Consider the following 92,073-nt stretch of genomic DNA (forward strand, 5'->3'; position numbering starts at 1 on the left):
GTCGTACCCCCTACTGTTCCAGCAACATGGGTCCCATGTCCATTACAGTCGGTTGTACCATTGCCATCAGATATTGCGGTATAACCGCTTAACACACGTCCTGAAAACTCTTGGTGACTAGACAATATACCAGTATCCACGATATAAGCCGTAGTACCTGAACCCGTCTGTAAATAAGAATAAGCCGAATTTAATGGTAAAGCTTTCTGGTCTATACGATCTAGTCCCCAATCTGGATTACTTTGAGTAGTTGCATCAATATTTACTATTGTATCGCTTTCTACTGAAAGAACTTGAGGGTTCTTTTTCATCGCTTCAATAAAGGCTGTCCCTGCTGTATCAGGTAAATAAATTGCAAAACCTTTAAGAACAGTATCGTAGCTTTGTAAAACTTTACCAGCATGTTGTTTAGCAATATTTTGTGCGAAATCTTTAGAAGGACCTGCATCCTTATTTAATATAACAATATATTGATTTTTAATAATTCCTTTTGCTTGGGAAGAATCATTTACAGGATTTGCAACATTTGAAGCGGCATACACAAAATGAGTAGCTGCTATTGAAAGACAAATAGCAGACACTTGGCGAATATTCATGACTATCTCCATATATTATATTTTCAGGTATTTTTATGATAATTAATAACTTTTTACTTCAGGATTAAAATTTTAGATGAGAACTTTGAGGAGTTTTATCTGCTTTTAAACCCCAACCATATTTTCATAATTTTTTAGGTTAAACAATATCAATCCACTTTTTTATAGAAAAATGTGACATCTATCTACTTATAATTTAAATATTTTATTTTTTTATAATTAAAATATCACTCTATTTGGGTTCAATAATATAAAAGAATATAACCATTATGATAAGAACTATAGTAGCCATTGCTAAGTAAGTACCAACAGTATTAAAACTTCTTAGAAACTTCAAAATATCCATAACAATATGATAATTAACAGGTTATAGACAATTATTTCAAAATATAAAAGTTCATACAACTATAAAAAATTAACAATTTCTTTAACTGTGATTAATATGTACAATAAATGTATAAATATATATTTCCTATTCTTTATTAATTAAGCTTATTAGAAATAAATTATTTGAATTTTCTTACCTAACTAAAATAAACCCTTTATATAAACTTAGCCAGTTTAAAAATATTTTTTAAATAAACATTTTTAATAAAAAATACCCACATATCTTAAAAATATGTGGGTATTAAAAAAACAAACAACTTTACAGACGCAGTATATGCATATATAAATATATACCTTTAAAGATATATTTACAATACTTCTTTAAGTTTTTCACTTGAATTGAACCGAATTTACTATTAACTGTCTTTTTAATGCGCGAATCTTTGTACCATTAACGAATTGTACAAAAATAAAAAAGTCCGCATCTTGGGAAGCTACGGACTATAAACTCATCTAAGCAACAGCTAAACAGTTTGTCGATTAGAGAGAAAACACTATCTTTTTAATCTAATCGAGATATTAGTTTAGGTCAACTTAAAATAGTATACAGCAGTAAAAAACTCAAAAAATTGTGACACACTCTACACTTCCTTATTGATTAAGCAAAAATCAATATATTTATTTAAATCTAATAAAACAATATATCAATTTATATGTTGTTCAACTTGGTTATTTAACATACTCAGTGCTCTTGTACTGAAATATTTTATTAGCTGAACTTAATATTATAAATAAGATAACTTTTCATGATTTTCCAGCCACCTATTGTTTCTATAATATTTAAATCAACTTACCCTATGTTTACCAAGGCTAACTCAAACTTAATTTCTCACTTAAATATAAATTTAAAATAGTGCTCTAAAATAGAGTAATGGTTAATTTCAGGAATAATTTCAAAAGAAATCATATCGTCACCTTGACTAAGTCGATACTCAAAATAATTTTGACTTTGCCATTTTAATTCACTAAGTTCTAATCCACCACACAAAATCGTACAAGGAATATTGATCTGTTCCTGCTGATGAATAGGACTATATTTCAAAATATCCTCTTGCGATAAGTTTAAAGCATGATTTAAATGAGTCTCTTGTATAGGTAATAAATCATAAATCCCACTTAATAAAGTTGCCTTGGATAATAACGGATGGTTTAAACATAAAGCACCAAGATGAGCACCTGCTGAATGGCCGACCAATACTACTTCGCCTGTTTTCCAATTTTGTTCAGCGATAAAATCGAGCGCTTGTTGAGTTTGAGCAACGATTTGTGAAATATGACTTTGAGGAGCCAAGTCATATTCTAAAAGTACACACTGCGCTCCTTTTGCTAATATGTACGGCGCTATAAAGGCAAAGTCCGATTTATCACACCACTGCCAATATCCCCCATGTATAAAAATTACGGTTTTATTGACATGTTCTAGAGGAAAAAAATCCAGAATTGATCGGTTCTTTGAACCGTACTTTATATCTTTTATATGATAATAGGCCTGATAACTCAGCAAGCTTCTGTATTGGAAGCCTGCTAGTATTTCACCTTCATTCTCTACCGTTGTAGCATTGTCATACCTTCTCATATACCAATCACCTCAATGTTTCTTCACTAGAGTTGAGATTTAACTTTACGGTAGAACGTTTCAAATAATAGAAAAATATAAGAACCAGAACTAAAGGTACGCCAAATTGTAAAGTAGACTTAAATTCACTGGTAAACCAGGTAGTCACTGTAATGCTTAAAATCGCAATAAACCCAAACAAAGAGATAAATCGACTAGCAGGAATTTTAAATTTTAGTTGTATATTTTGCTGAACCATATGTCTTCTAAAAAATATATGAGTCACAAATATACTTCCCCACGTGAACAACGCACCAAACATGGATAGCGCAATCATAATTGGAAATGCGGAAGCTGGATTAATCGTATAAACAATACTAGCAATACCAATCCCTACCGCAGATAACAACAGCGCATTTACCGGTACCCCATTACTACTAATTCGACCAAAGACTTTTGGGGCATCACCTGCACGTGACAAGCTAAACAGCATACGAGTTGAAATATAAAGCATGCTATTCATAGCTGATAAGGCAGCTACAATTACAATAAAGTTTAAAATGCTATCCGCATACGGGATACCGACAATCTTCATGACCATAACAAAAGGGCTTGTTGCATCTGCTCCAATCAAAACAGTCCACGGCACCAAAGTAACGATTAGGAATAAGGACAATAAATAAAACAAAATGAGTCGAAGTGCTGTGCTTTTGAATGCTTTTTTAACTGCCTTTTCTGGGTCTTTAGCTTCGCCAGCCGCGACAGCAATCATTTCTATACTTAAATAACTAAATATTGAAATGATTACTCCAATCCAGACCCCACTAAAGCCATTTGGAAAAAAGCCCCCATGTCCTGATAAATGAGTTACAACTTGCGTCATTCCCTGATTGCTTTGCGTCAAGATACCAATAGACAAAAGAATAAATACGATAATGGCAAAAACTTTAATTGTGGAAAACCAGTATTCCACTAGTCCAAAAGCTTTAACACTATAGGCATTTACAACAAGTAAGGTCAGTGAAAAAAATCCAATCCAGACCCAAGAGTCTACATTCGGGAACCAGAGCTTCATATAATCAGCAACGGCGGTAATCTCTGTACCTACCGCCAGTACAATACAAGCCCAGTAACAGTAGCGAACTAAGAAGCCGGCAAGTGGACTCATATAATGTTCTGCATATGCACCAAATGAGCCCGAAGTAGGATGCTGAACTGTCATTTCAGCCAAACAAGCCATAAGCGCAAAAGCAATTAAACCACCAATCGCATAGCTGACTATGACTGCGGGACCTGCAAAGCTAATTGCAAATTTGCTTCCCATAAACAATCCGGTTCCAATTGCTCCACCAATGGCAATCATCCCCATCTGTTTTGCAGATAACTTTTTATGCAGCCCAGCTTCTCTATTTTGTATTTCATCAAAACTACTCATAAGCCCTCCTAGCCATTTGTTTTATTTTGATTCCTTAAAATCAGGTCACTTCACCGCGAACTAAATACTGCTTGTTTTTCCATTCACTATTCAGCATGGTTTCTTTTAAGTGCTGTACTGCATTCCAAACATCTTCAAAGCCCAGATACAAAGGTGTAATACCAAATCTCAAGACTGCAGGTTCCCGATAATCACCAATCACACCGCGTGCAATAAGTGCCTGAATAATTTCATAACCGAATTCATGACGATAACTAACATGACTACCACGATGCTTATGATCTAAAGGCGTAATTAACTCAAATCCAAATTCAGAACATTCTTGATGTACCAATTGAATAAATAAATCAGTTAATTTCAAAGATTTCTCACGGATTTTTTGCATATCAGCATGCAGGAAAATATCCACTCCGCATTCAATCAGACTCATAGAAATAACCGGCTGAGTCCCACATAAATATCGTCGGATACTATTCGCTGGCTCATAATGCTGTGCCATATCAAATGGTTTTTTATGACTCCACCAACCAGATAAAGGCTGCCAGAACTGATCACGGTGCTTTTCATTGACCCAGAGCAATGCAGGAGAACCAGGGCCACCATTTAAATATTTATAGGTACAACCAATTGCAAAATCACTATCAGTTTGATTAAGGTGCATAGGAACCGCACCGACTGAGTGGCATAAATCCCAAATCACCAAAGCATCTTTAGAGTGAATTTGTTCATTAATAGATGCCATATCATAAAAATAACCAGTGCGGTAATTCACATGGGAAAGTACTACTACAGCAACATCTTTCTCTAAAGCACGAGATAAGTCTTCTACGCCATCAATTAATTCAACCTGATAGCCCTTTTGAATTAAGTCAATGAAACCTTTAATAATGTAAATATCTGTTGGAAAAGCATCTTTTTCTGCCACAATAATTTTGTGTTCAGGGAATTTATCAGCCTGAATTTTTACCGCTGCAGATAAAACTTTAAATAAGTTCAGTGTAGTTGAATCTGAAATAACAACTTCACCTTGTTCCGCACCAATCAGTTTAGCGACTTTGTCACCCAGCCGTGTTGGTAACCCCCACCAGTCTGCCTTATTCCAGCTATTGATCAGATCTTCTCCCCATTCTTGGGAAATAATATGCTGAGCGACAGCCAAAGATTTCTTTGGTCTAGCACCTAAAGAGTTACCATCTAAATAAATAACGCCTTCTGGCAATGCAAATTCATCTTTAAATTTTTTGAGTTCATCTTCCTGATCCCAATACAAACACTGTTCACGAGTAATCATTTGGTATTGCACCTATTTCTACATTTCCTTTGTATTTGAATTTTATCACGTCAATTTGTACGATTTATTCGATAATATTTGATCAAAAATAGCTATTTTCGTATAAAATTCTAATTAAAATTAAAAAATATGGATGAAATTCGAAAATGAATGTAGATGCGATCGATCTAAAAATTTTGAAGTATTTACAAGACAATGCCCGTTTAAGTAACCAAGAACTTGCTGATCTTGTTAATCTTTCAGCATCTGCTTGTCACAGACGCGTCAAAATTTTAGAAACCAACGGAATCATTGAAAAATATCAAGCAAAAGTTAATTATGAAAAATTAGGTATAAAAATTGAGGCGATAGTTGAAATAAAACTTGCTCAACTCACCGAAAATGACCACAACTTTTTTTTAAGCCAAATCAAGAATTTTGATGAAGTCATCAATGCTTATATCATTACAGGTGAATCTAATTATGTACTGCACGTTGCCACTAAAGATCTAAACTCTTTTTCTCATTTTGTTATTAATACACTCAATAAAATTAAAGGTGTGGTAAGCATTAACTCAAAAATTATCTTACAGAAAATTATACAAAAGCCACTGTAGAATATTTAGCTAAAATTAAAAAAACTCTCGTTAAAGAATTTTTACTATGATCGAAACTGAACGTTTAATCTTAAGACAATGGAAAGAGTCTGATTCAGAGCCATTTATCAAAATGGGTTTAGACGAAGATGTTATGCGTTTTTTCCCAAAGCTTTTATCTGCTACTGAAAGTATAAGTTTAATTCAAAGAATATCAGCTCTTATTGATGAAAATGGCTGGGGATTTTGGGCGGTAGAATTAAAAGAAACTCAAGAATTTATAGGCTTTATTGGCTTACACAACCAACCAGAACAATTTGATTTTTCTCCCTGCATTGAAATTGGATGGAGAATTGCTACAGAACACTGGAAAAAAGGTTATGCCACTGAAGGAGCAAAAGCAGCATTGGACTATGCCTTTAATATTCTCAATAAAGATAAAGTGGTTTCTTTCACAGCAACAGTGAATAAGCCATCTCAAGCCGTGATGGAAAGACTAGGAATGCGCAAAGTTAAATACTTTAATCATCCCAAGCTTCCAGATGAACATGCCTTACAAAAGCATGTTCTTTATGAAATATATCATCCTAAACTTGAGTTATAATTCAGTTAAATAGTAATATAAATAAAATATTTCAATGAGTTAAAATGGTTGCTACTCATCAAAGTCATAACCTACAGAGGTGGAATACTCCCAATACTCATTAATCTTATCCGCAATATCTTCTTTGTCCATGGTAGTTAAAACGTAGAAAAGTTTTGCCTCTTTATTTTTTCTCAAAATTAATAAATTGTAATAGTCATATTCAGGGCCATTTAGCCCTAATGATGGCTGTTCTTCACAATGCTTCTCAGCCTTGTAATGCCATTCAAGTTTATAAGTATCAATACCATTGGCAGCATTGATCACTATGCCATCATTGGCTCCTCCAATAAATCCAATTTTCATCGCCTACTCTAAATTGTTATTCAAATGATTTTTAATATAACTTTAAATAAGTAGAGTTCAATTTATAAAATGTTTGCCAATACGTATCCTATGTAAATCAAAATAACGAGATGATTATTTCATTGTCCGTAAATACTCATAAGCTTCTTTTTCGTTGCTCTCAAGATGAACTTTTGCATCCGTTTCATCATTTAATGTTTCGTTTATTATTTTGCTCCCTTCATAAGAAATTTGATGACCAATTTGGAAATCTGCTCCTAATGCATCAATCACAATAAACTGCCCAGCCGTGTTTGAAGCAATAAAAAAACTGTTGTTACGATAACCATATCTAATTGTATATAATCCCACTTTTATTCCAACTTTTAATAATATTTAAATAATGATAATTTCATATAAAGTATAGAAACGCAAAAAATTATCAAAAAACTAATTTACAACTCATATAACTACCTATTTTTAAAAATTTTATCAGTCATTTTTTTATCTACTCTACTTCTATGACCATTTTCAAAAAATTTATTCATATGGCACAATTTAGTAGTGGTATCACAAAATACACCATTAGAAAAAGTAAAAGCAGATGTATCAAAGTCACCTTATGAAAAAGCTTGTTTTGCTTTTTTCGCACCTAAATATTGATTAGTTAAGGATTTGGAAACGCCCTTTTTATCTGCACAAATATATTTATCACAGACTACACCTCTTTTAGGTGAAAAAACTGCAGCTGTATTTTGTGCCAATGTATTTGCACTAAACGCAAAACAAATAGAACCAATAAAAACCACAAAGAAATTAGAATTTTTCATTTTTTAATTCACTCGTTATCATTAGTTATTGAAATAATATATCAAAAGTAAAATATCTTTAGAACTTTAAAATGATGAGATAACAACAAATCAATCTGTTTTTGAGGCTTTAATGTTTATAATCTTAGGCTAATTTCTTCCATGTATATTTAAAGCTGGAGCGTTCGCAACATGAATAAGGTAGTGCTGTTTGACATGGATGGAACTTTACTAGATTTAGCTTTTGATGACTTTATCTGGAACGAATGCTTACCTAAAAGACATTCTGAAACACATCATCTATCTTTAACTGAGAGTCAAGAAATATTAAACCAGTTTTATCGCAGCCATAAACATACGCTTGCTTGGTACTCATCAAATTACTGGACACAAACAACTGGCGTGGATGTTTTAAAGCTCCAGCAAGAATTTCAGCATAAAATTAAAGCGAGGTCAGGATGCATGGAGCTGCTCAGCGCTTTAAAAGCACAAGATTATCAATGTTGGTTAGTCACCAATGCTGACTGTGCAAGCCTAAAATTAAAACTTGATAACGTTCCTATCCAAGATTTTTTTGAAGTCATCGTATCTAGCGAACAAATTGGTTACGCAAAAGAAAACATCCGATTCTGGCAAGAGTTGCAACGCTTGCATTATTTTGCGCCAGAAAGCACTATTTTTTTAGATGACACTCTTCCTGTTTTAAAAACTGCAGAAAAATTTGGTATAAGACACTTGTTTACTATCTTACAGCCCTCAAGTCTTAAGAGTAAAAGACAGCCACAAGATTTAGAGTATGAAGCTCTAGATCAGCTTACAGAGCTACTGTCTATTTTGAATCAAATTGATAGAAAGGATAATGATGTCAAAATTGCGTGAAAACGATGCTGTAGAAACCATGCGTGTCGACAAATGGTTGTGGGCAGCACGTTTTTTTAAAACCCGTTCTATTGCTAAAGCTGCAATTGAAGGGGGTAAAGTACATCACAATAATGAACGTGTAAAAGTTTCTAAAGAGATTCGTGTCGGTATGGAGCTCGTAGTTCAACAAGGTTTCGATAAAAAAACAGTTGTTGTTAAAGCGCTCTCCAATACCCGAGGACCGGCCCCTGTTGCACAACAACTTTATGAAGAAACAGAAGTAAGTATTGCAAGACGGGAGTTGATTGCTTCCCAACGAAAATTGCATAATCTAGCACGACCTGACCATAGACCAAGCAAGAAAGATCGGCGACAAATCAATCGGTTTAAACAGGATAATGATCAACATTATGAAGATCACTGGTCTTATAATGATGAATAAAAACGTCGAGTTGTGTCGCACTCACATATACAATATATAGAAGCTAGAGAAAAAATCTGTCACTATTAGCCCTGTGAAACAAGTTGAGATTCAATGCATCCACTTGGGTTAAACGTGATGAACATAGAGTATTGAGGTTTTTGAGATGGATGAGAATAAAAGCAAAGCATTACAAGCCGCTTTGAGCCAAATTGAGAAGCAATTTGGTAAAAATACGGTTATGCGTCTTGGTGATAACACTGTTCAAGCAGTTGAAGCCGTATCTACAGGTTCTTTAACTTTAGACATCGCATTGGGGATTGGTGGTTTACCAAAAGGCCGTATTATCGAAATTTATGGTCCTGAATCTTCTGGTAAAACCACAATGACATTACAAGCAATTGCTCAATGTCAAAAATCTGGTGGTACATGTGCCTTCATTGATGCTGAGCACGCCCTAGACCCTCAATATGCACGCAAACTTGGTGTAGATATTGATAACCTACTTGTTTCACAACCCGACAATGGTGAGCAAGCACTTGAAATTGCTGACATGCTTGTCCGTTCAGGCGCAATTGATTTAATCGTTGTGGACTCGGTGGCTGCACTTACACCTAAAGCAGAAATCGAAGGTGAGATGGGTGACTCTCATATGGGTCTACAAGCGCGTCTTATGAGCCAGGCACTTCGTAAAATTACGGGTAATGCTAAACGTTCAAACTGTATGGTTATCTTCATTAACCAGATTCGTATGAAAATTGGTGTTATGTTTGGTAGCCCAGAAACTACCACTGGTGGTAATGCTCTTAAATTCTACGCTTCAGTTCGTTTAGATATTCGTCGTATCGGTCAAGTAAAAGAAGGCGATGAAATTGTTGGTTCAGAAACTAAAGTTAAAATCGTTAAGAACAAAATGGCTCCTCCGTTTAAAGAAGCTATTTTCCAAATTCTATACGGTAAAGGTACTAACCAACTAGGTGAACTTGTAGATTTAGCAGTACAACAGGACATCGTACAGAAAGCTGGTGCATGGTATTCATATCAAGGCAATAAAATTGGTCAAGGTAAAAACAATGTAATTCGCTATTTTGAAGAAAATACTCAAATAGCTGAAGAAATTGAACGTAATATCCGTGAACAATTGCTGACTACAGGCACAAATGGTGCAGTTCAAATTGAAGATGAAGAAGAGCCAGATCTTTTATTAGAATCGTAATTATACATGAGTCATAAAACGCCCTTCGGGGCGTTTTTTACAAGGAATTTTATATGTTCAAAAGAAACGATGAGCAATCTCAGCAGCGCCCTCCTCTTACTGGCCAACGTTTACGCTCATATGCTTTTGCTTTACTCACTCGCCGAGATTACTCTAAAGCAGAGCTTATCGAGAAATTAGCTCGTTATGCACAAAATATAGAAGAAGTAAAACAACTGGTTAAGGAGTTATCTGAACAAAATTACCAGAGTGATCAACGTGTTGCTGAGCAAATGCTAGCAAGCCAAATTCGTAAAGGTAAAGGACCGAAACGAATTCAACAAGCTTTAAAAACTAAACAAATTGAAAATGATTTAATTGCAGATGAAATTCAAGAAATTGATTGGGTAGAACAGGCTTATCAACTTAAAGTTAAAAAATTTGGAGAAGCTGTAGAGAAAGATCCAAAACTTAAAGCAAAACAGATCAGATTTTTACAATATAGAGGATTTGATTTAGATGTAATTTTAAAAGCAATCCAAAGAAAATTGGATTAAAAGAATGGTGGCAACCCCACTAGCAAAACTTCGGCACATCATAGATCTGCTACCGTTGCTACCTTCCGGTCCTGGCGGGGTTCACAGAGTACAATTGCGAAGCCACCAGCGGGGCTACCATTGCAAAACAAAGTATAGAGATTTTTAAAAGAGTTGCAACCCTTCTCTGCCTTTTTCGGCAAGTTTTTGTTTCGATTGATTAATTCCTCAGCAAAAATAGCTTTAAACCCCAAAAATGTAATTTCTTGAGCTTATGCTCTTTTCTTATTTTGCATAAAATATGCTTGAAGATTGTAAACTAGCCTTGCATTTAAACTGTTAACTGCTTTAATTGCATTGATCAATGAAAAACCTTAGATATTTAGAGAATTGTTTTTTATATTCCTGTGTCAAGGTGGCTTTTATATAAAATTATGGATTTATACACATGCAAATGAAGAAGCATTCTTTATTATTTATTGCCTTAATGAGCACCACTTCTCTATACGCAAATATCCCTATCGAGTCTCGTGGTTTAAGTCAAAATGATGGTAGTGCATCTAATACTTCTTCAAGCAATATTTCAGTTCCTACAAATTTAAACTGGGAATTGATGCAAAAAAACCAACAATTAGAAAATGATATTCGTACATTAAGAGGTCAGCTTGAAGAACAAGCTAATGATATTGAGCAATTAAAGAAAGATCTAGCAAACCGATATACCGATTTAGATCAACGTTTAGAATTATTACACCAAAAAGTTGACCCTGACAGTGCTACACAAGACGATAGTTCGAATGCAACGTCCGATAACACTACTCCTGCTAGTGCACCAGCCCCTCAAACCACAGAGAGTAATAAAGTAGCTGTAGTACCAGCCACACAAACTTCTGAGCAGCAGCCTAGCGCACCAACAACCACTACTCAACCAGCACCAGCTGCTGCGCAAAACCAGTCAAATTCCCTCGAATTAGAAAAAGCTGCTTATACTGTAGCTTTAGATGCGTATAAACAAGGCGGTGCTAAAAAAGCAATTGCTCCAATGCAACACTTTATAAAAAACCATCCTAATAGTATCTATACAGGTAATGCTTATTTTTGGTTAGCCGAGTTTCATTTAGCGACAGATCCAGTAAATTATAATGAAGCAAAGAAAAACTATAATGTCGTAGCTAACCAGTACCCAAATTCAAGTAAGGCACCTCGAGCATTGTACCAACTTTATAGTATCGCTAAAGATGTTGATAAGAATACTGTGTCAGCAAATCAATACAAGAACAAGTTACTTAGCCAATATCCAAAGTCTGAAGAAGCAAAATTCTTTAACAAATAATTTAGTTATAAAAAAAGACACTGTTAAAACAGTGTCTTTTTTATGTCTTCTTGATTAGCGCACAATTCCACGCTCTGATTGTTCAAGAGAATCAATCAAGAGTTGAGCTTCTGGAACTGAAGGTAAAATTTCACTTTTAATTTGGTCAATAGCTTGAACAGAAGTTAATCCAGATTTAAATATCAATTTATAAGCTTCTCTTAAGCCTTGAATTGTATTTTTAGACCAACCTTTTCTTCGCATACCTTCAATATTTATACCAAACGCATGTGCAGGGTTACCAGACGCCATCACATAGGCTGGAACATCTTTAAGGATCAAAGAAGCCCCACCAATCATGCTATAAGAATCGATCTTACAGAATTGATGAATTCCAGAATTACCACCCACAATAACGTGATCACCAATATGTACATGTCCAGCGACACCTACATTATTAGCAAAGATATTATGGTCACCTACGATACAATCATGTGCAATATGTGTATTTACCATTAATAGGTTATGACTACCTATCTTGGTTAATGCATTATCTTGTACCGTACCTCTATGTAAGCTGCAATGTTCGCGAATTAGATTATTGTTACCAATTTCAAGCCACGTTTCTTCACCTTTATATTTGAGGTCTTGGCAAACTTCGCCAACACTTGCAAATTGAAAGATTTCGTTATTTTGGCCAATTCTGGTAAAACCACCTACAACCACATGAGAATGTAATTTAGTACCAGCACCAATAGTCACTTGAGGACCAATAATACAATAAGGTCCTATTTGAACATCTGAAGCAATCACTGCAGATGGATCAATAATGGCGGTAGAATGGATTAAATCGTGATTGCTCATGCCTGCTCTGTTTTTTGGTGTGAAATCATAATCTCAGCGGTTGCTGCTACAATGCCATCAACGCTAGCTGTACAATTGTATTTGTAGATACCGCGCTTCTGCATTACCAACTCAGATTTTAATACAAGTTGATCACCTGCAACTACTTGTTTTTTAAATCTAACTCTTTCTGCACCAGCAAACAGAAATAATGAACCTGGTTTTGGCGTTTCATTGTTCATAATAAAACCAAGAACGCCTGAAACTTGAGCTAATGCTTCAACAATGAGAACACCAGGCATAATTGGATATTCTGGGAAATGCCCTTGTAGGAACTCTTCATTGATAGAAACATTTTTATAACCAACAATACTATTGTCAGTAACTTCAGTCACACGATCAACCAATAAGAATGGGTAACGATGCGGCAAATATTGACGAATCGTTTGAATCTGCATTGGTAATTCAGGGATGGCAAATTTAGGTGTAGTAGACTCGGTCATAATATTCTATTTACGCAAATTAAAAGTTGATTCAAGAGACTCTATTTGAGCTTGTATATGATCAAGTCGTTTAGTGATTTGGGTCAATGGCACATCTGCTAATTGTCGCAAGCGTACAATCGTCTTTTTCCAATGATTATTTTCAAATAATCCGGTTCCCGAAGAGTAAGTTCCAGCTTCAGAAATATTTTTTGTGACCATTGACATTCCAGTCAAAGTCACATTATCAGCAATTGAAAGGTGTCCTGCCACTCCACACGCCCCAGCTAGAATACAGTTTTTGCCAATTTTTGTACTTCCGGCAATACCGCACTTCGCTGCAATAGCAGTATTTGAACCAATATGGACGTTATGTGCAATTTGCACAAGGTTATCAATAATAACCCCATCTTCCAAAATTGTATTATCAAGTGCGCCTCTATCAATACTACAATTTGATCCAATTCGGACATCATTTCCAATTAAAACTGAACCTAATTGAGCAATACGATGCCACTTTCCTTGATATGGAGCAAAACCAAAACCTTCTCCACCAATGACAGTACTTGAATGAATACGCACCCGATCTCGTAATTTAGAACCACCTGTAATAGTGACATGAGAATCAATAAAACAGTCTTTTCCAACTTCTACATTATCATCAAGTTTGGTATGTGACTGAATGACGGTATTATCGCCAACTACACAATTTTCACCAATAACCACATAGTGACCAATATAAGCAGTTTCGGAAATAACAGCAGATGGATGAATTTGGGCAGTACTTTCTATGCCTGTTGAGCTAATCTTTTTATCAAATACATGGGTAAGGATTGCAAACGCAAGATAGGGATTATCAACAATAATAAAATTATCTTTTTCAGGAAGATGTTCTTTTAAAGCTGCGGTAACAATGTAAGCGCCCGCACGACTTACTTTAGCTTGATCGAGATGTTTCTCACCATTCACAAAAGTAAGATGGTTAACCTCTGCATTTTCCAAACTCGCCAAGTTTGAAAATTGAAGACTACCTTCACCAATTAGCTCACCTTTAACAAGGTGAGCTAATTCATCTAAACGATATTGTTGCGCTTTCATTAATTTATTTCATTGAATTAACCTTTTGTATCATTTTATCAGTTAAATCATACTTAGCGTCATAGGCAACAGTCGAATTTTTATTCAAAATAAAGTCAAGATTATTTTCTTTTCGTAATTGCTCAGCAGCTTGCTTAACTCTAGTCTCAAAAGTTGTATTCATACTTTGTAAGCTCGTTTGAACTCTTGACTGTAAGCCTTGCTGTGTTGAATTAAACTCATTTAATTTCGATTGATACTGAGATTGTAATTTTTTAATCTCATCTTCTTTCATTTTTTGGCCTTGAGTCTGCGCTTGACGTTGAAGCCCTTCTAACTCTTTACCTAATTGCTCAAGCTTAGTTGTAGTTGGTTTCACAGACTGGTTTAAGCTTGCATTTTGCTGTTTCAAATAAGTACTACTTTCAACAACTTTAGCAAGATCAATTACCCCATAACCAGCTGCATTAGCTGCTACAGAAGCCACTGTCAGGCCTAACCCTAACATTAATTTATTTAATTTATTCATGTAAATCTCTTTCCTTATTTCGTTATACAAAAAGATCGTACTTAGAAAGTACGACCAATTTCAAACTGGATTTCTTTAGTTTCATCACCCGGTTTATCATTTAACGGGAATGCATAGCTAAGTGACAATGGACCAATCATGGTAATCCAGGTTACACCAACACCCACACTATAACGTAAGTTACCTAAATCAAATCCATAATTATCTTCACAATATTTTCTGACATCCGTAATAGTCTGGCCTTTAATGATCATGCCTTTATTACCATAAGCTGAATTGTTGATATCACATTTTGTATCAAAAACCTGACCACCTTCCGCAAAAAGAACAGGGCGTACTTGGCGAGTCCAGTCACCTTTAAATGGCATTGGTAAAACTAACTCTGTACCAAATTGGAGAAGAGCATTACCACCTACTTCTTCAGGAGAACTATCATTTTGCTTAGTTTCTTGTAGATTTACACTTGGATATTTAGGTCCCAGGGTACTGTTGTCATAGCCTCGAACAGAACCGTAACCGCCTGCATAGAAGTTTTTATAGAATGGTAAGTCATTACCATAACCTAACTTGCCATAACCACGAAGTACAAAGCCGGTACTACCAATAGGGAAAAATGCTTGAGTATCATAAGTTACTTTTTGATAATCAACATCACTACCTGGTAAACCAATTTCAAGACCTACACGATGAGACATACCTGACGTTGGGAAAATTGGTCTATTTAAGGTGTTATAAGACCAACCCAAGTTCAAGTTATAAGTAAAAAACTCACCTTCGAATGCGCTTCCAAAAGGAGCAGAAGTTTGACCATCAGGACATTTCCCACTAGCATCTAGATCTACTAAACAATAAGTACTTGTTGAAGTAGTTTTTCCACCATTTGCCAACAAATAGTCACGTACATATGTAGAAACATAAGGGCCTGTGGTTACTTTAGTGTTATCAACGCCCACCGAAGCACTTAAACTTTGATTTTCGTCAATAGGGTAACCAAAACTTAAACTACCACCAAAACTATCCGTTACATAGTTGTTAACGTTATAGTCATCATTCAGCTTCGTTTTACGATAATACACGTTATAACCGCGGCTTACCCCATCAATGGTAAAGTAAGGGTCGGTAACACTTAAGTTGTAATAGTCTTGAGTTTCAGAACGAGATAAGTCAATTGCTACTCGGTTACCTGTACCCATAAAATTAGTTTGACTAAGTCCTGCTTGGAACGTAATACCACCACTTTGCGAATAACCAACCGCTAATGTAGTAGTACCTGAATGTTGTTCTTCAACATTTACGTTTAAGTCAACTTGGTCGGGAGAGTTTGGAATACGAGCAGGTTTAATATCAACTGTTTTAAAGAAACCTGTACGCTCTAAACGAACCTTAGATAAGTCAATTTTTTCATTGCTCGCTAATGCACCTTCCATCTGACGCATTTCACGACGTAATACTTCATCAGAAGTTTTGCTATTACCAGTAAAATTAATACGACGTACGGTAACTTGTTGACCTGGATTCACATAATAATTTAAGTCAACAACGCCAGTTTCATTATTAATCTGCGGCACAATATTTACATCTGCAAAGTAATAACCTGCATTACCATACTTACGTAAAAGTAATTGCTTAACCGCATTTACTTTTTCTTGTGAATAGGTATCACCGTCTTTATAAATTTTTAATGCTTGTAATTCTTCAGGCTTATAAAGCGCATCACCTAAGAATTTAGTTTGACCAAATTTAAATTGGCTACCTTCATCAACACCAACCTCAATAAAGATATGCTTTTTATCTTCACTAATATTGAGTTGGGAATTATTAATATTAAAATTAATATAGCCTTTGTTAAGGTACATGGCACGTAAAGCTTCAAGGCTTGCAGCCATTTTTTCACGTGCATAGCGGTCATTACGTGTGACTACAGAAGCCCAACCACTTTCTTTAACAGCAAATGCTTGTTTAATTTCACTGTCTTTAAAAACAGTATTACCAATTACATTAATATCAAAGACTTTTGCCGGCGTTCCTTCATTAAAATTAATTTTTAATTCAACGCGGTTATTTGGGCGAGCAACTGTATCAACTGTAACATCAGCATCATAACGGCCTTGTTGAGTATATTGTTGCTCTAATTCTGTCTCAATGGTTTGCAAAGCAGATTTCTTAAAAACCTCACCCTCAGCAATACCCATTTTTTTGAGGCCTTGTTCTAGAGCCTCTTTAGGAATAAGTTTATTACCCTTAAATTCAAGCTTTGAAATAATTGGGCGCTCAATAACATTAAAAACCAAAGTATCATTTTCTTTTGATGCTTTAATATCATCAAAAAGTCCAGTGGCATACAATGTTCGAATTGCTTCGGCGATCATCGGTTCATTAACGCGATCGCCACTGTTGATTGGCAACATGGTATAAACATTTGCAGGGGTAAGACGGACCAACCCGTTTACACGAATATCTCTAACAACGAAATCATCAGCTGCATATGCTTGTTGTACCGCTGCCATAGCGCTAACAAGTGCCAAAGGCATTAAAAAATGTGTGTGCCGCATGCCAGTTTTTTCCAGTAAGTTATAAATCCATATACGTTTACAAACGCATAAAGTCATTAAATAAAGCTAAAAGCATCATACTACCGAGCAGTACCATACCAATTTTTAGACCAAACATTTGTATTTGTTCAGAAACAGGCTTCCCACGAATAGCTTCAATAATGTAATACACTAGATGACCACCATCTAACATTGGAATTGGTAATAAGTTTAAAATTCCAAGGCTTACACTCATTAAAGCCATAAAAGAGATAAAGGTTTCCCAGCCCATTTCTGCACTTTGGCCAGCTACTTTTGCAATGGTAATTGGCCCAGAAAGATTTTCTAATCCAATTAGTCCCTTAACCATTTTTACTATTGAATTCAAAATCATGCTAGAGATTTGGCCAGTTTTATCAAGTGCCATTTCAAAAGCTTGTATTGGAGTATATTGAATTGTTTGCTTATATTCGTCAGGAATTGTAATTTTTCCAGCATCACTTTTTACACCAAGTACTCCATTTACCTGCCCCATGCTATCACGCTTACCTTGTGGCATAACTTGTAAATGTACTAGTTGTTCATGACGTAAGACATCAATCTTAAGTAACTTTTCTGGGGAACGCTGGACAACTTCTACCACGTCGAACCAATCTTTCATAGGCTGGCCATCAATCGCAACAATACGATCGCCCACTTTCATCCCTTGACGAATCGCCGCACCATCTTCCGTTAACTCTGTTACAACAGCAGGAATCACAGGTCGATAAGGTAAGAAACCTAATACGTCCAGTGCAGATTCATTTTGATTTTTTAAAAAATCTTTGATTGGTAATACAAAATTTTTTTCGGAACCAGCACGGTCCACATCAATATTTACAGTACCTGTTTCCCCAACTCGATCAATCAAAGCAAAGTTTAGCTTTTCCCATGTTGTTGTCTCTTTCCCATCAACAGCAATAATTTTGTCACCTACATGTAACTGGGCTGCTGCAGCTGGAGAGTTTGGAATAATTTTACCAATTTTAGTATTTAATTGTTCTTGGGCTGGTAAAAACAAAATCCAAAAAAGAAGTACGGCAAAAATCAAGTTAATTAATGGCCCAGCAGCAACAATCGCTATACGTTTCCACGGTTTTTGACGGTTAAAAGCATATGGTAGATCTTGTTCTGCCACATTACCTTCTCGCTCGTCCAACATTTTGACATAGCCACCTAAAGGTAAGGCAGAAAGCTGATATTTAATACCAGACTTCTTAGACGTCCATTTCAGTAAAGTTGGTCCAAACCCAATTGAGTAAACTAAAACTTTAACACCAAGTTTTCGCGCAACCCAGTAATGGCCAAACTCATGGATTGCAATTAGAGGCCCAAGTAAAAGAGCTGCCGCTGCAATCATAAACAGTGCATTCATTTCAGCCTCCAATACTTGATATATATTGCTGAGCTACAGATCGGGCCACTTTATCTTTATCTAAAATGCACTCGATGCTTTCAGCCGCTGCATTCTCTAATTTTTCCAAAGTATGCTCTACCACTTGCGGAATACTTGTAAATCCAATCCTTTCCATTAAGAATGCTTCAACTGCAATTTCATTAGCTGCATTCAAAATGGTTGGTGCCAAACCTCCCGCACGCATTGCTTGTCTAGCCAAATTTAATGCAGGAAATTTTTGGGTATCCGGTGCCTGAAAATTAAGTTGAGAATACTCAAATAAATCTAAAGCAGGAACATTAGTTTGTAAACGCTCAGGCCATGCCAATGCATGTGCAATCGGAGTACACATATCCGGGTTACCCATTTGTGCTAATGTTGAGCCATCAACATACTGCACCATAGAGTGAATGATACTTTGTGGATGAACAACAACTGTAACAAAATGTTCAGATATTGAAAATAAATGACAAGCCTCAATTAACTCTAACCCTTTATTCATAAGAGTAGCCGAGTCAACCGAAATTTTTTGTCCCATTGACCAGTTTGGATGTTTACATGCTTGTTGCGGCGTTACATGAGTCAATTGTTCTAAGGAGTGATTTAAAAAGGGACCACCCGATGCTGTAAGCAATATTTTAGATACACCTAGCTGTGGTTGCCCTGTTCTATCTGCTTGTAAATAATTATGAGGTAATGATTGGAAAATTGCATTATGTTCAGAATCAACGGGCAATAACAATGCCTGATGATCACGAGCAGTTTGCATCATGATTTCACCAGACATAACTAATGCTTCTTTATTGGCAAGTAGGACTCGTTTACCTGCCTTAACAGCCGCTAAAGTTGGCAACAGCCCAGCTGCCCCTACAATTGCAGCCATAACAATATCCACATCTGTATGAGATGCGATATCGACTAAACCCTCTTGCCCAGCTAAAACATCAATATCCGATATATTTTGCTGAGCAAATAGTGTTTTTAGTTCAGCTATTTTCTGTTCAGGAACAACAACAACTTTAGGTCGAAACTGTTTGCAGATTTCAACAAGTTCAGAAATTCGACTATGCGCCGAAACTGCAAAGACTGAATACTTATCTGGATGTTGACCTAAAATTTTTAAGGTACTTCGTCCAATAGAACCGGTTACACCCAATATGCAAACAGATTGTGTCATCTATAAATCTACACCAATAAGCTTTAATATATACATTCCCGTTGCAAAAAGCGGGGCTGCTGCGAGTAAAGAATCAATACGGTCCAATACACCACCATGACCTGGCAAAACACGGCCAGAGTCTTTAATACCAGCACGGCGTTTGATCATTGATTCAAATAAATCACCTAATACTGAACCGAACACTGTAATTAAAGACAAAATCAAGAATAGAAGTTGTTGAACCCAAGTTAGGTTTAAATATTGATATTGCACCACAAGCATTACAATAATTGTAGTGAGAATACCGCCATATAAACCTTCTACTGATTTATTAGGACTTACTGTAGGCGCCAATTTTCTTTTACCGAATTTACGGCCTACAAAGTAAGCTCCACTATCTGCACCCCACACAAGCAAGAACAAATACATCAGCCACCATGGTGAGCTTTGCCATACTACAAAGATTGCAGTCACTGCTGCACAGATAAGAATCAAACCAATGACATATAGGGTCGCGTTATACCACCCATCGAATTCAGGAAAAGACTTAACCCAATAAACACTAACGAGCCAAGTTAAAATTGAAGCCGACCATAACAGTAAAGCAATGTCATGAAAGAATAAGGCAACGCCAGAAACAAAGGCAACAAGTAGACCATAACCCCAAGCTTTAGGTTTTACTACTGCACCAACTTCCCGAGGCATTAACTTATACCATTCATACCCCGCAACTCCTGCTGCTACAATCATAAGTACCAACATTGGATAATGTGATTGCGTAGCAAACATACAGCCCAAAACAACTGCAACAAGTACCAATGCGGTAACAATCCGCTCTAACATTATAATTTCTCGATTTTCTCTTGCTGAATTTGTTCAGATGTTTTACCGAAACGACGTTCACGCCCTGAAAAAACATTCAATGCATGGTCGAATTCTTCCACTGTAAATTCCGGCCACAAAGTATCCGTAAAATACAGCTCCGCATAAGCCGCTTGCCATAACAAGAAGTTAGATATACGGAAATCTCCACCTGTACGAATCAACAAGTCCACAGCTGGCAGATCGTTTAGACTGACATATTTTTCGAACAAATCAACATTTATTTGATCAGCGTCAATTTCGCCACGGGAAACTGCTTGAGCAACCTGCTTAGCTGCATTTGCAATATCCCACATACCACCATAGCTTACCGCAATAGTTAATGTCATGGCGTCATGATGTGCTGTTTGTTGCTCTGCATCTTCCATTAAGGCAACTAAATGTGAAGGTAATCGGGAACGATCCCCTATAAAGCGCAAAGCAATATTGAATTTCTTCATGCGAGGTATTTGCTCATGAATCGTTTCTTCAAGAAGTTTCATAAGCAGATCGACTTCATATTGTGGTCGATTCCAATTTTCACTCGAAAATGCAAAAACAGTTAAAGCACGAACGCCAGTTTTAACACAATGTTCAACAATAGGGTCAAGAACATTTTTACCCTCTCTGTGCCCATCGCCTTTTTGCATTTGATTTTTCTTTGCAAAGCGATTGTTGCCATCCATGATGATGGCAACATGCTGAGGAAGATGATACTCTTCTGAATCGGTCATAAAAATTAGACCTTCATCAATTCTGCTTCTTTCGCTGCTAGACGCTTGTCTACTTCTGCAACATATTTATCAGTGATTTTTTGGATATCATCGCCTGCACGACGCTCATCATCTTCAGAAATTTCTTTCTCTTTTAACAATGCCTTGATATCACCTAATACATCACGACGAATATTACGGATAGCAACTTTCGCATTTTCAGCTTCACTACGAGCGATTTTCTGCATATCACGACGTGTTTCTTCAGTTAAAGCTGGTAAAGGTACACGGATTGAATCAGCAGTAATAGGATTTAAACCTAAATCACTTTCACGAATTGCTTTATCAATTGCAGCAACCATCGTACGTTCAAATGGTTGAACGATAAGCGTACGAGAATCTTCAACACCAACGTTCGCTACTTGGTTTAAAGGCACATCAGAACCATAGTAAGGAACCATTACCCCATTTAAAATTGATGGGTGTGCACGGCCGGTACGAACTTTAGCAAACCCTTGTTCCAAAGACTCAAGAGTTTTTAACATACGCTGTTCGCTGTCTTTTTTCAGATCGTTAATCATATGATCTTCCTTACTTATTTATTCAAGGATGTATATAACAAATTTAATTTAGCGCTAGTATAAAGAGCTTTACGGCACACGTACATTATTTAGTAACGCGTGTACCCTCTTTTTCACCCATTACCACTGACAATAGCGCACCAGATTTATTCATATCAAATACTTGTAATGGAACATTATGGTCACGGCATAAGCAAATTGCCGTTAAATCCATAACACCCAGTTTTTCATCTAACACTTGGTCAAATGTTAAATGGTCATATTTCACCGCATCTTCGTATTTACTCGGATCTTTATTATAAACACCGTCTACTTTGGTCGCTTTCAAAATTAAATTTGCTTCAATTTCAATACCACGTAAACATGCTGCTGTATCAGTTGTAAAGAATGGATTTCCTGTTCCTGCTACGAAAACGCACACTTCGCCTTGGCTTAAATGACGAATCGCATCACGACTTGAGTAAGACTCTACAACAGTACCGATTGGTAGCGCTGACATAAGACGAGTTCTGATATTACGGCGCACCAATGCATCACGCATTGCCAAACCATTCATAACAGTTGCAAGCATCCCCATCTGATCACCTGTTACACGACCAACCAAACCGTCTTTTTGTAACTGGCTACCACGATATAAGTTACCGCCACCTACAACGATACCTACTTGCACACCCAAGCCAACCAAATGTGCAATAGAAAGTGACATCTGATCTAAAACTTGAGCATCAATACCCATATCTTTATTACCTGATAAAGCTTCACCAGATAATTTTAATAAAATTCGTGAATAACGGGGGCTGATTGTTTCCGCCATGATTTTGCTCCAAGACCTCTTAAACTGAATGCTTTTTGAATCGCGATTCGATTAGACCGATTTAATTTTAATTAACTTTGCAAATAAGTCGTATTCATCCGCATCGGTAATTTCGACTTCCAACATATCGCCTGGTTGAATAGTGCTCTTATCGATATCTTCTACAAAGACATTACCGTCAATTTCCGGAGCATCGGCATAAGAACGTGCAACAGCAACAGGATATTCATCTTCCAAACTATCGACCAATACAGTCATCGTTTGACCAATACGTTTTTGTAATTTGGCAGCAGAGATTTGTTGCTGCACTTGCATAAAGCGCTCGTAACGCTCTTGCTTAACTTCTTCTGGCACATGATCTGGTAAATCATTTGCCGTAGCGCCTTCTACTGGTGAATAGGTAAAGCAGCCTACACGATCAAGTTGAGCTTCAACCAACCAATCGAGCAAAATCTGGAAGTCTTCTTCAGTTTCGCCTGGAAAGCCAACCACGAAAGTAGAACGGATCACAAGATCCGGGCATTTTTCGCGCCATAATTTAATTTTTTCTAATGTATTCTCACTATGCGCCGGACGTTTCATTAACTTAAGAACGCGTGGGCTTGCATGCTGGAATGGAATATCGAGGTATGGCAAGATTTTACCTTGAGCCATCAAATCGATTACTGCATCAACATGTGGATATGGATATACATAATGTAAGCGAACCCAAATTCCAAGCTGACCAAGTGCTTCACACATGTCAAAGAATTTGGTTTTTACGGGCTGTCCATTCCAGAAATCGAGCTTATATTTGGTATCTACGCCATAAGCTGAGGTATCTTGGGAAATGACCAAGATTTCTTTTACACCTGCACGTTTTAACGCAGCAGCTTCTTCTAATACGCTTCCAACCGGACGTGATACTAAATCACCGCGCATGCTCGGGATAATACAGAAGGTACAACGGTGGTTACAGCCTTCAGATATTTTTAAATAAGCATAATGTTTCGGTGTTAAACGGATACCTTGCTCAGGAACAAGGTCAATAAACGGATTATGTTTAGGCGGTGCTGGGACATATTCATGTACAGCTTCCATAACGTCTTGATAAGCTGCTGCACCAGTAACTTTTAGAACATTAGGGTGCATTTGACGAATTTTATCTTCGTCTTTACCTAAACAGCCCGTCACAATAACTCGGCCATTTTCACTCATGGCTTCGCCAATTGCATCTAAAGATTCTTGTACTGCAGATTCAATAAAACCACAGGTATTAACAACAACTAAATCAGCACCATCATAATCTGATGCAACTTGATAACCTTCAGTCTTTAACTGAGTTAAAATTCGTTCAGAATCTACCAATGCCTTAGGACAACCTAAAGAAACAAAACCGACTTTGGGGGTCTTCATGAATCTGCGCTCCACTTGAATGCGCGTATTGTATGTCTTTTCTCGTCTCAAGCATAGGTGGAAACCCCACTCTTTGTGTAATGCACCAAAATACAACCAATATTTGCACCAAAACTCAATATTGCACCAAGTTGGATCATGATATTATTGATGTATACATCCGTATTTTTGACCAAAAGATATTAAGAACGATTTTAGAGCGCTTTAATTACGCTTAAAACCTTAAAATAAACCATAAACAAAGTTGGCGTACATTTTGCATCAATCATGTTCTATAACGGTGAAAACCGATAACCAATGAAGATGCCATTGCGCCATTTTAAGACAGGAACGATTCGCTAATGGATCAACACACACCTATCGACTATCGCCTATTGGTAGACAATTTAACTACTGCGATTTTATTAATCGATAGTAACTTTAATATTTTTTATTTAAATTCCGCTTGTGAAGCACTTTTTGACATTAGTTTGCTTCGCGCTTCTGGACAACCGGTTTTAAATTTACTTCATGCACCTGATGATACTTTTAATACGCATGAAGCCTTATTGAACACGTTAAAAACGGGACAACCTTATACACGTCGTGAAGCCATCATTAATGTCAATTTTAAAGATTTACATGTGGATTATACGGTCTCGCAATTAAATGCAGGTAAAAGCTACCACCCGCTCTTACTTATTGAGTTAAATCCTATTGATCGTATGTTGAAAATTTCTAAGGAAGAAAACCTAATTCAACAACATCAAGTGGCTAGACAACTGGTTCGAGGCGTTGCTCACGAAATTAAAAACCCTCTGGCTGGTATTCGGGGGGCAACTCAGTTACTTGCTCGTAGTTTAAATGACGAGAGCTATGCTGAATTTACAGATATTATTATTAATGAGGTAGATCGTCTCACCAATTTGGCCGACACCATGTTGGGCTCAAGACAACTGCCAAGTTATGAAAATGTAAATGTGCATGAACCTCTAGAACGGGTACGCTCTTTAATCGCAAATCAGACCAAGAAAAAAATCAAAATTACTCGTGATTATGATTTGTCTCTACCCGATGTAAAAGCCGATCGAGATCAGCTCATTCAAGTCATGCTTAATATTAGCGTTAATGCGATTCAAGCTATTACAGAAAATAAATCATTTTTTACAGATCAAGAGCCTGAATTAATTTTACGTACCCGTATTCAACGTCTAGTCACTATTAATGGAGTACTCAACCGCTCTGCTGTACGAGTCGATATTGAAGACAATGGACCGGGTATTCCCGAAAGCATTTTAGAGTCTGTGTTTTACCCTTTGGTTACAGGACGAGCAAAAGGCACAGGGCTTGGCCTGAGTATTGCACAGAACATCATGCATCAACATAACGGAATGATTGAATGCCAATCAGTTCCTGGAAAAACAATGTTTAGCTTATATTTACCTTGGGAGTCAGACCGTGTCGCGAAATAAAATATGGGTTATTGATGACGATCGCGCCATGCGATGGGTACTTGAAAAGACCTTTAAAGAAGAAGGATTTGACGTCACCAATTTTGAAGAAGCTCAAACAGCACTTGAACGTTTACATCATGATGCGCCCGATGTCATCTTAACTGACATTCGTATGCCAGGTATTGATGGGTTAACTTTCTTATCTAAAGTGAAAAACTCTCACCCCGACTTGCCTGTCATCATTATGACGGCGCATTCGGACTTAGAGTCTGCTGTATCAAGCTATCAGACTGGTGCATTTGAGTATTTACCAAAACCATTCGATATTGATGAAGCTTTAGCTTTAGTCAATCGAGCAATTTTGCATATCAATAAGTTGCAGCAGCAAGAAGCGACAAAAACAGCTTCACCACTACAATCAACAGAAATTATTGGCGAATCTCCTGCTATGCAAGAGGTTTTCCGAGCGATTGGTCGTTTATCTCAGTCGCATATTACCGTTTTAATTAATGGTGAATCAGGCACAGGTAAAGAACTGGTTGCGCATGCTTTACATAAACATTCTCCACGACGCGCTAAGCCTTTTATTGCTTTAAACATGGCAGCAATTCCTAAAGATTTAATCGAAACGGAATTATTTGGTCATGAAAAAGGTGCTTTCACGGGTGCAAACACCCAACATCAAGGCCGCTTTGAACAAGCAAATGGCGGAACACTATTCCTTGATGAAATTGGTGACATGCCATTTGAAACCCAGACTCGATTGTTACGTGTGCTCGCAGATGGTGAGTTTTACCGAGTTGGTGGTCATATACCGGTTAAAGTAGATGTCAGAATTGTCGCGGCAACCCATCAAGACTTAGAAAAACTGGTGAATGAAGGTCGTTTCCGTGAAGACTTATACCACCGTCTAAATGTTATTCGAATTCATATTCCGAAGCTTGCGCATCGCAGTGAAGACATCCCTATGCTGGCTCAACATTTCTTGGCTCGCGCGGGTAAAGAGCTAGGTGTAAGTCCAAAGATTTTACGCACTGAAACAACGGACTATATGCAACAATTACCTTGGCCTGGTAATGTTCGTCAGCTTGAAAATACCTGCCGTTGGTTAACTGTCATGATTACTGGTCGTGAGGTTTATCCGGAAGATTTACCTTCTGAGCTTAAACAGGTTCCACTCCAAAAAAGTAGTGAGACTAGTCAGCCAGCACCATCTTTTGAACGTATTTCTTTGCACCATTGGGATGAGCTACTAAGCCAATGGGCAATTCAAAAACTTAAAAATGGTGAAATGAAGATTTTAGACATTGCTACTCCAATGTTTGAGCGCACCTTAATTAATGCAGCACTACAGCAAACTCGTGGGCGCAAACGCCATGCAGCCGAGCTGTTAGGTTGGGGTCGTAACACCCTAACCAGAAAGTTAAAAGAGCTGGGCATGGACTCTGCTGATGACGATGATGAGGACGAACATAAAGCAACATTGTCAGAAGCTTAACACCGAAGTAAAAATCAAAAAGCGGCTAATTTAATTTAGCCGCTTTTCTTTATGACTATTTAAATCGGAATTGACTATCAAACTAAAATGTGAACATACGGTTACATGATCAAAAAATTCTAAAAACCCATATAACTTATTATATCTAATAAATTTTCTACAAACCTACACTCTACTTATTGTTTACCAGATGACCTAAAAACATACCAATGACCATCGTTAAAGATAGATTTGCTATACTAGATAAGCAGTGTTAGCCGTCGTTATTAAATTTTATGCATGATCCAGTCCTTGAGTCACATCATCTCGTATGTGAGAAACCCCAAACACGCCGCGGTATAGAACGTCGTTTAGCTCTATTGCTAAGCGCAACCGAGCTGTTTTTGGAAAAAGGATATGATGCTGTCTCTCTTGACGACATCGTTAATCATGCTGGTGGTTCAAAAACCTCTATTTATAAATACTTTGGTAATAAAGATGGCTTATTTACTGCAATCTGCGATTATCGCCGTGAAATGTTTTTTAAAGATATCTGTATTGCATTTCAACCAGAGCAAACTTCTTTAAAAGATTATTTAATCCAAACTCTCATCCGTTTTTATAAGCACATTATTCAACCTGAACACATTGCCTTTTTACGTTTGGTTATTGAACAAACTCAATGTAATGCGACTTTAAGCCAATACTTATATGAAAAATGTGCTCTGGATGTCCAAAATACAATTGCTCAAGCCTTACTCATATCTCATCAATCAGGTGAAATTACCTGTACATCTCCTGATCATTCCTCTCTTATGTATTTTGGAATTTTACGTGATATTGAATGGCGAATGATTATGGGAATGCCTCTCCCACCTAATGAAACGGAAGTCATTGATTATATTAACTATTGTGTTGATATTTTCTTAAAGGGCCATCATAAAGTCTAATTCTTTTGCATTTTGAAATGCTTATAGTATAGTAGACTTCTTTTTTCCCACTTCCACCCAGCCAACAACAGATAATTGTTGTAATTCAAAACAATTATTATGGAGTAGCTACATGGCTCTAAGACATTTCCTGACTTTACGTGATCTATCCACTCTAGAACTTAATCGCATTTTGGAACGCGCAAGCGAACTTAAGAAAATGCAGCAAAGCAATAAGGTATATCAACCTTTTGTTGGTAAAGTATTGGGAATGATTTTTGAAAAATCGAGCACACGCACTCGTATTTCTTTTGAAGCTGGTATTAATCAATTTGGTGGTAGTGCCATTTTCTTATCACCACGTGATACGCAATTAGGCCGTGGTGAACCGATTGAAGATTCAGCCCGTGTTATTTCAAGCATGCTTGATATCGTAATGATTCGTACTTTTGGTCACGATATCGTTGAACGTTTTGCATCTTATTCAAAAGTTCCCGTTATCAATGGCTTAACTGATGATCACCATCCTTGTCAGTTACTTGCAGATTTACAAACTTATATTGAACATCGCGGCAGTATTGAAGGCAAAACCGTAGCTTGGATTGGTGATGGCAATAATATGTGTAATTCATACATTGAAGCTGCACACATGATGGGTTTCAAACTCAAGATTGCATCACCAAAAGGTTATGAACCTAAACCTGAGTTTTTAGCAGAGTTTGGGCATTGTGTTGAACTTTTTGATAATGCGGAAGATGCGGCTGTAAATGCTGATCTTATCGTTACAGATGTATGGGCAAGCATGGGACAAGAAGAAGAACAGAAGCTTCGTGAAAAAGCCTTTGCTGATTTTCAGGTTAACGAGAAATTAATGGGACTTGCACACCCGGACTGTTTATTCATGCACTGCTTACCTGCTCATCGTGGTGAAGAAATTTCTGAAACCATGCTCGACCATAAAAATGCCGTAGTATGGGACGAAGCAGAAAACCGTCTGCATGCACAAAAAGCTTTAATGGAATTTTTACTCAACGAAAATTTGAAAAAAGCTTAATTTCTAATTCAAAAAACAGCATCATTAAGGTGCTGTTTTTTATTTTTATAAGATCCCTATTATCCTCATTTATTATTTTAAAAATTTTTATGATGTTGCCCAATATATAAACAGTCTATATTTCAACTGTCATACATAATCGTGTATAACATTCTACACAATAAGCCAAGCCTACTCGTGTAGAGTGCGATTATGACAACCCTTGAACAATCATTATCTGAAATCCCTGCATTTTCGATCATTCATGAACATTTATTTAGTTCAGCGCAACCTTCTATCGAACAACTTAAGCTCATTAAAGAGTATGGTTGTAGCACTGTTATAAATTTAGCTTTATCGAATTCACCAGATAGTATTAAAAATGAAGATCAGGTCTGTCTTGAATATGGTTTAAATTATATTCATATTCCAATTGACTGGGAAACACCCTCTTCTGACCAATGCTTATTAGTTTTAGATTTGATTGATCATTTAGTGCAGAATGAAATTGTTTGGATACATTGTGCCAAAAATAAACGCGTAAGTTGTCTTATGTATGTCTACAGACAATTTTATATGAATATGGATATGCCAACCTGTCAGGATTTGCTTCATGAAATTTGGGAGCCAAATGAAACATGGACAGGACTCATTCATAGTATTACCTTACAGCTTCAAGGCCGTAAGGCTACCTTAGAACTTCAACAATCTTTGCAACAAACCAATGATTTAGTTTAATGAGATATTAACACCGTCGCTGTTGCTAAAATTCCTTCTTGGCGACCAGTAAATCCAAGTTTTTCGGTTGTGGTCGCTTTGATACTAATTTGATTTAAATCTACATTTAAAACATCTGCAATGCTTTGACGCATTTCCAAATTATATTTGGCTAATTTAGGACGCTCACAAGCTACCGTAATATCAGCATTATTTAAATGATAACCTCGGTCTAATATTAATTGATAAACATGTTTAAGTAGAACACGGCTATCCGCTCCTTTAAATTCTGGATCTGTATCCGGAAAATGCTGACCAATATCACCAAGTGCTAGAGCACCTAGTAAGGCATCACATAATGCATGTAGCACGACATCGCCATCAGAATGTGCTTTCAAGCCATGCGTATGCGGAATTTGAACGCCAGCTAAGGTTACGAAGTTACCCTCTTCAAAGGCATGCACATCCATTCCTTGTCCAATACGAATTTGAGCAACCATATAAACTCTTCCCTTCTATTATAAAAGCTTAAGAAATCTTGTATTCAACCGTCGTGTTTCGCTATAGTACACTTAGCAAAGTAGACTGAAAGTATAAGCGATCATGCCGTCGAATACTGATATGAATCAATTGAAAAGATTAAGTTTTGTCGTGACATTGAGTTGTTTATGCTCATCGCTTGTTTTTGCAGAATCTATCGACTGCTCCAACTCAAAAGCAGAGCTAAAAATCTGTTCAAAAACCTTTAGCGAAGCACGAAAGCAGCTCAACAATAAATATCTTTCTGCATACTTGGTCACAGATGCCCCACTGCAGCTTCTACAAGATACTCAAACATTGTGGCTTAGACAAACACAACAATGCAAAACCAATTCATGTATTCAACAACAGTTTGATGTACGTGGTGATGATTTAAATTTTTATGCTTCACTTAAACAAACCCTAACTCAGCATTATCTTAAATTTGAAAATGGACATATTGCATCTCAGCCCGTTCATTTACAAATACATCAACTTGCTAAAGATAAAATCAAAATTGAAGGTTTAGCTTACCGTAATCCGAATAACCGAAAAGAAACCCAAACGGTTTCACTTATGGCTTACAGCTCTCCTGAACAGAAAAGTGAAATTTTAGATAATGAACATAACTGTAAATATAAATTTGACTTTCAGAAAGCACTGCTCATCGTAAAAACCCAGCAAAAAGGTTGTGAGCGCTTCACAGGAATTTATCGTCTGTACGACTAGTGAATATAAAATAAAAAAGCCAGTGCATAGACACTGGCTTTTCTTTTTATGCGGGATACTTTTGTTGAATATCCTGACTCACCAAAACAGCTGTAGCTGCTGACAAAGTCCAGCCTAGATGACCATGTCCCGTATTATAGAAAACTCGAGACTGTTTAGACTGTTTCACAACTGGCAACATATTAGGCATTATTGGTCTTAAACCCGCCCAAGGCACAACATGCTCAGTTGAAATGTCAAAATTACGGTTTACCCAATTTACCAAAGGTTGAATACGGTCGGCTCGAATATCTCGATTATAACCATTAAACTCGGCCGTACCTGCTACACGTAAACGATCTGGTCCTAAACGAGACGTTACAATTTTAGCGCTCTCATCCAACAAACTCACCCACGGTGCATTTTTTATACTTTTTTCATCTTTTAATTGGACGGTAATTGAATAACCTTTGACCGGATAAACATTTACACGTTCACCAATCATATCAGCCAACTGATAACTTCCTACACCACCACAAACCACTAAAACATCACCTTCTAATTGAAAGCTGTCTGTTTGGGAAAGATGCGGATGCTCAGCACTTGGCTGACAATTCAGTACCACTTTATCTGCATGACACTTAATATCAGTGACTTCCAGTCCAAATTTATACTGAACCCCATATTGTTTAGTCTTTTCAGCTAAAGAGGTTGAATATTTATGGATATCACCGGTTGCATCGCTTGGTGTGTAATAGCCACCAAAGTACTCACCCGTTAAAGAAGGTTCGATTGATTTCATTTCCTCAGGTGAAACCGAGTAACGTTCTAAAGTCCCTTTATTTAAAACATCATTAACTCGCTTGGCGATGTCATAATCATCCTTAGTATGATACATATGAAGAATACCGCGTTTCTCCAGATCAAATTGAAGCTGCTCTTTTTCAGCTACGTCAAACAAGCGCTTACGCGCAAGCAATGCCAAGCGAACGGTTTCTATTGTGTTGGCTTCATAATTTTTAATATGAGACAAAAACTCAACCAACCAACTATATTTATGTAGGCTAAAGGAAGGATTCAATAATAAAGGAGCATCTTTTTGCCTCATCCATTTAAAACCTTTTATAACGGTCGCTTTCTGGTTCCAGACTTCTGCATTACAAGCAGATAATTGCCCTCCATTTGCAAATGATGTTTCCATGGCTGGATAAAGATGGCGATCAATCACTGTGACTTGGTAACCTAATTGAGATAATTCATAGGCTGAAGTAACCCCTGTGATTCCTGCACCAATCACAATAACATGTGGCATAACAGACTCCTCTGAAATGCAAGAACATTTCATCAGTACAGCCCATCTGTCATTTGTACCTGAGAGTTTCGACCTAAATACTACCTTTTAGTATTTCGATCTTCCCCTTCGGTGAGTTTATGACTTATAAGTTTTTATTCTCCATGCTTATAAATCTTAAGCTGCTCTCCAGATTTTTTAATTATTACAGTCCTTTTGCCTGAGAGTTTCCGGGCCTGTTGCTCCTTCGGCGGGTTCTTAAGAACCTCTCTCCCGCAATAATTTTGTATTTATATAAGCAATGTATCTGCCACTTTTAAAAAAACGCATTCATTTCTTGTAAACTTTTGTACAACTCACCAAAAAAAACACACAATCTTTTGATTTAATTATAAAAAAGGTGAATTATAAGAATTCACCTTTTGACATTCATTAGAGCTTTCCATTAAGCACTTGGTCCGAAACGGTACCTTTCCATTGCTCCCGCAAGGTTGGCAAATAAAATTTCTCGCCTATTGTGAACAGTTCAGCATCAATGAGTGCATGAATTTCGTGCATAAAAATATAATCCAATGCAACTAGAGAAAGTTGATGATTTTTTTGTGCTACTTTTTTACGTTTCGCTTGAGCTTGTTTAATTAGCTCATTTGCAAAGTTTTTATCTTTATAAGCAGTAATGGCATTTAAACGAAGCTCAATCACACCCCAACCTGCCAATAACTTTTTGAAGATTTCAAAGTCTTTTGAGGTTGATTCCCAAGTTACATTTTCCAGATCATGATCTTCAGGTAAAACAGGTAATAATAAATCACCAGTACTTGGAAAAATCTTTTTAAGATTTAACAGAAATTTAACAGGCTGATCACTTGGGTAATCATTAAATTGCACATGTTGTTGAGTATCTGTTAAATAAATAGAGAGCATTCAAAAAATCCTTAGCTAAACTACTGTTTTTCATAATTAATTTAAAAATTGCAAGAACAAAAGCAATTAAAAAATAATATAAAAACAGGATAAGGTGGGCATTTTAACAATTATGACAGCTTATTCAACACCAAGTTGCTTTGATAAAGCTTAATAAGGAATAATTACAACCTAGAAACTTGCAAATAAACCTTATACAACTTTGAAAATTAAAAATATGTATATTTTAGATATATTATTTTTTAGTTTACTATTAAATTTAGTGTTATAATACAGTGATTTACTCACTTTCATCTGGGCTATCCATAGAAATGAATAGATTACAATTAATTTTATTAGTTTTAAGTACTGCTACTTTTTCTCCTTTTGTATTTTCTGAAACAACTATCTCCCCAACCAAATATGAATTTTATGGACAAGAGTCAAAACGCCATAAGAGTATGCTTGAGGTAAATAATAGTTCAGATCATAAAATTAACGAATCACAACACAATCCTTTCCGCTCTGATTCAAACAAACAAAACGTAGATTTTTTTGAGATTGCAAAACACTACCAAGAAGAGCAACCACAAAACACTTATTCCCACTCTCCTGACCATACTGTAAATATGAGTGATCATGAACGAAGTCTCTATTACATTAGAAATCATGACAATATGGGCCTTCAAAGAGATGTTCGTTATCAACAATATAGATCATTAAAACAACAATATGATAAAGGTGTCATTTCTCGTGATGAATATAAAAATAAAGTTTACAAAATCTCAAGATAAGCTTATCTATATTGAAGCCTTCTTTTAAAAAGGAGGCTTCTACAGTTAATTTTGATATAGATTGTTAAAAATATTTTAAATAACAAAGATTCATAGTAAACAAACAATAAAAAGTAAACAGTTTTAGCTTTTAAAACGCGCCACACTACTCAAATCTTCTCTACGAATAAAGGAGATAGCAATGAAGATTCGCGCTTCACGTACCTATTCAACTTATTCAAATAATTATTTTATTTCTAGAGAGTATGAATGCAGTGTTATTCCGGTAAAAGGAATGTGCTTTACTGATCTTGGTTTGACAGAAAATGGTGTGATTCAGCCAGTAGAAATTAATGAGGTCACTATAGATCCAGCATCTAATTCTTATCATATTCTTTTAGCTAAAGACTCACATGAATATACAAAAGAAGAATTAAAAAGAAAGTTTGAAGAGATGAAAGCTAATGGCTGGGAATATATAGAAGATCTATTGGTATAGCTCTTATTTTTAATAAATAACTTAGGGTAAATGAATGGCCCTAACTTTAACATCTTAAGCATAATAGCCATCAGTAGTTAAGAGTTTGTAAAATCGCTACAAAATATACTGCTGATGGCTATTGTTAAATCGCTTATTTACTATTTGGCGAAACCATTTTTTCAGGTTTAACCACTTCATCAAATTGCTCTGCTGTAACAAGTCCTAGCTCTACAGCAACTTGTTTTAAAGTTTTATTCTCTTTATAAGCAGTTTTCGCCACTTTTGCAGAGTTTTCATAACCAATAACCGGATTTAATGCCGTAACTAACATAAGAGAATTATGCAAGAAGTGATCAATTTTCTCACGATTTGGCTCAATCCCTACTGCACAGTGATCATTAAAACTATTACATGCATCACCAAGCAACTGAATAGATTGCAGTAAGTTATAAGCAATTACTGGCATAAATACATTGAGCTCGAAGTTACCAGAAGCACCAGCGACATTAATAGTGGTATCGTTGCCAAGTACTTGGGCAACAACCATGGTCATGGCTTCACTTTGAGTCGGGTTCACTTTACCTGGCATGATACTTGAACCAGGTTCATTTTCAGGAATACGGATTTCACCGAAGCCGCAACGTGGACCACTTGCTAACCAACGAATATCATTGGCAATCTTGTTTAAGCTTACCGCTAGTGTTTTTAATGCACCTGATGCAAACACAGCAGCATCACGTCCTGCAAGTGCTTCAAATTTATTAGGAGCGGTAACAAATGGCAAACCCGTTAAAGCTGCAAGCTGAGCTGCTGCCTTAACAGCATAGTCAGGATGAGCATTTAACCCAGTTCCTACGGCTGTGCCACCTAATGGCAACTCATACAGACCACTTAAAGCTTGTTGTAAACGCACTAAACCATGCTCGAGCTGAGAAACATAACCGCTAAACTCTTGACCAAGTGTCAGTGGCGTTGCGTCTTGTAAATGGGTACGGCCAATTTTAACAATATCTTGGAATTCGTCTGACTTTTTTTGCAAAGTCGCTTTAAGCTGTTCTACAGCAGGGATCAGTAATTCATTAATTTGCAAACTTGCCGCAACATGAATAGCCGTTGGGAATGAGTCATTAGTAGATTGTGCGCGGTTAACATGGTCGTTTGGATGTACCGGCTTTTGTGCTCCGAGCGCTTGGCCTAGCTTTTGATTTGCAATATTTGCAATCACCTCATTACAGTTCATATTACTTTGCGTACCTGAACCTGTTTGCCAAACCACAAGTGGAAACTGAGAGTCCCATTTCCCTGCAATCACTTCCTCAGCTGCCCCCACAATATATTGGCTCAAATCTTGTGGTAACTGGCCTAACTCTGCATTGGTTATTGCCGCTGCTTTTTTTACCAAGCCCATCGCTCGAATCATGGCACGGGGTAAACGCTCCTGCCCGATTTTAAAGTTCTGTAAGCTACGTTGGGTTTGTGCACCCCACAGCGCTTCATTCGGAACTTCAATCTCACCCATTGTGTCATGTTCAATTCGTGTTTGCATAGAAACCTCGGTTATCTGGTTAAAGAACTCACGGGCTGAAGCAATTTATGCTTTGGCTAGTTAATTTTAGTATCGTACTCAAGCATTCCATTATTGTAAATAAGAATCATTATCTTATCTTCCATTTAATGTATTTTGATAAAATCTCCATTCATCTTCAATCATTTGTTTTAAAGTTCGCTTCGGTACCCATTGTAATAAAGTTTTTGCTTTTCCTATATTTGCACCAATCTGCGCTAACTCTTCATGCTTATAAATCGCAGATTGTGTCGGAATTTCGGCTTGGGTAACCTGTGAAATTTCATCTAATAATTGACGAATCGAATGCACTTGCTCATGAGCAATATTAAAAGCTTCACAGCAATGGGTTTGATCACGTAACCAATGTAAAGTTGAGCTTACTGCCTCACATACATCTAATACATGTAAAAAGCTACGTTCTACGGTATGGTCCTCGGTAGAAGACTGATCCTGTAACTCAATTAAATCACGTTGCATCGCTGCAACTTGCATGGCAAGCGGTACAATATTTTTAGGGAGCTGTGCTACATACTCGCCTAATACACCATGCTCAAAAGCACCTACAATATTTGATAGACGTAAAATTGCAATTTTCCATTCATGATCAATTTTGTAAGTATCACGGATGATTTCTTCAATCATCTGTTGCGACTTAATATAAGGGTTAGGATAAGCATAGTTGAAATCATCTGTTTCACTTAACTGTGAACCAGATTTTCCATAGACTGCCAAACTAGATAAATGAATAAAATGACGGACGCCTGTACGTTGCATTGCACGCAATAGGCTCATGATACAACTGACATTATCATTATAATATTCAAGCGGTTTTAAATTAGACTCTTCAATAGATTTAAAACCAGCCGTATGAATGACTGCATCAATTGAGTACTGTTCAAATACTTTGTTCAATGCAGGCGTGTTACGTACATCAAGTTTAACAAACGGAACGTACATACCAGAGATGTATTCTAACCGCTCAAGCGTTTGCAAGGTCGAGTTAGCCAAATTATCGACAAGAACCACTTCTTGGCCTTGAGCCATGAGACTCAATGCAATATGTGAACCGATAAAGCCTAAACCACCTGTCACTAAAATCATTGTATACTTACCTTTCTCTTAATGTATCTACGCCCATTTAGACGTATGACCATAGTGAATTCTCAATGAGTACATTACTACTAATAACCTCTGCTCCTACTTCGATCCATGCTTGGCATGCGCTGGGCCTAGCTCAGGCACTCAAAAGTAAAAATGAAGACTTTCGTGTATTCTTTTACCAAGATGGCGTTCAAGTTGCGAATGATTTTCAGTGGGTTCCTGACGACCAGCGTAATTTAACGCATGAATGGCAAAAGCTCGCGATCAGACTTCCTGTTTGCGTTAGCGCTGCTCTTGCACGCGGGATTACCGATGCAGAAAATGCGAGTCGCCATCAACTTAGTCATCACAACCTAGCGAACAACTTTGAGTTGGTTGGTCTAGGTGAACTTGCTGATGCAGTACAGTCAGCCTCTCGTCTTCTTCAATTTTAAGTTACTTTGTTAACTTAGATTGTTGCTTTTAAAAGGTATATTGTGTGAAAACTGTACTCGTTATTTTGACCCAAGCCAATTTAACCAGCCTACAAGTCAATGAAAGCCTCGCCGCTACTATGGTTTTAGCAACCTTTGGCTCACCAGTCAAAGTATTATTAAAAGATGCGGCTCTTAGTCTTTTACAAAATGAAGGTAACTTCGACCAATTGCAGCATGCTTTTAAAATTGCTTCAAACATGGTGGATAGCTTTGAGTTTTATGACTTAAGTCCAATCCTTATTGAAGCCAAAAACAAACAGCATCCATTTGTTCAAAACAGCGAGCAGGAACTAGAATTTGTTCAGTTAGATACTGAACTCATCCGGTCTTTCGATCATGTCTTATATTGGTAGATAAAGGTGTAATTTTAATGACGCAATCAACTCTTTATCTTGTGCAAGCTTCTTATCACCATACTCCTCGCATTATTGAAGAACTTGCAAAGCTATTTCATAAAGATGATCAAATTGTTTTTATGGGTGACTCAACTGCTCAACTTTCGGTAAATATTTGTCAGCAGTTTGGCTCAGTTTCTTGTTTGTCTCATGAAAAAGATTTAATTGATGCAGAAACCTTGGCTCAGGTTAAGGTATTGAACTATGACCAGTTTGCGGATCTGGTTTTACAATTTAATCGATGCATTTCTTTGAAATAATATAGTTAGGCTCATTTTTATGAATTTAGAATTAGATCAAGATGGTCATTTAGTCGACTATACGATTTGGAATCCCGAAGTAGCACAGGAACTCGCCAAATCTCTCGATCTTGAATTAACAGATTGGCATTTTGAAGTTTTAGCTGCGGTTCGCCAATTTTATCAGCAATTTGGGCATTCTCCTGCAACACGTCCTTTGATTAAGTTTTTAATGAAAACCGTCAGTCCAGATATTAATAATGCTGTTTTACAGCAAAAATTTAATACCGGTTTAGTTGCTCGCCATCTCAGTCGCTTGGCAGGTATTCCTAAACCGGCAAATTGTTTATAGATTTTTATGCGAATTTTTTAGCGGCAGCGACACATAAAATTGTTACTGCCGTTACCATTAACATCGACCAACTTACGTGTTCATGTAATAAAAGTGCGGCAATCGCAAGTCCCATTAAAGGCTGTAAAAGCTGTAGCTGGCTAATTGCAGCAATACCACCTTGTGCAAGTCCTTTGTACCAAAAAAAGAACCCGATGAGCATACTAAATAAAGATACATAAACCAGTCCTGCTACCGCTGATGTAGATACATCTTGAAAGGAAACGGGCATATAAAAAAGAGTAGCAAGCAGCATAATCGGTAAAGCTAAAATAAGCGCCCAACAGATCACCTGCCATCCACCTATTTTTTTCGAAAGTACTCCGCCTTCGGCATAGCCAAATCCACACAAAATAATTGCAATAAGCATGTATAAATCGCCGATGCCAAAAGAAGCTTCACCCGATAAGAAAAACATATAGGTAAAAACAACCAGACTGCCTAAAATTGCAAATATCCAAAAAAATAAATTTGGTTTTTCTCCACCTCTCACTACTGCAAATATGGCAGTAGCGAGCGGTAGAAGGCTAACAAAGACAATCGAGTGGGCTGCGTTCATATACTGTAGAGCAAGCGCAGTAAATAAGGGAAAACCAACTACAACGCCTAAAGCCACAATAGCGAGTGGCCACCAATCTTGTTTAGCAGGCTTTTTTTCCTTAAGCAAAAAGATAAGAATTAAACCCAAAACTCCTGCAATGACAGCTCTTGCTGCTGTTAGAAAACCAGGCTCAAAACCTGTTACCGCAACACGGGTAGCCGGTAATGAACCGGCAAAAATTGCAACCCCAATAAAACCATTCACCCAACCGTTCATAAACTTTTGCATATTATTCTCCGCAACTATACGAAGAATTTAAGCTGTGATATGGTGTCAAAACCAGATACAAAGCAGTACAATTTTAAAAAACTGTTATGTATAAACAAACAGTACAGTTAGAGATAATTAGTGTGAACCAGACCAAAACAAAAATCGAGCTTGTTATTTCACAGATTGAACAACAAATTAAGAATCGTTCTTTAACTCCAGGAACTCGACTTCCCTCTGTACGTAAACTAGCCAAAGATTTAGGCTTTTCTGTTTCTACCATTGTCGAAGCTTATGAGCGATTAATTGCCCTAGGTAAAATTGAATCACGTAGTGGTTCCGGCTTTTATGTAGTGGCACCACTTGCACCTTTAGCCTTAAGTGAATTAGGACCCAAATTAGATCGCTCTATAGATCCGTTATGGATTTCACGTCAGTCTTTAGAAGCAGAACCTAATGCGTTTAAACCCGGTTGTGGTTGGTTACCAAATGATTGGATGCCACTTGAAAGTATCCGCAAAGCATTAAGGTCAGCCACACGTAGCGAAGACGATAGTTTATTGGGTTATTCTTCACCGTTGGGGCTGTCCGCATTAAGAGATCTACTGGCTAGACGGGCACAAAGTAAAGGTATAGAGGCAAACCTTAATCAAGTCTTACTAACCGATTCAGGCACTCAAGCTATTGATCTGGTTTGTCGTTTTTTACTTAAACCAGATGATATAGTTCTAATTGATGACCCTTGCTACTTTAACTTTCATGCTCTACTTAAAGTGCATCAAGTTAAAGTTGTTGGTATTCCCTACACTCCAAATGGCCCAGACTTAGAGGCATTTAAAGAGGCTATTGAGAGCTATAACCCTCGGCTTTATATTACAAATTCCGGAATACACAATCCAACTGGAGCAACGCTCTCACTCTCGACAGCTCATCAATTATTAAAGTTGATTGATCAGTCTAATTTAATTGTGATTGAAGACGATATCTTCTCAGATTTTGAATATACTCCCGCTCCACGACTTGCAGCCCTAGACAACCTTTCACGCGTGATTTTTATTGGAAGTTTCTCTAAAACGCTCTCTGCTTCTATTCGCTGCGGCTATATTATTGCGAAACCAGAATGGATTGATCAAATTACCGATTTAAAAATAGCCACCAGTTTTTCTCACAATGGACTCTCAGCCAAGATTTTACACACAGCTTTAACCGATGGTTCATATCGTAAGCATCTAGATTTATTAAAAGTTCGTTTGGCTCAAGCCATGCAAGAAACAATCGCGAAGCTTAAATCGATTGGGATAGAACCGTGGATTGAGCCCAAGGCCGGAATTTTTGTGTGGTGTCGTCTACCGGAAGGTGTAGATGCAGCGAAGATTGCCCGGTTTTGCCTGAATCGGCAAGTGATTCTCGCCCCGGGTAATGCCTTTAGCCAAGCACAATCGGCAGGTCAATTTATCCGTTTTAATATTACACAATCAAATCATGATTATATTTATAAGACTCTTGCAGAAGCGCTTCTACAAGAGTCGTTAGAGAAACAAGTTTAAGCCTGTTTTTGCTTTTGTTCCATATAAGCAAAATAGCCCGGCCCAGCCGAAACCTGAACTTGTTTTGCATGTAATGGTTCACGACATACTGAACACACCATAACAGGTTCAAACTTATGACCACATGCTTTGTGACGATATTCCAAAGGTTTACCTAAACCTTGGTCCATCCATTTATCTGCCCAGTTCGCCATAGATAAGATAATTGGATAAAGCTCAAAGCCTTTATCCGTGAGACGATATTCAAAGCGTTCCTGACGGTCAAAATAAGGCGCTTTCACTAAAATTTCGTATTCAACCAACCGTTTTAAGCGATCAGAAAGGACATGACGAGTGACACCTAATGATTTTTGAAAGTCATCAAAACGACGAATTCCCATAAAAGCATTACGTAATATTAGCATCGTCCATCGATCACCAATCACTGATAGCATACGGGCAACAGAACAAGGCTGATCACCGATGTCATCCCATTTCATCTTTATGCTTTCCTCAATATAAAACTGGCCTACTTGCCTTATTATTTATACCCTAAACCACTTAATATGTCATATGCAATATTCAGCTTAGAAATAAGTTTTTAGTATATTTATAAAGCTTCTTTTTTAAAATAACAGTCACTAAAAATAGTTATAAAATATAATTAATCCATCAGTATGGATTAATTATATTCAGCTTATTTATAAGTTAATTTGAAATAAAGATTCCCTTTAGCACCGTTCCTGATGCTAGTTTTGTATTCGCAGGAATACGGACTAGACTATTGGCTTGCATAAGATTACTCAGCATATGAGACTGCTGCTTGGCCAAACTTTTTACTTTAAGTTGTCCTGCATCAAAATAAGCATACATTCGTAAAAAACGCTCACGTGCATCTTCTTTTAAATCATGCTCTAAAATTGCAGTAAACCATTCTGGTCCATGTCTATTGCCCTGCAATGCATCAAGCAAAGATTTACCGTAAACTTGCATTGCGACATATACCGCAGCCGGATTGCCCGGCAAACCTAGCAAATAGCAAGAATGGATAGCTTGTGAATTATGGTATTCGGCAAAGAATAAAGGTTTACCCGGTTTTTGTTTAACTTTCCAAAAGATTTGTTCAAATCCAACTTCGAAAGCACAGGGCCGAACAAAGTCGTAGTCTCCTACCGAAACTCCGCCAGTCGTTATAACAACATCATAGCTGTCTTTTAGTTGGTTAAAGTAATGGGTGACCTGATCTGCTTCATCTGCCACATGAATGAGTTCAACATCTAAACCATAATCTTCAAACCAAGCTTTTAGTAATGGACCATTTGCATCAAAGACTTTTCCATCGATTAAATCTTTTGCCGTTTGAGCAACTTCATCACCTGTGACTAAAACTGCAACTTTTGGTCTACGATAAACAGTAAGTTCTTGTACACCTGCCATACTTAAAGCAGCCAAGCTTCCAATATTTAGAAACTGTCCTACTTGAGCAAGTAACTGCCCTTGCTGGATTTCTTCACCAGTAAAACGGATATCAGCTTGAGGGCGTATATGCTCCGTTAAACAAATTTCTTGAGCCGAAATAACCGATACGATTTCTTGCCGTGCTACATGCGTTGTCCCTTCAGGAATTTTGCCGCCCGTAAATATACGAATCGCCTGACCTTCACCGAGTATGTCATGACTCTCGCTTCCGGCACGAATCTCACCTGTGACTTGGAACTTTTGATTATTTAAATCTTCTGTATGGCTACAAAGTGCATAACCGTCTACCGCACTTTGAGAAAAGCTAGGTAGATTAATTTCAGAGTAAATCTCTTTGGCAAGATAACTACTTAGGCTATTTGTTAGAGTCTTTTGAATAGAGCTTAAGTTTTTAGGCTTATTAATCACTAAATCTAGCGCTTCATCTATACTGATTAATCCACGCTCAGCACCACAACCTGACATTATTCATAACCTCCCGGATGTGGTAAATCACGGCAAACATCAAAAATATGGACTAATGCGGGTAAAATAGCGGCCATTGATTCGCTTGCTCCACCACGGCTTCCGGGTAACGTCACTACTAACGAACGGTCAATAAACCCTGCTACTCCGCGTGACATAGCAGCGTATGGCGTGCGTTTTTGTCCAAATGAGCGAGCAGCTTCCATTAAGCCATCTAATTTACGTTCTAAAAGAGGCTCTAGCGTATCAACCGTAATATCACGCTTACCAATTCCTGTCCCACCCACGGTCATAATACAAGCATACGATTTGGTGAGTTCTAGGACCAATTCTTTGAGATCATCTGCTTCATCAGGCAAAATTTGGTAATGGATCGGATCAAAGCCAGCTTCAGTTAAAGTTTCAACTACAGATTTTCCGGCAGTATCCGGCTTTCTACCCGCTGCTACGGTATCTGACAATACAATAACCGCAGCCGAAACAGGCTGACGCAATACCCGTTTAAAATGGGATTTTCCGCCTTTTTTCTTAAGTAGTTTACATTGATCCATCCAGAGTTCTTCTGGTTCACAATGAGGCTTTAACATATCGTAAATAGTTAAACCTGCAAGGCTTGCCGCTGTCAAAGCTTCCATTTCTACACCAGTTGGTCCAATGGTCTCAACGACAGCAATAATTTTTACAAAGTCATGTTCCAATTCATATTCTACATCTGCCCGATAAATCGGTAGCGGATGACATAGTGGAATCAGCTCATCAGTTCGTTTTGCTGCCAAAATTCCTGCAACACGCGCTGTTTTTAATGCATCACCTTTTTCCGTGTTTCCTTGTCTTAATAATTCAATACAGTGCGGTGGTGCATATAAAATCGCTTGTGCTTCGGCAACACGATAACTTTCCGGCTTCATTCCTACGTTTTTCATTATTTATCCTAGTATTACATATTTCAGTGTGAGTGCTCATGGCCGGCATGATGATGGTGATGTTTGTGGTCGTGCGGTGCATCCTTACGAATACAACAGCCCTCTACATAATGACTTGTGCCATCTGTAAAAAACTCTTCTTTAAAGACAGGTACTTCATGCTTTACCCGTTCGACCGCTTCCTCACATGCCTGAAAAGCTTCACGGCGATGGGCTGCATACGCAATCGCAATAATGGCTGTTTCACCGACATCCAGATATCCAATTCGATGAACCACTCGCACATAAGATACCTGATACTTTTTCTCAATTTCTAGCTCAATTTCACGTATCATTTTTTCTGCAAGCGGTTTATACGATGTATATTTCAGCGCCTTTACCGCTTTACCTTCGTGGTGATTACGAACCGTACCCATAAAAATATCGATACCGCCACATTCAGGAAAAGACTGAATCGGATCAAAAGTATCTAAGCTTAAAGCCTGCTCTTGTATTCTTGCGAACTCTTTCATGACTCATCCTCCGGCAACGGGTGATAATAAAACCAAAGTGCATGGCTCACTTAAGACAGTTTGTCTGGTTATGACATTATCACCAATCGCACATGCACATTTTTCCATGGCTTTTGTAGATTCCGGATGCAATAAAACAATTTCATCTAATACATCTTTAACCAGACTATGGCTAGGACAAACTAACAAAAGATTTTCAGGAAGCAATTTTTCAATTGCACCAAATGCTTCGACTTTAATTTGGATAGATTGTTGCATTTATCCCCCAAGCATATGCATGCTGATTTTACGGGTTTGTTGATGTTGTAAGGCATGGAAACCTTTGGCTTTATGCCAGATATAAGGATGAACCAAATTCTTTAAATTTTGGATATACACACCATATTCTGGAGTATGTTGTTTGCTTACCAGCGTTTGAAGCTGAGGCTTAATATTTAAGCCTTGCGGCGCAAATAAACAGTTATATAGTTCGCCTTTTGCGGTAAGCCGTATACGGTCACATTGGTGGCAAAATGAATGCGTAATTGTGGAAATAATTCCTAAATGGTAGCTACCGTTAATTAGATATTGACGCGCTGGCTCATGTTGCTGCTCGATGACTTGTACCGAATAATACTGTTGCAATACCTGTAAAATTTCAGCCTCACTTACCACATCTTTATTTGACCAAAGTGCATCACCATCAAGCGGCATAAACTCGATAAAACGCAAAGGAATATGATGAGCAATTGACCATTTCACCATAGGTAAGATTTGATCATCATTTCTATCTTTCATTAACACGCAGTTAATTTTAAAAGGTAATCCTACTTCTTTTGCAGCTTGTATCCCCTCTAAAACAGGCTCCAATTTTTTCTTGGTCAACTCTTTAAACTGAACAGGATCCAAACTATCTAAACTAATATTTAAATCATCTAATCCAGCATCTTTTAGCTGCTTAGCATGTTTAGCAAGGTAATGACCATTGGTAGTCATCGATATACGTTTTAAACCTAAACTTTTTAAAGACTGTAGATCTCGAATGAAATGAACAATACCTTGACGCATTAATGGTTCACCACCCGTAATGCGAATACTTTCGATACCTTGCTGCACCATAAAATGACAAAATTGGAAGAGCGCTTCAAAACTAAGCAAATCTTGTTTATTTAACCATTCTGGATGCTCAGGCATGCAATATACACACTTAAAATTACAGCGATCAGTTACAGAAATTCGTAACTTACGCTTGATGCGTCCATATTGATCTTGCAGAAGGCTTGGCGCAGTTTCAGAGTGATATTGTTTCATCATTTGCACTCATATCGAGAACAGTTCAAATATTGCGAGCACCGATTATGAACAATCAAATACAAAAAATTGCGCCTAAATAGTGCTTTGTTTTTTATGCAAAATTTGTTCCAGCTCTACTTATCTTCCATAATATTTAACTTTTTATAGGTTTTTAACCGTACCTTCTCAAGAACAATTTAAAAATAAATCTCGAGATAGCGCGGTAAAATCTATGTTTTACTTGATTCTATTTCTAACACTTTTCTAAACGGATGGGTACATATTTATGGTACGGCGTTTTCGACAATGGATCACAATGTTCAGCAGAAATAAGTAAGTTTAATTGTGGCCCAATTGGTTCACCATTTTGAAATCGCATACCATAGCCGTGTGGAAGTGATACAACACCTCTTCTCATCCCATCATCCAACTCAATAGCTACCTGAATTTCTCCATGCGCTGAGATACATTTAAGCTGCCCTCCTGCATCTACATTTAAGTGTCTTGCATCTTCAGGATGAATACGCAGTGCACCTTCTGCATCTACTTTTCGCCAAGCAGGGTCACGGTAAATCTGGTTAGCGTTGTAACTACGGCGTTCACCTGACAAAAGGATGAAAGGAAACTCTTCAACATTAACGTTATGGCTTTTCAAGCTTGCGAGTTCACTTAACATCTCGGGAATTGCAAGACGTATTTTCTTATCTTTATAAGCTACCAGTTTCCAGACTTCGTCATATTCATGTTGCGATAAAACCATACCTGAACGTTGCTTTAATATCTGCTCAAATAGTTTGACACCTTGTGTTAACGGATTACCTTTATAACCTGCACGGCGTACTGCTTTGGTATGTAATACAGCATATTGAATAGATAGCGGCAATAAAAAAGCAACTGAATCTGCAGAATTGCCAAGTCGTTTGCCAAGAGTTCGATAAATAATAGAGGCAGCAAAAGGGATATATTTTTTATGGCGTGCCAAGGTAAGTCCTAGCGCCGACAAGTACGGTAAATAGGCTGTTTTTTTCGAGTCGACCGCCGCTATTTTTTCTAGAATTGGAAAATTCTTCGGAATAGCATTCATTGCTTCCAGTAATCGAGTATAAATTTCGGCTTCCGGTAAAGTGTTTGCTTGAGTAGCCAATACGGGATGACGCAGGTGAAAACCATTCTTAGGAAATTCCAAGTTAAAACCAGTAAATTCCCATTTTTCAAACTGAGTATGAGCAGGCAAAATATAGTCGGCGAGCCTCGCGGTTTCTGTCATCGCAACATCAACTACCACCAACAAATCTAAGGCTTTAAAGGCTTCCTCAAAGGCAGGTGTGTCAGGATAGGTTAATAGTGGATTACAACTATCTACAAACACAGCACGAATTCGCTTTTCCCCTGCTTTTAGGATTTCATCGGGTAATATATTAGGTGGAAAAAACCCAGAGATCGGGAACATTTTATGATAAACACTACGTCGATATTTTGGTTTTCTTTCATCCGTATCGGTCAAAATTGGAATAAACATGGTATGCAAATTATTGGTACCCTGTTTTCCAAAGTTCCCTTTCAGTAAGTATAAAAGCTTTTCCAAATAACCATTTAATGTTGTATTCAAAGTATGTTGAATACCTAAATCGATACGTACACAGCCTCTTTTTGCCTTTGAAAAATCTCGAACAACCTGATAAATCAAATCGACAGGTACATCAGCTTTAGCAATATAGTCTTCAATCGGGACGTGGTTAAATGCAGCTTTTACTTCTTCAAACCCATGTGTATGCTGCTCAATAAACACTGCATCATAAAGCTTTTCTTTAATAATGATTGCAATCATGGCCGACATTAAAAAAGCATCTGTTCCCGGTTTTAGCTGCACGTGAATGTCTGCTTGTTTTGCCGTTTCAGTAACACGCGGGTCGAACACCACCATGGTTCGGTTCGGATCTTTCTTAATATGTTTTAGCGTGTCTCGTGCGTTGGGAATACCATGTGCCTGAAACGGGTTCGTTCCAATAAAAAGTACGTAATCTGCGTATTCAACATCTTCTGTAGTATGGCAGGCCTGACTACCGAACAGGCGGCCATTGAGCCAGAAATCACCTGTTTTTTCTTGGGCAAGTGAGTTATATGCATAATAACTTTTCATAGCCAATAAAAGTTGTCGGCTATAAGCTGCACCGAGGTGGTTACCCTGTCCACCGCCCCCAACCGAAGCAAAAGCAGTGCCGCCAAATTTATCTCTAATCTGAACCAATTGATTGGAAATTTCTTGTATCGCCACATCCCAACTAATTTCTTGAAACGAGCCATCTGGCTGGCGTTTTAAAGGTGCGGTCAAACGGTCTGCATGTTTCTGATAATGCTGTAATCTTGCGGCTTTTTGGCAAATGTAACCTTGAGAAAATGGATGCTCAGGATTACCTTTAATTTTGACAAATTGGTTATCTTTAATTTCTACGCTCAAACCGCAGTTTCTTGAACATAAAATACATGCGGTCACATCTGTTTTACTTTGCTGAGCTGCGTCCATCATTTTTCTGGCTCCGTTTATTTTTATACATCTGGCTAGAATGAAAATAACAAGTTCCAAAATAGAACTTAAATTCTAAACAGTCAATAACTCAAAATTTAAAAAATGATTTCAGATTATCAATGTAAATTTTAAATCGATATGATTGAAGTTCTAATTTGTCGAAAAAATCTCTTTAAATGCTTTAATTTGTTTGTATTGTTGAAGTTCATCTAAAGAATTAATGCTATGGAAAAATAAGTTCTGCTTTTGAAAAATGGCTACTTGTGCATGTAAAAGTTTAAAGCAATTTTTTAAACTCAATTGTTGCTTATCAATTTGCTGCTCTAGAACCTCTAGACTTTCACGTTTTAACAAACAAAATGGGTATAAAGCATCTCCGTTAATTGAAACATAAGCTGCCTGAGCCTGTTTATTTTTGCGAAGTGCGCTGTGTAATTTCGCAACGACTTGCGCAGGTATGTAGGTCACATCACAAGGAATAAACAAAACATAATCTGCTCGTACATGTGACCATGCACTTTTCATCCCCATAAGTGGACCGAAAAAACCGGAAGCATCATCTTGAAAACATTTAATATCGGGCACAATACTTTGATAGATTGAATAGTCTCGATGACTATTTACCCAAATTTCAGACACTGAAGATTTTAGCTTTTGGTGAATCTTAAGAAGTTGCGTATCGCCATCGAATTGCTGCAACAGCTTATTTAAACCATTCATACGGCGGGCTTGTCCACCCGCCAGAATGACCAGATCAGTTATGGGATATCCCTTATTCACACTTCTACCTCTTGCTGGCAAGCTTTAATTAAGCCACGGATTTCAGGTAAACATGATCCACAATTGCCACCAGCTTTTAAACAAGCAGTGACCTGTTTTTCATGGGTAATGTTTTGTGTTTTTATTGCTTCGATAATTTTATTCTTACCTACTTTAAAACAACTACACACCAAAGGCCCATCATTATTGGTAGCCGACATTGGCATACCTGCTAGTAAAGCTTTACGGTGCAAGGCGCTCAAACGTTCTCGTTTAAACAGACTTGCTACCCAGTCACGGTCTGGCAATAAATCTGGCGGTGCAATATATAGACTTGCAATTACAATGCCATCTTTCAAAATAACGCTATGGCTCAGCTGTGAAGAAATATCTTCTATGCTTAACCATTCAAAGGTTTCATCAGCAAATGGCAAAAAGCTTTTCAGATTCTTTTGAGTATCATTAAAAGTTTGGCGGTCTGCAAGTTCATAGCGATTGGTTTTCACCATTTTGACTTTAGTCCACCATGCACAGTGATGTAGCGATTCTTGAATGTGCGACTCGTATCCTTCACGAATATAGAGCACACCTTGCCAAGTGGTATAGAACGGCTGAATGGTTACAGGCGTATGTTTGAACTCGGGCTCACCTGAAATTGCATCAACTTCTGGATTAACGACTTTACCAATACGGGCGTCGGATGCGACCTGTTCAGTCCAGTGAATCGGTGCAAAAATTTGCCCACGACGGACACCTGATGAGAATGTCACGCGTAGTACACAACTGCCCCATTTCGAACGAACTTCTACCAAGCCTTGATCACGCACACCAAACTTCAATGCATCACTCGGATGAATCTCACAGAATGGTTCAGCACGATGACTGGTTAAATTTGGCGACAAACCAGTACGGGTCATGGTATGCCATTGATCACGAATACGCCCCGTGTTCAAAATGAGCGGATAATCTTCTGAAATTGCATGTACCGGATTAATTGCAACAGTAGGAATCAATTTTGCCTTAGCATTTTTGTGACTAAACTGGCCCTTGCCAAACAGTTGTTGAACGGCTTTAGCGTCTTGTTTTTTATCCCATACTGGCCATTGCACTGGTTGCAGAGCGTCGTACTCAGCATTACTTAGGCTCATTAAACCTTTTAAATTGAAATAACGAAACGTATCAGTTTGCTCACGTGTATTGATGTCCGCATTATCTTGTGCTGACAAAGCCGCATGTTCATTAAAAATATCAACAGCACTATTAAAGTCAAAACCTTTAAAGCCTAATTTTTTCGCAACTTGACTCACTGACCACCAATCCGCCTTTGCTTCACCCGGCGCAGGTAAAAAAGCACGTTGACGTGAAATACGACGCTCAGAGTTAGTAACAGTTCCATCTTTTTCACCCCAACCTAAAGCTGGAAGCAAAATATCGGCGTAAGCTGTAGTATCGGTATCGGCACAGATATCTGACACAACGACCAACTCACATTTCTCTAAAGCACGTTTCACCTGATCGGCATCTGGTAAACTTACCACCGGATTGGTTGCCATAATCCAGATGGCTTTAATTTTCCCAGCTTCAACAGCACGGAACAAATCAACAGCTTTTAAGCCAGCTTGAGTTGCAATAAATGGGCTGTCCCAAAAGGTTTGCACTACTTTTTGGTGCAAGGGATTATCTAAATCCATATGGGCAGCCAACATATTAGCTAAGCCACCCACTTCTCGGCCCCCCATAGCATTGGGCTGGCCTGTCATTGAAAATGGTGCAGCGCCGAGCTTACCAATTTTGCCTGTTAGTAAATGGCAATTAATAATACTGTTGGCTTTATTAACGCCCTGACTTGATTGATTCACACCCATTGAAAATAGCGTGATTACCTTTTCAGTCTGCGCAAATTTCTCAAAGAACTGCTGTAATTTGTCTAAAGAAATACCACTGCGTTTGGCAACATAGGCAATATCCGTTTCTTGCTGACTACTTGCCAAAACCTCTTGCAAACCTTCAGTATAGGCATCCACAAAAGCCTGATCGGCATGACCATTTTGATATAAATATTGGAATAGACCGTTGAACAATGCGACATCTTGGCCCGGTAAAATCGGTAAATGTAAATCCGCTTGCTCACAAGTACTGGTAAAACGTGGGTCAATCACCACAACAAACATATCTGGATTGTGGCTTTTAGCCTGCATAATCCGCTGATACAGCACAGGATGGCACCATGCGGTATTGGAACCAACCAAAACCACCATATCTGCATGTTCAAAATCTTCATAACTTGCAGGCACAATATCTTCACCGAAACTACGTTTGTGACCTGCCACTGCAGATGACATGCAAAGGCGTGAGTTGGTATCGATATTTGCAGTGCCCAAATAGCCTTTTACAAACTTGTTCACCACATAATAGTCTTCAGTCAAAAGCTGACCTGAAACATAAAATGCAATGCTGTCACGACCATATTTGTCGATACAAGACTGGAATTTATCGGCAATTTTATTGATTGCTGCACCCCATGTGGTTACAGTCCGAAGTGGCTTACGACCAAACATCGGTTGAAGTAGACGTGTTTCTAACCCCAAAGTATCCGCAAGTCGGCTACCTTTAATGCATAAGCGCCCAAAGTTGGAAGGATGCTCAGCATCCCCCTCAACTTGCACCACAGGTCCTTGAGGTTTTTGTTGAACGTTTACACTAACACCACAACCTACACCGCAATATGGACATGTTGTTTTAGTTGTTTTTGCAACATGGTCGGAGCTATCGATTTCAACGCTTGGAATACTATTCATAACTGCTCCTTTCCCTATTTAGCCTGCATTTTTTAATGCAAAATCTCGACCAAATAGCAGCTTATTTCTAAATGAAGAAACAGGAGTTTGATCTGCAATTAACTCTGCATACCACATGCCATCTTCAGTATCACCGAACAGTACTGCACCGATTACCCGATCGTTTTGAATGATAATGCGTTTATAAATCTGGCGTTTTTCATCGTTCAGGATAATGTCTTCATAATCATCTTTCGGTTCAAAATTGCCCGCCGAGAATACATCGACACCACTGACTTTTAACTGAGTCGGTACGGTCGGTGCTTTAAAAGTTAAGCTGCCGTGCTCTGCTAAATGGGTCGCGCAAATAAAAGCTTGCCCCCATAGTGGCTCAACTAAACCAAAGGTCTGTCCACGATGTTCGATACACTCACCCACCGCATAAATACTTGGGTCAAATGTTTGCATGGTGTCATTCACCAACACCCCTCGATTGCAACGTAGACCAGCACTTTGCGCCAAAGCAATATTCGGACGGATACCTACAGCAAACACCACAAGGTCAGCATCTAACACTGTGCCATCTTTCAAACGGATTTGTTTGACATGACCATTTTCATCACCGATTAACGCTTCGGTATTGGCTTCGGTAATGATTTGAATGCCTTTTTGCTCAATACTATGACGAAGTAATTGACTCGCACGCCCATCAAGTTGGCGTTCCATAATACGGTCCATTAAATGCAATACCGTGACGTTCATACCACGTTGCTTTAAACCATAGGCAGCTTCTAAACCCAGCAAACCGCCGCCAATCACGACTACATTAGTTTTTGAACCACAGTATTCAATCATGGTGTTAACATCATAAATATCGCGGAAAGTTAACACCCCTTTTAGGTCAACACCTTGAACTGGTGGAATAAATGGTGCCGAGCCTGTTGCCAGAATCAAACGGTCATAATCAACTGTCTGGCCTTTTTCGGTGTAAACCACTTTACGCGGACGATCAATTTTTACGGCTTTATCACCAGCAATAAATTTAATGCCTTTATCGTCGTACCACTTCGGTGGATGCAACATAATGTCTTCAATGGTTTTCTCACCCGATAAAACCGGAGACAACATAATACGGTTATAGTTACCCCATGGTTCTTCACCAATCACCGTAACTTCATAACGGTCTGGGGCCATATCAAGCAAATCTTCCAGACAACGCATCCCTGCCAAACCATTCCCGATCAGCACCAGTCTAAGTTTGTCTTGTGATACACCTGTATTGGTAATATAAGTTTTTTGCGGCACCGCATTGACCCAAACACGACCATCAACAATTTTGCTCGGATAAACCGCCAATTTTTGGTCTTTATCTTCTAAACAACGGCCCGTAGCTAAACTGAAATGTTGTTTATAAATTGGTGATGCAACGACGCGTTCGCCTTGTAAATCACCAATAATCCCGCGGCTCATCACATTCGCTTGGCTAAACGGATCTTTATTGCTCAGTACATAAACACGTTTTTCATGCCCCACACGGAAGATTGCAACCGCTTGACCGCCCACTAGCGCTCCTGCACCCGTGTTTGGGGTTAAATCATCGAGGGCACAAACGTCAATCCATTGATCATCAGGAAGCATATTTTTGTCTTGTACAATATTCATATAAGTTCTCCTTTATGCTTCAACCATTGGAATGCGGTCTTCTGAACGTTCAGCTTCAGTTAATGGGCGGATTTGACCACGTTCAGTTGTAAATTGAATGTGCGGATCAGCTTGTTCATTCGCTCCTGCATTGATATAGGTCTGGAAGCGTTTACGAACTTCTGGGTTTTCGACAGCTGTACGCCACTCGTCTTGATATGTACCAATAATGTGTTCCATACGGCGCTCAAGCTCGGCAGCTAAACCAAGAGAATCATCAACGATCACAGATTTAAGGTAGTCTAGACCGCCTTCCATGTTGTCACGCCATACACTGGTACGTTGTAAACGGTCTGCCGTTTGAATGTAGAACATAAAGAAACGGTCGATATAACGAATGAGTGTTTCTTTATCGAGGTCAGATGCGAGTAATTCTGCATGACGTGGTTTCATACCACCGTTACCACATACATAAAGGTTCCAACCCTTTTCAGTGGCAATCACGCCTACATCTTTACCTTGCGCTTCCGCACACTCACGTGTACAGCCAGACACTGCCATTTTCAATTTATGCGGTGAACGCAAACCTTTGTAGCGGTTTTCAAGTTCAATCGCTAAACCAACCGAGTTATCTACCCCGTAACGGCACCAAGTGCTACCCACACAAGATTTCACTGTACGTAACGACTTACCATAGGCATGACCAGACTCGAAGCCCGCAGCATTTAACTCTTCCCAAATAAATGGAAGTTCATGAACTTGCGCACCAAACATATCAACACGTTGACCACCAGTAATTTTGGTGTACAAGTTATATTTCTTCGCAATTTGACCAATCGCAATTAAGCCATCCGGAGTGACTTCCCCGCCTGCCATACGCGGTACAATGGAGTAAGAGCCATCTTTTTGAATGTTACCTAGGTAGTAGTCGTTACTGTCTTGCAGGCCTGCATGACTTGGCTTAAGTACGAAATCATTCCAGCAAGAGGCCAAAATATTTGCTGCCGCCGGTTTACAAATATCACAACCTAAACCATGACCATGTTGATGAATCAAATCATCAAATGTCTTGATTTCATTGACACGAACCAAGTGATACAACTCTTGACGCGAGTACGGGAAGTGTTCGCAAATGTGATTGTTAACAGTCACACCTTGACGTTGTAACTCTGACTTCAATACTTGAGTCACTAATGGTGCACAACCACCACATGCTGTTGCTGCTTTGGTGCATTTCTTTAATGCACCTAAAGAGGTCGAACCATCACTAATTGCTTGGCAGATGTCTGCTTTTGATACGTTGTTACATGAACAAATAGTCGCGCTGTCTGGCAGCAAATCGACTCCGCTGCCACCAGATTTTGCTGCTGATTGCTCAAAACCCGGCATGATTAAACTTTCAGGCACTTCCGGTAAAGCCAGACCATTCAACATCATTTGTAAAAGGTCGTTGTATTCTTTGGCATCACCCACTAAAACCGCGCCAAGCAATTTGGTTTTATCTGCATTTACAACAATCTTTTTATAAACCAGCGCATGCTCATCTGCATAGAAATAGCTTAATGCACCCGGAGTCATGGCATGTGCATCACCTACAGAAGCAACGTCCACACCCATCAACTTCAACTTGGTGCTCATGTCTGCACCAGCGAAGCAATGACACTCTTCATCTAAAATATGTTTTGCTGCAATACGCGCCATGTCATAGCCCGGTGCAACTAGGCCATAAATTTTGTTTTGCCAAAGCGCACATTCACCAATGGCATAAATATTGTTATCTGAAGTTTGGCAGTAATCATTAATGACAATACCGCCACGCTCACCAATCGCGAGACCACTGTTACGTGCAAGTTCATCACGTGGACGGATCCCCGCAGAGAATAAAATGACATCTGCTTCAAGCTCGCTACCATCTGCAAATTTCATTACATGTGTAGTGCTGTTGCCACATTCGATAGATTGTGTCGCTTTTTGTGTATGAACTTTTACACCAAGGTCTTCAATTTTACGGCGTAAAACTTTACCGCCCAAATCATCAATTTGAACTGCCATTAAACGTGGCGCAAACTCAACAACATGTGTTTCTAAATCTAAATCACGTAAAGCTTTTGCAGCCTCAAGTCCAAGTAAACCACCACCAATCACTACACCTGTTTTTGCATTAAGACTCGCTGCACGAATCGCGTCTAAGTCTTCAATCGTACGGTAAACGAAGCAGTTTTCACGGTCATTACCCGGAATTGGTGGAACGAATGCATACGAACCAGTTGCCAACACCAATTTGTCATAGCTAATGACATCACCATGATTGGTTGTGACTGTTTGTGCAGCTGTATCAATTGCAGTTGCTTTTGTATTTAGACGTAAGTCAATGCCATGAGCATCAGCAAAGTCAAAACGCGCCAAAGATAAATCTTTTGCTGATTTCCCAGAGAAATATTCTGTCAAATGTACACGGTCATAGGCGATACGAGGTTCTTCCGCGAGAATCGTGATTTCCAGTTCATCATCTGCTTTTTCTAAAATGGCTTCGATGAATTTGTGGCCCACCATACCATGACCAATCATTACCAATTTCATAGTGTTTCTCCTCAAATCACGTTGCTTTTAAGCTGCGTTATTGCGTTCTCAAATAGACGTTGTTTTTTTGCCTTGCGTTCTACCGAGAAGCGAATCAATCTCACAAAGCATGTAGCTGCTTGGAATCCATTTTTCCCACTCGTTAATGACACCCAATGCACAGCAAAGTCATAAAAAGAAATAAAAAAAGCGAGCCCCCCCATAGAGAAGGCTCGCATCGCTGGAACTGAAAAATTAGATAATTCAGATGTAACTTTTTTATGCAATAAAAATAAAGACATGGCCTTCACTCCGACTGAACGTAAATTCTTTGTGTGCACAGTTGCACTCACAAATTCGATCAGAACGGACATCGTTGGCCGTCTTTAAAACTTATGGTCGTCTTCGACCTGTAATTAAGTAAGCATTTTACATGCCAATTCTTATATAAATTTAATTTATTAATTTTTTATATTTAATTTCAAATAGATATAATTCACCCAGCTATCTTATAAAAATAATGTCTTATTCTATTTGCCCCATCGCTGTACACTTAAATAGTTGAAATAAAAATATGTCTTGCCACAAAATGAATCGTATTTTTGCACCAAGACTGACCACATTCATTGTTTAGCTTGCCGAAATGCCACTTAAACTGAATTTTTTGTTTAGTTTTGGATGGCACTAATCTTGCTTAAAACCTGATAACAAAAAACGCGTCGAATTGGCGCATTTTCTTAGCCTGATTTTCTGAACTTATGCCAAAACTCAAAATAGCTCTTATCGATGATGATCATGCGCGGGCCGACTATATAAAAAATAGTCTGCTTGAAAATGACTTTGAAGTGGTTGCCTGCCTTACTTTGGACCACTTAAATATTTTTCGTCTTGAAGATTTACAAGCCGATGTCATCTTGCTCGATATGGATCATCCCCATCGTGACATTATTGAAAGTTGTGTGAGTAGCTATGACCTACCAACTGTTCTATTCACTAAAAATTCAGATAAAGACACCATCAAACAAGCTATAGATGCAGGCGTAACGGCTTATATTGTAGATGGCATAGACCCCGCCCGCTTACATACCATTTTAGAGATTTCAATTGAGCAATATAAAAAACATAAAAAGCTCGAAGGTGACTTAAAAGAAGCTCAAACCAAACTGGCAGATCGTAAAGATGTTGAAAAGGCCAAAGTGCTACTCATGCAACTGCATGGCTTACCTGAAGATACAGCTTTTCAATTACTCAGAAAAAATGCCATGAGTCACCGTATAACGATTGGAGAAATGGCACGGCGTTTACTTGACGCTCAAAAATTACTAAATGATCAACTAAAGGATGAATAAATGAGCAAATTAGAAAAGACTCAATTGCAACTCGGCTATATTCCTTTACTTGATTGCATCGCTTTACTTTGGGCAAAGCAGCAAGGTTTCTTCGAAGAAGTCGATTTAGATGTTACCTTAGTCAAAGAAGCATCATGGGCAAGTCTACGCGACCGTTTAGCTTTTGGTTTATTAGATGCTGCACATTGTTTATCTGCGATGCTCCCTGCAGCAGCAATGGGTGCAGACCAAATTGGTATTGCACTGCAAACCCCGCTCGTTTTAAGTAAAAACCGTGCTTTTATCAGCTTAAGCCAAAAATTAATTTATCAACTGGCTATTCAAGAAAACGATAATGCACAAACTACCGCCCAAAAAGTTATTCAATACATTGAACAAGATCATACTCTTTCTCTAGCCCATGTATTTAAACATTCAATCCATCATTATTGTTTAAGAGAATGGCTTGCTTTGGCAGACTCTAGAATAGCTCAAACGCTCAAACTCAAAGCACTTCCGCCACCGTATATGGTCGAAGCTTTAGATAACCATGTGATTGATGGTTTTTGTGTGGGAGAGCCTTGGAATACTCAAGGTGAACTTTTAGGTTTAAGTAAAATCGTCTGCTCAAGTCAAGACATTATTCCCAATGTGGCAGATAAAGTTCTCGCAGTAACTCAAGAATGGGCTGAACAACATCCTCACACCTTAGTTGCCCTTACAACGGCAATTATGAAAGCTCAAAAAGAATTGAGTAATTTAAAAGATTTTGCACCTGTCTTAAAGTTATTGGTCGAGTTCGGGATTGTCCGATTTCACTGTTCTGAAGAAGTGCATGTCGATAAATATTATATGATTCAAAATATTGTAAAACACTTGGTTAAAGAAAATGCGACTCCCCAACCTAAAGATTTCCATTGGTTATTTCAGCAAATGCAAAAATGGGAAAAACTTCAATTAGCCCCTGATCAAATCATAGAACTGAGTGCACAATGCATTAATCTCGATTGCTACAATCAAGCCAAACTCTAAAAAATACTTAAGCACATTATAAAAAAAAGCTGTCTTTATTAACAAAGACAGCTTGAAAGACCCATAAGACAAATGCGTTATACGCATTACTACATTTAAAAGACTCAACTCATCCATTAAATATAGCTCTTATGTTTCCGATCATAACCAATTAAAACTTATCATTTTCAGTCATTTCCATATCAATAACTGACATTTCATAGACTTTATCTCCTACCTATAATTTCGACGAACAACCGAAACTCCCCTAGATATCAGTCCGTAATTTTGTTAACTTGATTATGTTACAAATTCAAAATGCAGATTTCAATTAATGAGTAAGGGAATGAAATCATGAAAGATATCTCACACCGTGAAGTTTATGCACTGGTTGATATTAATAATTGCTATGTCAGCTGTGAGCGTCTTTTCAACCCTAAACTCAATGATAAACCTGTAGTTGTTTTATCTAATAACGATGGATGTGTGGTCTCACGTAGTGAAGAGGCAAAACTTTTAGGAATAAAAATGGGAGTACCTTGGTTCCAAATTGAAAAAGATGCTTTACAAGCAGGCGTTCAAGTCTATTCAAGCAACTACACTTTATATGCCGAGATGTCCCGCCGTTTTTTTGCTGTTCTCGGTGAGTTTTTCTCTCCAGATGATTTAGAAGCCTACTCTATAGATGAATGCTTTATTCATCTCACCCCTTACCTCCAATCTATCGATATCTCTGACTACTGCAATAAAGTGAGAAGCACTCTCCTAAAATGGTTAGGCTTACCTTGTTGCATTGGAATTGGATATTCAAAGACACAAGCAAAACTTGCCAATCACTATGCTAAGAAAATTAAAAGTTTTAAAGAAGTATGTAATTTCATCACCTTAGATCCATTAATTATGGAAGACCTCATGCAACAGACATCAGTCAAAGAGGTATGGGGAATCGGCTATCAATTAGTCAAACAGCTACAAAGTTATGAGGTGTACACATGCCTAGACTTAACTTTTGCCAATGAACACCATATGGCAAAGGCATTTTCTGTGGTCATGGCACGCACTATTCGTGAGCTAAAAGGCCAATCCTGTATTCAACTTGATGATCCAGCTATTCCAACGAAACGGATTTTAGCATCACGAAGTTTTGCTCAAGCTTTATCCAGTATTGAGATTATTAAACAAGCACTTATCTTTCACCTTAATCGGGCACATCGCCGTTTAATGAAACAAGAACAACTTTGTGCCTGTGTTCAAGTTATGCTTTATGAAAAAACCGACAAACCACCCTATAAAAAAGCCACATCTCAAGCAATTGGTCTTCATTATGCAACAGATGATTTATGCATACTTACTAAAGCAGCGATGCAGCAAATTGATGTTTTATATAAAGAAAATAAAAGTTACATAAAAATTGGAGTATTATTTTGTGGTCTACACGCACGTCAGCAACATATTGATGATTTATGGCAGCCTCTGGAACTTATTCATCAAAGACAACAATTGATGGAAACTTTAGGTACAGTCCGTAAGCGTTTTGGTAGCCACTATTTACAAGTTGGATATCACTCACGTAATCCATCTTGGCAAATGAAACAATGTCATCGCTCAAAAAATTACCTAACACGCTGGAATGAAATGTTAACGATTGAAGATGCTTATACCCCCGTTACACAAAATACATGAACTGTTTTTGTCAATTCGGTTTAAAATAAGCTCCGTTAAATTACTTGAAATTTTGTCATTTTTTAACATTGCTAATTAGTCGCAAAATTTACAATATATAAGCCGAATTTGGTGTACCCTTTCTGCGACAATTAAAAGAAATTATAAAAAACTTGTAGAAACATATGCCATAATAAGCAAACTTTGCAGACATCTTGCAAAGATTATTTGCAACTTTAGAGCTGGAGCAATCTGAATGAGTTCGACCATTTTGGTAATTCATGGACCGAATTTGAATTTGCTGGGAAAACGCGAACCAGAAGTATATGGTCATCTTACCCTAGACAATATCAACCAACAACTTATTGCTCAAGCTGAACAAGCCTCAATTACACTAGATACTTTTCAAAGCAACTGGGAAGGTGCCATTGTTGACCGTATTCATCAGGCACAAACAGAAGGCGTAAAACTGATTATTATTAACCCTGCTGCCCTCACTCACACTTCAGTTGCTTTACGCGATGCCTTACTTGGCGTTGCCATTCCCTTTATTGAAGTACATTTATCAAATGTTCACGCACGTGAAGCTTTCAGACATCATTCTTATTTATCAGACAAAGCAATTGGCGTGATTTGTGGTCTAGGCGCAAAAGGTTATAGCTTTGCGCTCGATTACGCTATTGAAAAAATTCAACCATCTAACCCAAACTAGTTCAGGAATAGTCGCCCATGGATATCCGCAAAATTAAGAAACTCATCGATTTAATGATTGAGTCTGACTTGCAAGCGATTGAAGTTAAAGAAGGTGATCAATCGATCGCTTTAACTCGTCGCAATCCTGTCGTTGCTGCGGCTGGTGTAGCACTTCCGGCAGCTCCTGTTGCTGAAGCACCTGTTGCAAAAACACCACGTGGAGCAGTCGAAACTTCTCCTATGGTTGGTGTGTTCTATGCTGCTCCAAGCCCAGGCGAAGCACCATTTGTTAAAGTAGGTCAAACAGTATCTGCTGGTGAGACTTTGGGTATTATTGAAGCAATGAAAATCATGAACCCGATTGAAGCAACTCAAAGCGGTGTGATTGAAGAAATTTTAGTGAAAAATGGTGAAGTGATCCAATTCGGTCAACCTTTATTCCGTTATCGCGCGTAATACCCCGGGGACATCTATGTTGCAAAAAGTTTTAATTGCAAACCGTGGTGAAATCGCTTTACGAATTACCCGGGCTTGCAAAACATTAGGAATCAAAACTGTCGGTATCTATTCAGATGCCGATAAAGATTTGATGCATTTACGTTTCGTTGATGAAGCAGTATGTATTGGTCCGGGTGCAAGTAGTGATAGCTATTTAAACATCCCGGCAATTATTACTGCTGCAGAAATTACTGGTGCCGATGCAATTCATCCAGGTTATGGCTTCCTTTCGGAAAATGCCGAGTTTGCTGAAATTGTAGAAAGCTCAGGTTTCACATTTATTGGCCCTCGCCCAGAACATATTCGTTTAATGGGTAACAAGGTTTCTGCAATTGTTGCAATGAAAAAAGCTGGCGTACCTACGGTACCTGGCTGCGACCATGCTGTAACTATCCATAACGCATTAGCTGAAGCGAAAGAAATCGGTTTCCCGCTTATTGTTAAAGCGGCAGCTGGTGGTGGTGGCCGTGGTATGCGTATTGTTGAACGTGTAGACACACTACTTGAGTCAGTTCAAGCGGCTCAACGTGATGCAGAAATGTGGTTCGGCGATGATACCGTGTATATGGAACGCTTCTTACAAAAACCTCGCCATGTCGAAGTTCAAGTTTTGGGTGATGGTAATGGCCACGCGATTCATTTATATGACCGTGACTGTTCATTACAACGTCGTCACCAAAAAGTGTTAGAAGAAGCTCCTGCTCCAAATCTACCGGAACAAGCACGTGCTGATATTTTACAAGCCTGTGTACACGCATGTCAGTTAATGCAATATCGTGGTGCTGGTACGTTTGAATTCTTATTTGAAGATGGTGAATTCTTCTTCATTGAAATGAATACTCGTGTTCAGGTTGAGCACCCTGTAACTGAAATGGTAACTGGGGTTGACATTATTGAACAGCAATTACGTATTGCAGCTGGTTTAGGCTTAGAGCTTCAACAAGAAGATATTGAAGTTCGTGGTCATGCCATTGAATGTCGTATCAATGCCGAAGATCCAACAACATTCTTACCTTCACCAGGTAAAATTGAAAGTTTCTATGCACCAGGTGGTGCGGGTATTCGTTTAGATTCTCATATCTATCCTGGATATAGCATTCCGCCATATTACGATTCAATGATTGCAAAATTGATTGCTCATGGTAAAGATCGTGAAACTTCACTTGCCCGCATGCGTCAAGCGTTAGATGAAATGATTCTTACAGGAATTAAAACCAATATTCCTTTACATAAAGATCTTATTTTGCAGGATAAAAACTTCTGTTCTCAAGCAATGGACATCCATTACCTTGAAAAACACTTGTTAAAGCAAGTGGAAGAAGAAAAGAAAGCTGAAACTGCTTAATCTGCTTCATATAAAAAAGCCTCTTAAATAAGAGGCTTTTTTATATCTACTTGTTTATGGCAACATTCGGCGTAAAGTTGCGAAACATTGCTCACCCTTAGCCGTTGAGCAGAAATTAATAGTATGGTCATTTTTCCATTGCACGAAATATTGAGAAATATCACCTGTCTGATCTTGCTTCTGACCAGAACAATCTACTTTATTATTATCAAACTTAATTTGCATTACTAAAGCCGATAGCTGCTCTTTAGGGTCATCAGATGGCTGATATTCATAAATACCGTATGACCACTCTTCACCACTTTTAATCACCACATCGTTACTACTGCGGAAATTATAATACTCTACACATTTTTTATTATTTGGAATCTCCATTCCCCATAATCCCATAATTTCAGGACGCGTAACAATACGTATAGCATTAGGATTACTTGCAGTGCGAACAGGTTGTGCTGTTGGCTGTTGAGTCGCTGTCTCAGCCATAGCAAAACCAGAACAAGCCAATAATAATCCCATAATATAAATATTTTTCATAGATTTATTAATCATTAAACGCATGGGTTTAAGTTAGCACATTTTTTTAGAAAAACATTGTTTCATAACCATATAAAAACAATATTTTTCAACCGTAACGAACCGATACTTCTCATCAAACAATTTCTATCTTTAACTCGGTATTCCTAACAATTTTTATCACTATTTAATCTAAGAAACTGAATTTTCGATTCGTTTAGGCAACCAATAGACAAAGCACAAACCAAATAGAACCACTAAAGCAGCGATCATAAAAATATGCTCGCCCGTAAGAATTTTCCAGTAATGACCAGCCAAAATGCTCCCAAACGCCACTCCAAGCCCCCACATGGTGCTATAAAAAGCCTGACCTCGACCTTGTTGCCCTATTGAAAATTTTTGAAAGATAAGCCGCATTGCGATGAGATGAAATAAGCCAAAACTAAAAGCGTGTAGGCACTGTGCAAATAACTGACCTATGAAATAGTGAGAGAAAATAGCAACTAATAACCAGCGTATACTTGTCAAAATCAAACATACTGCTACAAGGCTACGCCAAGAAAAATATTTAAAAAACGTAGTTGCATATGCAAACATCACAATTTCAGAAACCACGCCCATAGCCCATAAAAAACCAATTTCCGTTGTACTAAAATTTAACGATTTCAGAAAATTGCTATAGAAGCTATAAAAAGGTGCATGTGAAAAAAGAAGAATAAACTCAATTGTGAAAAAAGCAGCAACTTCAGGACGTTTCAGCACAGGCAATAAAGGTTCTAAATGCTTTTGTGAAGTTGGGGCCCCTTCTGGTTCACGTATCGTAAATGCCCAAATAAATGCTAAGGAGGCAATGATAAGCAATAATATAGGCAACATTGAAATCGGAATGATTTCTAAAATTGCCCCTATTGTAAATACACCTACAATAAACCCAACTGATCCCCATTTTCGAATCTTGCCATAAAGTTTCGCCCTTTGGTCTCCTAACCAAAATAAAGTTACTCCTTCAAATTGAGCTAAAATAGCATTCTGGAAAAAACTAAAAATAAGCATCAATAAAGCAACTGACTGAAAAGTATTAGGAATTATAAAAATAGCCAACTATATACATGCCTCCATCCATGTGGCAATCCGCACTAATAGCATTCTTTTACCGGATTTATCGGCGATCCAGCCCCAAACCAAAGGGGCAAAGAAGCGCGTCACAATAGCAATAGAAGATAAAATACCTATCTCTTGATAATTAAATCCCTGATCTTGGAGATATAAGTTCCAATACGGCATAAATGTGCCAACAATGGAATAATAAAAGAAGTAGAATCCTGACAGTCTAGCTGTAATTGTTAATGGTTGCATTCTGTTGCTTTATCTTGCATTTTCAAATAGTTAATCATAATTAAAGTTGCATCCGCTTGTACCATAATGCTGTATTTTGCAATTCAACAGTCTACAAATCAGTCTACAAATTTAATTTTCAATTAATTTAAAAAAATTTGTAGACTGCATGCTTTTTAAGCAAAACATATCCAACTTTCAAACCTGAGTAATTCTATCATTTTGAATAGTTTATAAATGAATTATTATCGATTCTTAGTTGATAGTTGTTTTTTATTAAGAATGAGTGAAGAACTTATGAAAGATTGGGTCTACTTCTATATCGAGCATACAATTAAATATGGTAAGCCGTATCTATAAAGAAGGAATCAAATATAAGAAGTGCGGCGTAGTGCTGACATGTTTAGAGCCGAAGTTTGGCCATACTTACGACTTATTAACTGACTTTGAGCACATAGAGAAAAAAGAATCTTTAATGCTGGCTATGGATGGTATCCATAGTAAGTTTGGAAAGAAAAAAATCGGGGTCGGACCATGTTTCGTACCCAATAGAAATTGGTCAATGAGTAGAGATAAATTGAGTAGAAATCCGTTTAGGTGGGACGAGCTGTTGACTATTAAGTTTTAAAAAGTAAAATCGATGTAAATATCTAATACTGTTATCAAATGACAAATATAATTCAATTTAGAAGAAAAAAAGTTTATCGAGGTATTGTTGCCCCTAGTGGTATTATGGCTATTAAGGGAAATAATTTGTTTTTAGAACGAACATATATACCAGAAGATATTTTTTATTATGTAATGTATTGGGATAAAATAGCTATTCCTACAAGTTCAATAATTCATATGGGATTACCTTTAGAAAAAGAATTAAAATCGTTAGGTATATTGGAAAGGCCGAGTTTACCAGCTACAGGAACAGTAGAGGCTGCTAGGCATGTTCACTGGACATTTGGTGAAGTTGCTAAACAAAAATTAAAGGATGATAATTTTGATTGGATTATCCACCATATGTCTGGCGATCCTATTTATCTTCCTGAACATTCTACAAAAAAAGATACACTACGACTCAAAATTACCAATGCATTACCGATCCCATCCTCTGATGGGAAATTTTCTTTAGATGATTTATTAGAGTTTAAAAATAGAAGAGCTTCCGAACTTGAAGGTTTACATACTACAATGGATAAGCTATTAAAAAAGCTTAATCATGAAGAATTAGATGTAATCAGAAAAACTGAATTAAAAAGATTTGAAAATGCAATTTTGGAGTTAGATAGAACAGTATTTGAGCGTTTTAAAATAATGAAAAAAAGTGATTTTGAAGTTAATATTGACTTAACTGGAGATGCTATTCAAGCACTTATTTTAAATACCCCTGCACTTATACATGATATAAAATCAAATGGTATACCGCTTGCAACTATTGCTACTTCTATACTTTCCATGTTTTCACTTTCTAAAAAGTATGGAGTTACGCTAAATCAGTATAATCATGGTGATTTTAATTTAGAATATATTTCTAGTGCACGTTCAGAAAATATAATATTCTAAATTCCAACCTCATTTGAAAATCCATAAAAATTAAGCCCTCATTAGAGGGCTTTTACACAAATGCCTACATTCACATTGTTATTGATCGTATGAGCTGTGCATCCTGAAAGCAGAAAGCAAAGTATTACTAAAAGTTTCATGTTACTCATCGTTAAAGTAATTAAATAGTTCGGACTTGAATACATTGTTAATATCAAATGCCAGTTAGGGTTTCCCGTTTAAAAGCATGAATAGGCTAACTGGCAACCAACTATTACTTTATAGATCTGCTTAATGACCTGCTTCTTGTTGTGATCATTTTTACAAACGTCATTACTCCATGGGGCAGGTCGCCCATTTAGATCACCACGCGATTAGCAATCCAGCCATAGAAAAACTGTTCTTGCTTTGGATTACGCTCACAGATTTCAATGTAGCGTTGCCCTTGCAAAATATTGAGCACTCGCACCAGTACTTTCTCGCCTTCTTTCCCGCGTTTGGCCAGATAGTTTTTTAGAGCACCTAAAGTGTTAGAACCGTAAACGCCATCAACCTTCAAGTCTGCATACCCAGCTTTACCTTGATTGTTAAGCAAGTTCAAAGCACGCTGTAAAAGTGGTTTTGCAAAGTTGATACCGCAATTCACACCAGTGTCTAGAAGCTCTTCAGCTACGGCAGAAGAAACAGCATTCACCTGGTCAAATCGCGGAGCTGTCCAGTACTGTTTCTTATAAATCGCTTTGGCCACATCTATAGGCAGATCACGCATATTGCCCTTAAAGCCGTTTGCACGGGCAACCGCTTCGGTAATACCGTATTTTGTTGCCCCTCCTCGATCGGCTGGGTTATTTACATATCCGCCTTCACGTTTAATCAGATCTTCAAGATATTGATCAATATTCATTTCAGTTTCCTTTAGGCAATAAAAAAGCGCCTTTAGGCGCACAGTAAATAAAAAGCCGACCTCAAATAAGTCGGCTTCATAAGTTTAGTTTCATAGCTTTTAAAATATATATTTAAAAAAAGTCGTAATAGCAGTTATTGCACCAGCAACGCTACCAATTACTAGGGATATAGCTTTACCCCAAGCCATGATTACAGCAGCTCTACCTGCATCTTTCTCACTCATTTTCCCCTCTATACTTATACCGGGTTTGGTGCTAACATTTTCCTCAGATTGATTCATTAATAGTTAACCCTCCTTAACTGTTAACCAAAACCCTAGTGTTGGCGCACTGGGGTTTTTGCTTTTTTGGAATAAAGTACATTTCTTACTTCCCATAGAATTAATAGACGAACTTTACCCCCATCCGTTTTTTAATATCAGGCGGAAGGACTTCCGCTGACTTTGTTAAAAAATTGTTTCTGTTAATTGACTCACGCTTCATACACGTTTTCCTACCCGTAAAAAAAGAATTACCACCCGAAGGTGGTCGTTTCATAATATTGGTTGTCAATAATTTTTCGTAGTAGTCAGCGACATGCAGTGTCAACAGGTAATTTCTCTCTTATACTTGATACTTCTAAACAAAACCGCCCGAAGGCGGCATTAACTGTTTTCAATGTCTTTTCTGGCTTTTTTAAACTCTTTGATCACTTCAACGATCGTTTTCCCTTCCTGTTTGTTAATGAAGTTAAAGATCCAGCGGACTAAAGCCCAACCGGGTAAACCACAAACAAAGAAGAATCCACCAAGTGCAATCATCCCCCATACATCAGTAACCCATTCATGAAGCCCCCACTTCACAATAATGAATGAGCCGCCAGCAAGACTTGATACAACAGTACAGATCAAGCCTACGCCCCACTCTTGTGGTGAGCGTGGCATACGAGTCATTAATACAACTGCTGCAACCAAACCGACTGCTAAAGTCACCATGATTGCAATCCCATATAATTTTAAAAGTGCTGTAAAACCGCTAGTGGAAACTGGCTCCATAAATTTCTCCAGATATTTTTAGGCAATAAAAAAGCACCCAGTTGGGTGCTAACGTATTAATTTAAATTAAGCTTCAGAAGTACTTTGAGTAATCTGATTTGAATAGTTCCAGACAGTATCTTTCCATACATCGCGTGCAGCGACACGAATATAGTATGGCGTTGTTGGTTGTAGCCCTCCTATCGTTTTTGTAATCTCAGAGCCTGACCATGTAGGAGGCATTGTTGTTGGGTCAAAGTGAGGATTATTGCTAAGCCAAATTGCATAATCTTTAAGATCTGAAGCCTCACTAGGGATCCAGCTCACTGTTATAGAATTCGTCGAAGCTGATGTATATATGTTAGATAACACTGGAGGGACAGGATTGCTAATGCTTAATTCAGCGAAGGCACTAAGTTGGTCACCATTTTTACTCGCAACACGGATTGTGTAAGAACGGCCCAAACCATCTTGCTTAGCTTCTTCAATTGAATAACTATAATCTGAATTTGTCGTATCAACTTCACGCAACATTACGCCATTCGACCAGATCTGAACACGATAACCTGTAACGCCACTTGAAGTTTGCCATTGTACTTTGAATGTTGTCCCGACAAATGGAGATTGCAAGGAAAGGCCCTTAATACCCGATGGTTTCCCTCCATTTAACGTGTAACTGTAAGCTGTTACTTCATCAAGAGTTTGCTCTTTACGTTCAAGTCCATTAAAGCTAGTGAATTTCAAGAAGATCTGTTTACCTACAAGGTTTTCATTGAAACTATACTTGAATATTGCTTTATCTAAGCGCACAAATGGCTCACCAGCATTGTGAATTTGTGCATCATCAAAACGTCCACGTAAAACATCACTTAATGTATAGAGACCTAATCCATTTAATGTGGCCACTTGATAGTTAAAGTATTCATCACCTAGCTTACATAGTGTCTGATCTGCATGTGCATCTTCCAGAGTACCGCTAAAAATCTGGCTGGCAGTATTAAGTTCTACTTGCATAGATGTAGCACTAGCATCAATGGCATCCACAAGGAGACCATAACGCGCAGAGCCATAGATGGTGCCAATCATTTCATAAGTGGTATTGTCAAGACTTGCCCACACATTACAGCCACCCCAGTTAATGCCGCCCGACACCGCCGCCCATACTTGAACTTTACCATCTGAAAGATCTAAAGGAGGTTCAAAAATAATAGGTGCATTAACATTACCCGGTTCTTCATTCCCCCCTTGATAGCCATTGGATGCTTGAAGATCATATTCAATTGCTGATCTTGAACCAACTGCCAGCTCTTCTGCAGTCACAGTCAAACGACCCTCTTGGTCTTCCTCAATTCGAGTAATACGTACAGGAAAGCGGTATAAACCCAAAGCGCTATCAGTCAATGTAACTATATCCATTGGTTCTAGTCGACAAAACTTCCACCCCAGATCAAATTCATATTCATTTCGCACATACAACAAGCGTTGCAGTCGTAATTGTGCTGCATGACGGGCGATTTTTGGGTCGCAAAAAAAGTGGTTTTCTACAGGATCTTCTGTACGTAGACCAAACATTTCAATATTTGCTTGATCCTTTGCTTCTACAGTTTCTGTATTGTATTGATTAAAACGGTTGATATATTCAATCTGCACATGATTATAAGCATCTGTGTCACGGCTGCGGCGTACACGTACTGGCTCGTCATCGCCAATAAAGTCATCATCGGTTAAGTGATAAACTGGTGTGAGATCAGGTATAAACGTAACGCCGTTACCCGTAATTGCAGAGTCCCCGAAAGAACGGATCTTTAAGCCATCTGGGCTTGGTACTACAGCACAATTTACTGCCTCAACAATCTCATTGATAGTTTCATAGGCTGGTCGTTGTTCTGTGAAAGCTGGGCTAATTAAAAGATTGGCAGCTCGGCAATAAGTTCTAAATTCATCAAGATCTGCAATTTTAAGATTTGGGGCCGCACCATGACGTGGATGTGTGATGAAATCTTCAATAACATCTGCCGGATTAGCGTCATCTATCGTGTCAGATAATGTAATCGTACTGATCACTTCAAAATTATGGTTTGAAAGACTTGCGCTATTCCCCATCTCATAATTAGCACATGCTACATATCCCAAATAAGGATAGTTAATTGCCTGTTCTGGATGCTTTGATAGTAACCATCCCCACGGTGGATTATTATTTCCATCGAACAATTCAAAATTTAATTGATCAATAGGATCTAAAGTAATAGCACCTTCCTGCTTAGGGACATACTGTTCTTTATCAACCCAAATCAGGCCAATCTTCTTAATTTGGTTTTCACATAAACCAAGCATAAGAGACGCGCTATAACTAAAGGTAGTATTGCTGGTTTTAGTACCACCACCCTTACCTCCAGACTTTTGAACCGTTGTATGAGGTGTTGCTTTAAAATCCCCATACCAAAACATATTAGCCGCTACCCGTGTTTTACCGTACACCAATGGCTGGCAAAGACCATATGCTGACTGTTGGATCCGCATAGAGTTAATTCGGGTATCCGTTGTACTAATTGTAGTACTACCAAATAATCCACCCATTTATTTAAGCCTCTTCATACGAAAAAACCCGGCAATTCGCCGGGCTAAACTTCCTTTTGTTCCATCTTGTATAATCACTCCCTGATGGAGATAACTGTGAATGACCTGCGGCCATTCAATAACAATTGCACCATGACTGATACACTTGCCAAATTGATATAGAACAATATCACCCGGTTGTGGTGGCCCTTCTACTGGATCACATACGCCCAAAATCAATTCTAAATAACGTTGTCCCATCTGGTGCAAATGCCAATCAGGCGGATATGGCCGTGGATCTAAATGGTCCATCAATCCGACTTTTTCATAGACCTCACAAATCAAAGTGCCGCAGTCAACTCCCACACCTTTCACACGACCTTGATGATGGTAAGGAGTACCCAACCAAGTTAGGGCCTCTTGTACTGCTTCTAAATTTTTAGCTTTCTTCGCCATAGAATTTGGTCCATACAAAAAAGCCTTGGAAAATTCCAAGGCTTTCATTAGTTTTTAGACTTCAATAATAGTTAGGTTCCCCGTCCTATAAGCCCCTGTATCTATAAAGTGACAGTTATGCTTAATGACAGGGTAGTCAACAATCGTATGCCCCAGATAAATACGGTCAATATTTTTAACTTTACGGTAAATTCCAGTTTGATCGTTAAATCGATTTCTTGACCACAAGGCAAGATTCATAGCTAAAAGAACATCATCTATATCTTGATTATTAAACGATTTTTTAAACTCAAGCCAATCGTTTTGCTCAACATTTGCATGAACAAATCCAATAAGCTCTCCTTTATGTTCAATTTCAAGATAGAGCGGAAGCTCTTTTAGTTGCTCAATTATCTTTAGTTGATCACTTTTAGATAATTTATAAAACCACTCACCACCGTTACGCTCATCTTTGTGTATATTGCGAATCTTATGATTCAGCATCCCATCAATACACATTTGTTCGTGATTTCCACGAACAGCTTTGAACCAAGGCTTGTTGAGTAGTTTTATACACTCAAGGCTCTTTTTACCCCGATCAACCAAGTCACCTACCGAAATCAAAAGATCATTTTTAAAATCGAAACCTATGTCGACAAGATGTTGACATAGGTTATCGTAACTACCGTGCAAGTCGCCCACTACAAAGATACGTTCATACTTCTTCATACGATTAATCTCAAAGCCCCTTCATCAAGATTGACTTGCTCACCTGAATTGTTCACGTGTGTTACAGTAACTACACCTGCACTTTTACATTCAGCAGTCATTTGTGTACCCTTTAAGTCAAACTGAAAATCAACTAAATATTGAGTACCAAGAGTCGCCGTTGAAAGATTTAATGTTGTTGATTGACTTGCACCAGCTGCCAATGTTGGCGGGTTCCAAAGTTTTTGAGCTAAAACTCCTTGATCTAAATATCCATATTTTGCATCAAGATATTTAATTCGTTCTTTTAGCCAAGCCATAATTTGACAAATCCCTCCGAGATCCTTCGATGGAATATCGGGCCAACGCTGTTGCTCTTGCTTAAAGAGATTGAGACTGAATTTTGATTCAATATCACGCTCAATTCGATAAACAGTATTAAGGTTAAAAATTCCTTTATTTCTTAATTCAGCATATCGTTTAATAACATCATTAAGAATAATTGGCTTAACAATAGGAATGATATTGTTAGCGTCCCAATTCCAATTTGATGCATATTCAACCCCAATACCTGCCCAATGAAGCCCGAAAGTCGTATCAAGGTCATAAGGCATCCAACAATATTGAGTACCATCCCAAGTTGTCAAAATTGAATTCTTATCAAGCAAATCTGCTGCAGCAGTAAACTCAACAAGCAAATACCAATCAACAACATTTGTACGATCATAATATTTGTCGAATTGAGCAGTTCGTTCAGCTATTGGCAAACGGTGAAAATCCCAAAGCGCCTGCATGGAAGCTTTTACAGTAGCGTCACTAATCGGTCCGCCTTCTTCATAACCGTTTAGTTTAGGGTTTCTAAGGCCTAGTTTTTCGTAAGGCGGTGTAGATGCTGTGAAATCAATACCCCCTCCCAGCAACTCAAATTGAACATGCTTTTTATTGCTTTTGTCCAAATTGTAATTGTCTCGTTTTTTGCCAATATTTAATGTACCAATCCCATAAAAAACTCCATTTAAACGAACCACAGCAGGATAACCATCAACATGACCGATAGCACCAGTATCAAGTGAATTCACACCCAACTGGTTGAGGTACGCGCGATCTACCTCACGCTTTGGAAAACCTTTTCTTGATTGAACCATTTCCTCCCATAGTCTATTACAAAGAATGTTCCGGCTATGTGTTGCATCAATCCAGTTTGCTTTCCAAACAAGTTCCTGTTGAGGAATCAAATCTCCTAATTTTATTGAACGCTCAGTAGTAAAACTTTCATCCGTAAAAAAACCAAAACTAAAGTTCTTTTTCGGATACACAGCAGAACTACTCCCCTGTACCGCATATTGGGCATAACTTTCATTAACAACCCCGTCGACATTTAGCTTCAATCTACAATTAATCGAACCCTCAGCTTTACTCTCAGGCGGAAAGACTTTGTCTGCAAAAATGTCTATTTGAATTACGCTTGTAGGTTTTGGGAAAGTAAATAGCGTGTTCTGAACAACGTCTGTATTAAGCGCTTTTACCTTTGAACTAAACCGGTTAGTGCGATTCTTAATAACATATGGGTTAGATAGTTCTTTTAAATTAGGAATGTCACGGTGAATACTTGTAATAGTGATATATCCCTCATGATCACAAGTATAGTTTATCTTTGCGGATTTAATGCCTTGCGAACCAAAATCTGGAATTGAATGAACGCATCTGATGAAATTCCCGTTGTAGTCATACAAGTTAAGTACGCTCATTACTCCGGCAGGTTCATCCGTATCAACTACAGCTTCAAAAGTATCGCCATGTTTTACTGCAATCTTTCCCGTACTTTTATATGCAGACCAATACTCTGGAGAAACATTTTGATTGAATTCAATTCCAGCTGCTGTGTAACCAGTACCTGGTGCGAGAAAAGGGATTTTCTCTTCAATTTTTTCTGCAGCCAACCTAGATAAATTATCATTCCGCACAAAAACATTCTCTTGGGGTCTGCTCCATGATAAATTTTGATCAGTGCCCGCAGGGATTAAGTCTGCTTTCAACTTCAGTCCGCTTATGTATGCACGGTTTGCTGGATTAATTGAACAAAAGACAATAAAACAGCGCTTTGTCGCGGTATAAGAGTATTCAAATGGATATGAGTCACCCGGCTGTTCAGTATTTTTGAAAGATTCTAGAAAGTTCAAATCCTTGTCAAAAATTACCATGGCGGGAATATTGCTGTCTGGATTAAGAACTGTTGCCTTAATCTGATCCCCTACTTCCAACGGTATTAAACCTGTATTTCTGTAGGCATTTGTATAAATATCACCGCCCCCATTTAAGTCATGGGTACCGTTATCATAGTAACGACCAAGTTCATTGAACTCAAAAGTTATTGTTTTCCCTTCACTCACCATTTTGGCATTTGCATATCGTAAGTTAGCAATCATCCGAACGATATATCTATCGAAGTATGAACTACGATCTAAAACTGTAAGCTGGTAATGATTGCCTGTCACAGTTGCAAAACGTGTTGGATAAAGTGACCCTGCATAGTGAATTGTTGTTGCTACACAATAACAATTAAATGGAGCTGTATAGCGGTATTGAACTTCTTCGACCTCTTCAGGGCCTGTGTTCGGTATAGATAAATCGGCAACTAATTTAAGATCCATGTCAAAAACTAGTAATGAGGCGACATCAGAAAAATTATTGCGATTCTGTTGTAAGATCGATGCACTGATTGTAGCGCCTTGATCAAGATAAATAAGCCCTGTATTTACATAGTTAACGGTATGAATGTCAAAGTTTTTGCTTCTATCAGATTCACCCGTTTTAAAGTAGCGTCCAACAACATTAAATGGATAAGTATTTTGTCGATCAAAATAAACACTTGTAAGAGCTTTTAGTGCATTAATTTCATTTAATAGATCTTTTGAAACAGAATTATATTTCTTATCAAAATTACTTTTTTGCTCCAAAGTCTCAATGTACTCAATCAAGCGTTTTAAAGCATCTTTAAAGCCAGCTTCAGTAACACTAGGGTCTATGAATTCAGCAACGGTAGGGATTGTTGGAAATACAACATTAGATAAATCATTCATACTCTTTTTTCCATAAAAAAAGCCCTGCAAATGCAGAGCTATGGATTAAAATTTTGTTAAAACTTAGACTGAAGTTTCAGGAATAGGAACATATGGTGCGCCTCTAAAGCGAGCGCGATTATTAAAGCGATTGTCACAAGTATCTAGTCGTTTATCACAACCCGGATATACACGAATCACCTCACCAATTGCAGGCATTTCTAAAAGCGGCAACGTAAGAAGTAATGCTCCCGTTTCATGCAATCGCACCGTGCGCTTAATACCAACATTAATACCCTCAAGAAACTCTACAACACCCTGAGTGAACCAGCCTTGAGGATGACTTAGATCACAGTGAATTCTATTTAAAGTACTGTTAGCACCAATGGTTGTATCAACTGCAAATTCTGAACTTAATAAGCCACAAGCCTGATCAAAAAGTGTATTTAAGCAACCCGGTTGATACAAATTACGTGGCATTTGTACTTTTAAATCATCTATTTCCGAAACAACACTCGCTTTAATCTCATATCGATCGAACTCAGGTTCAATAATACGCCCTTCAAATAAAACCATCGTTCCCGCACTAGTGTCTGTGGGAGTATTAATATCCATGAAAATGCGCTCTAATTTAAAGCGAGAACCATCTAAAATACCGTTATGGAAGGCCTGTGCAACGGGCACATCGCCAAACATTGTATTTTCAGTTGTTTCAATCGTAATAGATAAATTATCGACTTCAATTCCGAGTGAGAGACTAATACCTTCTCGACTTATAATTGGTCCATTAGAATGAAATACCTTGCCATCTACCACCAAATCAACATCGTAATTTGTGTAATGATATTCAATACCTTGTATTGTTGTAATGGTATATAGATCGGCCATAATAAACTGATCTGCATCCAACAATCTTATAAGCTTATCTGATGCTTTTCTCATACCTTATTTCCCAATGAACCAATTAAGTCAACTTTGTTAGATTTCCAAAGCTTATGCATAAAATTTACATATTCTTGCGTGTCTTCTTTAAAACGACATCGGTAATAGTAAGTACCTGAAACAGTTATTTCCTGATCTAAAGCAAGAGGTTCTGACAGGATCAGATATCCATCCTTAGTTATCTCAAATACGCCTTGTTTCCACATTAAAGCATCATCACTGACCCACATAGATTTAATCGCGTTTCGGTTCCACATGCTTTGATTAAAAGCCAAGATCTTTGGTTCGGTATGACTTAGGACTATCTTTTCGATCTGGGCTTCTGTTTCCCACCAACCTATGTAATCATCACCCCACATGAGTTTCTGCTCGTCTGTCCACATTAACTTTGAGTACTGATTCCACATTTGAGGATTCACATAATGTGGAATCGTAGGGTTTTGTTTGTGAGTTTGGAGAGTTTTATAAATTTGAAACTTCTGTGTAATGCCATCACCAACAAATGTGCAATTAAATTCATTATCTTCAGGCATCTTATAGAGAAAAGAATCAAATGATCCTCTCCTCTCTAGAAAAAAACTCTCAATAACTTGTAATTCAGATTTACCATTTCTTTCTCGCAAAAAACCGAAAGACAGTGAAATTTCATACTTTGGAAAAGATTGAAAGCTTGCTCTTAATTCACGACCATTTATTGATGTCATGATTTTGGTGTTAAACATCGGAGCTTTTGATAAGTCCCATTCAAGACCGGGTAATTCCGGAAAAATTGCATCAGACATAATAAATCACCTATTTACCAAAATTCCGGCTATACCCCTTTAAACCACCAGCCAAGTCACGACCATGCTTTTTCATGAAGTCTCTAACTCCTTTAGCATCTATGGCATTGATATTAAATACATTGGTGCCTCCTCCACCATCTGATGCTTCTGCTGCCCCAAAACTTGCACCGCTACGCAAGGCTTTGCCCATTTCACGAATGGTGTTTGCATGCTGTGAAGGTAAAACCATTTCATCCTCATGAAGCTGAGTGACTGGATTCACCCCGGACGGAATGTCGTATCCGCCTCGAGCAGATTTGATCTTGCCTGCAAGACCAGCGACCAAACCAAATGCAGCTGCACCAGCACCAACGGCGAGAATTGGACCGACATACGGAATTGCGACCATAGCTTTAAAAGCACCCGCCATTGCCTCCCATGCAGACATCATGATGCCTTTGATAGCTTCGGCAGCCTTTAAGCCTAAACGTGCTAAACCACCTGCTGCAGTAACGCTGGTACGTGTTGCTTCACCTGCAATGGTTGCCCCTGTTTGAGCAGCTTGGCCAGAAGCTTCTGCCGCCGTTTCAGCACCAACGAAGCCAAGCTTACGGGCCAACTTAATCGCTTGGATTCTTAACCAGCCTTGTAGCTCCTTTGTTGCTGTTTGCAAGGCAAATTGCCCCATGTCAGCTAGTACTGCTTTAGTTGCATTACTCCAAGTCAGTGTGCCATTCATAAGTGACTGAATGCCCTGATCCCATAGGTTAGAAAGCCGAGAAGTAAAGCCACCGAACTTAGCCTCAAAGTCCTTCATCTCCGCATCACTGATTAAGCCCATAGACTTAGTGTCAGCAACTCTCTGATCTGTCTCTAAATCAGAAATGTTGTTTGTGATTTGGTTTTGATTGCCCTGCTTACCCGTAATACCGGTTTGCTCGTTCTCAAGTGCTAAACGCTCTAAAAGACCTTGCCGTTTAATTTCACGTAACTGATCTTCTAGTTGTTTTTCCAACTGGACTTTACGGACATTTGAAATTTTCTTGGCGTCAAACTCTGCCTGAATTCGCGCTGCTTCAATTTCATATAGGCGTTGTGCTTGCTGTTGATAATTGTCTATCTGTTCTTCACGAGCTTTTTTGTATTCCTCAAACTCTTTTAAACGAATAGCAATAATCTTGTCGGATGCATCCTTCTCGGCTTTGACTTTGGCAGCTGATTTTTCATCGGCAGTCATTTTAGATTTTTCAATCTCATCTAATGCCTTTTGCAGATCTAAAGCGACTTTCTTTTCTTCGGATGCATATTTATACCGAATATCAGCCAGCGCTTTAGCTGCTTGTTCAGCTTGGCGTACAGCATCGGACTTACCCTGCTTTGCCTTCTCTGATTTACCACCATCAGGATTGAGTGCCTTATTTTGTCCGATACCAGAAGTAACCCCTTTACTGCCACCTCTAGCACCTAATTGTGCATTCTGTATGTCAATCTTTGCCTGAGTTAAACGATCAAAAGAAGGTGTTCCACTAAAGATATTAGAAGCTGAATTAATTGCGGCTTTGGTGGTACCAGCAATATCAACCACAGTATCTTTGGTTTCAGTCCAGATTGCCTTAACGCCACCAGCCAGAGCCTTACCTTTAGCCAAGATCCCATCCGCATTTACAAAGTTTACGGCAGTACTTCCAATAGTCCTTAGGTTACTCATAACACCAGACATTAATCGCACAAGATTTTGTAATCCAGCTCCAAGCCCAACAATAACGACTGCCACGCCCTTGGCAACCGAGCCTAATGTCTGAATAACTCCGGTAAATGCTCCACCTTTTGTGGTGCCATTCATAAAATGACTAATAACACCGCTTAAAGCTGGCATCACTGCTTGAGCCAATTGATTTTTTAAGCCGGTGTACTGCATTTGAAGTACTTCAGTTTGAGCCTTTAATTCAATAGATTTTTGAATTGCCTCTTCACCAGTAATAATCCCTGCTTCTTCCATAGCAGACTGATATTCTTTCCAAAGCTTACCGCCATCTTGCAATATTGGAATTAAACCAGTGAGATCAGAGCCCATACTTTCAAGGTAGAACGACATTTGTTGCTGGTTGACTCCAGCTTCTTCCAGCTTATCTACATAGGTTTGTAAGGCTTCTACCCCATCCATCTTGGACATTTCTTCGGCGAGCTTTTTTGCCCCCTCAGCACCAGACTCCGTTTTAACGGCGATTTGCTCAAAAAAATCTTTAGCACCACCAGAACCTACTGATGCAAACTCACCGATCTTTTCATTAAAGTCTTTCATCATGTCTGAGAGTTTTTCTTGAGAAAAACCCAAAGTTTGAGCTGCACCTGACAAACCCTGAAATGACTGTATCGAGGTATTTGCTAAGGCTGAGAATTTCGCAAGTTCAACATTGTTATTAGCCACTTCAATTGCCAATGTTGCTAAGCCTGCAGTAGCTGCTATGGTCCCACCCACTGCTAAACCAGCAACTGCGCCTGCAGCAACCAATGCACCACCACGCAGAGCTCCTAACTTGGAAGTAATACCATCAAATGCTGACCCTATTTTTGATCCACCAAGTGCATCACTAATTTGGTTCTTAAAACCTTCTGAAATGGATTTAGAAACGTCATCAAACTGTCGCTTGACACTCGAGAGATCAAACTTAAATCTCACCCCTTTAGTGGTATTCTCAATTTGCTTAGCGGAATCAGAAACAATCTTTTCAGCATCATCCATACCTTTTTTAAGTTCGGAAGTCTTCGCACCAACGTGCACTTCCACTCGATTGTTGCTCATAATTCCTCTCTTATAGGCATAAAAAAACCGCCATTAAGGCGGTTCATTAAAAACTATGGATAATCAGAATTTTTATCTTAAATTTTTCGTACCCAAGAATAAGACTGCATTATCTCGGTTACTTGTTTCAGTCACTGCATATAAAGTTTTGTCAGCTGAATCATAATAAGCCACACCATTAACTGACTGTCCTGCCAGATAGCAAGGTGAATAACCGAAAACTAAATCAACGTTGTAGTAAGGTGCATTTTCTTCAGCTGCTATTTTCCCTGAGAACGTGCAGCCACTTTGTCCCTTACCTGAAATCACACCCGTATTTGAGATAGTTAAATTCGCATCTTCAATACCTTGCACAATCACCGATTCTCCATAATAGGTGCCTGCAATTGTCGCTAGATTGGATGCTGTGTTGTTTAAATCCGTTTCATATACGGTATCGAATGTAACCTGATTTGAAGGCGAGTATGTGATTGTGCCTTTCAGGCTCTTCTTGGAATCAACTGTTCCACTAATTGATGTATTGTAAACGGTAGCACCACCAAAATAAAAGTCTTTCCCGCTATTGGCTTTTATCGTATTGCCAGAAACAGTGAAGTTTCCAGTCATGAATCCAGCAATACCAGAAGAATAAGGTGCTGAATATAAGAACCAGAATTTATTATTTTTATCCACTAATCCGACTACGTTCTGTTCTTGATTGGTCTTTCCAGTGTAAATACCTTTGACTTCAGCTTTTGATACTGGTGGGTTGTTACCCTCATTATTGGAAGATGAAGAATCACCTCCGCCACCTCCACCGCAAGCAGCCAAAGTCAAAGCTAAAAGACTCACCCCTAATACTGTTTTCATGGTTATATCCAAGTTGTTATAAAGTTCACACAAACTTTAACCAACTCAAGTATATAAATCAATCAGGGCAGCCTCAACCACCCTGTGGAAAATTCGACAAAACTTCCAACATATCTTCCTCCTCATCATCTGAAACGGTAATAGCTGGCGGAGTTTCATCAATACCCATAAGTGTTTCCAAAATACGACAAAGCCGTTGTATTCCAATATGCGCGGGAGGGTTACTTTGCTGATACGCACTTAATGCTCTTAATCTAGGCAGGTCCATTTCATTACGCACATAGTCGTAATCTTTACCCATTGTCAGGACTAAATGCGTGTACAGCTCCTCCCAGTTTATTCCCCCGAGCTTTCACCTACGGGTTTACCTGTATATTCCAAGCCGGACGTTTTAGTTACTAGGGCTAATACTTCTTCCATGTTACCCATATCTAAGAGCTCATCCGAAACATATTCACGGGTAATATCCGGGTAATTCCGTTTTAAACAAATATGAGCCATATCCACGATTACAGACACAGGCACATCATTTGAGCTTAATTGCTCTTGGAAACGCTCAAGTGTACCCAATGGTGCCGGAGCAAAAATCCAAGTCTGACCAGCTATTTCTTTACTATTACCACGCGGGTTATCAACTTGCTTAAATTGCATCTGGCATTACTCCGATAAATCAATTTTGAAAACACGGTTAAGATCGTCAGCCATAGGCTGGAATTCAAACTCAGGAATATCGTAATCGTCCTGTTTTGAACTGAATCCAAGTTTGTTACTGGTACAACGGAAGAAATTCATGTGCATGAACTTGCCTTTGTAGTCACGTTGCAGGTCAACGGCAAACTCTGGCGTATAACCCATATCTAGGTTTGATACAGTGATTGACTTAGCACCCGCTACCATTGCTGAATAACGGAAGTTAATAAATACCGTTTTACCTGCATCGGCAGCAGCAAATGTATAAGCACCGGTTGCCGCATCTACACTGTATTGCCCTGTTGTTGGCGCTGAAGCTACACGTTTAAGGGGAATTGCTTTCGCATCCGTTACGCCTAGATCCTTTACGAACGTACCGCTATTAGGAACAACCGGAGTAACAGTACCGCCAGCCGGAATCACTTCACCATTAATGGTTTGGGAAACTGTTTCAATTCCACCTTCAGCAACAACGCCACCGAAAAAAATTGAATTTAACAATGTACCGTTAATACGTCCGAAAGAAGCTTTACATTTAATAGTACCTTTACCGCGTGCAGCATCTACGGCGAATTGACCACGACCGAAAAGCTCTTTTAAGTCATAGCTAATATCCACACCAACGGATTGCATCACCCCCACTTCTACTGGTGTGGGATTAATAATCGGTTGCCCGTATACATCTTGAATCGGTGTAGCAAAGATCTTGCCGGCACCAAATAAATATTGAGCCATTTATTTTGACCTCTCTAAAATGACAAAACCGCCATCGAGGCGGTCATAAAATGAATATTTTGTTAATTGGTTGTGAGGATCCGGATAGGGATAATGGCAATCGCCTGATCATCTAGCATGTTTTCTACTGCTTCATACACTTCTATTGTGCCTTCAATCCAGCAATGCTCAACCAAACCTCCCAAGGTCTGACATTCATTAAAATCTGGATGATCTGGCTGAATAGCTTCACGTACACGATCGATGAATATATTCATCTGCGATGATGGCGGCTTTGTAGTGTCCGATTCATGAATATAGAGATAAACCTCAGCAGCTAGTTCAACTTTTGAATCCATACCATGTACCGGGACTTCTTGCTGATTGCCTTGTGTAATAAACATGGCTGGGCGCTGTTCTGGTGTTACATGGTTAAAGTGACGTAAACGGCGACTTACCGTAATCAATCCTTCTACCCTTGTGCTTAACCTTTCAAACAACGCCTGATAGATTGCTTCGCTATCCACCTGCTATACCTCGCTCAATTGCTGCATCAATATTTTTCGGCACAATCTTGGCCACGATATCCAGTGAATCACGCATGAACCGCAATTCTCTAAATCGAACATTCCTAGAATGGGCCTTAATATTGACCTGAACAGGTGAAATAGGTCGGCCAAACGCCTGTTTAATCGTCCTGAGGTGAGCTTTAACACCCAAAGCTCCGTTTAGACCAAACTCATGTGCAGGTGCATATGGGACCAAAGCACCACCAGCGCCTACGGTTCCCTCTATGAAATCCTTATCCTCATCCACCTTTGATGAAACGGATCCACGCAAACGGCCAGACTGAACTTTGAGTCGTTGGCCACTTAACATGTCTTCCTGAACAATCCGCTGTAAGCGCAAAGTAAGAGCGTTAACCGTGCGTCTTATTTCAAACCTAACGCGATTATTCATCTCATCAAAATTGACCTGAGCATCAACACGATAATCGCTCATAACTTAATTACTCTTTAGCAGATGCTGCAGATTTCTTTGGCTCAACCACTTCAACATAACGCTCAAAACCTAAGGGCTTTAAAATATGGATAATGTCATTATCCGATTCCAAAACGCCGTTTTTGATATCTAGGTTTTGCCCGGCAATAACGAGTTTGGTTGGCTTATAACCTTCTGGTGCCTGATATTTAAAAGGCATGGGATTCTCCTATACGACAAAAGCACCGACACCCAAACGGTTAGGGTTTGTGCCTTCATCATCAATTGGAATTGAATTTTTTAACGCAAGGTAGCGTTGGCCATACATGCTGAGATCATAGAAAGCTTCTTTCGATGATCGTGAATAACTCACACTTTGGCCCGCAATTGTCATGCTTGAGGCGGTACCAAAAGCAGCACCATTGCCACTTACAGTACCCACTTTAAGAATATGTGCTGCATATAGACCTACAGCACGTTCCTTTAATGCCCCGAACTCAATTTGAGAAACAATCAGATCCGCCTCTTCTAAAGCATCTTGAATTTTTGCATCTGGCAAAGACATTAAACTCGAATCAGTCGAGAATTTCTGGCGAAACGTTTGTACGTCCATACAATCACCTTATTCTTTAGCTTGAGCCAACTTAGCTTGTAACTGCTCAAGTGTTTCATCATCACTAAACGTTACTTCAAGCGCTGTTAATTCAGCTTTCACGGTGGCCAAAGCAGCTTCTTCTGCAGCTTTTGCCGCATCACCTGCTGCATCGTTTTGTTTACCGCCTTTACCACCACGGCCACCGGTTTTACCACCTGCCTTTGGTTCTTCATCTGGGATTTCCTGAACTTCGAGCTCACCTTTTTCAACGAGTGATTTAAAGGCTTTACCTTTTGAAATACGTGTGAGATCCGAAGCACTAACTTGTACGGTTTGGCCTTGACCGACTTGAATCCCATCAAAAGAAAAAGCGGCCTGAGAGCCGCTGTAAGTAATTTTTGGCATGTTTAGTAATCCTTATTCAACATCGTAGTAGCGGAGAGAATCGACACGTTTTAAATAGACACCTTCATACATATAGTGTCCCGGTGTACGCATCACATAATTGATAGGTTGAGCTGCCAAGAATTCCAGTTCATTACAACGGAAAGTAATACAGCTCGGATCACGGCGATAAATAATACTGCGGTCAGTACCACCTTCACCTTTACCTTCAAGCATACTTTCAGAAGTGAATGTCAGTGTTTTACCTTGCATTGCAAAGGTGTTCTTTTCCTTAATGTATTCAAGGAAAGTTTTACCCGCTGAATCTGGAACAATACGGCTCGCTAGAATAGTGAACTTATTCTCAGGCATCACGAAAGTATCAGGTTGAATACTGCCATCGAACTTAGAGGCATTAGAAGCACCTTTAATTGCCTTATTGATATCGGCAAGAATGACCTCTACTGTGGCAGTCGTATAATCTACCGTAGAAGTAATCACCTCAACACCTGTTTGATTATAGAAGCCTAGCAAACCAGTTTCAGGCTCGCCAAACCAAGCGACATCACTCATGTGATTTTCATAGGCCAATCGAGCTGCTGCAACTTTGTCAGTCGTTAACTGGATACCTGCTTTTAAGGCAGCTGCAGCATCAAAAATACTGATTTCATAACCAATAACACCAGGCTGTACAGTGAGTTTTACTTCATCGTAAACAACCTCTGCTAATGGCACATCATTACCTTGACCTGAGAAGCGCTTACCACGTCCTACACCTCTCTTACGTTGCAAGACACTAGCCGAACCTATAACTGCACCTTCCAATCCTTCAATTGGTAAGTACTTTGCATAAGCTTGGGCTTCAGCAAGTTGCGGTGTCATTTCATCGATTGATTCAAGCTTTAATAATAACTTGGCAAAGTTATCTAAATTAAATGCATCCCCTACAGCGATTTGCACCCCATGTGCAACTGCTGATAGGCGGATTTTCATTTGTTCTAATTGTTTTGACATTGATTATGCTCCACGTAAACGAAGAATAGCTAATCCATCAGGACCAGTGATGGTTTCCCAAGAGGCATTAGGTAGTTCCGTAGAATCTAATGCTGAAGAAGAAAGTGAACCAAGTGGCGCTTGGGCAGTAGGGTTCGAAGTACGTACATAAACCTTCGCATTGATATCGATCACTGGAGCTGAAGGCTTCACCCAGATAGAACCGATTTGCATTACAGGTGCACAGTCCTTAGCTTGATAGGCTTCTTTACCTAAGGCATTTTTTCCAGATTTACCCACGTGCTGAAAAACCACTACACCAAACTTTGTATTGGTTGCCCCAGTTACTGCGCTTACGGTTTTCCCGTCAGCAGATTGGACCACCACTTCGCCGTCACTAACTACGCCAGTACCAGCAACTGGCAAAGATAAAATTTCTTCGGGCATGTGCAGGCGAGCACGCATACCCGGAATAGCTTGAGGGGTTAAAGACATTTGCAGTTCTCCAGTTAATTAGAAACTTTGTTTCCAAGCTTCTTTTTTGTTGTTTGGTTTAGGCTCCCCATCTACTGGTTTACCGTCACCAGTTTTAACTTGCTGTTGCTGGTGAAGAGCATCACCTACAGGATTAGAAGGATGTGTACCCTTCACAGCACAGAGTGCACGGAAAGTTGTGTCGATCTGCTCTGGCTTTGCATCACCTACTGATACGTTACCCATCAAAGCAGTTACTAAAGCATCACCCGCTTTAGCAGCAATTACATCACGTTTGATTTGCTCGCATGTGCAGCCTTCAGTTTTAACTGTTGGCACCAATGCTTTAGCATCCGCAATAACAGCAGCACGTTCAGCAGCAGCTTGCTCAAGCTTTTCAGGCGTCATCTGGTTCTTTTCCAGATCACCTACTTTTTGCTCCAGTGCTGTTTTTTCGGCATGCAATTGATCTACAACCGCTTGAATGGCACCTAGTTCATCACCGATAGAAAATTGCTTATCACCAACTTTAAGTTTTGCAGCCTTCAAGTTTTCCAGCTGCTCTTGTTGCTGCTTTAATGCATCGGCCAGAGGCGTGTTATCGCCGATGTTAAAACGGATACCGTTTACAATTACTTCCATTGTTTTATTCCCCTTTGGTGGAGTTTGCTGTTTGTCACCGATGCGGCAATCACCACCACAACGGCCATATTTAACGAGTGCTACGTGATTGCCAATAAAATTGGTAAATTTGGCTTGATACGGCGTGCCATCTGGCGCAGTACCCTGCTCAACGATTAATAAGGCTCCATAGCCAAGCGACATTTCTAGCCGCTCGTTGCTTTGGATCAGATCAATGCTGATCTTGTCTTTAATAAGCAAATCGCCCACCAGATAATCACCTTCCTGCCGGACGTTCTCACAATAGCCAATGTGATAATCCTTCCAGTTAGAAGCGTTAATTTCATTTTTAGGCGGGTGATAGTCAGTAGTGTCTACACCATTGAAGCTTTGAATAGCCTCAGGCTTGAAAAGCTCTTCTGCAGGCGTGTAGACATTAATGACTTGATCAGCGGTATAACCTTCCAGTGATGGAAACTCATACGCATAGTACTGACGTACTTGAGGCGCTTTAGCTAAGCGAACATTGACGCATTTCAGATACCCCTCTTTGGTAAATGAGCGTGTCGATTCGCTTGGCGCAAAGTCACCAATTTTGAGTTGGTAAATGGTTTTCATAAATTGCGCTCAATAAAAAACCCACCAAATGGTGGGTTTGAAATATCAGATTTAATTTCCTGTGATGAAAATTTTCTTTATTCGTAATCTAAGGTAAATCTATGGCCTGTTTCCTTAATTATATAAACAAATCTTTGATTAGCCTCATCCATCTCCAAACCGATAGTTGCTATTTCAGTTGTTCTTTTTTGAGGGTCAGCCTCTAATATTTGATCAATATTCGTAGAAATTGCATCAAATGAGTTCTCAAATGTAATTAAAATCCTCTGAACATTCGTTATGGCTTCTACAGGCGATCCATTAGCAACAACACCAAAACCTGGTGGGTGATATTCTGTACCATCCTTTACTCTAACTGTTGTGTTGTAGCCTTTACGTCTTAAAATTTTATATTGCTCTTCTGTCAATGGTTCGCTAGTCGATTCAGACTTAAAACTAATTAGTAGATTAGGCCAATTTTCATGAATAGTTTCGATGATATCTAAATCGCACCAATCGCCATGTGAGAAAATACCAATAATGTGTGCTTGAGAGTTAGAAAAGTGGATAAACAATAAATCCGACGTTCTTTCCATATACCCATCACTTTCCACAACATTACCTAAATGAAAATGCTGGATTCTCCAATGAGATAACATATCATCATTATAATCTAGCTTTTTAAGGTTTCTGCTTTGATATTTATTTAAAGAGTTTCCTTTTTCTATATCTAAAATAATTTTTTGATAAGCACCTAAATGTTCAGCAGGTATGACTAAATTTTGAGGTTCAATCACCTCTCTCGGTTGAGCGTTAATAATTCTGTACTTATAACGTTGATATAAATGAATTGGTCCATTTGTTCCAGCCTTATAATTACCAAACTCACTAACTAATTTTTTATGACAGTAATCTTCGTAATCTTTTAAAATTTCATTTTTAATTTCCATTACCCCACCTTAATAAAATGATTAAATAAAATTTAATTACCAAGTTATTAAAATCTCATAAAGTAATTAAATTAATCAATCAAAATATCCTCATAATTAGGCAAAGCTGTGCAACGACAACGAATAGGCTGACCGGGATGCCCACCATCTGGCGGTGAATCCCATCTAAATGTCTTGCCCTGCTTATGTTGATGATCTGGCCTTACACGCTCATCTTTCGCCGTTTGCCATGTGTATGTCTCAACACCCATTGAAAGCTGTCGGGCTTGGTTAATTTGGCCGTTAATCTTGCCCATCTGATCACTAGCAATAAGACGTGCACGATAATCAGTAGATAATCCTAATTGCTTAATAGCTTTGGCCAACTCTTCATTAGTTTGTCCAGTCTGCAAAGCATTGGTGATTAATACCTCAAGCTTATCGGCATATTGCTGCGGAATAGACTTAATCAAACTGACATTTGCCGTAATGTTTAGATCTACCTCGTCTTGGATATCAGCAGCTCGATAAAACGGCGTAAGATCCACACCAATAATTGTTTTGGTGTGCTCTGCAATTTGCTTGTCCACTTCCTTTTGGGTGTCAGTCACAACCTTTGTGGCCAACGGACGGGAAACCTCAACAACATACTTTGTGAGCTTTTCCCTAAACGCCGCCATCATGTCAGAGAACCATGCATCTCCGATGTTCTGGCCTACTGTAGGAATAACTAATTCCTTAGTTTGTTCCTGACAATATTTTGAGATAGCCAGTAATTGCCGTGTGTAATAAAGCTCTACACGGCGGTTTACGTGCACGGCTCTCGGCTTAGAAGCTTTACGACCTTTTTTACGTTTCTTCGCCTGCTGGAGGTGGGGTTTCAGGATCTGAATTATCGTTGTCATTAAGCTTCACCATTGTCTCAAGCTCTTTGATATGTTTTTCATCAATCACTGAATAAACACCATCAATAACAAGCTGTTTTGCTATCTGTGGCTCTGTGATGATGCCCATTTCTAAATACTTGGAATCCCGTTCAGCGTTAGCTTTCTCAACTTCAGAGCGGACCTTAGCGTCTAATTGCCATAGAGGATTGAACACAACATCTAAGCTTGGAATCTGACGACCAAATGTGGCTTGAACAATTACTCTTAAAAGCTTCATCATGAATGGCTTTAAGGACCATATTTGCTTAGTTGCAATACTGTCGTAATAGTTCCGTGTGTCATGCTCGCCTGTTGCATTCATCCCTGCAGGTGATTGACCGAATAAAATCGTATATGGCATATCAGCTGCACCAGCAGTTTGAATCGAATACTCACGCATGAGGTCAGGCAGACCGCCAAAGCTATAAGATTTAGAGTCATACTCCTCCTCTTTATCCAAGACGATCATGCCATTCAAGCCCTTAAGCAATCCGACACTAAGAAAACGTTCAGCTACGGATTTCATATCCTCTTTGATCTTATCGACCAAGTTAGGTGTTCTAATCACGTCAATTTTTGATTCATGGACCAGACTAGCAGTGGCTTTCTTTACGGCAGCATGATCAAGTAGATCCTCATAAACTTCCTGTAAGACACTTACAGGCTCTTCATTGACCACATCTGCATGACCAAATTTAATTAAGCGGGTGTGGTGGATCCGTTGGTTAGATTTACCATCAAGCTTTAGCTTGTAAAATTCAGGCTGCTTTAAAACGCCACCTGCCTCCTTAGGCGATAAATATTTACTGGTATCAGCTTCAATGTGCTTTTTCTTAAGCACCGTGAAAAACTCTAAACGACCAATACCTAACTTGTTTAAATCAAACGGTTGATCTAAGTTGCCGCCGTCCACTGTTCCTAGAAGCACATAGCAAACACCATATAAGCGAGAAAGTACTAAACTAGATAAGAGCACCCCATCTAAGTTAAATGCCTTACACGCCTCTTTAAGCTTTAGTAAATCGTTATCCTGAATCCCTTCAAAAAACCAACCAGCTCGGAGCATGTCACTTGCTGGACGGTTTACGATGCGCTTAGCCAACCAGTGTTGATACACGGCTTCTAATTGCTCATCAGGAATTACTTTCTTAACGAAAGAACCGTGTGAAGCTTTGTCACGTTGGGTACCAATATTTGAGACAAAGTTTGTATACGCCCCTGCATCGCCAATTGCATCGGGCTTTTTAGTTTCAGCCATAATTTCCTCTAATCAAATACAGTTGGCTTTTTGGCTAATGAATCATTAATTGCATCAATGGTCGGGTCCCACTGGTCGTCATGATCATGTGACCAATCAGCAGTAAGGCCTTCAATCTCTTCAATGTAATTCAATAGCCACGGTGCATTAGCTGGCAACCAAACACGGCGTTCTTCAACATAAAGAATGACATCCATAGTCCTTGATAGCTTGTCAGTACTTCGCTGAATCGCACGTATTGGTAAAGTGGTCTGCTTAGATATGGACTGAATTAAACCGGTACCACTCGCCTTATCCTCTACAGCCATATAACGAAGCTTGCCGATCTTTGTGTTACTGTCCTTATGTTTATTGATAAAAGCTTTAGCTTCTTTCAATAGCTCTGGTGCTTCCCATTTGCCACGCTTCACATCGATGATGTAAAGGTTATTGTCATAGCCAAGACCTGCGCATAAGAACACTGAAAAGTCATTATGCTCTTTTGTCTTTTGCGCCGTATCTGCCCAAATCGCACGCCATTTAAGAACAGGTAAGTCTAGGTAACGTGGGAACCATTCAGCTTTAACCAGATCACCACCCAGCTTTTTAGGGTTCTGCATATATTGGCTTGCAAATGTATAGCGTGACACTGTGGCGCCGTCTTTATCTTCTCCGCCTTTCTCCAGCTGCAGCAAAGAAAGTAAAGATTCTTTTAACGGCCAATAGCTTTGTCGACCTTTCTCATCACGTTCAACATCACGTGGGATTTTGCGCTGTATGTGCTCTGGTAGCTTACTGATGTACTCATCATCAATAAGTGCGGGAATACTGATCTGTTCCCACTCACCAGGTACATTACCCGTCATCACAAAGTTAGTCGGATCTTCAACGTGTAACCGCTGCATGATCAAAATAATTGGCGTGTCAGATTTAGCTTTACGAGAGTTGACCGTATTTAGGATTTTACGGTTTGCTTTACGTCTTGCTGTCTGGCTAAATGCATCCTCAGGCTTTAATGGGTCATCCAGAATAATCGCACCGGTAAAGCCCTCATTAGCTAATGTACCGGCACGGCGACCAGTGACCTGCCCACCCATTGATGCAGAATAAACATGACCAGCATCGTAACCATCTACTGTTGTTTTCCAGCTAGACTTAGCATCCGTACTGGTAGAAATCTTTACTGGCCATAAACTCTGAAAGTCTTCTGACTTAACAATGTTCCTTGCTGTTGCAGATACATCCTCTACAAGTGATTGCGAGAAAGACAAATACAAAAAGCGCGAACGAGGATTACGAGCTATACCACGGGCAATAAGATTTGTGAGTAGTTCAGTCTTACCGCTTCCGGGTGGAACGTTAATAACTAGGTTTTTAACCTTGCCAGCTATAACCTCATCAATCTTGTCGGCAATATATTCATGATGCCAATTGACCGAAAACTTAAAACCCATGCGAGGCAAGAAAAATGCTCGTGTGAAAAATAAATGTTCTTTCTCACATTTGATCCGCTTAGCTTTGGTTTTAACAGGATCAATATTCGTTCTCGAGTTCATCTATCGCCTGCCTTACCTGCTCATCGGTAGCAGTCACATAGGTAATGTTTTCGCTTTGTAATGGACCGCCGCCAGCGCCTGTAATTTCAGTCTTATTCGTGTACTTGCCGCCTATGTCCTCAGCAGCTTGCTTAAGAATGCTTAAAGCTGCTACACGGTTTCTACTGTGCTTTTGATATTGGCTTTCATATCGCTGTAAACGCACCGCTAAGTTTGCAATTGGGATTGCCTCAGGCTTACCCAAAAACATTTCGCGAGTCTTTTCAAAATCTTTTCTTAATTCTTCACTCAGGTTCTCGCCTGCCCGTTTTGTCGGATCGTATTTCTCACACTGCTGTTTAGTAACTTTTATCCCGTATTCTTGGTTGACGAGCTCAGCAGTTTCTGTGGGTGTATTAAATACGGCAAGTGAGCGAACTATAAAGAGTTTTACCTCTTTTTTTAGAGCCGCCATATCCTCAATCCTGTCAACCTACGTCAACCTAAATAGCCAAAAAAAAGAGCCTCAAGGCTCAGGTAATTACGCAGTTTCCACAGCATTTCGAAATATCTAAATCAGAAACAAACGGCGGATTTTTAGCGACCTCAATTAATCGCTTAACGTTTTCATTTGCACCCCAGCGTTTAACAACACCGATGAACTCTTCCACATCGTGACCAGCTAAATAGTGCTTTGGTAATCCAGTATGATCACTGTAAATAATCTCACCGTCCGAGTCTCGTTCTACACCAATGTGATAAAGCTCATGTTCAAGCAAAGCACAGAACTCGCTATCGTTTGCCTTTTCACAAAAGCTTGCATCGATTGTGATTAAGTAAACTGGAACGAATCCGAACCAGTCGCGCATTTGCTGCTCTTGTCGGGCTTTCTTCCAGCCACCTTGTTGAAACATAACCTTTTCACATTGGCCAAGCACCATACGCTTAGCTCTGGTATAAGCAGAAGAAGCCCATGCAAAAGCCAAGAAACCCTCATTGTCATGAAGCATCTCAGCAATATGGTCATGGTCTGGATTATGTAAAGGACCACCAAGCGTAAGAAAATTAGCAACTACCCATTGTTTTAAATCAGGTGCCGGTATTAAACGGAGTGCTTCCTCTTCTTCTGCCTGATCCATAAAATCAGTTGGAGGAAATGGTCTGATCTGATCCATTAAATATTTGCCTCTTTAAATTTTTAAGCCATTGGCTTGCGAAATGAGCTTGGATCTGTAATGGACCAGATTCATTAATCTTAAATCTTGGTGCTGCCTCTAACCGAACAACGGTATATCCCATTTCTTCAGCAACATCGTAACGGTCCATACTCCACGCCTTTGTTGCCAGCTTGCCCTTTCGTCCACCTGACCAGGGACCGCCAGCAATTTCAACTAAAATACGATGTTCAATTAAATGAAAATCAAAACGCCAATGCTTTGTTGA

93 protein-coding genes, 1 other RNA gene, 5 pseudogenes and 1 riboswitch (1 of these 100 cut by a window edge) are annotated in these 92,073 nt (G+C 38.6%); of the genes and pseudogenes, 28 read left to right on the forward strand and 71 right to left on the reverse strand.

Features of this window, described 5'->3' with window-relative positions; genetic code table 11:
- The 5 genes from MKL62_RS04110 to kynU form a co-directional block, all read right to left on the reverse strand.
- Positions 1–596: the 5' portion of a S8 family peptidase gene (locus MKL62_RS04110; protein WP_005128506.1), read on the reverse strand. Its footprint begins 583 nt before the window's first position; 596 of the gene's 1,179 nt are visible here — the first part of the coding sequence; it begins with the start codon at positions 594–596; its stop codon lies beyond the left edge, outside the window.
- A 232-nt stretch (positions 597–828) separates the two neighbouring features.
- Positions 829–942, reverse strand: coding sequence for a hypothetical protein (locus MKL62_RS04115; RefSeq protein WP_085916944.1), 114 nt, complete (start codon positions 940–942; stop codon positions 829–831).
- 870 nt (positions 943–1,812) lie between these two features.
- Entirely contained in the window at positions 1,813–2,559 is a 747-nt protein-coding gene (locus tag MKL62_RS04120) for an alpha/beta hydrolase (RefSeq protein ID WP_005128505.1), read from the reverse strand.
- A 7-nt stretch (positions 2,560–2,566) separates the two neighbouring features.
- Entirely contained in the window at positions 2,567–3,973 is a 1,407-nt protein-coding gene (locus MKL62_RS04125) for an amino acid permease (protein ID WP_005128504.1), read from the reverse strand.
- 40 nt (positions 3,974–4,013) lie between these two features.
- Positions 4,014–5,264, reverse strand: coding sequence for a kynureninase (gene kynU / locus MKL62_RS04130; protein WP_005128503.1), 1,251 nt, complete (start codon positions 5,262–5,264; stop codon positions 4,014–4,016).
- Positions 5,265–5,410: 146 nt separating this feature from the next.
- On the opposite strand from kynU, the gene gigD reads away from it, so the two are divergent.
- Complete coding sequence (gene gigD / locus MKL62_RS04135; RefSeq protein WP_001099948.1) at positions 5,411–5,860, forward strand: Lrp/AsnC family transcriptional regulator GigD; 450 nt, start codon at positions 5,411–5,413, stop codon at positions 5,858–5,860.
- 46 nt (positions 5,861–5,906) lie between these two features.
- Entirely contained in the window at positions 5,907–6,443 is a 537-nt protein-coding gene (locus MKL62_RS04140) for a GNAT family N-acetyltransferase (RefSeq protein WP_000573225.1), read from the forward strand.
- A 51-nt stretch (positions 6,444–6,494) separates the two neighbouring features.
- Here the strand turns inward: MKL62_RS04140 and MKL62_RS04145 are convergent, their stop codons facing one another.
- From MKL62_RS04145 to MKL62_RS04155, 3 genes and pseudogenes are all read right to left on the reverse strand, one after another.
- Positions 6,495–6,788 carry a hypothetical protein gene (locus tag MKL62_RS04145; protein WP_000689660.1) on the reverse strand — a complete coding sequence of 98 codons (294 nt, stop codon included), beginning with the start codon at positions 6,786–6,788 and terminating at the stop codon, positions 6,495–6,497.
- Positions 6,789–6,902: 114 nt separating this feature from the next.
- A complete protein-coding gene (locus MKL62_RS04150) occupies positions 6,903–7,139 on the reverse strand; it encodes a hypothetical protein (protein WP_000525041.1) in 237 nt (78 codons plus the stop codon).
- A gap of 98 nt (positions 7,140–7,237) precedes the next feature.
- Positions 7,238–7,597: pseudogene (locus tag MKL62_RS04155) on the reverse strand (YcgJ family protein).
- A gap of 171 nt (positions 7,598–7,768) precedes the next feature.
- On the opposite strand from MKL62_RS04155, the gene MKL62_RS04160 reads away from it, so the two are divergent.
- From MKL62_RS04160 to MKL62_RS04175, 4 genes are all read left to right on the forward strand, one after another.
- A complete protein-coding gene (locus MKL62_RS04160) occupies positions 7,769–8,455 on the forward strand; it encodes an HAD-IA family hydrolase (protein ID WP_005128501.1) in 687 nt (228 codons plus the stop codon).
- Complete coding sequence (locus MKL62_RS04165; protein WP_000040963.1) at positions 8,439–8,879, forward strand: RNA-binding S4 domain-containing protein; 441 nt, start codon at positions 8,439–8,441, stop codon at positions 8,877–8,879. Before MKL62_RS04160 ends, MKL62_RS04165 begins: the two co-directional genes overlap by 17 nt.
- Positions 8,880–9,024: 145 nt before the next feature.
- On the forward strand, positions 9,025–10,074 hold the full coding sequence (recA, locus tag MKL62_RS04170) for a recombinase RecA (protein ID WP_270899752.1): 1,050 nt from the start codon (positions 9,025–9,027) through the stop codon (positions 10,072–10,074).
- Positions 10,075–10,127: 53 nt separating this feature from the next.
- On the forward strand, positions 10,128–10,610 hold the full coding sequence (locus MKL62_RS04175) for a regulatory protein RecX (RefSeq protein ID WP_005128499.1): 483 nt from the start codon (positions 10,128–10,130) through the stop codon (positions 10,608–10,610).
- A gap of 14 nt (positions 10,611–10,624) precedes the next feature.
- Here MKL62_RS04175 and ffs read toward each other — a convergent pair.
- Positions 10,625–10,721, reverse strand: an RNA gene (gene ffs, locus MKL62_RS04180) — signal recognition particle sRNA small type.
- 316 nt (positions 10,722–11,037) lie between these two features.
- On the opposite strand from ffs, the gene MKL62_RS04185 reads away from it, so the two are divergent.
- The gene (locus MKL62_RS04185) at positions 11,038–11,922 is read left to right on the forward strand and encodes a YbgF trimerization domain-containing protein (protein ID WP_030423751.1); all 885 of its coding nucleotides are present in this window, start codon (positions 11,038–11,040) and stop codon (positions 11,920–11,922) included.
- A gap of 54 nt (positions 11,923–11,976) precedes the next feature.
- On the opposite strand, the gene lpxA is transcribed toward MKL62_RS04185, so the two are convergent.
- The 12 genes from lpxA to rimO form a co-directional block, all read right to left on the reverse strand.
- On the reverse strand, positions 11,977–12,765 hold the full coding sequence (gene lpxA / locus MKL62_RS04190) for an acyl-ACP--UDP-N-acetylglucosamine O-acyltransferase (RefSeq protein WP_000064875.1): 789 nt from the start codon (positions 12,763–12,765) through the stop codon (positions 11,977–11,979).
- A complete protein-coding gene (gene fabZ, locus MKL62_RS04195; RefSeq protein ID WP_000140523.1) occupies positions 12,762–13,247 on the reverse strand; it encodes a 3-hydroxyacyl-ACP dehydratase FabZ in 486 nt (161 codons plus the stop codon). Before fabZ ends, lpxA begins: the two co-directional genes overlap by 4 nt.
- A gap of 6 nt (positions 13,248–13,253) precedes the next feature.
- The gene (gene lpxD / locus MKL62_RS04200) at positions 13,254–14,324 is read right to left on the reverse strand and encodes a UDP-3-O-(3-hydroxymyristoyl)glucosamine N-acyltransferase (RefSeq protein ID WP_000647296.1); all 1,071 of its coding nucleotides are present in this window, start codon (positions 14,322–14,324) and stop codon (positions 13,254–13,256) included.
- Between the two features lie 4 nt (positions 14,325–14,328).
- Positions 14,329–14,832, reverse strand: coding sequence for an OmpH/Skp family outer membrane protein (locus MKL62_RS04205; protein ID WP_001037943.1), 504 nt, complete (start codon positions 14,830–14,832; stop codon positions 14,329–14,331).
- Between the two features lie 41 nt (positions 14,833–14,873).
- On the reverse strand, positions 14,874–17,384 hold the full coding sequence (bamA, locus tag MKL62_RS04210) for an outer membrane protein assembly factor BamA (protein WP_005128497.1): 2,511 nt from the start codon (positions 17,382–17,384) through the stop codon (positions 14,874–14,876).
- A gap of 37 nt (positions 17,385–17,421) precedes the next feature.
- The gene (gene rseP / locus MKL62_RS04215; protein WP_000992586.1) at positions 17,422–18,777 is read right to left on the reverse strand and encodes an RIP metalloprotease RseP; all 1,356 of its coding nucleotides are present in this window, start codon (positions 18,775–18,777) and stop codon (positions 17,422–17,424) included.
- 1 nt (position 18,778) lies between these two features.
- On the reverse strand, positions 18,779–19,975 hold the full coding sequence (gene ispC, locus MKL62_RS04220) for a 1-deoxy-D-xylulose-5-phosphate reductoisomerase (RefSeq protein WP_005128496.1): 1,197 nt from the start codon (positions 19,973–19,975) through the stop codon (positions 18,779–18,781).
- Complete coding sequence (locus tag MKL62_RS04225; RefSeq protein WP_005128495.1) at positions 19,976–20,800, reverse strand: phosphatidate cytidylyltransferase; 825 nt, start codon at positions 20,798–20,800, stop codon at positions 19,976–19,978. It abuts the gene before it with no gap.
- On the reverse strand, positions 20,800–21,552 hold the full coding sequence (gene uppS, locus MKL62_RS04230; RefSeq protein ID WP_000132219.1) for a polyprenyl diphosphate synthase: 753 nt from the start codon (positions 21,550–21,552) through the stop codon (positions 20,800–20,802). Before uppS ends, MKL62_RS04225 begins: the two co-directional genes overlap by 1 nt.
- A gap of 5 nt (positions 21,553–21,557) precedes the next feature.
- The gene (frr, locus tag MKL62_RS04235) at positions 21,558–22,112 is read right to left on the reverse strand and encodes a ribosome recycling factor (RefSeq protein ID WP_000606428.1); all 555 of its coding nucleotides are present in this window, start codon (positions 22,110–22,112) and stop codon (positions 21,558–21,560) included.
- 85 nt (positions 22,113–22,197) lie between these two features.
- Positions 22,198–22,926: a UMP kinase gene (gene pyrH, locus MKL62_RS04240; protein ID WP_000852257.1), complete on the reverse strand. Its 729-nt coding sequence runs from the start codon at positions 22,924–22,926 to the stop codon at positions 22,198–22,200.
- Between the two features lie 51 nt (positions 22,927–22,977).
- Positions 22,978–24,321 (reverse strand): 30S ribosomal protein S12 methylthiotransferase RimO, encoded by a 1,344-nt coding sequence (gene rimO / locus MKL62_RS04245; RefSeq protein WP_000856680.1) that lies wholly within the window; start codon positions 24,319–24,321, stop codon positions 22,978–22,980.
- 341 nt (positions 24,322–24,662) lie between these two features.
- Between rimO and glnL the strand changes: the two genes are divergently transcribed.
- From glnL to MKL62_RS04270, 5 genes are all read left to right on the forward strand, one after another.
- Positions 24,663–25,772 carry a nitrogen regulation protein NR(II) gene (gene glnL / locus MKL62_RS04250; protein WP_000371970.1) on the forward strand — a complete coding sequence of 370 codons (1,110 nt, stop codon included), beginning with the start codon at positions 24,663–24,665 and terminating at the stop codon, positions 25,770–25,772.
- Complete coding sequence (glnG, locus tag MKL62_RS04255; RefSeq protein WP_000089273.1) at positions 25,759–27,252, forward strand: nitrogen regulation protein NR(I); 1,494 nt, start codon at positions 25,759–25,761, stop codon at positions 27,250–27,252. The genes glnL and glnG overlap by 14 nt, the downstream gene beginning before the upstream one ends.
- Before the next feature lie 275 nt (positions 27,253–27,527).
- On the forward strand, positions 27,528–28,181 hold the full coding sequence (gene adeN, locus MKL62_RS04260) for a multidrug efflux transcriptional repressor AdeN (RefSeq protein WP_000543879.1): 654 nt from the start codon (positions 27,528–27,530) through the stop codon (positions 28,179–28,181).
- 112 nt (positions 28,182–28,293) lie between these two features.
- The gene (argF, locus tag MKL62_RS04265; RefSeq protein WP_001207983.1) at positions 28,294–29,214 is read left to right on the forward strand and encodes an ornithine carbamoyltransferase; all 921 of its coding nucleotides are present in this window, start codon (positions 28,294–28,296) and stop codon (positions 29,212–29,214) included.
- A 192-nt stretch (positions 29,215–29,406) separates the two neighbouring features.
- Entirely contained in the window at positions 29,407–29,931 is a 525-nt protein-coding gene (locus MKL62_RS04270) for a protein tyrosine phosphatase family protein (RefSeq protein WP_000209127.1), read from the forward strand.
- Here MKL62_RS04270 and ispF read toward each other — a convergent pair.
- Complete coding sequence (gene ispF / locus MKL62_RS04275) at positions 29,928–30,410, reverse strand: 2-C-methyl-D-erythritol 2,4-cyclodiphosphate synthase (protein WP_000226512.1); 483 nt, start codon at positions 30,408–30,410, stop codon at positions 29,928–29,930. The genes MKL62_RS04270 and ispF overlap by 4 nt on opposite strands.
- A gap of 103 nt (positions 30,411–30,513) precedes the next feature.
- On the opposite strand from ispF, the gene MKL62_RS04280 reads away from it, so the two are divergent.
- Positions 30,514–31,158 (forward strand): A1S_1983 family putative colistin resistance protein, encoded by a 645-nt coding sequence (locus tag MKL62_RS04280; protein ID WP_001139838.1) that lies wholly within the window; start codon positions 30,514–30,516, stop codon positions 31,156–31,158.
- Positions 31,159–31,204: 46 nt separating this feature from the next.
- Here MKL62_RS04280 and MKL62_RS04285 read toward each other — a convergent pair whose 3' ends face one another.
- Both MKL62_RS04285 and MKL62_RS04290 read right to left on the reverse strand, forming a co-directional pair.
- On the reverse strand, positions 31,205–32,449 hold the full coding sequence (locus tag MKL62_RS04285) for a D-amino acid dehydrogenase (RefSeq protein WP_030423750.1): 1,245 nt from the start codon (positions 32,447–32,449) through the stop codon (positions 31,205–31,207).
- A 177-nt stretch (positions 32,450–32,626) separates the two neighbouring features.
- A riboswitch (glycine riboswitch) is annotated at positions 32,627–32,714 on the reverse strand.
- A gap of 146 nt (positions 32,715–32,860) precedes the next feature.
- Positions 32,861–33,352 carry a hypothetical protein gene (locus MKL62_RS04290; protein WP_005128493.1) on the reverse strand — a complete coding sequence of 164 codons (492 nt, stop codon included), beginning with the start codon at positions 33,350–33,352 and terminating at the stop codon, positions 32,861–32,863.
- A 311-nt stretch (positions 33,353–33,663) separates the two neighbouring features.
- Between MKL62_RS04290 and MKL62_RS04295 the strand changes: the two genes are divergently transcribed.
- Together MKL62_RS04295 and MKL62_RS04300 are read left to right on the forward strand one after the other, a co-directional pair.
- Positions 33,664–34,125: a hypothetical protein gene (locus MKL62_RS04295; protein ID WP_001081038.1), complete on the forward strand. Its 462-nt coding sequence runs from the start codon at positions 33,664–33,666 to the stop codon at positions 34,123–34,125.
- Positions 34,126–34,306: 181 nt separating this feature from the next.
- Positions 34,307–34,603: a hypothetical protein gene (locus MKL62_RS04300; RefSeq protein WP_005128492.1), complete on the forward strand. Its 297-nt coding sequence runs from the start codon at positions 34,307–34,309 to the stop codon at positions 34,601–34,603.
- A 133-nt stretch (positions 34,604–34,736) separates the two neighbouring features.
- On the opposite strand, the gene fumC is transcribed toward MKL62_RS04300, so the two are convergent.
- Together fumC and MKL62_RS04310 are read right to left on the reverse strand one after the other, a co-directional pair.
- Positions 34,737–36,131 carry a class II fumarate hydratase gene (gene fumC, locus MKL62_RS04305; RefSeq protein ID WP_001194768.1) on the reverse strand — a complete coding sequence of 465 codons (1,395 nt, stop codon included), beginning with the start codon at positions 36,129–36,131 and terminating at the stop codon, positions 34,737–34,739.
- Between the two features lie 114 nt (positions 36,132–36,245).
- Entirely contained in the window at positions 36,246–37,253 is a 1,008-nt protein-coding gene (locus MKL62_RS04310) for an NAD-dependent epimerase/dehydratase family protein (protein WP_000604791.1), read from the reverse strand.
- 65 nt (positions 37,254–37,318) lie between these two features.
- Here MKL62_RS04310 and tusD point away from each other — a divergent pair, with 65 nt between their 5' ends.
- The 4 genes from tusD to MKL62_RS04330 are packed head-to-tail and all read left to right on the forward strand — an operon-like array spanning position 37,319 to position 38,715.
- Positions 37,319–37,687 (forward strand): sulfurtransferase complex subunit TusD, encoded by a 369-nt coding sequence (gene tusD, locus MKL62_RS04315; protein ID WP_000105718.1) that lies wholly within the window; start codon positions 37,319–37,321, stop codon positions 37,685–37,687.
- 44 nt (positions 37,688–37,731) lie between these two features.
- Complete coding sequence (locus MKL62_RS04320; protein ID WP_000859774.1) at positions 37,732–38,082, forward strand: hypothetical protein; 351 nt, start codon at positions 37,732–37,734, stop codon at positions 38,080–38,082.
- 17 nt (positions 38,083–38,099) lie between these two features.
- Positions 38,100–38,384, forward strand: coding sequence for a hypothetical protein (locus MKL62_RS04325; RefSeq protein ID WP_000194629.1), 285 nt, complete (start codon positions 38,100–38,102; stop codon positions 38,382–38,384).
- Between the two features lie 19 nt (positions 38,385–38,403).
- Positions 38,404–38,715: a TusE/DsrC/DsvC family sulfur relay protein gene (locus MKL62_RS04330; protein WP_001047539.1), complete on the forward strand. Its 312-nt coding sequence runs from the start codon at positions 38,404–38,406 to the stop codon at positions 38,713–38,715.
- A gap of 4 nt (positions 38,716–38,719) precedes the next feature.
- On the opposite strand, the gene MKL62_RS04335 is transcribed toward MKL62_RS04330, so the two are convergent.
- Entirely contained in the window at positions 38,720–39,583 is an 864-nt protein-coding gene (locus MKL62_RS04335; protein WP_001168995.1) for a DMT family transporter, read from the reverse strand.
- Positions 39,584–39,705: 122 nt separating this feature from the next.
- On the opposite strand from MKL62_RS04335, the gene MKL62_RS04340 reads away from it, so the two are divergent.
- A complete protein-coding gene (locus MKL62_RS04340; protein ID WP_161778801.1) occupies positions 39,706–41,109 on the forward strand; it encodes an aminotransferase-like domain-containing protein in 1,404 nt (467 codons plus the stop codon).
- On the opposite strand, the gene MKL62_RS04345 is transcribed toward MKL62_RS04340, so the two are convergent.
- The 12 genes from MKL62_RS04345 to MKL62_RS04400 all read right to left on the reverse strand — a co-directional run bounded on the left by MKL62_RS04345 (position 41,106) and on the right by MKL62_RS04400 (position 56,304).
- On the reverse strand, positions 41,106–41,588 hold the full coding sequence (locus MKL62_RS04345; protein ID WP_000870671.1) for a winged helix-turn-helix transcriptional regulator: 483 nt from the start codon (positions 41,586–41,588) through the stop codon (positions 41,106–41,108). The genes MKL62_RS04340 and MKL62_RS04345 overlap by 4 nt on opposite strands.
- Before the next feature lie 208 nt (positions 41,589–41,796).
- Positions 41,797–43,032 carry a molybdopterin molybdotransferase MoeA gene (locus tag MKL62_RS04350; RefSeq protein ID WP_005128489.1) on the reverse strand — a complete coding sequence of 412 codons (1,236 nt, stop codon included), beginning with the start codon at positions 43,030–43,032 and terminating at the stop codon, positions 41,797–41,799.
- Positions 43,032–43,955 (reverse strand): bifunctional molybdenum cofactor biosynthesis protein MoaC/MoaB, encoded by a 924-nt coding sequence (gene moaCB / locus MKL62_RS04355; protein ID WP_000799981.1) that lies wholly within the window; start codon positions 43,953–43,955, stop codon positions 43,032–43,034. Before moaCB ends, MKL62_RS04350 begins: the two co-directional genes overlap by 1 nt.
- Positions 43,956–43,978: 23 nt before the next feature.
- On the reverse strand, positions 43,979–44,467 hold the full coding sequence (locus MKL62_RS04360) for a molybdenum cofactor biosynthesis protein MoaE (RefSeq protein ID WP_000657202.1): 489 nt from the start codon (positions 44,465–44,467) through the stop codon (positions 43,979–43,981).
- A 3-nt stretch (positions 44,468–44,470) separates the two neighbouring features.
- On the reverse strand, positions 44,471–44,725 hold the full coding sequence (locus MKL62_RS04365; protein WP_001187658.1) for a MoaD/ThiS family protein: 255 nt from the start codon (positions 44,723–44,725) through the stop codon (positions 44,471–44,473).
- Positions 44,726–45,766: a GTP 3',8-cyclase MoaA gene (moaA, locus tag MKL62_RS04370; RefSeq protein ID WP_086225891.1), complete on the reverse strand. Its 1,041-nt coding sequence runs from the start codon at positions 45,764–45,766 to the stop codon at positions 44,726–44,728.
- Between the two features lie 226 nt (positions 45,767–45,992).
- A complete protein-coding gene (locus MKL62_RS04375) occupies positions 45,993–48,266 on the reverse strand; it encodes a molybdopterin-dependent oxidoreductase (protein ID WP_188200085.1) in 2,274 nt (757 codons plus the stop codon).
- Positions 48,267–48,416: 150 nt separating this feature from the next.
- Entirely contained in the window at positions 48,417–49,046 is a 630-nt protein-coding gene (mobA, locus tag MKL62_RS04380) for a molybdenum cofactor guanylyltransferase (RefSeq protein ID WP_005128487.1), read from the reverse strand.
- Complete coding sequence (locus tag MKL62_RS04385) at positions 49,043–51,823, reverse strand: nitrate reductase (RefSeq protein ID WP_005128486.1); 2,781 nt, start codon at positions 51,821–51,823, stop codon at positions 49,043–49,045. The genes mobA and MKL62_RS04385 overlap by 4 nt, the downstream gene beginning before the upstream one ends.
- Positions 51,824–51,841: 18 nt before the next feature.
- Complete coding sequence (gene nirD, locus MKL62_RS04390; protein ID WP_005128485.1) at positions 51,842–53,464, reverse strand: nitrite reductase small subunit NirD; 1,623 nt, start codon at positions 53,462–53,464, stop codon at positions 51,842–51,844.
- Positions 53,465–53,476: 12 nt separating this feature from the next.
- Positions 53,477–56,023, reverse strand: coding sequence for a nitrite reductase large subunit NirB (gene nirB, locus MKL62_RS04395; protein WP_005128484.1), 2,547 nt, complete (start codon positions 56,021–56,023; stop codon positions 53,477–53,479).
- Between the two features lie 11 nt (positions 56,024–56,034).
- Positions 56,035–56,304, reverse strand: coding sequence for a hypothetical protein (locus tag MKL62_RS04400; protein WP_005128483.1), 270 nt, complete (start codon positions 56,302–56,304; stop codon positions 56,035–56,037).
- Between the two features lie 456 nt (positions 56,305–56,760).
- Between MKL62_RS04400 and MKL62_RS04405 the strand changes: the two genes are divergently transcribed.
- Positions 56,761–57,351 (forward strand): ANTAR domain-containing response regulator, encoded by a 591-nt coding sequence (locus tag MKL62_RS04405; RefSeq protein WP_001125253.1) that lies wholly within the window; start codon positions 56,761–56,763, stop codon positions 57,349–57,351.
- Complete coding sequence (locus MKL62_RS04410) at positions 57,352–58,362, forward strand: ABC transporter substrate-binding protein (RefSeq protein WP_005128482.1); 1,011 nt, start codon at positions 57,352–57,354, stop codon at positions 58,360–58,362.
- Positions 58,363–58,378: 16 nt separating this feature from the next.
- On the opposite strand, the pseudogene MKL62_RS04415 reads toward MKL62_RS04410, so the two are convergent.
- A pseudogene (locus MKL62_RS04415) lies at positions 58,379–58,479 on the reverse strand (hypothetical protein).
- Between the two features lie 216 nt (positions 58,480–58,695).
- On the opposite strand from MKL62_RS04415, the gene MKL62_RS04420 reads away from it, so the two are divergent.
- The 4 genes from MKL62_RS04420 to accC all read left to right on the forward strand — a co-directional run bounded on the left by MKL62_RS04420 (position 58,696) and on the right by accC (position 62,539).
- On the forward strand, positions 58,696–60,024 hold the full coding sequence (locus MKL62_RS04420) for a Y-family DNA polymerase (protein WP_005128481.1): 1,329 nt from the start codon (positions 58,696–58,698) through the stop codon (positions 60,022–60,024).
- A 235-nt stretch (positions 60,025–60,259) separates the two neighbouring features.
- The gene (gene aroQ, locus MKL62_RS04425) at positions 60,260–60,715 is read left to right on the forward strand and encodes a type II 3-dehydroquinate dehydratase (RefSeq protein WP_000099412.1); all 456 of its coding nucleotides are present in this window, start codon (positions 60,260–60,262) and stop codon (positions 60,713–60,715) included.
- A 17-nt stretch (positions 60,716–60,732) separates the two neighbouring features.
- Positions 60,733–61,152 (forward strand): acetyl-CoA carboxylase biotin carboxyl carrier protein, encoded by a 420-nt coding sequence (accB, locus tag MKL62_RS04430; RefSeq protein WP_000354611.1) that lies wholly within the window; start codon positions 60,733–60,735, stop codon positions 61,150–61,152.
- 16 nt (positions 61,153–61,168) lie between these two features.
- Positions 61,169–62,539 carry an acetyl-CoA carboxylase biotin carboxylase subunit gene (gene accC, locus MKL62_RS04435; protein ID WP_000939648.1) on the forward strand — a complete coding sequence of 457 codons (1,371 nt, stop codon included), beginning with the start codon at positions 61,169–61,171 and terminating at the stop codon, positions 62,537–62,539.
- 54 nt (positions 62,540–62,593) lie between these two features.
- Here the strand turns inward: accC and MKL62_RS04440 are convergent, their stop codons facing one another.
- Both MKL62_RS04440 and MKL62_RS04445 read right to left on the reverse strand, forming a co-directional pair.
- Entirely contained in the window at positions 62,594–63,097 is a 504-nt protein-coding gene (locus tag MKL62_RS04440; RefSeq protein WP_001238660.1) for a hypothetical protein, read from the reverse strand.
- Between the two features lie 147 nt (positions 63,098–63,244).
- Positions 63,245–64,408 (reverse strand): annotated as a pseudogene (locus tag MKL62_RS04445) (MFS transporter).
- Between the two features lie 319 nt (positions 64,409–64,727).
- Between MKL62_RS04445 and MKL62_RS04450 the strand changes: the two are divergent.
- Together MKL62_RS04450 and MKL62_RS04455 are read left to right on the forward strand one after the other, a co-directional pair.
- Positions 64,728–65,015, forward strand: a pseudogene (locus tag MKL62_RS04450) (DUF4113 domain-containing protein); the annotation flags it as partial.
- A 38-nt stretch (positions 65,016–65,053) separates the two neighbouring features.
- Entirely contained in the window at positions 65,054–65,941 is an 888-nt protein-coding gene (locus MKL62_RS04455) for a DUF6236 family protein (RefSeq protein ID WP_030423747.1), read from the forward strand.
- Positions 65,942–66,278: 337 nt separating this feature from the next.
- Here MKL62_RS04455 and MKL62_RS04460 read toward each other — a convergent pair whose 3' ends face one another.
- From MKL62_RS04460 to MKL62_RS04600, 29 genes and pseudogenes are all read right to left on the reverse strand, one after another.
- Complete coding sequence (locus MKL62_RS04460; RefSeq protein WP_030423746.1) at positions 66,279–66,824, reverse strand: glycoside hydrolase family 108 protein; 546 nt, start codon at positions 66,822–66,824, stop codon at positions 66,279–66,281.
- A gap of 99 nt (positions 66,825–66,923) precedes the next feature.
- Positions 66,924–67,106, reverse strand: a complete 183-nt coding sequence (locus tag MKL62_RS04465) for a hypothetical protein (protein WP_001076396.1) — start codon at positions 67,104–67,106, stop codon at positions 66,924–66,926.
- A gap of 363 nt (positions 67,107–67,469) precedes the next feature.
- Positions 67,470–67,859, reverse strand: coding sequence for a hypothetical protein (locus MKL62_RS04470; RefSeq protein WP_004841801.1), 390 nt, complete (start codon positions 67,857–67,859; stop codon positions 67,470–67,472).
- A gap of 66 nt (positions 67,860–67,925) precedes the next feature.
- A complete protein-coding gene (locus tag MKL62_RS04475) occupies positions 67,926–70,415 on the reverse strand; it encodes a phage tail protein (RefSeq protein ID WP_188200086.1) in 2,490 nt (829 codons plus the stop codon).
- On the reverse strand, positions 70,416–70,850 hold the full coding sequence (locus MKL62_RS04480; protein WP_002126537.1) for a C40 family peptidase: 435 nt from the start codon (positions 70,848–70,850) through the stop codon (positions 70,416–70,418).
- 54 nt (positions 70,851–70,904) lie between these two features.
- Positions 70,905–71,558 (reverse strand): metallophosphoesterase, encoded by a 654-nt coding sequence (locus MKL62_RS04485; protein ID WP_118971386.1) that lies wholly within the window; start codon positions 71,556–71,558, stop codon positions 70,905–70,907.
- A complete protein-coding gene (locus MKL62_RS04490) occupies positions 71,555–74,617 on the reverse strand; it encodes a CotH kinase family protein (RefSeq protein WP_230258704.1) in 3,063 nt (1,020 codons plus the stop codon). Before MKL62_RS04490 ends, MKL62_RS04485 begins: the two co-directional genes overlap by 4 nt.
- 63 nt (positions 74,618–74,680) lie before the next feature.
- The gene (locus MKL62_RS04495) at positions 74,681–75,538 is read right to left on the reverse strand and encodes a phage/gene transfer agent baseplate hub protein (protein ID WP_002126538.1); all 858 of its coding nucleotides are present in this window, start codon (positions 75,536–75,538) and stop codon (positions 74,681–74,683) included.
- Entirely contained in the window at positions 75,535–76,320 is a 786-nt protein-coding gene (locus MKL62_RS19640; RefSeq protein WP_005128469.1) for a DUF2460 domain-containing protein, read from the reverse strand. Before MKL62_RS19640 ends, MKL62_RS04495 begins: the two co-directional genes overlap by 4 nt.
- Positions 76,321–76,330: 10 nt before the next feature.
- On the reverse strand, positions 76,331–79,105 hold the full coding sequence (locus MKL62_RS04505) for a hypothetical protein (RefSeq protein WP_005128467.1): 2,775 nt from the start codon (positions 79,103–79,105) through the stop codon (positions 76,331–76,333).
- A 72-nt stretch (positions 79,106–79,177) separates the two neighbouring features.
- Positions 79,178–79,954: a hypothetical protein gene (locus MKL62_RS04510; RefSeq protein WP_004738652.1), complete on the reverse strand. Its 777-nt coding sequence runs from the start codon at positions 79,952–79,954 to the stop codon at positions 79,178–79,180.
- A 73-nt stretch (positions 79,955–80,027) separates the two neighbouring features.
- Entirely contained in the window at positions 80,028–80,255 is a 228-nt protein-coding gene (locus MKL62_RS04515) for a hypothetical protein (protein ID WP_005128466.1), read from the reverse strand.
- Positions 80,256–80,290: 35 nt separating this feature from the next.
- The gene (locus MKL62_RS04520; protein WP_001159815.1) at positions 80,291–80,605 is read right to left on the reverse strand and encodes a hypothetical protein; all 315 of its coding nucleotides are present in this window, start codon (positions 80,603–80,605) and stop codon (positions 80,291–80,293) included.
- Positions 80,606–80,611: 6 nt separating this feature from the next.
- Entirely contained in the window at positions 80,612–81,379 is a 768-nt protein-coding gene (locus MKL62_RS04525) for a hypothetical protein (RefSeq protein WP_005128465.1), read from the reverse strand.
- A 62-nt stretch (positions 81,380–81,441) separates the two neighbouring features.
- On the reverse strand, positions 81,442–81,885 hold the full coding sequence (locus MKL62_RS04530) for a hypothetical protein (protein WP_004834522.1): 444 nt from the start codon (positions 81,883–81,885) through the stop codon (positions 81,442–81,444).
- The gene (locus tag MKL62_RS04535) at positions 81,878–82,360 is read right to left on the reverse strand and encodes a hypothetical protein (RefSeq protein WP_005128464.1); all 483 of its coding nucleotides are present in this window, start codon (positions 82,358–82,360) and stop codon (positions 81,878–81,880) included. The genes MKL62_RS04530 and MKL62_RS04535 overlap by 8 nt, the downstream gene beginning before the upstream one ends.
- Before the next feature lie 7 nt (positions 82,361–82,367).
- The gene (locus MKL62_RS04540; protein WP_001116149.1) at positions 82,368–82,559 is read right to left on the reverse strand and encodes a hypothetical protein; all 192 of its coding nucleotides are present in this window, start codon (positions 82,557–82,559) and stop codon (positions 82,368–82,370) included.
- Between the two features lie 9 nt (positions 82,560–82,568).
- Positions 82,569–82,952 carry a DUF4054 domain-containing protein gene (locus MKL62_RS04545; protein WP_005128461.1) on the reverse strand — a complete coding sequence of 128 codons (384 nt, stop codon included), beginning with the start codon at positions 82,950–82,952 and terminating at the stop codon, positions 82,569–82,571.
- Between the two features lie 9 nt (positions 82,953–82,961).
- A complete protein-coding gene (locus MKL62_RS04550) occupies positions 82,962–83,339 on the reverse strand; it encodes a hypothetical protein (protein ID WP_123785655.1) in 378 nt (125 codons plus the stop codon).
- Between the two features lie 12 nt (positions 83,340–83,351).
- Positions 83,352–84,332, reverse strand: a complete 981-nt coding sequence (locus tag MKL62_RS04555; RefSeq protein WP_002126831.1) for a major capsid family protein — start codon at positions 84,330–84,332, stop codon at positions 83,352–83,354.
- Between the two features lie 3 nt (positions 84,333–84,335).
- A complete protein-coding gene (locus MKL62_RS04560) occupies positions 84,336–84,806 on the reverse strand; it encodes a structural cement protein Gp24 (protein WP_088753205.1) in 471 nt (156 codons plus the stop codon).
- Between the two features lie 18 nt (positions 84,807–84,824).
- Complete coding sequence (locus tag MKL62_RS04565; RefSeq protein WP_188200089.1) at positions 84,825–86,024, reverse strand: DUF2213 domain-containing protein; 1,200 nt, start codon at positions 86,022–86,024, stop codon at positions 84,825–84,827.
- A gap of 77 nt (positions 86,025–86,101) precedes the next feature.
- A complete protein-coding gene (locus MKL62_RS04570) occupies positions 86,102–86,953 on the reverse strand; it encodes a hypothetical protein (RefSeq protein WP_004834300.1) in 852 nt (283 codons plus the stop codon).
- Positions 86,954–87,024: 71 nt separating this feature from the next.
- Positions 87,025–87,837, reverse strand: a complete 813-nt coding sequence (locus MKL62_RS04575) for a phage head morphogenesis protein (RefSeq protein WP_005128457.1) — start codon at positions 87,835–87,837, stop codon at positions 87,025–87,027.
- The gene (locus MKL62_RS04580; RefSeq protein ID WP_005128456.1) at positions 87,782–89,116 is read right to left on the reverse strand and encodes a DUF1073 domain-containing protein; all 1,335 of its coding nucleotides are present in this window, start codon (positions 89,114–89,116) and stop codon (positions 87,782–87,784) included. Before MKL62_RS04580 ends, MKL62_RS04575 begins: the two co-directional genes overlap by 56 nt.
- 8 nt (positions 89,117–89,124) lie before the next feature.
- Positions 89,125–90,651 carry a phage terminase large subunit gene (gene terL, locus MKL62_RS04585; RefSeq protein WP_005128455.1) on the reverse strand — a complete coding sequence of 509 codons (1,527 nt, stop codon included), beginning with the start codon at positions 90,649–90,651 and terminating at the stop codon, positions 89,125–89,127.
- Complete coding sequence (locus tag MKL62_RS04590) at positions 90,629–91,105, reverse strand: DUF2280 domain-containing protein (protein WP_000729394.1); 477 nt, start codon at positions 91,103–91,105, stop codon at positions 90,629–90,631. The genes terL and MKL62_RS04590 overlap by 23 nt, the downstream gene beginning before the upstream one ends.
- A 58-nt stretch (positions 91,106–91,163) precedes the next feature.
- A complete protein-coding gene (locus MKL62_RS04595; protein ID WP_002123467.1) occupies positions 91,164–91,805 on the reverse strand; it encodes a putative metallopeptidase in 642 nt (213 codons plus the stop codon).
- Positions 91,774–92,073, reverse strand: a pseudogene (locus MKL62_RS04600) (hypothetical protein); the annotation flags it as partial. The pseudogene MKL62_RS04600 and the gene MKL62_RS04595, both read right to left, overlap by 32 nt.

This window comes from Acinetobacter sp. AOR01_HL (assembly GCF_027855455.1).
In the GTDB taxonomy this organism is placed as follows: Bacteria; Pseudomonadota; Gammaproteobacteria; order Pseudomonadales; family Moraxellaceae; genus Acinetobacter; species Acinetobacter baumannii.

Excerpts from the sequence above, each read along its gene's own strand:
- MKL62_RS04300 (WP_005128492.1), top strand. The coding sequence starts at position 34,307 with ATGAAGATTCGCGCTTCACGTACCTATTCAACTTATTCAAATAATTAT.
- MKL62_RS04465 (WP_001076396.1), bottom strand. The coding sequence starts at position 67,106 with ATGAATCAATCTGAGGAAAATGTTAGCACCAAACCCGGTATAAGTATA.
- fabZ (WP_000140523.1), bottom strand. The coding sequence starts at position 13,247 with ATGACCGAGTCTACTACACCTAAATTTGCCATCCCTGAATTACCAATG.
- argF (WP_001207983.1), top strand. The coding sequence starts at position 28,294 with ATGGCTCTAAGACATTTCCTGACTTTACGTGATCTATCCACTCTAGAA.
- MKL62_RS04330 (WP_001047539.1), top strand. The coding sequence starts at position 38,404 with ATGAATTTAGAATTAGATCAAGATGGTCATTTAGTCGACTATACGATT.
- uppS (WP_000132219.1), bottom strand. The coding sequence starts at position 21,552 with ATGACCGATTCAGAAGAGTATCATCTTCCTCAGCATGTTGCCATCATC.
- nirB (WP_005128484.1), bottom strand. The coding sequence starts at position 56,023 with ATGAAATTGGTAATGATTGGTCATGGTATGGTGGGCCACAAATTCATC.
- rseP (WP_000992586.1), bottom strand. The coding sequence starts at position 18,777 with ATGAATGCACTGTTTATGATTGCAGCGGCAGCTCTTTTACTTGGGCCT.
- MKL62_RS04480 (WP_002126537.1), bottom strand. The coding sequence starts at position 70,850 with ATGGCGAAGAAAGCTAAAAATTTAGAAGCAGTACAAGAGGCCCTAACT.
- MKL62_RS04385 (WP_005128486.1), bottom strand. The coding sequence starts at position 51,823 with ATGAATAGTATTCCAAGCGTTGAAATCGATAGCTCCGACCATGTTGCA.
- MKL62_RS04475 (WP_188200086.1), bottom strand. The coding sequence starts at position 70,415 with ATGGGTGGATTATTTGGTAGTACTACAATTAGTACAACGGATACCCGA.
- MKL62_RS04490 (WP_230258704.1), bottom strand. The coding sequence starts at position 74,617 with ATGAATGATTTATCTAATGTTGTATTTCCAACAATCCCTACCGTTGCT.
- MKL62_RS04165 (WP_000040963.1), top strand. The coding sequence starts at position 8,439 with ATGTCAAAATTGCGTGAAAACGATGCTGTAGAAACCATGCGTGTCGAC.
- MKL62_RS04515 (WP_005128466.1), bottom strand. The coding sequence starts at position 80,255 with ATGGGTAAAGATTACGACTATGTGCGTAATGAAATGGACCTGCCTAGA.
- gigD (WP_001099948.1), top strand. The coding sequence starts at position 5,411 with ATGAATGTAGATGCGATCGATCTAAAAATTTTGAAGTATTTACAAGAC.
- pyrH (WP_000852257.1), bottom strand. The coding sequence starts at position 22,926 with ATGGCGGAAACAATCAGCCCCCGTTATTCACGAATTTTATTAAAATTA.
- ispF (WP_000226512.1), bottom strand. The coding sequence starts at position 30,410 with ATGGTTGCTCAAATTCGTATTGGACAAGGAATGGATGTGCATGCCTTT.
- recA (WP_270899752.1), top strand. The coding sequence starts at position 9,025 with ATGGATGAGAATAAAAGCAAAGCATTACAAGCCGCTTTGAGCCAAATT.
- rimO (WP_000856680.1), bottom strand. The coding sequence starts at position 24,321 with ATGAAGACCCCCAAAGTCGGTTTTGTTTCTTTAGGTTGTCCTAAGGCA.
- MKL62_RS04295 (WP_001081038.1), top strand. The coding sequence starts at position 33,664 with ATGAATAGATTACAATTAATTTTATTAGTTTTAAGTACTGCTACTTTT.
- MKL62_RS04205 (WP_001037943.1), bottom strand. The coding sequence starts at position 14,832 with ATGAATAAATTAAATAAATTAATGTTAGGGTTAGGCCTGACAGTGGCT.
- adeN (WP_000543879.1), top strand. The coding sequence starts at position 27,528 with ATGCATGATCCAGTCCTTGAGTCACATCATCTCGTATGTGAGAAACCC.
- MKL62_RS04270 (WP_000209127.1), top strand. The coding sequence starts at position 29,407 with ATGACAACCCTTGAACAATCATTATCTGAAATCCCTGCATTTTCGATC.
- MKL62_RS04175 (WP_005128499.1), top strand. The coding sequence starts at position 10,128 with ATGTTCAAAAGAAACGATGAGCAATCTCAGCAGCGCCCTCCTCTTACT.
- MKL62_RS04570 (WP_004834300.1), bottom strand. The coding sequence starts at position 86,953 with ATGGAAATTAAAAATGAAATTTTAAAAGATTACGAAGATTACTGTCAT.
- frr (WP_000606428.1), bottom strand. The coding sequence starts at position 22,112 with ATGATTAACGATCTGAAAAAAGACAGCGAACAGCGTATGTTAAAAACT.
- MKL62_RS04120 (WP_005128505.1), bottom strand. The coding sequence starts at position 2,559 with ATGAGAAGGTATGACAATGCTACAACGGTAGAGAATGAAGGTGAAATA.
- lpxD (WP_000647296.1), bottom strand. The coding sequence starts at position 14,324 with ATGAAAGCGCAACAATATCGTTTAGATGAATTAGCTCACCTTGTTAAA.
- MKL62_RS04185 (WP_030423751.1), top strand. The coding sequence starts at position 11,038 with ATGCAAATGAAGAAGCATTCTTTATTATTTATTGCCTTAATGAGCACC.
- MKL62_RS04595 (WP_002123467.1), bottom strand. The coding sequence starts at position 91,805 with ATGGATCAGATCAGACCATTTCCTCCAACTGATTTTATGGATCAGGCA.
- MKL62_RS04575 (WP_005128457.1), bottom strand. The coding sequence starts at position 87,837 with ATGACAACGATAATTCAGATCCTGAAACCCCACCTCCAGCAGGCGAAG.
- MKL62_RS04520 (WP_001159815.1), bottom strand. The coding sequence starts at position 80,605 with ATGCAATTTAAGCAAGTTGATAACCCGCGTGGTAATAGTAAAGAAATA.
- tusD (WP_000105718.1), top strand. The coding sequence starts at position 37,319 with ATGAGTACATTACTACTAATAACCTCTGCTCCTACTTCGATCCATGCT.
- MKL62_RS04310 (WP_000604791.1), bottom strand. The coding sequence starts at position 37,253 with ATGATTTTAGTGACAGGTGGTTTAGGCTTTATCGGTTCACATATTGCA.
- MKL62_RS04505 (WP_005128467.1), bottom strand. The coding sequence starts at position 79,105 with ATGAGCAACAATCGAGTGGAAGTGCACGTTGGTGCGAAGACTTCCGAA.
- MKL62_RS04495 (WP_002126538.1), bottom strand. The coding sequence starts at position 75,538 with ATGAGAAAAGCATCAGATAAGCTTATAAGATTGTTGGATGCAGATCAG.
- MKL62_RS04535 (WP_005128464.1), bottom strand. The coding sequence starts at position 82,360 with ATGAGCGATTATCGTGTTGATGCTCAGGTCAATTTTGATGAGATGAAT.
- lpxA (WP_000064875.1), bottom strand. The coding sequence starts at position 12,765 with ATGAGCAATCACGATTTAATCCATTCTACCGCCATTATTGATCCATCT.
- fumC (WP_001194768.1), bottom strand. The coding sequence starts at position 36,131 with ATGCAAACACGAATTGAACATGACACAATGGGTGAGATTGAAGTTCCG.
- MKL62_RS04590 (WP_000729394.1), bottom strand. The coding sequence starts at position 91,105 with ATGGCGGCTCTAAAAAAAGAGGTAAAACTCTTTATAGTTCGCTCACTT.
- accB (WP_000354611.1), top strand. The coding sequence starts at position 60,733 with ATGGATATCCGCAAAATTAAGAAACTCATCGATTTAATGATTGAGTCT.
- MKL62_RS04560 (WP_088753205.1), bottom strand. The coding sequence starts at position 84,806 with ATGTCTTTAACCCCTCAAGCTATTCCGGGTATGCGTGCTCGCCTGCAC.
- bamA (WP_005128497.1), bottom strand. The coding sequence starts at position 17,384 with ATGCGGCACACACATTTTTTAATGCCTTTGGCACTTGTTAGCGCTATG.
- MKL62_RS04525 (WP_005128465.1), bottom strand. The coding sequence starts at position 81,379 with ATGGCTCAATATTTATTTGGTGCCGGCAAGATCTTTGCTACACCGATT.
- MKL62_RS04460 (WP_030423746.1), bottom strand. The coding sequence starts at position 66,824 with ATGAATATTGATCAATATCTTGAAGATCTGATTAAACGTGAAGGCGGA.
- MKL62_RS04225 (WP_005128495.1), bottom strand. The coding sequence starts at position 20,800 with ATGTTAGAGCGGATTGTTACCGCATTGGTACTTGTTGCAGTTGTTTTG.
- MKL62_RS04360 (WP_000657202.1), bottom strand. The coding sequence starts at position 44,467 with ATGAAAGAGTTCGCAAGAATACAAGAGCAGGCTTTAAGCTTAGATACT.
- MKL62_RS04115 (WP_085916944.1), bottom strand. The coding sequence starts at position 942 with ATGGATATTTTGAAGTTTCTAAGAAGTTTTAATACTGTTGGTACTTAC.
- MKL62_RS04485 (WP_118971386.1), bottom strand. The coding sequence starts at position 71,558 with ATGAAGAAGTATGAACGTATCTTTGTAGTGGGCGACTTGCACGGTAGT.
- MKL62_RS04325 (WP_000194629.1), top strand. The coding sequence starts at position 38,100 with ATGACGCAATCAACTCTTTATCTTGTGCAAGCTTCTTATCACCATACT.
- accC (WP_000939648.1), top strand. The coding sequence starts at position 61,169 with ATGTTGCAAAAAGTTTTAATTGCAAACCGTGGTGAAATCGCTTTACGA.
- aroQ (WP_000099412.1), top strand. The coding sequence starts at position 60,260 with ATGAGTTCGACCATTTTGGTAATTCATGGACCGAATTTGAATTTGCTG.
- MKL62_RS04540 (WP_001116149.1), bottom strand. The coding sequence starts at position 82,559 with ATGCCTTTTAAATATCAGGCACCAGAAGGTTATAAGCCAACCAAACTC.
- MKL62_RS04470 (WP_004841801.1), bottom strand. The coding sequence starts at position 67,859 with ATGGAGCCAGTTTCCACTAGCGGTTTTACAGCACTTTTAAAATTATAT.
- MKL62_RS04365 (WP_001187658.1), bottom strand. The coding sequence starts at position 44,725 with ATGCAACAATCTATCCAAATTAAAGTCGAAGCATTTGGTGCAATTGAA.
- MKL62_RS04455 (WP_030423747.1), top strand. The coding sequence starts at position 65,054 with ATGACAAATATAATTCAATTTAGAAGAAAAAAAGTTTATCGAGGTATT.
- MKL62_RS04125 (WP_005128504.1), bottom strand. The coding sequence starts at position 3,973 with ATGAGTAGTTTTGATGAAATACAAAATAGAGAAGCTGGGCTGCATAAA.
- MKL62_RS04280 (WP_001139838.1), top strand. The coding sequence starts at position 30,514 with ATGCCGTCGAATACTGATATGAATCAATTGAAAAGATTAAGTTTTGTC.
- glnL (WP_000371970.1), top strand. The coding sequence starts at position 24,663 with ATGGATCAACACACACCTATCGACTATCGCCTATTGGTAGACAATTTA.
- MKL62_RS04160 (WP_005128501.1), top strand. The coding sequence starts at position 7,769 with ATGAATAAGGTAGTGCTGTTTGACATGGATGGAACTTTACTAGATTTA.
- MKL62_RS04405 (WP_001125253.1), top strand. The coding sequence starts at position 56,761 with ATGCCAAAACTCAAAATAGCTCTTATCGATGATGATCATGCGCGGGCC.
- MKL62_RS04145 (WP_000689660.1), bottom strand. The coding sequence starts at position 6,788 with ATGAAAATTGGATTTATTGGAGGAGCCAATGATGGCATAGTGATCAAT.
- MKL62_RS04555 (WP_002126831.1), bottom strand. The coding sequence starts at position 84,332 with ATGTCAAAACAATTAGAACAAATGAAAATCCGCCTATCAGCAGTTGCA.
- MKL62_RS04510 (WP_004738652.1), bottom strand. The coding sequence starts at position 79,954 with ATGAAAACAGTATTAGGGGTGAGTCTTTTAGCTTTGACTTTGGCTGCT.
- MKL62_RS04140 (WP_000573225.1), top strand. The coding sequence starts at position 5,907 with ATGATCGAAACTGAACGTTTAATCTTAAGACAATGGAAAGAGTCTGAT.
- MKL62_RS04565 (WP_188200089.1), bottom strand. The coding sequence starts at position 86,024 with ATGAAAACCATTTACCAACTCAAAATTGGTGACTTTGCGCCAAGCGAA.
- MKL62_RS04400 (WP_005128483.1), bottom strand. The coding sequence starts at position 56,304 with ATGTCTTTATTTTTATTGCATAAAAAAGTTACATCTGAATTATCTAAT.
- nirD (WP_005128485.1), bottom strand. The coding sequence starts at position 53,464 with ATGAATATTGTACAAGACAAAAATATGCTTCCTGATGATCAATGGATT.
- MKL62_RS04550 (WP_123785655.1), bottom strand. The coding sequence starts at position 83,339 with ATGCCAAAAATTACTTACAGCGGCTCTCAGGCCGCTTTTTCTTTTGAT.
- MKL62_RS04420 (WP_005128481.1), top strand. The coding sequence starts at position 58,696 with ATGAAAGATATCTCACACCGTGAAGTTTATGCACTGGTTGATATTAAT.
- ispC (WP_005128496.1), bottom strand. The coding sequence starts at position 19,975 with ATGACACAATCTGTTTGCATATTGGGTGTAACCGGTTCTATTGGACGA.
- MKL62_RS19640 (WP_005128469.1), bottom strand. The coding sequence starts at position 76,320 with ATGTCTGATGCAATTTTTCCGGAATTACCCGGTCTTGAATGGGACTTA.
- MKL62_RS04580 (WP_005128456.1), bottom strand. The coding sequence starts at position 89,116 with ATGGCTGAAACTAAAAAGCCCGATGCAATTGGCGATGCAGGGGCGTAT.
- moaCB (WP_000799981.1), bottom strand. The coding sequence starts at position 43,955 with ATGAAAAACGTAGGAATGAAGCCGGAAAGTTATCGTGTTGCCGAAGCA.
- MKL62_RS04345 (WP_000870671.1), bottom strand. The coding sequence starts at position 41,588 with ATGAAATGGGATGACATCGGTGATCAGCCTTGTTCTGTTGCCCGTATG.
- MKL62_RS04545 (WP_005128461.1), bottom strand. The coding sequence starts at position 82,952 with ATGGACGTACAAACGTTTCGCCAGAAATTCTCGACTGATTCGAGTTTA.
- terL (WP_005128455.1), bottom strand. The coding sequence starts at position 90,651 with ATGAACTCGAGAACGAATATTGATCCTGTTAAAACCAAAGCTAAGCGG.
- MKL62_RS04375 (WP_188200085.1), bottom strand. The coding sequence starts at position 48,266 with ATGATGGACGCAGCTCAGCAAAGTAAAACAGATGTGACCGCATGTATT.
- MKL62_RS04335 (WP_001168995.1), bottom strand. The coding sequence starts at position 39,583 with ATGCAAAAGTTTATGAACGGTTGGGTGAATGGTTTTATTGGGGTTGCA.
- MKL62_RS04410 (WP_005128482.1), top strand. The coding sequence starts at position 57,352 with ATGAGCAAATTAGAAAAGACTCAATTGCAACTCGGCTATATTCCTTTA.
- MKL62_RS04350 (WP_005128489.1), bottom strand. The coding sequence starts at position 43,032 with ATGTCAGGTTGTGGTGCTGAGCGTGGATTAATCAGTATAGATGAAGCG.
- MKL62_RS04440 (WP_001238660.1), bottom strand. The coding sequence starts at position 63,097 with ATGCGTTTAATGATTAATAAATCTATGAAAAATATTTATATTATGGGA.
- kynU (WP_005128503.1), bottom strand. The coding sequence starts at position 5,264 with ATGATTACTCGTGAACAGTGTTTGTATTGGGATCAGGAAGATGAACTC.
- MKL62_RS04285 (WP_030423750.1), bottom strand. The coding sequence starts at position 32,449 with ATGCCACATGTTATTGTGATTGGTGCAGGAATCACAGGGGTTACTTCA.
- MKL62_RS04290 (WP_005128493.1), bottom strand. The coding sequence starts at position 33,352 with ATGCTCTCTATTTATTTAACAGATACTCAACAACATGTGCAATTTAAT.